Raw genomic sequence first — 113,090 nt, 5'->3', positions numbered from 1 at the left:
CGCTCGGGAGAATTGATCGGCATCGTCGACACCAATAACGTGGTGATCCTCTCCACCCGCCCCGACTGGCGCTATCGCCCCATCCAGACCATTCCGGCAGGACGCGCCGCCACCATCGCCGCCCAGCAGAGCTATGGCGAAAACGGCATTGCCAATAGCGGCATCGTCGCCGATCGCTGGCAGTCGCGCGGCACCGAGTTCGCCTATATTGCCGGCGGCGACCCGGAGGCGTCCGGCTATTTCGTGCTCGAGGAATTTCGCCTGCCCAAGCTGGGCTGGCGCCTCTTGTCCTTCATTCCGCTGGCGCCGCTCCAGACCGGGGCGCTTGCCTTGTCCAGCGCGGCGGCGCTGGGTTGCGCCGCGCTCCTTCTGATCGGGGTATTGTTCGAGCAAAGACGGCGTCTGGTGGCGCAGCGGCTGGGCGATCACCTGCGGCTCGAACAGCGCGTCGCCGAGCGCACCGAAGACCTTCACGCCATGAACGCCCAATTGCGGGCCGAGATCGCCGAACGGGTGCGGGCCGAGAAGGCCGAGCGGGACGCCCAGGCGGGCCTCGTGCAAGCGGCCAAGCTGGCCTCGCTCGGCCAGGCTCTGGCCGGGGTGGCGCACGAGGTCAGCCAGCCGGTCGCCGCGCTCACCACCCATCTCGCCAGTGCGCGCCTGCTCGAAACACGGCGCGGTTCGGGCGAAATGGCCCCGGTGATCGCGGCCATGGACAGTGTCGTCAATCGCCTTGCCACGCTTACCGGCCATCTCAAGACCTTTGCCCGCAAGGAAGTGAACGCGGTCAGCCAGGCCGAAATCGGCGCCGTCATCGCCCAGGCGCTCGAGCTGGTCGATCATCGCCTGCGCGAGGTCGGCGTCGATATCGAATATCGCCGGCCCAATCCGCCGATCCAGGCCAGCGCCAATCCGGTTCACCTCGAACAGGTGCTGATCAATCTCATCGCCAACGCGGCCGATGCCATGGAAGAGCGCCCCGTGCGCGTCCTCTCCATCGGTGTCAGGGCCGATGACGGCACCGTCGCCATCGCCATTGCCGATACCGGCAGCGGCATTGCTCCACACGACATGGCCAATCTCTTCGACCCCTTCTTCACCACCAAGCCGGCCGGCAAGGGCCTTGGCCTGGGCCTTGCCATTTCCTCGGGCCTCATCCGTGATGCGGGAGGGCATCTCGGCGTCGAGACGGTACCCGGGCAGGGCAGCACCTTCACCATCACCCTGCCCCTGGTGCAGACCCTGGCCAAAGGCATGGATCGCGCGGCCTCGCCGACCCTGCAGCCTCGACCCGCAAGCGCGAGCCAAAGTCCAGAACCGAAAAGACGTCCCGCATGACGACCCCCAAAATCCTCATTGTCGACGACGACGACATGATGCGCACAGCGCTCGAGCAATGGCTGCGCCTGTCGGGCTTCGACACCACCATGGCCGGAACGGCGCAGGCAGCCCTTTCCCTGGTCGACGACACCCATCCCCATGTCATCCTGACCGATGTGCGCATGCCGGGCCTGTCGGGGCTCGACCTGTTGCACGCGATCCAGGATCGTGGCCTGCCGGTCGAGGTCATTCTCATCACCGGCCATGGCGACGTGCCCATGGCCGTGGAAGCCATGCGCGCCGGAGCCTTCGACTTCCTGCAGAAGCCCTATGTGCCCGAGCAATTGGTCAATTCGCTGACCCGCGCGGTGGAGCGGGCTCGGCTCAGGCGCGAGATCTCAGACCTGCGGCGGCGGCTCGACGGCGGCGACAGCGAACTGGCGACCCGGCTCGTGGGCAATTCGCCCGGCATGGAGGCCCTGCGCCGCGCCGTCCTCGAACTGGCGCCGATCCCGGCCGACATCATCCTTCTGGGGGAGACCGGCACCGGCAAGGAAGTCGTCGCCCGGTGCCTGCACGATTTCTCGCCCCGCGCCGACAAGCCCTTCGTCGCCGTCAATTGCGCCGCCATTCCCGCCGAGCTGATCGAGAGCGAATTGTTCGGCCATGAAGCCGGATCGTTTACCGGGGCGGCCGGGCAGCGGATCGGCAAGTTCGAATTCGCCAATGGCGGCACGCTGCTGCTCGACGAGATCGAATCCATGCCGGCCCTGGCCCAGGCCAAGGTCCTGCGGGTCATCCAGGAGCGTGTCGTCGAGCGGCTGGGCTCCAACAAGCAGATCGCGCTCGATCTGCGTATCGTTGCAGCCTCCAAGGTCGATCTCGAGGCCGAAAGCGCCGCAGGCCGTTTCCGTGCCGACCTTTTCTACCGCCTCAACATGGCGACCCTGCACCTGCCCCCCCTGCGCGAGCGCGGCGATGACAGCGTGCTGCTGTTCCACCATTTTCTGGCCCTGGCCGCGCGCCGCTTCGGCCGCGAGCCGCCGGACCTGCATCCGGCCGATATCAGCGCCATCCTCACCCATGCCTGGCCGGGCAATGTGCGCGAATTGCGCGCCGCCGCCGATCGCTTTGCTCTGGGCCTCAGCGGCAATGGTCGCGCGCTCGGCCAATTGCTGGGCAATCGGGGCCCCGAGCCGGCCGGGGGAAGCCTCGCCGATCGCATGGCATCCTATGAACGCCACATCATCGAAACCGAATTGCGCCGTCATGGAGAATCGGTCTCGGCTGCCGCCGAAGCGCTCCAGCTGCCCCGCCGCACCCTCAGCGAGAAGATGAGCCGGCTGGGCGTTAGCCGTTAGTGACGTCCAGGTGCCGTCAGCGGCGTTCGCCGAAGCTCAACGTTCACAGTCTGCTCACCAATTCCGCCCTGATGTCACAAAAAACCCCGCCCTTGCGGACGGGGTTTTGTGCCTTGCGAGAGCGCCGGAACGCTAGCGGATGGCATTGCCCTCGGCGTCGAAGACATGGGCCTTGGATGGATCGAGATAGGCCGGAACCGTCGATCCCAGTTCGACGCTGCGCTGGCCCTCGAGCACGATGGTCAGCGCCTCGCCATCGGCTGTCGTGGCGTAAACCACTGTCTGGCCACCGAGATTTTCGACGAGGTCGACCCGAACATCGGCGAACTTGATCCCCGAGCCCTCGACGATCGTGATGTGTTCGGGCCGGATGCCGAGCGTCTTGGCCCCGCCCACATCCCGTGCCAGCGCCAGGCTCGACCCCGCCGCCCTCAGAACCCCGCCTTCCGCACCGGCGGAAAGGAAATTCATCTTGGGCGAACCGATGAACCCGGCGACAAAAAGATTGCGCGGATTGTTATAAAGCTCGAGCGGCGCCCCCGCCTGCTCAATGATGCCGGAGCGAAGCACCACGATCTTGTCGGCCATGGTCATGGCCTCGACCTGATCATGGGTCACGTAGATCATCGTGTTGCCCAAGTCATTGTGCAACTTGGCGATTTCGACGCGCATGGCGACGCGCAATTCGGCGTCGAGGTTCGACAGGGGCTCGTCGAACAGGAAGATCTTCGGCTCGCGGACGATGGCCCGGCCAATGGCGACGCGCTGGCGCTGGCCGCCGGAAAGCTGCTTGGGCTTGCGCTTGAGCAAGGGCTCGATCTTGAGGATTTCCGCCGCCCGCTGCACCCGGCTCTCGATTTCGTGCTTGGGCATTTTCGCCGTTTCGAGACCAAAGGCGAGGTTCTGGTACACGTTCATATGCGGATAGAGCGCATAGGACTGGAACACCATGGCGATGCCGCGCCGCGCCGCCGGCACCTCGTTCATGCGCTGCCCATCGATCAGAAGATCGCCGCCGGTAATGGGCTCAAGCCCGGCGATCATGCGCAGCAGCGTGGACTTGCCGCAACCGGACGGGCCCACGAAGACGGTGAATTCGCCAGGGTCGATGGTGAGATCGACACCATGGATCACCGCCACTTCGCCATAGGCCTTCTTGATCTGCTTGAGTTCGATACGGGTTGCCATATGCCTCTCCTCCCGCCCGTGCCTACCGGTACGCCGCCGGTACCCAGCTCTCATAGAGCGGGTGATCGGGGCCCAGTGGCAGAACGACTTCCTGATGGGTGGACGATGAGTGATAGAAAGCGGTCACCAATTCGAGCGCTCGACGGGAATCCGCACTGGTCACAGGCAGTTTCCCCTTGCCCTCGATGGCATCGTGGAAGCGGGCCATTTGCGTCTGAAAGCGGGACGGCACATGTTGCCAATCGGCCAGCAGCGCCTCGATCCTGTCCTTGACCTCGTCATTGCGCGGCAGGATCTTCCAGGGTGCATTGCCCGGATTATAAGGGGCGTGGTCGCTTTCGATCGTCACGTTCTCGAACTGCAGCCGGATACGGGTGATCTCGTCCACAGAGCCCAAGGTTGCAGTAAAGCTGGCCAGCGCTCCGCTCTTCATTTCGAGCGAGGCTGAAATCACGTCCTCGACCTCGATCGGGTTCACCCGGGTGGCGACGCGACCGAACATGCGGGCAATGTCGCCCATCAGATAGGTGAAAATATCATGCGGATGGATGGCGTGGCCCATGAGCACGCCGCCCAGTTCGGTCTTCCACTTGCCGCGCCAGGGAACGGCGTAATAGGGCGCTTCGCGCCGCCACATGGTTTCAACGGTGCCGCAATAGGCCTTGCCGGCAACGCCGGCATCGATCACGGCCTTGGCCTGTTCGATGCCATCGCCGAAGCGATATTGAAACACCGGCATCAGAAGACCGGAAGTGCTCTTTTCCAGCGCCATAATGGCGTCGACTTCCTTGAGCGAGCCGACAAGCGGCTTCTCGCAGACGACGTGCTTGCCTGCCTCGAGCGCTGCGGTGACCATGGAAAGATGGGCGCCCGGGGGTGTGCAGACATCGATGATGTCGATGTCGTCCATGCCCAGCAGGTCATCGAAATTGACGACGCGCCGTTCGATGCCGAACTCATCGGCGACCTGCCCCAGCCGCTCGGGATTGAGGTCACAGAGGGCCACGACCTTGAACTTGTCGGAATTGGGCAGGTAGCCCTCGACAATATGGGAGCGGCCGATGCCGCAACCGACGACAGCGACGTTCAATACGCGGCTCATTGTGCCCACTCCGTGCCTTGTTCAGCCATGGCCTGGGCGGTCAGGGCCATCTTCATGGCGTTGTAGCAGCGCTGCTGCGGCATGGCCGTTTCCGTGCGGTTGCGCACGTCGTCGAGGAACTGGCGGCCAAAGGGCATGTCGACGCCAGAGCAGTCGATATGCTGGGTGCCCTTTTTGTCGACGAGGAAAAGATGGTTCTCGCCGGTTCGGCCGGCGATATCGACATATTTCCTGAGCTCGATAAAGCCCTCGGTGCCCAGGATTGTGAGGCGCCCGTCGCCCCAGGTCGGCAGACCCTCGGGCGTGAACCAGTCGACACGGATATAGCCGGTCGTCCTGTCGGTGCGGATATGGGCGTCGCCGACGTCCTGCAGTCCGGGCCGGTTGGGATGATTGCGGTTATGGACATTTGCCGAGACCACTTCGCCGTCCATGGCACCCGAGAAGAACAGGAATTGCTCGAACTGGTGGCTGGCGATGTCACAGAGAATGCCGCCATAGCGATTGCGCGTGAAGAACCAGTCGGGGCGGTTGTTGAGCCGCAGCGAATGCGGCCCGAGGCCGACGGTATTGACCACCTCCCCGATGGCGCCCTGGGCGATGAGATTTCCGGCCTCGACGGCGGCAGGCACTTCGAAATGCTCCGAATAGAGCACCGAAAAAATGCGGCCGGTTTCCTTTTGCACGCGCATGACCTCGTCGAGTTGCGCGAACGTGGTCATGCCCGGCTTGTCCGTCAGCACGTCCTTGCCGTGCTTCATGGCGGCAATACAGATATCGGCGCGGTCGCCGGGAATGGCGGCAGTGGTCACGACCTGGATGGTAATGTCTTCGAGGATTTCCCGCGGATCGGTCACGCGCCTGGCCTCGGGATACTTTTCGCCGAAGGTCTTGGCCAGATCATCCTCGATGGCGTGGAACGCCACGAATTGGGCGCCAGCACGCTTGAGGCAGTCGACCTGGCCATAGATATGGGCGTGATTGATGCCGATGGCGGCAAACTTGATGGTCATTTCAGCAGTTTATCCTGGTCGTCGCTGATGACGGAGCGTGGCGCACCACGCTCCGAAAGCTGGGTTAGCGCTTCATGCCCGTGGTCGCGATGCCTTCAATGAGAAGACGCTGGAACAGGAGGAAGAAGACAAAGATCGGGACAAGACTGAGCACGCTCATGGCGAACATGCCGCCATAATCGGACATGCCGGTATTGTCGGTGAAGGTGCGCAGGCCCAGCATGACCGTGTATTGGCGCAGATCGCTGAGATAGATCAGCGGGCCAAAGAAGTCGTCCCAGGTCCAGATGAAGGTGAAGATGGCCGCCGTCGCCAGAACCGGAGTGGAAAGCGGCAGGATGATCTTCCAGTAGATGCGCCATGGCCCGGCCCCGTCCATACGTGCGGCTTCATCAAGCTCCTTGGGCAGGCCGCGGAAGAACTGCACCATGAGGAAGATGAAGAAGGCGTCGGCGGCAAGAAATTTCGGCACGACCAGCGGCAGGATGGTGTTTACCCAGCCCAGGTTGAGGAAGAACACATATTGGGGGATCAGCGTCACCTGATAGGGCAGCATCAGGGTCATCAGCATCATGGCGAACCAGAAGCGGCGGCCGGCAAATTCGAGCCTGGCAAAGGCGTAGGCCGCCAGCGAACAGGCGATGACATTGCCGATCACCGAAAGGATCGAGATGACGAAGGAGTTAATGAACAACTGCCCGAAGCCGACGCGCAGGCCGTTCCAGCCGCGGATATAGGAATCGATGCTCCAGTTCGGCGAAGGCAGGACCGAGACGCCGGAGGTGAAGATCTCGTTTTCCGGCCGGAAAGACGAGGCCATCAGCCAGAGCAGGGGGTAGAGCATGACGATGGACGCACCGATCAGCAGCACATGCGCGATGATCGACATGATTTTCTTGCGGGTCGGCGACGACCCGGTGACTACGGTCATGCGCGCTGCATCAGTCGTCATAATGCACCCAGTATTTCGAGCTGAGGAACGAGAAGGCCGTGAAGAGGGCGACGATGGCCAGGAGCACCCAGGCCAGGGCCGAGGCGTAACCCATGCGGAAGAAGCCGAAGGCCTCGTTGTAGAGATAGAGCGTGTAGAAAAGGGTCGAATTGATCGGCCCGCCCGTGCCGCCCGAAATGATGAAGGAGGGCGTGAAGCTCTTGAACGCCTCGATGGTCTGGATGATGGCGTTGAAGAAGACCACAGGCGTCAGCATGGGCAGCGTGATCTTCCAGAATTGGCGCCATTTACTAGCGCCATCCAGGCTTGCAGCTTCATACATGTCCTGCGGGATCTGCCTCAGCCCGGCAAGAAAGATGATCATGGGCGAACCGAACTGCCAGACCGCGAGGATGATCAGCGTCCACAAGGACGTATTGGGATTGGAAATCCAGCTCGGGCCCTGGATGCCGAAATTGGCGAGAACCTGATTGACGAGGCCATTGCCTGCGAACATCTGCCGCCAGAGAATGGCGATAGCCACAGAGGCGCCAAGCAGGCTCGGCAAATAGAACAGGGCGCGATAGAGCGGCAGGCCCTTCATGCCGCGATTGAGCAGCAGAGCCACGCCGAGCGCGAAGGCCAGCTTGAGCGGCACCGAGAAGATGACGAACACAAAGGTGACCCGCATTGAGGCGGCAAATTTCGGGTCATTGGTAAACATGCGCATGTAATTGTCGAGCCCGGCCCAGCGCGGTGCTGTCAGCAGGTCGAAATGCGTAAAGCTCAGGTAGAACGATGTCAGGATCGGCCCGATGGTCAGGCCGAGAAAGCCGATGAGCCAGGGCAGAAGAAAGAGATAGCCGGGGGCGTGGTTTTGCCACACCCCAGACCAGAAGGATGGAGGGGCCACGCGGCCGGCTCCGCTCGAAGCAGTGTTGTCGACCTGCGTGGCCATAGTCTGGTCCTGGATCAGCTTGCGCGCTGCAGAATGGCCGCAGCTTCGGAAACGAAGTACTGGCCGGCGTCTTCGGGCGAACGGGCACCGAAGGCTACTTCCTGGCTCAGGACTCGCAGCAGCGACGCGTCGATTTCACCGGCAGCAGCCGGGGGCGGCGGCGGCAGTGGCCCGAGCAGGTCACCGAGATTGGCGACGAATTCGAGCGCGATCTGGTCGGCAGCATTGAGGTCGGGAGCAACCGCCTCGCGCGTTGCCTCGATGCAGGGAATGCCACGCTCGACGCCGAGCACCTTGGCCGCTTCGAGGTCATTGACGAAGAAGCTGAGATATTCGGCAGCCAGTTCCTTGTTGGCGGACGAGCCGCCGACAGAGAAGAACATGGACGGCTTGCGGTAATGGCCGCCACCGACACCCTCGGCAATACGGGGATAATTGGTGATGGTCAGCGCATCGGTCATCAGCGTCTGGAAGGCCACGAGCTGGTTGGAGTTCGACGGCATCATCGCCGACTTGCCCATCACCACCATCGTGGTTTCCAACGGACCATTGGTGTCGAGCGCCTGATCCTCGGCGGTCACGCAGATACCGTCATTGCGGAAGCCCTGCCAGAGCGTGAACCATTCGATCGCCGCATCGGCATCGAAACCGAGCTGGCCATCGGCTGTATAGAGGGCGAGGCCCTTCTGGCGCAGCCAGTTGTCGAGCATCGGCTCGGAGCCGGAACCATCGGCGATGACGCGGATGCCGCCGCGCACATTGGCGGACTGGAACGCCTCGCCCATGGCGCGGATGTCGTCATAGGTGGTGTCGCGGTTGGGCGGCTCGATGCCGGCTTCCTCAAAGGCTGCGAGGTTGACCAGCTGCGCCACCGAATTGGCGCCCAGGCTGATGCCGTAGAGCTGGCCGTCAACCTTACCGCCTTCGAGCTGATCTTCGTCGAAACCATCAAGCTTGAGCGCGCTGCCGACATATTCGTCGAGCGGCGCGATGGCGTTGCGCTTAGCGTATTCGACGATGTAGCGGTAGTCCATCTGAACGATATCGGGCGCGTTGCCGCCAGCCGTTTCGGTGGCAAGCTTGGGCCAGTAATCGCCCCAGCCGAGGAAGCTGCTGTCCACGCCGGCGCCATTGGCTGCGGTAAACAGGTCATTGACCGCATAGGTGCGATCGGCGCGGGCCTGACCGCCCCAGAAGAACTGGCGCAGAGTGGCACCCTGTGCCCAGGCCGGTCCGGAACCGAAAGCTGCCGCGGCAGCCAGTGCCGACGATCCCATCAGGAACTGGCGGCGTCCAAGTCGAATGCTCATGTGTTTTCCTCCCATGAAACGGACTGCTTCGATCGCGAAGCAATACCCTGTCTCAGCGGCCTCCCCGCCGCTAAATCACTAATCGGTTACTAAGCGAATGCCTTGCAGACATCCGCTAGATGGTCTTCACAGACGCTAACCTGCGGCACGCCCAAGGCAGAACCCACTTAAATAACCAGACAGTTACAGCTTAGCACGGCGGCGAGGCTATCGGCAACCTTCTTGTATGGAAGCCGGTCAGAGCCAGAATATCCTCGAGGGTGCTGAACCTTTTCTCTCATCCTCCGAACCGTGCAGATGCAAAGGTCGCCTGCGCAATTCGCCTCGACCGAGACAAGGAGTGTGTCGCAAAAAAAGGGGATGGAAAACTACGAAATCACGCGTCTAATATAGATTTTATCTATGGAGGCGTAGTTGGACAAACTTCTCAACCAGTTTCTGGCGGTGGCCGATGCGGGCACATTGAGCGGCGCTGCGACATCGCTGTTCATCACGCAGCCAACTCTCACCTTCAATATGCGCAAGCTGGAAGAAACCATTGGCGTGCCGCTGTTCGAACGGTCTTCGCGCGGCGTGCGGCTCACCCGCTATGGCGAAACGCTCTATGAGAACGCCCAGTTGATGCGCCGGCTCTATGACAACACGATGAACGCCATTGCCGACCAGCAATGCGGCACAGAGCGCGGCCTTTCGGTCGGCTCGGGCTATTCGTGGTGGAGCATGTTCCTCAAGGACATGATCATTGCCTATCAAAAGGAATTTCCCAAAGCTCCGGTGCAAGTGAGCCTGGGCAACCAATTGCGCCTCATGGACCAGATGCTCTCGGGCGACATCTCGATGTTCCTCGCCCATGAAATTGATGGATTGAGCTCAGCCATCGGCACCGAATTCATTCCGTTGACGCGGGTCTATAACGCTTTCTTCGTGCGTGCAGGCCATCCGCTCCTGGGAGAAAAGCGCAGCCAGGCCGAGGTGGATGCATACCCCATCGTCATCTCCTCGCTGGCGGAAAGTCGGCATGAAAGATTTTTCGATCCCTCGCGACGGCGTGCCCGGGTGGAAACAGTTTTTGATCGGGCGACCTATGCTTTCCGGTCCAATTCGCTCGCAGCCTGCATCGACTATACGCTGGCAACCGACGCGGTGCTGCTGCATACCCACGTCCTGCGCGACGACTTCAGCAGTCGTGGCCTGATGGAAGTAGACCAGCGCGGCGAGCCCAAGCGCGCGGTCACCGGCATCTATGTGCTCAAGGAACGTCGCGGCGACGAACGGGTGGAAGACCTGATCCTCCGCATCCAGGCAGCCGCCCACGCCGTTCTGCCCGCATTCGCCTAATTCCGCTTCGCAGCGCATTACTAACATGTTAGTACCAACAGCATGCAGACCACCGCCATTGCCTCGATACAGCCCAAGGCTCCCCACCCCGACAAGCTCGCCGCAGGCGAGCGCATCGCGACCCGTCTAAGGCCAGTGATAAAGGGCAGTATCCATACTGACCCGCTTATGACCTATGCCTGGAGCGGGGACGCCAGTTCCTATCGCCTCATCCCGGCAGTGGTGGTGTTCATCAATAGCGAGGACGAGGTGCGTGCGGTGTTCAGAGCTGCCCGCGCCGAAGGCCTGCCGGTGACGTTTCGCGCTGCGGGGACGTCGCTTTCGGGGCAGGCTGTTACCGATGGGGTCCTGGCCGTCCTCGGCGACGGTTGGCGGCAGTTGCACATTCTCGATGGCGCTGAGCGCATCACGCTGGGGCCGGCCATCATCGTGGCCGAGGCCAATAAGGCGCTCAAGCCTTTCGACCGCAAGATCGGCCCGGACCCCGCGAGCCAGGCCACCTGCAAGATTGGTGGCGTGGTCAACAACAATTCATCCGGCATGTGCTGCGGGGTTGCGCAGAATACCTATCACACCATGGCCCGCCTCAGGATCGTGCTGGCTGACGGGACCATGCTCGATTCGGGTGATGCCGAGAGCTGCGCGGCCTTTCGCGCCAGCCATGCCAGCATGCTCGAGGCGATCAGTGCGCTGCACCGTGACGTCATGGCTGATGCCGATCTGGTCGCACTGATCCGGAAAAAGTACCGGATCAAAAACACGGTCGGCTATTCCCTCAATGCGCTGGTCGATTATCATGACCCGCTTGATATTCTCATTCACCTGATGGTGGGCTCTGAGGGAACACTCGGCTTTGTCTCCGAGGTCACCTACAACACGGTTCCCGAACATCCCTACAAGGCCACCGGCCTCATTCCCTTCCCCGACCCGCAATCGGCGGGTCGCGCCATTATCGAAATGGCCAATGGCGGCGTGCAGGCGACGACGGGGATCACCGCTGCCGAATATATCGAGCGCCGGGCGCTGGCGACGGTGGAGCACCTGGCGCCCATGGCCCCGCTCCTGCCCTGGCTTACCGAGAATTCGCCGGCCGTACTGATCGATGTCACGGCGCCAGATGCGGCCACGTTGGCCGTGGAAGTGGCGAAGGCGGAAGAGCTTCTGGGGCGCCACGGCGCCACGCATGTCGAGTTCTCGACCGACGAAAAACGCAGCCATGCCCTTTGGGATATCCGCAAGGGCTTTTTCACTTCGGGCGGCGCGGCGCGGCCCAAGGGCACCTCGATGCTCACCGAAGACGTGGCGGCGCCCATCGAGCGGCTTGCCGAATTCGTGGTGGACATGCGCGACCTGCTCGACCGGCACGGCTATCACGATGCCATCATTTTCGGGCATGCCCTGGCCGGCAATTTGCATTTCCAGATGAGCGACAATTTCGCCGAGGCCGGCGCGGCAGAACGGTTCGATGCGCTCAACCAGGAATTGTCCGAACTTGTCTCGATCCGCTATGGCGGCTCGCTCAAGGCCGAACATGGCACCGGCCGGGCAATCGCTCCATTCGTGGAAGCCGAGTGGGGCAGCAAGGCCTATGCGATCATGCACGCGATCAAGACGATCTTCGACCCCGAGGGGCTGCTCAATCCTGGCGTGCTGCTCAATGCCGACAAGAAGGTGCACATCAAGAACCTCAAGATCATGCCGCTGGCCGACGAACTGGTCGATCTGTGCATCGAGTGCGGCTTCTGCGAACCCGCCTGCCCCAGCCATCACATGACCCTGACCCCGCGACAGCGCATTGCGGTAACGCGTGAGCGCGCACGCCTGCGCGCCAGCGGGGAGGACCCGGCGCGGCTGGCCCGGTTCGAGGCCGATTTCCAATATGCCGGGCTCGATACCTGCGCGGCCTGCAATCTCTGCGCCCTGCGCTGCCCGGTTGGCATCGAAACGGGCACCATGATCATCGGCGAACGCGCGAAGCGGCGTGGCGGAACGGCCCATATGGTGGCTCGGCTGGCTGCCGACCATCGCGGCAGTGTCGAAACGCTGATGCGCGGCGGTCTTGCCGTGGCCGATGCAGCCCGCGCTGTCATCCCCGCCCCCGCCGTCGAGGCCCTGACCGAAACGGGACGTCGCCTCACCGGCAAAAGACTGCCGCGGGTCTCCCGCGCCTTGCATCGCGGACCGGGGGCACCCAGAGCCCGCGATACACGACAAGATCCGCGACGGAGCGGCGTGCCAGTGCCGATCGCGCAGACTGGCCGCCCGAGCATCGTCTATTTTCCTGCCTGCCCCAGCCGGATGTTCGGCGCACCCAGCACCGAGCATGATCTGCTCTCGACGCCGGAGGCGATGGTCGTCCTGCTCGAACGTGCGGGCTATGACGTCATCCGGCCCGAGCAGACCAATGGCCAATGTTGCGGCCAGCCTTTCCAATCAAAGGGCTTTCCGGAAGACGCTGCAAGGGTGGGCGGTGCGCTGAGGTCAGAGCTTTCAACCCTTAGCGACGGCGGCCGGCTGCCGGTCGTGACCGATGCATCCACCTGCGCCAAGCATCTCAAGGACTTCCCCGGCGACGCGAGCGTTGCAGATTCCGCGCAATTCCTCATGAGCCATGTGCTGGGCAAGGTCACGATCACGCAGAAACTGCCCTCGCTCGCCGTACATCACAATTGTTCGGCGCAAAGGCTGGCTGAACAACCGATGACCGAAGCGATTGCGGCTGCCTGTGCCGACGAGGTGACGGTCTTGTCCTCGATCACCTGCTGCGGCTATGCCGGAGACAAGGGGCTGTTCGTGCCCGAGCTCAATGCGCATGCGACGCGGCGCGTTCGTCCGCAAATTCCGGATGGCTGCACGCTGGGTGTCTCCACCGTCTCGACCTGCGCCTCAGGCCTCAGCGAACACGCCGGCATTGCCTTTGTCAGCCTCGCCAGCCTGCTCGAATGGGCGACGCGGTAGGCCGAAGGGTCAGTCGAAGTCCTCATCGGGGTAGACACCCCAGAGTTCGGCCTGGCGCACCCAACCGTTATAGCTGGCGCGTTCATGCGGCTGGCCGGCCGAAACCTGACACCACTCACCGTTGCAGGCGCTGATCGTCACCTTCACACCGGATGCCAGGCGAGCGCGCAGGGGCGCTCCCTCGGACGGATTGGCCCGCATTTCGACTTCGCCATTGGCCAGGAGGGGGGTGGCATAGCCGATGCGCGTGCCCACGAGCAGGCTCTGGTGGACCCAGCCCTCGTCCCCCTCGCTGTCACGGATTTTGCGCCAGGTGTCGAATTCCTGGATGATTTCCACCGGCACGCCTGGCACGAGGAAGTTCCAGGCGATCTCATAGCGCGTCCCCGGCCCGACACGGACGTTGATGGGACTGGAGCGCGTGCTGACAAAGCGCGGCAAGGGCAAGCCACTGGGATTATCCTGTGCCAGAGGTGCCGAAGGCGCCACCGGAACGAGAAGCGCCAGAGCCAGAAACGTCAGCAGAAAAGGGCGCACAAGGCCCGAAATAGCGGGCAAACCGAACATCACTTTGCAGATGGGATGGATTTGTCCTATCACTAGACCATGATCCTTAATGGTCGCTAAAGGGCCTGCGAAAGCCGGCCTGGCCGATCCTATCCGGTACGCATGACATCCAGCAAAGCCAAGATTCTTGTCACGAGGCGCCTGCCCGCGAGCATCGAAGCCCGCATGGCGACCTTGTTCGAGACTGACGTCAATGAGGCCGACACCGCGCTGACGCCGGACGATATCCTGTTCGGGCTCGAGGGCAAGGATGTCCTGGTCTCAACCATCACCGACCGCATCGATGCCGGGCTGATCGCCCGCCTGCCGCAAAGCGTGCGGCTGATTGCCCAGTTCGGCAATGGCGTCGACAACATCGACCTCGATGCAGCCTGGTCGGCCGGGCTGACCGTCACCAATACGCCCTCGGTCCTGACCGAGGACACCGCCGACATGGCCACGGCACTGATGCTGGCCCTGCCGCGGCGCCTGCTCGAAGGCACGCAGATGCTGCTGCAGGACCGCGCCTGGGCCGGCTGGTCGCCGACTTCAATGCTGGGACACCGCCTGCGTGGCAAGGCCCTGGGTATCGTCGGAATGGGGCGCATCGGCACGGCTGTTGCCAGCCGGGCGCGTGCCTTCGGCCTTTCCATTCATTATTATTCCCGCAAGCGTCGGCCACCGGGCATAGAAACGCCGCTTGAAGCGACTTACTGGGACGATCTCGACGCCATGCTGGCCGCCGTGGACATCGTGACCCTTCACACGCCGCTGACGCGTGACACGCACCACATTCTTTCGGCCCGGCGCTTAGCCAGCATGAAGCCGGGTTCTCACCTGGTCAATGTCAGCCGGCCGGAACTGCTCGACGAGGCCGCCCTCATCGAGCAGCTGGAAGCCGGCCACCTTGCCGGGGCCGCGCTGGACGTGTTCGAGAACCATGACGGGATCAATCCGCGCCTGCTCGACCTGGCCCAGCAGGGACGGGTAGCCCTGACCGCGCATATGGCATCGGCCACGCTCGAAGCCCGCATCGAGATGGGCGAAACCGTCATCGTCAATATCCGCACCTTCATGGACGGGCATCAGCCGCCCCATCGCCTGCTGCCCGAGACCCCGGTGCCGCGCGGCCCGCAGGCGTGAGTGTTGCAGCATGTCCGCAGGCCCGGACTCATCGGATCGATGCCGATGGGGGGCACTTGCTTCTGCCTAAGTTCATCCCTAATCGTCCGATTGAGCGACCCATGCAGGGGGCGCTGATGGCTGGTCGGCATGGAGGCCACGCGCCTCATTTTCGGGTTTAGGAGAGCTTCGTGCTGCTCAAAAGACTTGTCAGCGTCATCTGGATGACCGGCCTTCTGATCTTGCCGGCCTTTGCGCAAACGCCACGCCCGACACCCCTTTCTGTCGAGAACGGCAATCTGGTGCTGCTGGCCCTCGACCAGCAGCTTGCACTGCCGCTGCCGGACTGGCTGGAACTGGACGGCGCCGGACCGGACGCGATCCTCGACCGGATGTCCGTGCAGTTCAGCGAAGACGCCTCCGAAGCCCGGCTCGAACTCTATCCGCGTGGAGAAGGAGAAGCGCTCTGGACCCGGCTCTACGGCGCCCGCCTGTTTCGCCAGCCCAATCTCTCCCTCACCGATCTGCGCTCGGTGATCATCAATGTCTATGCGCGTGCCTGCCGCCCCGATGCGGTTGCCCTGTTCCAGCTCGAGCCGGACAATGGCGAGGATATCCCTCCGCTCGGGTTTGTCTGTGGGGCCTATCTCGACCTGCCCGGATATGCAGGACAGGGAGAGGTCATGCTGGCGCGCTTCGTCAGGTCCGAGACTGGCGCAGCCATGGTCTACCAGGAGTGGCGGGGAGCAGCCTTTGATACCGCCGATCCGGCCAGCTGGCCCATCTCCGCGGCGCAGATCGAGCAGCGCGTTGAGGAGTTCAAGTCGGCGGCAGGAATAATCGCTGCGGATTGACGGCGGTCGCGGGAAAGCCTAAGCCGCTTGCCCATGAAAAAAGACCATAAGCCTACAGGCCCCAGCCAGCGCATGCTGCGTGTCGGTGAACTGGTCCGCCACGCCCTGGCGGCCATGTTTGCGCGCGGAGAAATCGAGGACGAAGCCTTGCGTGTCGCGGTGGTGACCGTGCCGGAAGTGCGCATGACGCCCGACCTCAAGATCGCCAATGCCTATGTCATGCCGCTGGGCGGCGCCCATGCCGACGAGATCGTGGCGGCGCTGAACCGCCATCGCAAGTTCGTACGCGGCCGGATCGCGCCGCAGATCGACCTCAAATATGCCCCTGAAATCCGCTTCTTCGTCGATGACACATTCGAGGAAGCCGGGCGGATCGACGCCCTGTTGCGTTCGGATCGCGTCAAGCGCGATCTCGATGACGAACCTGACGACAGCGAAGGCTGAACCTTGACCCAAGTCCGTTCCAAGAAGCGCGCCATCTCCGGATGGATCGTGCTCGACAAGCCTTATGACATGACCTCTACCCAGGCCGTGGGCAAGGTGCGCTGGCTTTTGTCCGCCGCCAAGGCCGGTCATGCCGGAACGCTTGACCCCCTGGCGACAGGTATCCTGCCGATCGCCCTGGGCGAAGCGACCAAGGCCGTGCCGCAGATTCAGGACGGCACCAAGGTCTATCGGTTCACAATAGGGTGGGGTCGCGCGACGACCACGGACGATGCCGAGGGGGAGGTCATAGCCACCTCGGACAAACGAGCTGACCAAGGGGCTCTCGAGGCCGTGCTGCCGCGCTTTATCGGAACGATCCTGCAGCGGCCGCCCGCATTTTCGGCCATCAAGGTCGATGGCGAACGCGCCTATGATCTGGCGCGCGCCGGCGAGACCGTCGAACTGGCGGCACGCCCCGTGGATATCGATACCATAAGCATTGTCGAACACGGCGGCGAGGCCAGTACGTTGGAAGTGACCTGCGGCAAGGGCACCTATGTCCGCTCGCTGGCACGTGACATCGCCGAGGCTCTGGGCACAGTCGGCCATGTGACAAAGCTGCACCGGGCCGCCGTGGGTCCGTTTACAGATGCCGATGCAGTCACGATCGACATGCTGGAAGCGGCCGAAGCCGGCCCGGCACGCGACGCCCTGATGGCTCCGGTGGCCCGCGGTCTGGCCGATCTTAAGGAAATCCGCCTCGATGCCGGGCAGGCAGGCGCTGTGTCGCACGGCAATTCCGTCCTCCTGACCGGTGCTGCCGCGCCAGCCCAGCTTGACGAGTGCTGGGTCAGCTTCAAGGGACAGGTATTGGCCACCGGATCGGTCGAATATGGCCAGTTCAAGCCGCGGCGGGTTTTCAACCTTTAGGCCTGAGCTGGCCTGCCATGACAAAGGTGAGCACAAGCAGCGGGATGAGGACGGCAAAGGCCATCCGCACGCCAAGCCCCTGAGCCACGGCGCCGATCAACACCGGAGCGCCGAGATTGACCAGCTGAAAGACCAGTGTCACCGAGGCGACGTTCTGCGAAGCCGGGCGGTCGCCCAGGCGCGCAGCGGCCGACAACATCAGCGGGTAGAGCACGCAGATGCCGATACCGACCAGTACAAACGCGAAGAGCCCCAGCCATGCATTGGGCGCCAGCACGACCATGGCCAGCCCCGATATTGCGACCAGTGCCAGCGCCCGGGCCACAAGGACGGGCTCGAAACGGTCAAGCACCCGGTCGGCGCCCAGCCGGCAGATGGCCATGGCGGCGACCAGCGCCGGCAGTGCGAGCGACTGCACCCAGGGTGCGACGTCGAAACTGTCGCGCAGATAGATGATGGCCCAGGCCCGGGACGCTCCCTCGGTAAGGCCCGCGCCCAGCCCGAAGGCCACAAGGCCCAGGGTGGCCAGGGTCGGCAGCGCCAGACGACGCCGTGTCTCCCCGGCATGCGGGCGCGGCACCGATATTGGCATGGGTCGGATGATTATCAGCAGCAGAATGACCAGGATTGGCGCCATGAAGCTTAAGTGCAGGGCTGGCGAAATAGAGAGGCCGCGCATCGTGGCTCCGATCAGGGCCGTGGCCAGAAAGCCAACGCTCCAGATGCCGTGGCAGGTGTTCATGATGCGCGCCCCGGACGTGGCCTCCACCCGGTCAGCCTCGACATTGATGGCAATGTTGGTGAGGGAAAATCCCACCCCGTTGAGGGCCAGCATCACAAAAAGGGCGATCGGATGCAGCAAAATGCCTGCCAGGGCGGAAGTGACGATCACTACGGGAAGAAACCAGAGAATGACCCTACGGGGGCCAAAGCGCTCGATGATGGCGCTGGAGACGAGGAACATAGGCAGCCCGCCCAGCGGCTGACCCATGAGCACAAGGCCCAGTTGCGCTTCCGAGAGGCCATTGAGCACCTGCAGGTCCGGAATGCGGGTCTGCACGGCACCAATGGCCAGGGCGTGGATGAAGAAGAGCGCGGCGATGCGCCAATGGGCCAAAATCATGAAGCGTCCAGAGTGGCGAGGCGCGAGCGCCCTGGTTCAGATGCGGGGGCCGGGATCCATCAGGATATGGATACGGTCGGCGCCCATGCGGGCAAGCTTGAGCATCAGCGCCTTGCGCCGCGCCGGGGCAAGCGGAGTGTCGGGGCTGTCGCGCAGAATGGCACCGTCATGGCCGTCGGCAACGATCAGTCCTTCGCTTTCAGGAAAGATTTCGGCGTCGAGCTCCGGCGGCTTGGCGAAAAAGAAGCGGTCGGAGAACTCGCGATATTCCGGCCATTTTCGGTCGACCTGGAAGTCGATCAGGCTCGACTTGATCTCGATGATCCAGATTTCGCCCTTGGGGCCGACCGCCAGCACATCTGCACGCCGCCCATTGGCGAGCGGCACCTCGGCAAAGCACGCCATGTCATGCCGTTCGCGCAGCATGCGCATGACGCCACGCTGCACCCGCAGCGCCGTCGCCGACTGGCGCAGATCGACAATGGGCGGCAGACCCTCAGCCATTGGGCCCGATCGGCTCGGGCGGCATATGCAAGGGCGTTTCGACCTTGTGCGTACCCAGGGCAAAGCTGGACGCCCAGAGCCCCGCCAGAAGCAGGGGCAGGCAGACGAGATAGGACGCCCGGATGTCGATGAATTCGGCCACGAAGCCCAGGAGCGGCGGGGCCAGGAAGAACACGACGAAGCTCACCTGTCCGAGCGCTGCCACGTTGACCGCGGCAGGGCGGTCGGTGCGCTGCGCAGCAGCCGACACGGCCAGGGGATAGACTGCCGAGCAGCCCGCGCCCATCAGGGCAAAACCGAGAAGCGCCAGCTCCGGCGAGGGCGCGATGCCAACGAGAAGTGCGCCGAGGCTGGCAAAGGCCAACATGACCATGGCCACGTTACGCGGGCCATAGCGGGTGACGATGGGATCGGCCGTCAGGCGCATCAGCGCCATGAAGAAGGCAAACAGCGTGAGGCCCATGCCCCCCACGAAGGGCTCCACCGCGAAGACCTCACCCATATAGATAGCGGACCAGTCGATGCCCGCGCCTTCGACGAGAAAGGCGGCAAAGCCGATGAGACAAAGCGGCAGCAGCGCCAAGGTGGGGAAGGCGAAACGATGGTGATCGGCATCGCCATCGCCGCGGACCGGTTTGGGCGCATTGGTGGCGCCGTAGATGAGGTAACCACCGACAAGCACAACGATCAGCGCGACAAGACCCATATGCAGGGCTGCCGAAAGACCTGACTGGCGGATTACGGCGCCGAACAGGGCCGTGATGAAAAATCCGACGCTCCAGAAGCCATGCGCCCGGTTCATGAACCGCCGGCCCGTCTGCGCTTCGAGACGGTCGATCTCGACATTGAGATTGATCTCCAGCGCGCCCGAAAGCAGACCGACGACGAACAGCACGGCGAACATGGCGGGGGCCGAGGGCAGCCAGGGGATAGTTGCAAAGAGGATCGCAGGCGTGAGCGTGGTAAAAAACGCCGTGGTTCGGAAACCGAGCCGCTCGATCACCGGCGCGCCCAGAGTGAGCGAGATCAGCGAGCCGATGGCCATGCCGATCATGGTCAGTCCCAGCTCTGCCTTGGTGACATCGAGATGCGCCTGGATATCAGGCAGGCGCGCCATGAGGGCGCCTGTGGTGACGGCGAAGAAGAAGAAGCAGGCATAGATGCGATGCTGAGGGGCGATCATGGCGTGACAAGCCTTGAAACCGGACGAGGGCGCAGGGCATGCGCGGTTGTCAGGCCCAGCAGCACCAGCGGCAGGCCGACACCAAAGGTCCACTGAATGCCGTAATGCTCAGCCACAAAGCCCAGGAGCGGCGGGCCGAGGAGGAATGCGGTGAAGGAAAACTGGGCGAGCGCCGCGACGTTGATGGCGGCGGGTCGGTCGGTCTGCTGCGCCGCCGCCGACATGGCCAGCGGAAACAGTGCGCTCGAGCCGATACCGATCATGGCAAAGCCCAGATAGGCCGCCCAGGCGGATGGCGCGAGGAAGACGATGATGACCCCTATGCCCAGGATGCACAGCAGGACCCGGGCCACGTTGACCGGACTATAGCGCTCGACAAAGCCATCGGCGAAGAACCTGGCAAAGGCCTGCGAGCCGGCGACGACGGCAACGGCGAAGCCGGCCCAGAACGGCTCGGCACCGAACATGTCGCGCATGTAGATGGCCGACCAGTCGATCCCGGCACCTTCCATGAGCATGGCCGACAGACAGACGCCGACCAGCATCATGATGGTGAAAGTGGGCTTGGCCAAGCGTGGCGTTTCATCGGTGCTGGAGCCGGAGCGATGGGGGGCGGGCTGAAATTTCCCGAGCAAAATCAACGTCACTATAAGGATGACCGGGATCATGCCGGCCAGGTGCCATTGCGGGGAAATGCCCATTTGCGCAATGAAGGCGCCGACCATGCCGGCGGAGAAAAAGCCGAGGCTCCAGAAGGCGTGGGCACGGCTCATGATGCGCTTGCCGACGGCGTGCTCGACGCGGTCTGCCTCGATATTGATGATCACCTCGATGGCCCCGATGGTGAGGCCCACCGGCACCAGCAGCAGGAAGAACATGAGCGGGCCGTCTGCCCACATGGACAGAGCGTAGAATACCGAGAGCAATGGAATGGCGACCAGCAGCACCCGGCGATAGCCCACGGCCTCGAGCAGGCGGCCGGCAAATGTCAATGAAATCAACGTTCCGAAGGCCGAACCGATCAGCGCCAGGCCCAATTGTCCCTCGCCCACGCCCATGGCCCGCTGGATGTCGGGCAGCCGTGGAAACATGGATCCCATGCAAAATGAATAAACGAAAAACGCCCCGAAGACCGTGATCTGGGGCGGCAGGGAGAGGCCGAATCGCATGTCAGGAAACGCTCAAAAGATCAGTCGCGGGCAAGGCTATGGCATTTTGAGCGCGCTGAGAATGGGCTTTTGTAACGTTGCCATCTCGTTGACATCGAGGGGCAATGGGTTAGCAGACTGTTGACGTTGAGCCTCGCATCGGGCCGCAATTGAAAAGGGCCGCTCTTCTGAGCGGCCCTTTTCAACGTCCTTATCAAAGACGTTGTCTATTCCTGAGCGATGCACACCGTGGTGACGCCGCGATTGCGGAAGCCGAGTGCGGTGGCAGCAGCCTTGGACAGATCGATGATGCGCTTGCCGTGGAAAGGGCCGCGATCATTGATCGTGACCTCGATCGAATTGCCGGTGCGCTGGTCGACCACTTCGACCTTGGTGCCGAATGGCAGGGAACGATGCGCCGCCGTCATGGCGTTCTCGTTGAAGGTTTCACCCGATGCGGCCTTCTTCCCGTGGAAGCCGGGGCCGTACCAGGAAGCGCCGCCACATTGGGCATAGGCTGCACTGGAAAAACTCAAGACACTTGCAGCACAGATGGCGGCGATAACGGCTTTCTTAGTCAATGATCCTGGCTCACTGAAATTGATGATGCCGGGATGTCTAAGAGGGGCGGACGGCCACAATGTGAGCAAATCCGGCCATCTCCGCCTCATTGGCCTGCCTGTTGCCCGATTGCCGCAGGGTTGGAGACGAAATCTGTTAACTGAACGCGTTAGACTCTTGGAAAGTGTAGAAATCGAATCCGGTGGATGGACGAATCATTGTCATACGCTCGTCCGATTCAGCGCGTTGGGAGAACCAGTTTGCGGGCTGTGGCCGATGGGCAACGGTTGCTTCAAAGTTCGCCCAGAGGCTTATTTTCTTGGGTTCCCTGGGGAAAAAGGCCGGAAATCTGGCCGGGACGGAGCGGTTTGCGGCTCGAATGTGGCGGGAAATCCTGTCTGGCGCGGCCGCCGGGACAAAAAAAGGGCGGTAGCCATGCCACCGCCCAGTCCGTCAGGGAAGAAAATTGGAGCCGTGATCAGCCGCGCGGCTGGGGCACGATGCGCAGGTAGGGCTTCAGCTCCTTCCAGCCTTCAGGATATTTGGTCTTGGCCTGTTCGTTGGAGACGGCGGGAACGATGATGACGTCTTCGCCGCTCTTCCAGTTGACCGGCGTCGCGACCTGGTGCTTGGCGGTGAGCTGCAGGCTGTCGATGACGCGCAGAACCTCATCGAAATTGCGGCCGGTGGAGGCCGGGTATTCGATCTTGAGCTTGACCTTCTTGTCGGGGCCGACGACGAAGACCGAGCGGACGGTCAGCGTATTGTCGGCATTGGGGTGGATCATGTCGTAAAGACGGGCCACCTTGCCCTCGGTATCGGCCAGGAGCGGAAAGTTGAGGGCGGCGCCCTGGGTTTCCTCGATATCCTTGGCCCAGCCGCCGTGATCCTCGAGCTTGTCTACCGAAAGCCCCAGCACCTTGACGCCGCGCTTTTCGAATTCCGGCTTGAGCTTGGCGGTATAGCCCAATTCTGTGGTGCAGACCGGGGTGAAGTTCTTGGGATGGCTGAACAGGACAGCCCAGGAGCCTTCGATATAGTCGTGAAAATGGATGGTGCCCTCGGTGGATTCGAGGGTGAAATCTGGGGCGGTATCGCCAATCAGGATCGCCATGTCGTTTTCCTCTTTGCCCGCTCCGAGCGGGTCATTCGTTGTGATTGAGAATATCGTGCCCGAGGCCGTCAGTTGAAGCGGGCAGGGGCGAAACGCTTTTGCCTTGTTGAGGGAGAGCCGGGCATCGTTTTGCCCAGCCACCCGCCAGACCGCAACGGCGCTATTCGCCGGTGACCATGATTGAACCCTGCATGGGCTGGGAGGCCGGGGCACCATTGGTCCAGGTAACGTCGAGCCCATTGAGCGGCACGACCGACAGGCTCATCTTGCCCGAGCCCTGCTGGATTTCGCGCGCATGGCCGAGATAGATCAGAGCATTGTTTGCCGCATCATAGATGCGGGTGACCCGAAGCGACTTCCAGATGAGCGAGCGACCTTGCTGGAAGATTTCCTGACCGCCGGCGCTGGTGCGGACATTGCCGATGGTGATCGGGCCGATGGCCGAGCAATCGAGCGCGGAATAGGACGGGTCCTCGAACCAATTGCCTTGGCTCACCCGGTCGATGAAGGAGCGGTTGAAGAAAGCCAGGTGGCAGACGACGCCCTGCACATCGGGGTCGGCCACCGCCTCGATGGAAATATCGTTGCCGGTCCAGTCGACGCCGACATTGCCCACCTCCCCGCCGCGGCCACAGGCCGCCAGGGCCAGAGCGGTAAAACCGAGAATGGCGACGCGCGCGACATGGTGCATGAAAGGCCTCCGGAATGATGGGGCAAAGATGGGGTGCGCGCGGGGGATAAGCAAGGTGGTGGTTGGCGAAGACGGCCCGCGTGTCGTGGCGATTGCAGCCCTCCCAGCCAGCCCTCGCTTCCGGGGCGGGCAGGAGCTGTGCGCTCCGGGGTGACGCAGGGTCCTTGGCGCGCTCCTGCGCTAGCGGCTGGCTTTGCGGTCCATGAACCGCTCCAGCCAGCGGACGAGGAGGGAGAGCGAAATGGTCATGGTGAGATAGAGGAAGGCCACGACATTGTAGGTTTCGAAGAACAGGAAGCTCGAGGAGGCCGAAAGCTTGCCGAGCTGGGTGATGTCCTGCACGCCCAGCGCCGAGACCAGGGCGCTGTCCTTGACCATGGAGACGAAGTCATTGCCCAGCGGCGGCAGGATGGTGCGCAGGGCCTGGGGAAAGATGATCAGCCGGAAGCAATGCCAGCGCGACAGGCCGAGCGAGCGCGCCGCCTCGATCTGGCCGCGCCCAACCGCTTCGATGCCGGCGCGGAACACTTCGGCAATGAAGGCGGAATAGCAGACGGTGAGCGCGAATATGGCGCGCCAGACGAAATCGAAGCCACGCACGGTGGCCGGGGCGATCCAGCCCCAGTCAATAAAGGGCGCCAATACCCAGTTGAACGCGCCCACCATGGCCGGAGCGGCCACGAAGGCGATGTAGAACAGAAAGACCAGGATAGGGATGCCGCGGATGATCTCGACATAAAAGGTGGCGAGCTCGCGCAGGGGGCGGATGGATGACGTGCGGGCCAGCGCCACCAGCAGGCCCAGCACGGTCGCTGCGACAAAGGCGATGCAGGTGACCCAGAGCGTGGTGAAGACGCCGCCCACCAGCGACTGGAAAATGCCCGAATAGGTCTGGTCGCTGGTGATGGCCCAGAGTCCGAGCACGAGGAGCAGCAGAATGGCGAGGAGCCAATAGGGCAGGCGCGCAAACAGCGACGGACGGCGATGGGGGCGAGCGGTCATGGACAAGAAATCCGCCGACGGCGTCCGCCGACCTGTGGTTCAGACGTCACCACCGGGCGTGCCCCGGTGGTCCATGGCTTGCTTAAGCATTGCTGGATTGCCGGGACAAGCCCGGCAATGACGACGGCTTGGGGCAGATCGCTGATTTCTATTCCGCCGCGTAGTCGAAGAACCAGTAATTGATGCGCTCATCGAGCCAGCCTTCGGCTTCGAGCTGAGCCAGCGCGGCGTTGAAGGGGTCAACGAGGTCTGAACCGGGGGTGAGGATGAAGCCGAAGGGATCAGACTTGATGGCATCGCCAGCCTGCTTGAAGGCCCCGGGATCGGCGCCGATATAGCCGGCGGATGCGGCCTGGTCGGCGATGACGGCATCGACGTCGCCGGCCTTGAGCGCCTGCACGGCCGCCCCGAAGCTGTCGAAGGTCTTCACCCGCGGATTGGCTTCGTCGCCGTCGAGCACGTCATAGATGGCGGTATAGAACGAGGACGTACCGGCCTGGGCGCCGAACAGCAGGTCTGTGTCCTCGGTGAAGCTCTCGGGGCTGGTGATGCGCTCCTCATCGGCGCGGACGAGGAAATATTGCTCGACCGTGATGAAGGGCTGGGTGAAATCAACCTGCTGGGCACGTTCCTCGGTGATGGTGATGCCATCGGCACCGACATCGAACTGACCGGACCGCACGCTTTCAATCATCACGTCCCAGGCCGTGAGGTCCCATTCGACACTGGCATTGAGGCGGCTGGCGATCTCGTTGATGACGTCATATTCCAGCCCGATGCCCTGCCCGTCGGGGCCGGCGAAATTGAGCGGGTAATAAGCGTTCTCGGTGACCGCATGAATGACGCGCCCGTCGAGATCGGGCAGGTCCTGCGCCAAGGCAGGAGCGGCGAGAAGCAAAAGGGCTGCGCCCGAAAGAAGCGTGGACTTGAGCATATGGATGACATCTCCCGAAATTTCTCGGCGAGACTAGACCAGACCACTCGAGTTTGTGAATGCCTTATGATGGCGGCGCGACGCGATCGAGATGGCCGAGATCGCGCTCGGGATCGATGTGATCGCGCACCAATTGCTTGAGCACGCGGCTGTCGGGAAAGCCATTGTCGCGCTTGCGCTCCCAGACCAGGTGGCCATCGATGCGGATTTCGAAAATGCCGCCGGTGCCCGGAACGAGGGTGACCCCACCCAGATCGAGCGCAAAGGTGGAAAGCAGTTCCTGCGCCATCCAGGCGGCGCGGAGCATCCAATTGCACTGGGTGCAATAGGCGATCTCGACGCGCGGCGCGGCGGGACTTGTCATCGGCGTGCCCCTTCCGGAGCGGTCGGGGGGCGAAGTGCGGCCCTATCATGCTGGTGTCTGCTCATGGCGTGCAAACTAGGACAGGACATCGGACAAAGCAAAGCCACCCGGTGGAAACCGGGCGGCCTTGCAGCAAGACTTCAGGCTTACTGGAACCAGACCACGGCGCGGGTCGAAGTATCGACCACGGCCGGGCGGCCATTGATATAGACATAGCCATAATAGGGGTCTTCGGGGACCGGCGTGATTTGGGCGTCCTCTGGGACCACATAGCCGACGACGACGTCGCCCTGGGCATTGATCTCGCCGATGGGGTTGGCCGTGGCATAATCAACGGCACTCTGGTTCACCACATAGCCGGGCGAGTAGACCAGGGTCGAGGCAGCCATGTCCACGATCCAGACGCGGCCATTGGCATAGATGTAGCCATAGGCCGGGTTATCGGACGGATAGACCGTGACGCCGGACGGCACGGCGTAGCCGACTTCGAGCGCACCATCGATATAGATGGGTTCGACGGGATTGGCCGAGACATAATCGATGGTGGAGGTCTCGATGCCGGCCTCGGCGCCGATTACTGCGCCGGCAAAGCCGCCGATCACCGCGCCGATGGGGCCGCCGACCAGGCCGCCGACCACGGCGCCCGTGGTGCCGCCACCAGCAGCGCCGATGGTGGCGCCAGCCTGGGCGTCCTGGGCAATTGCGGGGGCCATGAGGCCGAGCGAAAGCGTTGCCACGGAGGCCAGAAGCAGTTTCTGCATTGTTATTGTCCTTTACATTGCGGGGGCCGCGTAAACGGCCATTGTCCGCCCCTCGGGCAAACGAACGAGCAAGCGCAGGAAATGTTCCGGAGCCGAAGCAATGTGATGGACGCCGTTGCCCGAACGCTATAGCAGCGCCGCGATCTCGGGTGCGAGGGCCGCAGGCTCGGTGGTGGGAGCATGGCGCGACACGACCTGGCCGCGACGATCGAGCAGGAACTTGGTGAAGTTCCATTTGATGGCCTCGCCCAAGGTGCCGGGCGCGGCATGCTTGAGCCACTTGTAGAGCGGATGGGCCCAGCGGCCATTGACATTGATGCGCTCAAAGACCGGGAAACTGACGCCATAGGTCAGGGCGCAGAACTGGGCGATCTCGGCGGACGTGCCCGGCTCCTGGCCGGCGAACTGGTTGCAGGGAAAGCCGAGGATGACGAGGCCCTGGTCCCGATATTGCCGATAAAGCGCCTCGAGGCCCTCATATTGGGGGGTGAGGCCGCAACGGGAGGCAACATTGACCACCAGCACAACCTTGCCGTCATAGGCCGAAAGGTCCTGCGGCGTGCCATCGAGAAGGGGCAGGCTGAAATCGGACAGAGCGGTCATGCGGCATCCTTTCCGGGGACTTTCCGTCCCAGGCCTAGGCGCATGCAGGGACAGCGTCAAGCCGGGGGATGCCGCAGCGCCACAGGCAGCCGCTAGACCGAGAACAGGGTCTGGAAGCCGCCGAAGATCATGCGCCGGCCATCGAAGGGCATGTCGGGGACATTCATCATGGCGGGGTCGTTCATCATCTTGTGGGAGACGATGTCGCGCGTCGCCTTATCGGGATATTCGATCCAGGAAAAGATGATGACCTCATCCTCGCGGGCCTGGACGGCGCCGTAGAAATCATTCGTCTCGCCGTGCGGCACGTCATCGCCCCAGTTCTCGACGACGCGCGTGGCGCCCCAGGACCTGATGAGGTCGGCGGCGGCGCGGGCATGGGCGATATAGAGCGCCTTGTTGGCCTTGGGAACGGCGGCGAGGAAGCCTTCGATATAGGTCATGACGGGTCTCCGTTTGCTGGTTGTGGGCGGGGCGGATGCCGCCCCCCTCCCCTTTTGACGAACGGGCGGCGCCGGTTTCGACAGAGCGGAAATGTCAGGCCGCCTCAACCGCCGCGATCCGGGCGGAAAGCTCCTGCACGGCCCTGATCAGCGGCGCGATGAACTGGTCGTAGCGCAGGGCATGCCGGTCGTCCTCGACAACATGGCCGCCAAAGGATCTGCCAGCGAGGCAGGCGGCGACCTCCTGGGCGATGAGGCCGTAATGGGTTTGGTCGTCGCCCCCGATCCAGGCAAAGCGCACCGGGCGCAGCGCCAGGATGAAATCGAGCCCCAGATCGGTGGGCGCGACCGCGGTCTTGAGGCGGGCATCGGAGGTCTGGATGGTGCCGGTGGCGGACCAGATGGCCGACCAGCGGGCACCACTGGCGCCCAGGGTCATGGCATTGTCGAGCGCCGGGCGCGGGGCGGCGGCGAAACTGGCCGCGCCGGTCGTGGCATTGACGGCGATGGCATCGACCCAGCTCGTGCCATTGGGGCTGACCTTGAGGCGCCAGAGATCGTCGCCCATCAGCCCCATTTCGGCGCGGCCGGTCCAGTTGGACTGGAAGAGCAGGCTCGCCGTGTGGCCGGAAGCGGCCTTGTTGAGCTTGAGCTGGTGACCGGCCCCGTCATGGGTAAAAAGCGTTGCGGCGGCGGAGACGGCTAGCCGATTGGTAGCATCGGCGCTGGTATTGACGCCGAAAAGCGGCAGGCCTGCGCCCAGGGCCGCCAGCGGCAGCCAGGCACTGCCAGAATAGACCAGCAGCGTATCGCTGGCGCGGTCGAAGACCTGCCAGCCTTCGGCCGGATCGTAAAAGCGCCAGGCGCCCGACTGAAAGGCCGCGATCTGGTCGGCATGGCCGGACCAGGCCCCGGTGGCGCCGGCAGGCACGATCCAGGCCTCGCCGGGCAGCGGCGATGCGGGCGGACTGGCAAGACCGCGCGTCTCGACGATGGGCTGGACGAGCGCATCGAGCGTTTCGAGCGCCTCGTTGTGGGTGATGTGCTTGAGGGCCTGTCCGGCCATGATGAAGGGCAGGTCGAGGCGGGCTGTGTGATCCATGAAAGGGCTCCATCTGGTGCTGGCGCCAATTCTGGGCACGGGATGGGGCGGCGGGGATAAGTGGGCCCGCCCCCCAGGCTAGACCGTGGCGACGGTCTTGCGCTGGGTGGCGAGGAGGACCACGACAAAGCAGAGGCTCATCAGCAAGACGATGGTGGGCGCGGGGGCGCTGTCGATGAAGAAGCTGAGATAGACGCCGAGCAGGCTTGCGGACAGGGATATGGCCGTGGCGATCAGGAGCATGACGCCGAAGCGGCGGGTGAGCAGAAAGGCGATGGCGCCGGGCGCGATCAGCAGGGCAATGACCAGCACGATGCCGACGGCCTGCAGCGCACCCACGATGGTCAGCGAAATCAGCGCCAGCAGGCCGTAATGGAGCAGGCGCACCGGCAGGCCGATGGCGCCGGCCTGCTGGGGATCGAAAATGAAGAGCATAAGGTCGCGCCATTTGGCGGCGATGACCAGAACCACGACGATGGCGATGATGCCGGAGGTGACAAGATCAGCCTGGCCCACGCCCAGCATGTTGCCGAACAGGACATGGTCGAGGTGCACGTCGGTGCGGATGGCGGTGTAGAGCACGATGCCCAGCCCGAAGAGGCCAGCAAAGACCACGCCCATGACGGTGTCTTCCTTGATGCGGCTGTTTTCCTTGAGAAAACCGACGGAAAGCGCGCAGACCATGCCGGCGGCAAAAGCGCCGACGCCGAGGGGAATGCCGGCGATGTAGGCCAAGACGATGCCGGGCAGCACGGCATGTGAGATGGCGTCTCCCATCAGCGACCAGCCCTTGAGCACGAGAAAACAGGAGAGCAGCGCGGTGGGGATCGCCACGAGCGCGGCGATGAGCATGGCCTGAACCATGAAGGGCAATTGGAAGGGCCAGAGCGCCATTTCGTACCAGGCCATTACTGCACCTCGCGGGCGATGCGCCGGCGGGCCGCGAGCAGGCCATGCTTGGGCGCGAGGAGGAAGGCAAGGAGAAAGACCAGGGTCTGCAGCACGACAATGACCGCGCCGGTGGCGCCATCGAGAAAATAGGAGAGATAGGCGCCGATGGCCGAGCAGGAGACACCCAGGGCGATGGCGATGAGCACGAGCCGGGGAAAGCGATCGGCCAGGAGATAGGCGGTGGCGCCGGGCGTGACGACCATGGCGATGACGAGGAAGGCGCCGACGGTCTGCATGGCCGCCACGGTGGCCGCCGAGAGCAGGGTGAAGAACACTACCTTGAGCCAGGTGGTCCGCAGCCCGATCGAGCGGGCATGGCTTTCATCGAAAAAGGTGACCATGAGGTCTTTCCAGATGATTGCCATGACGGCCAGGGTCACCACCGAGATGGCGACCAATTGCACGATGTCCTCGGGGGTGATGGCCAGGATATTGCCCAAAACGATGGACTGCACATCCACCGGCGTGGGCGAAATCGACACCATGAAGAGCCCGAGGCCGAAAAAGGTGGTGAAGATCAGCCCGATGACCGCATCCTCGCGCAGCCGCGTGCGCTGGGAGAGAAAGAGCATGGCGCCCGCCGCAAGGCCGCCAGAGAGGAAGGCGCCGAGCGAAAAGGGCAGGCCCAGCATATAGGCGCCGGCGACGCCCGGAACGATGGAATGAGACAGGGCGTCGCCGATCAGCGACCAGCCCTTGAGCATGAGATAGGCCGACAGGAAGGCACAGATGCCGCCCACCAGCGCCGAGACCCAGATGGCGTTGACCATGTAATTATAGGCAAAGGGCTCGAGCAGGGTCTCGATCATGGCAGATCACTACCCCGGTTCTGGTGGGCTTCCCTGCCCTTTTCGCCATAGAACACCAATGGACGTTCGTCGTCGGTGAGAACGGAAAGATGGCGTGGATCGTCGTCGTCGTGCAGGCCGGCGCCGGAGAGAACGAAATGGCGCAGCACGCCGCCAAAGGCCTCTTCGAGCCGCTCGCGGGTAAAGATCTCGGCGGTGGGGCCATGGGCGAGGACGGTGTTCCGGACGAGGACCGTGCGATCGCAGAATTCGGGGACCGAGCCCAGATTGTGCGTGGAGACGAGGATGACCTTGCCCTCGTCGCGCAGGGCGCGCAGCAGGGCGATGATGGCGTCCTCCGTCTTGACGTCGACACCTGTAAAGGGCTCGTCGAGCAGGATCACTTCGCCTTCCTGTGCCAGGGCCCGGGCGAGAAAGACGCGCTTTTTCTGGCCGCCGGACAATTCGCCGATCTGACGGCGGGCGAAATCGGTCATATCGACCCGTGCCAGGGCCGCGGCAACCTTATCGCGGTCGATCCGGCGCGGCATCCGGAACAAGTTCATGTGCCCGAACCGGCCCATCATCACCACGTCCTCGACAAGGACCGGAAAATTCCAGTCCACTTCCTCGGACTGGGGCACATAGGCGACGAGATTTTGCCGCTGTGCCCGATGGCCCTGCCGGCCCAGAATGGAGATTTCGCCGCCCGCCAGCGGCACGAAACCCATGATTGCCTTAAAGATCGTGGACTTGCCGGCCCCATTGATGCCGACAAGGGCGGTGATGGAGCCGCGCGGTGCAGTGAAACTGGCATGGCGCAAGGCGGTGGTGCCATTGCGATAGGCGACGGTCACGTCGCTGACGAGCAGGCCCCTGTCTTCACTCATCGATCAGGCCCGCAGCAATGGTGCTGGCCGTGACGCGCAGCAGATCGAGATAGGTCGGCACCGGGCCATCGGGCTCGGAAAGCGAATCCACGTAAAGCACCCCGCCATAATGGATGCCGGTTTCGCGCGCGACCTGCTCGGCCGGGCGGGAAGAAATGGTGGATTCGGAGAAAATGACCGGAATATCGTTTTCGCGCACGGCGTCGATGACCTCGCGCACCTGGCGCGGGGTGCCCTGCTGATCGGCATTGATCGGCCAGAGATAAAGCTCCCGCAGCCCGAAATCGCGGGCGAGATAAGAAAAGGCGCCTTCGGAGGTGACCAGCCAGCGCCGCTCTTCGGGGACTTCGGCCAGAGCGGCACGGATCGGCTCGACAGTGGCGGTAATCGCCTGGGCATAGGCCTCTGCATTGGCTGCGTAGATCTCGGCATTGGCCGGATCGACGGCGGCGAAAGCGGCGCGGATATTGTCGACATAGATCAGGGCATCGGACGGCGACATCCAGGCATGGGGATTGGGACGACCCGCATAGGGACCATCGCCGATGCCGATCGGCTCGATGCCCTCGCTGAGGACGGCATTGGGCACATCGGGAAGATTATCGAGGAACTGGGCGAACCATTGTTCGAGATTGAGTCCGTTCCACAGCACGAGATCGGCATCCTGGGCGGCGAGAAGATCGCCCGGGGTGGGCTGGTAATTGTGGATCTCGGCGCCGGGCTTGGTGATGGAGACCACCTCGGCTGCATCGCCAGCCACGTTCTGCGCCATGTCGGCCAGGATGGTGAATGAGGTAACGGCCTTGATGCGCTCCTGCGCAGCGGCGGGCAGGATCAGCGCAACGGAAACCAGCAAGGCAGGCAAAAGGGCACGCGGCATCGAGAACTCCAATTCCATGCGCCTGATATAATGCAATTGCAAATCATTCGCAAGTTAGGAGAATGCGTCGGCGCCCTCGCGGTTCCCGACAGGGTGTGAGGCTCCGAGAGAGCAGGATCAGCGGAGAGACAATCCGGCTCCGAGCGGGACAGCCGGATCGATCCCTTCGCGTCGGCAGAGTTCGGCCAGGGCGCTGCCGGGCGCCGGAAGGGGCATGTCGGCCCGGCCCCGGTCGGTGAGCTGACTGCGCCAGAGGTGGATGGCAAGCGTTTCCGGCTTGATGGCGGTGTCGAGGCTCGACCCCGGCTGCATGAGCGCCGGGATGCCTTCATAGGGTACGGGATAGAAGGTGGCGCTGGGGCGCACCTTGTGCACGAGGCCGTGCTTTTTGACATAATGGGTCAGCGCCATCGGGCCGGTGGCGCCATATTGCATGTGCTCGGGCGTGACCCGATCGCCGAACAGGCGACGCAGCGCCACCTCGATGCGCCGCACGGGGGGCAGGTGCGGCTCGAGCAATGGCCGGGGGCCGGGCTCGAAAATGGCTTCGAGATCGTCGAGCAGCGGCGCATCGGCCGGCATGGAGAGCACCGCGCCATTGACCGATCCGGGCCGCTCCCAGGCCATGAGATAATCGAAGGGGCCGGAAAGAGGGCGCAGGCAATAGATGTCGAGATCGGCATAGATGCCCAGGCCTGCGCGCAGGGCTGCGTAGCGAAAATGATCGGAAAAGACGCCAGGCGTGCCACGTCCCTTGTAGAAGACCAGCTTGTCGCGCGGCAGCAGGTTCTGCGCGTCGCACCATTGTGCCCCCTGGGGCAGATCGGCAGGCCGATCATAGGAATGGACCAGCACCTCGTGACCCCGATTGAGGAAAGAGGTGATGCTGAGCACTTCCAGCCAGCTCAGCGGGCCATGCCAGAAGCTGACGATCTTGGGGAGGGTCATAAGGCTTATCTCCGGAACCGGGCGGCTCTAGCACGATTGGCAGACCAGAAAAACGCCGCACTCCGGACCGGAGCGCGGCGCAGGACGCGGGGCATGGGTCCCGCGTGTCAGTTGGCGGCGGCGCGACGGCGATATTGGGCGGCCAGCCAGATCATCACCAGGGCGAAGACAGCGCCGATGCCCACCTGCGTCCAATCGAATTTCTGCAGGAAATCGGTGGCGAAGAGTGTTGCATTGAACGGCTCCTGGCCTTCGAAGACCCGGTCGAGATGATCGAGCGAGACCGGCATCTGGCTGCGATATTCGAGGAAGGAAGAGGTTCGGGTGGCAAAGGGATGGGCGCCGCCCAGGGTCACCCATTCGAGCGCCGAAACCAGGGTGGGCAGAAGCAGGGTCAGCGGAATGGCCCAGCGCCCCACCACACTGCCCATGGCGCCGACCAGGGCGATATAGGGCAGATACCAGAGCAGCGCGCAGACCAGCACGACCAGATAGACCAGCGCCATCTGCCCGAAGATCAGCGCGATATTGCCCAAAAGCGCACCAGTGCCCAGGCCGGCGATCATGATGGTGACATAGGCGACACCGAACATGAGCAGGATGGAGATCAGGGCCACGCCGAACACCGAACCCGGAAGCACGGTGAGAGCCGCGGCGAGCTTGCTCATGAGCACCTTGAAATCGGAAACCGGCATGGATTTCCAGAACAGCATGGCATTGTCGCGCTTGTCGGCGGCAAAGCCATCGGCGCAGTAGAAGAACATGACGAAGCCCAGATAGGCGAGCCAGGCGACTGCGAGGCCGGCAAAGCCGGCTTCGAACACCCAATTGGGCACGACGGTGAGCATCTGGCCGGAAAAGCGCGTGTCGAGGCGATTGACGCTGAAGGCGAGGATGGTCAGCGCGAAGACCAGGGCGACCAGCACCAGCGGCGCAATGAGGAAAGCGCCGCGATGTTCGATATATTCGCGGTGCACGAGGGCGAAGAAGGCCTTCATCGGGCGGTCTCCGGATTGGCGGTGGGCCGCTGCATGAGCGCAACGAAAAGGTCCGAAATGGTCGGGGTGGAGACGCGGCCGAGCGGCTCGAGCCTTGTGGCGTCGACGCCATCGAAGATCATCACCGTCTGGCCGAAGCGGGTTTCCTCATAGACGGGACCAAGCGCGCGCGCCTGGGCCTGCTGGTCGGGTTCGTTGGCGACGAGCTGGCAATAGGTCTGGCCGACCGCTTCCATGGGCATGTGCAGGATCAGCGCGCCATCGCGGATGAACATGACGTCGGAGAGCATGAATTCGATCTCGTCCACCTGATGGGTGGTGATGATCAGCGTGCGTTGCTCGGTCATGTAATCCTCGAGCAGGCGGCGGTAGAAGCGCTTGCGATAGGTGATGTCGAGGCCCAGGGTCGGCTCGTCGAGCACGAGCAGCCGGGCGTCGATGGCCATGACCACCGCGAGGTGCAATTGCGCCAGCATGCCCTTGGACAGGGTCTTGATCTTCATGTCGGGCCGAAGATCGGTGCCTTCGAGGAAGGACTGGGCCTTGGCCGGACTGAAGCGGGGATGAATATCGGTGAGCAGCGCGAAGAGCTCGCGCACCTTGAGGAAGCGCGGCAGGCTGGCCACGTCGGAAATGAACGCGACGTGTTCCATCAGCCGGGGGCGGTGGGCAAAGGGGTCCTCGCCCAGGACGCGGATGGTCCCTTCATAGGAGGTGAGACCGAGCATGGCGTTGAGCGTGGTGGTCTTGCCTGCCCCGTTATGGCCGATCAGGCCGTAGATGCGGCCGGGGGGAATGTCGAAATCGAGGCCATGCAGGATCGGCTTGCGGCCGAAGGACTTGCGCAGGCCTCGCGCGGTGACGATCGGTTCGATCATGGGATTGTCAGTCATTTCTGCGCCTCATCAGGCTGGGACGGTGTCGAGAGCAGGCTGGGCAGGTCCAGCTCCAGCGCCCTTATCTGGGCGGCGATGCGGGGCCAGTCCTCGTGCAGGAACTTTGCGCGTTCGTGCACGAGCAGGTTTTCGCGGGCGCCATCGGCGACGAACATGCCCAGTCCGCGCCGCTTCTCGACCACGCCGATATCGACCAGGGCTTCGAACGCCTTGGTGACGGTGAGTGGATTGACCGAGAGATCGGCGGCGATCTGACGAACCGATGGCAAGGCCTGGCCCGGCTCGACCTGCCGACGCAGGATCATCTCGATCAGCCTTTGCCGGATCTGGACAAAGATCGGCTGGCTCGCGTGGAAGTCATCCATGTGTCTCGCTCTAATAGTGTGCTATATATCTATCACACTAAAGCGGGACGTCAATGGGGATCAGCCGACAAGAACGGGATTGTCGCAGCGCACGGCATGGACACGGATATCGGCTTCGCCAAGACCGAGGCCAAGCGTGGCGAGGACGCCATTGACCGTCAGGTCGAGGACCGGGGCCAGGGGCATCAACAGCGCCCGGAGCGCCTCGACGATCGCTCCTTCCGAGCCGAGGCCGAGGCGAATGCCCAGAATTGTGGGCTCGATCTTGAGAGAAGAAAACAACGAGCCGAAGAGCGAGGCGGCGAGCGTGGTGGTGCGCGCCGTCTTCACCGCATTGGCGGCAATGTCGGCGGAGGTGAAGGTCAGGGCAATCGGCTGGCTCTGGGCCATGTCGATCCGGCCCGAGGCGTTGACGCGCAACAGCAGCAGCACGTCGATGAGCCGGGCGGACGACGAAGACGGAACCGTGCCGAAGGTGGACAGGGCCGCATCGCTCATCTCGCCCAGGCCCAGCCGCACGAGGCCGGGCCGCACGGCGAGCGTGGCACTGCCCCGGGGCGCAGTGGGACCGGGACAGGTGGCCGAAACGAGCATGGCTTCGGAATGGGCGAGATCGAGCCAGAGCGGCACGGAGACGGCGGCGCCACCGAGAACCGGCCCGCCCAGGAGTTCGGCGCGAAAGCGCAGCCGCGTCTGGGCGGTGCGCAGCACCTTGCCTTGGGCGCCCACGGCAAACCAGCTGCCGCCCTGCGGCGGCTCGCCGATGCGCAGGGCGAGATCGAGCCGGGCAAGCCCCGGGACGCCGGCGCCCAGGAACAGGGACACCTGGTTGGCGCCATTGGCGAGAGCTGCTGCGCCGGAGAGGACATCGAGGGCGGAAAAGCCGATGCCCAGCCCATTCGAGCCGGTGGCCCCGATTTCGCGCCGGGCCAGCGGGCCGAGCGCAACCAGTTTGCCCAGTGAGAGCCTGCGGCCCGGGCCATGCGTGGCGAGGGCCGTCAGGGCGGTGCGCGCCGCGCCGTTGCTGAGGGTGGCCAAGGCACGAGCCACGGCGCCGGTATTGGCCTCCATGGCAAGGAGATCGGCATAGGAGCCGGCGGTGACGCCCATGTCGAGCGCCAACGCGTCAAGAAAGGAAAAGGCATCGATGCGGGCTGCCGCCAGCGCCTGATAATCCATGGCGGACAGCGACACGGAGGTGCCCAGAAGCGCGCTCAGGACGGCGTTGCCGAGGCCGCCATTGAGGCTGACGAGCCGCGAGCCGATGGAAAAGGACACCTGTGGGGTCACCGTCGCCAGGCCAGTGGCGGACATGAGCGGGGGCGCTGAAAAGCCGGCGGCGAAATGCAGATTTCCGGTGCGTTCGAGCGTCACCTCGACGGCATTGAGCGGCAGCGCATCGGCGCGAAAGCGTTGCCCGAGCGGCAGCGCCGGATCGTAGCGTCCCACCCGCACGATCAGTCCATCCGTGCTGGCCGGGGCAAGGAGCCTGGCCTCGACCAGCACGGATCGGGCGATCTCGGCGGCGCGCGGGGGGTGGGCCGCCGCCGAGATCGCTGCCAGGTCGACGCCGGCCTGGATCTGGCGGCGCTCCTGGTAGAGGGAGGCAGCGTCCACCGCGAGAGCGGAGACGAATGCCGAAAGCATGAAGGCAAAGGCGAAGAGGATGGCCATGTTGCCGCGCTCGTCGCGTAGGAAACGCTGCCAGATCATATGCCGCCTCGCCTGATGGTGGCGCCGTGCACGATCTGAGGGCTGGGCAGCGGCAGGGGCGGGTAGAGATTCCAGATCGGAAGGTCGCTGGCGTCGTAAAGCAGGCGCACCCGATATTGGTCCGCATTGCCGGCGGGAACGTCGAACTCGTAGCTCAGCCGCTCGGGATCAATGAGCATGTAGGCGCCGGCATTGCGGCGCAGATACGCTTCGACCAGCGCCCGCCCTTCGCCCTCATCGACGCCGGCAAGAGCGGTGCGCACGGTATCGGCCGCCAATTGCTGCAGCGCATGGGCCGCCCCGAAATAGATGCCATAGGCCAGCATGCCCATCAGCATGAGTAGAAAGACCGGTGTGAGCAGGGCAAATTCTATGACCGCCGTGGCGCGGCGGTCGGCCCGAAAATCCTTCAAACGCGAAAGCATGCCGGTCCCCCCGAACTGGTCCGGGAATGATGGCCCCTGCCCCCAGCCATTGGGGTAAAGCGTCATGGATGTAGGAAACCGGTCCTCCAACGGGGAAGATACGGAGGCTTTTCCTTCCCACAGGCACGCGCTAGGGAAGGCGAGACGAGGTTTGCCCGTGCGCGAGAGACACTTTCTATTTGCCCAGGATGGCGGGGATGCCGCCCTCACCCGACTGATCGCCACTGCCCATGCGGCGACCGGCTTCATGAAGGGCGCCCCAGGCGCGGCGCCGCGGGGCTGGCATCAGCTGGGGCGCGACAACGGCGCTTTTCTAAGGACGTTGCAACAGAAGCTGATGGCCAGCTATCCGGCGGCCGGCATGCCTTTTTACGCCGTGCGGCTCTGGACCAATCTGATCTGGCAGCCCGCCTATCTATCCGTGATCGCTACCCATCTGCAGGGCGCCCTGCCCGATCTTTCCGGCATCGCCCAGGCGCAGCGCGGCATCTATGTGGATGATTACCGGTTGCAGCCGGGGCCGCAGCACCGGGACCATACCGAAGCGCTGATCGGCAGGGCGGGACCGGCGCTGCGCCTCTATGCCGACAGGGTGCTGGAAGAAATCCAGACGATCATGCCGCTCAAGGAGCGGTTCGCGCACTATCTCCTGGCTGAGCGCATGCTGAGCCTGATGGTACGGCTACGCCATTTCCGGCCCATGCTGGGGGTCACAGAGCAATTGGCGTTCTGCACGCTCTGGCTGGATGCGATGGGGCTGGATCGTCATGGGCAGCTCGACGTGGTGACGCTGCCGCAAGGAGGCGAAGCCGTGATCGTCGCGCGCAAAGGGTGCTGCCTCGACTACCGCGCCATGCCGGGGACACTCTGCGCTTCCTGCCCCAAGCAGGACAAAACGGTGCGGACGGCCCGGCAGCGGGACAATGCCAGCGCTGAATTGTCCATGCAGTCCGACCCTGTCGGGACGGCGTGAAGCGGCCTATTCGGCCGCCTCTTTCTGTTCGGGGGTGCGCTGGTCGGTGATGGCCAGAGGCTCTTCGTCGCCAACATCCTTCTTGCGTCGGATGCGCAGCCGCTTGATGCGACGGCTATCGGCCGCCAGCACCTCGAACTCGAACCCTTCGAGCCCGTTAACGCGCTCGCCGCGCTTGGGCACGTGGCCGGCCAGATCAAAGACCAGACCGCCAATGGTATCGACATCCTCGCCGTGTTCGCCCGGATCGAAATCGGGGCCGACCATGGCGCGCACGTCGTCCAGTTCGGCACGGGCATTGGCGATGTAGACATCGTCGCCAACCTTGCGGATCAGGGCGGCTTCGGTGACGTCGTGCTCGTCCTCGATCTCCCCGACCACTGCCTCGAGCAGGTCCTCGATGGTGACGAGACCGTCGGTGCCGCCATATTCGTCGACCACGATGGCCATGTGCGTGCGGCTGGCGCGCATCTGCTGGAGCAGGTCGGCAGCCGGCATGAAGGTGGGGACGAACATGGCCGGACGGGTAATGCCCAATTTGGCGAGCTTCTGGCGCAAGACGGTGGAGATGAGCTTGACGGGCACCTCCTTTTCCGGATCGGTCACCGGCTCGGTGATCTTGGCCAAGGCATCCTTGATGTGGATGAAGCCCTTGATGTCGTCGAGGCCATCGTCATAGACGGGCAGGCGCGAATGGCCCACCTGCCGGAACTTGGCCAGCAGCGTGCCGAGATTGATGTCCGAGGCCACGGCGTGGATGTCGGACCGCTCGACCATGACGTCGTCGACCGACACCTTGGAAAGCTTGAGCACATTCTGCAGGATGACGCGCTCGCTCTCGGAGAAATCTCCGGGCTCGGTGCTGCCGGTTTCATCCAAAGCCTCCTGCAGGTCCTCGCGCAGGGAAACGCTGCGCAGGGTCATCAGACCCCTGATCCGCTCCAGGAGGCTCGGCCCCCGCGTGGCAGCGGAGGCGGGACTAGAAGGAGGTTCCGGGTTTTCGGCCACCCGAGGGGCCATGTTACTGTCGCTGTCGGTCATCATCTCGTGCCGCAAGAAAGCGGCTCTAATTGTCCTGTCGACGAAAATGCCCCGGAGCGTCCGAGGTTGCCTGGCATCAAGTCATTCGGCGTAGGGATCGTCTATCCCCAGCCCTGCCAATATCTGGGTTTCCAGGCCTTCCATTTGAAGGGCCTCGTCTTCCTCGATGTGATCATAGCCCAGAATGTGGAGAAATCCATGCACCATTAAGTGGGTGAAATGGTCATCGAGGCTCTTGCCGAGATCGGCCGCCTCGCGCTCGAGGGTTTCCCGCGCAAGGGAGATATCGCCCAAAAGCCCGAAAACCGGGTCGAACGGCTTGATCTGGGGGAAGCTCAGAACATTGGTCGCGCTGTCCTTGCCACGCCATTGGGCATTGAGTTCACGCTGCTCGGCATCGTCGGTGAGCAGCACGGAAATCTCGGCGGCGCCGCGAACCCTGGCCCCGGCGCCCGCCAGAGCCGCCAGGATGGCTTTTTCGGCCAGCGCGTCGAAATGGTCGGGCCAGCCCTCAGCATTGCGGATGACGGCGATCTCGAGAGGTGGCGATGACGGCATGGGCAGGCGGCTCAGCTCCGGGGCAAGGTGCCCAATGTGCGCGCCAGACCGTCCCGGTCACCCTCTTTCTCGGCGAGGCGCCGCGCGAAGTCCTGCTCATAGGCCCGAACGATGCGCCCGACAAGCGCGTGGCGCACCACATCCTTGTCGTTGAAGCGGGAGATATGCACGCCTTCGACGCCGTCGAGCAGATTGACCGCCTCGACCAGACCCGATTTTTCGCCGCGCGGCAGATCGACCTGGGTGGGGTCGCCGGTGACGATCATCTTGGAGTTCTCGCCCAGGCGCGTGAGGAACATCTTCATCTGCATGGACGTGGTGTTCTGCGCCTCGTCGAGGATGACGACGGCATTGGCCAGCGTCCGCCCGCGCATGAAGGCGAGCGGGGCGACCTCGATAATGCCAGAGGTGATGCAGCGCTCGACATTTTCGGGCTTCATCATGTCGTAGAGCGCGTCATAGAGCGGGCGCAGGTAGGGATCGACCTTTTCCTTCATGTCGCCGGGCAGAAAGCCCAGGCGCTCGCCGGCTTCGACGGCCGGGCGGGAGAGGATGATGCGATTGATGTCGCCGCGTTCCAGCAGCGAGGCGGCATGCGCCACGGCCAGGTAGGTCTTGCCGGTGCCGGCGGGACCCACGCCGAAGACCAGCTCGCTGCGCTCCATGGCGCGCATATAGGCGTCCTGAGCGGGCGTGCGCGCGACGATGGTGGATTTGCGCGTGGCGATCTGGGCCATGCGGACCTTGCCCTTGCGTTCGAGCGTGGGCAGCGTCAGCTGGCTGTCCTCGGTCTCGATCATGCGGATGACGGCGTCGACATCGGCAATGTCGATGGCGCGGCCCTCCTCGAGATTGGCATAGAGCGACTCCAGGACGCGACGCGCCTGATCGACCCTGGATGCCGCGCCCTTCAAAAGCACATGATTGCCGCGCGGCGTGGCCGTGACGGCAAGGCGCTGTTCGATCAGGGCAAGGTTCTGGTCGAAATCGCCATAAAGCTGAGAGGCAAGGCGATTGTCTTCAAAAGCAAGTTCGAGTTGCGATGCGAGGGCGTTATCGGCGGTCGGTGGCAAGTGCCTGCTCAAACTGGTGTGGCTCCCGAAGGGGACGGCGCGGACTGCGCTGTCCATGCAGAAACGAGGCTAGGATGATTTGGGTCCCGTGTCTGTAGATATTTTGTGACAGCGCGAGGCGATTGCAAGGGTTGTCCCGCTCCCCGGAATGGCACTTGCGGCCGGCATCAGACGATCTATACTGAACTTTATGGTTCAGTATTTACCAAGCTTCGATGCTTCCTTTTCCGCACTGGCCGACGTCACGCGGCGGGGCGTGCTCGAACGGCTGGCGCGTGCGGATGCCTCGGTGTCCGACCTGGCGGAAAGCTTCGACATGACCCTGACCGGCATGAAAAAGCATGTCGACATTCTGGTGCGCGCCGGTCTCGTCACCACCGAAAAGAAGGGACGCGTGCGCACCTGCCGGCTGGGGCGAAGCCGGCTTGAAGCAGAGCTGGAGTGGATCGAGACCTATCGCAGGCTGTGGTCGGCCCGCTTCGACGCGCTCGATCTGGTTGTTGAAGATCTCAAACGGCAGGAGAAGGACGATGGACGAGACCAGACCTGACAGGGAGCCGGCCGGGACCCCAACCGAAGTGACACGCGTCTCGGACCGCGAGCTGAGGATCACGCGGACCTTTGATGCGCCGGCGCACCTGGTGTTCGCCGCCTGGACCACGCCGGAATTGCTGATGCGCTGGTGGGCACCGGCCTCGTTCGGGATTCAGTTCGTGTCCTGCGAGGCCGATGTGCGTACCGGTGGCCGATATCGCTTCGTCTTCAGCCATCCGGACATGGAAGGGTCCATGGCTTTTGTCGGCCGCTATCTCGAGGTCGTGCCGCCGCATAAGCTGGTCTGGACGAACGAGGAAAGCGAAGACGGTTCGGTCACCAGTGTGACGTTGACCGAGAAAAACGGCAGCACGCTGCTGGTGCTATCGGACCTTTATCCATCCAAGGAGGCGCTCGACGCGGCCATCGCCTCGGGTAGCCAGGGCGCCTATCCCGAACAGTTCGAAGCCCTCGACATCCTGCTGGCAGCCGAAAAATCAGCTTAGACGGTCTCCGCCAGCGGGGTCGCCATCAGGCGGCCACGGCTTGCCTCAGCCGACCGACCAGCGAATTGGTGCTGGTGCCGATGATCTCGACTTGGTGAATGGCGCCGATGAGCTCGGTCGAGCCTTCGAGGTGCACTGCCTGGAGATAGGGCGAGCGGCCGCCGACCTGGCCGGGCATGCGCCCGACGCGCTCGATGAGGACCGGCAGGGTCTTGCCGACACAGGAGGCGTGAAAATCGGTGGTCTGCCGGTTGACCAGGTCCTGGAGGCGATAGAGCCGTTCGGTCTTGACCTCTTCGGGCACCTGATCGCCCAGGCTAGCGCCCGGCGTGCCGGGGCGGGTGGAATATTTGAAGGAATAGGCCGAGGCATAGCCGGTTTCCCGGATGATGGTCAGCGTGTCCTCGAAATCCTGGTCGGTTTCGCCTGGGAAGCCGACGATGAAATCACCCGAGAGCGCCATGTCGGGACGGGCGGCCTTGATCTTCTCGATCAGCGCCAGATATTCGGCTGCCGTGTGCTTGCGGTTCATGGCCTTCAGAATCCGGTCCGAGCCGGACTGCACCGGCAGGTGCAGATAGGGCATGAGCAGCGGCAGGTCGCGATGCGCGGCGATCAGGGCATCGTCCATGTCGCGGGGATGGCTGGTCGTATAGCGCAGGCGCTCGAGGCCGGAGATCTCGGCCAGAAGATAGGCGAGCTGGCCCAGGCCCACATCGCGGCCTTGGGCATCGAGCCCGTGATAGGCGTTGACGTTCTGGCCCAGCAGGGTGATTTCCCTGACCCCAGCATCGACCAGACGCCGGGCTTCGTCCAGCACCTGATGGACCGGACGGGAAACCTCGGCGCCGCGCGTATAGGGAACCACGCAGAACGAACAGAACTTGTCGCAGCCTTCCTGCACGGTGAGGAAGGCGGTGAGCCCGCGTTTGACCGTCACTTCCTTTTTCGCCGCCGGCAGGTGCGCGAACTTGTCTTCCTCGGGGAAATCGGTGTCGATCACCGCTTTCTTGAGGCTGGGATGCATGTGGCGCTGGCCTTGGGCACGCGCCAGCATGTCGGGCAGGCGGTGATAGGCCTGCGGCCCGAAGACCAGATCGACGACCGGAGCGCGGCGGGCAATTTCCTCGCCCTCGGCCTGGGCGACGCAGCCGGCGACGCCGATCATCATGTCGGCACCGACAGCCCGCCGTTCGCCCTGGAGCTCCTTGAGGCGCCCGAGTTCGGAAAAGACCTTTTCGGAAGCTTTCTCGCGGATGTGGCAGGTATTGAGCAGCACGAGGTCGGCCTCGGCAGCGTCCTGGGTCGGCACATAGCCGTGCGGCGCGAGGGCATCCGCCATCCGGTCGCTGTCATAGACATTCATCTGACAGCCATAGGTCTTGATGAACACCCGCTTGGGGGCGGTCTGGGAAAGTGTGTCGTGCTCGGTCATGGCGCGGTGTTTACCAGACGCGACGTCGTGATGCCATGGGCTGCAACCAGCACGGTGCTTATGTGTTGTAGGCGGACTGGAAGGATGTGACCATGACTGAAAAGCCAGCGAAAAAGCCCGATGCCGCCGCCGCAATGCGCGACGGAAAAAAGCCCGGCCCCGACGATGCGCCGGTGCAGGTGCGGCCTGCCGGTGCCGAGTCAATGGCCGATACCCCAAATAAATGGGATGACATTGACGAGGCGGTGGACGAAAGTTTCCCCGCAAGCGACGCCAGCGCCAAATACTGATTGGCCGTTTCGGCCAGACTAAGAAGGGATTGGGGCATGGCGGACAAGGTTGTCCGGGATAAGCACGCGGGGAGCAGCAAGGCTCGTTCCCGCCCGGTGGTCTATTACCTGGCCGCCCTCGTCCTGGCGATCCTGATTCCGGCTTTTGCGGTCGCGCTGGTGCTGCTGAACCGGACCAATGATGCCCAGCAGGACGTCCTGCAGGCGCTGACGAATGCCACCGTGCAAGCCATGGGGCATTCGGTTGACCGCGAAATTGCCGGCATGTCCACTACATTGCGCATCCTGTCCACCTCCGGGTTCCTGCGCGGCGGTAATCTGCAGGAATTCAGCGAACGATCTCTGCAGGCGCTGGCGGGCACCGGCACTTATCTCGTTGCCGTCGACGACCAGTACCGGCAATTGCTCAACACTCGGACCCCCTTCGGCGACGCCTTGGGGGCAAGCTCGGATCCGGAAACGGCGGAGCGTGCGATCCAGCGCAATCTCATAACCATTTCCGGGCTGTTCTACGGACAGACCGCGCAGAACTATGTCTTCAATGTGTGGCTGCCCGTAGAAGATGCCGGTGCAGTCCGCCTGCTGGCCCTGACGCAGAATGCGGGCAATCTGGTGCCGGCGCTGCAGTCGCGGCAATTGCCGCAAGGCTGGCATGCGGCGCTGGTCGACAGCGACAATCTGGTCATTGCGGCCACGGCCGATGCAGCGCTCGATATCGGGGAAACGCTGCCCATCCGGCAACTTGCCCCCCAGGCCGATGGGGAATGGGTCGAAGAAAATTTTGACGGCCGCGAGGTTGTGACTGCCGAGTGGCGATCGGGCCTGACGGGATGGCGCATCGTGGCCTGGGCCTCGGCCGAGCAGGTCCAGAAGCCCTTGCAGGATTCGCTGCTGCAATTGGCGGCCTGGGGCCTGGTGATTGCGCTGGCCGCGACGGCCGTGGCCTTCTTCATTGCCCAAAGGATCGGCCAGTCGGTCAAGGGCCTCAGCCTCGACGCCGCCCGAATGGGACGCGGCGAGGCGGTCTATCCGCGGTCCTACCCCGTTGCCGAAATTGCCGAAGTGTCCAAAGCACTGGCCGATGCTTCCGAGCGCCGGCAGATGGCCGAGCGCGACAACCGCTTCCTGATGCGCGAGCTGGCGCATCGCTCGAAGAACCAGATGGCGGTGATCGCCGCCATGGCCAAGCAGACGGCGCGCGGCTCGACCGACCTGCCCGGCTATGTGAAGGCGCTCGAGCGGCGCATCATGGGCCTGGCCCGCTCCACGGATCTGTTGCTGGCCCATGGCCGCGCAGGCGTGATGCTGGCCGAACTGGTGGACGAACAGCTGGCCCCGTTCCGGCCCGACGATCCGCGCGACACGATCGGCGGCCCGGAATTGCGCATCAACCCGCAAGGCGCGCAGATCCTGGGCATGGCGCTGCACGAGCTGGCCACCAATGCTACGCGCTACGGTGCGTTCGTGGACCCCGAAGGTCGGCTGGAGCTGACCTGGACGGTGAGCACGGACAGCCTCAAAATGCGCTGGCGTGAAACCCTGAGCGGGAAACTGCTCGACAGCGAGCGCTCCGGGTTCGGCACGATCGTGCTGCGCACGATGGTCGGCGGCGCGCTCGGCGCGCAGGTCAACCGCATTGCCCATGAAAACGGCGTCGAATGGGTGTTCGACATTCCCCTCAGTGCGCTCGACCCGGCCTTTGCGGCCGTGCGCCCCGACGAAGACGCGCCAAGCCAATAAATTCTGGCTTTGGCGGCCCATTTGCCCTATAGCAGCGCCAGCCGGTTGCGGACCCAATGGTCCGGGCCTGCCTCGTTACGGCCCCACCTGGACGACATCCCGGCTGGGGCGGCCACCATCCTCTTTTTTGAAAGGATATGCCGATGTCGATTACTGCAGAGCGCAAGAGCGAACTGATCAAGGAATATGCGACCAAGGCCAATGATACCGGCTCGCCGGAAGTCCAGGTCGCCATCCTCTCCGAGCGCATCGCGAACCTGACCGAGCACTTCAAGGGCCACAACAAGGATAACCATTCCCGCCGTGGCCTGCTGAAGCTGGTTTCGACCCGTCGCAGCCTGCTCGACTACCTCAAGAAGGTGGACGAGAACCGCTACAAGACGCTGATCGAAAAGCTCGGCCTGCGCCGCTAAGCGCACGATGTTTCCGGCGCGGGAGTTCACTTCCGCGCCGGTTGCCCTTCCAAAGGGCAGATACGGAGCGCCAGACGCTTCGTCTTAGGCCGGCACTGCCGGAGCATGGCAGGATTATCGGGTTCTTCCGCTGCTGGAGAATCTCATTGTCTTGTCCATGTTCTGTCCGTGCCAGACAGCAACACGTGCCTGATTTTGAGCTGGTGCGCACATAGGGTGCGCCGACCGGTGCGGGCACACCGGATGCGTTCGTGGGGTTCATTGCCTAGGCCTCGCGTTCCCGCGCATCCGGCAGAATGGAAAGACGATAGTCATGTCGATCAAGTTTGATCACCACAAGGTCGAGATCAATTGGGGCGGCCAGCCCCTGACGCTCGAAACCGGCAAGATGGCCCGCCAGGCCGATGGCGCCGTGCTCGCCACCCTGGGCGAAACCGTCCTGCTCGCCACCGTCGTTTCGGCGAAGTCGGCAAAGCCGGGCCAGGATTTCTTCCCCCTGACCGTCAATTATCAGGAAAAGTACTTCGCCGCTGGCAAGATCCCGGGCGGGTACTTTAAGCGCGAAGGCCGCCCGACCGAGAACGAAACGCTGGTTTCGCGCCTCATCGACCGTCCGATCCGCCCGCTTTTCCCCGATGGCTACAAGAACGAGACCCAGGTGGTCATCACCGTTCTCCAGCATGACATGGAAAACAATCCCGACGTTCTGGCCATGGTCGCCGCTTCGGCTGCGCTGACCATTTCCGGCGTGCCCTTCATGGGCCCGATCGGCGCCGCCCGCGTCGGTTACGTCGATGGCGAATACGTGCTCAACCTGCCGGTCGACCGCCGCTCCGACAGCAAGCTCGACCTGGTCATGGCCGGCACGGCCGACGCCGTGCTGATGGTGGAATCGGAAGCCCAGGAGCTGTCCGAAGAGGTGATGCTGGGCGCCGTGATGTTCGGCCACAAGGCCTCCGCCCAGGCCATCGAAGCCATCATCCAGCTGGCCGAAATGGCCGCCAAGGAACCGCGCGAGTTCACCGCACCGGACTTCTCGGCGCTCGAAGCCGAAGTGCTGGCCATTGCCGAAGCCGATCTGCGCGCCGCCTACCAGAACACCGAAAAGGCCGCCCGCTACGCTGCGGTCGACGCTGCCAATGCCAAGGTCAAGGACGCCTTCGCTGCCAAGATCGAAGCCGGCGAGGTGTCCAAGGAAGCGCTGGGCGAAGTCGTCCACAACCTTCAGGCCAAGATTGTCCGCTGGAACATTCTCGATACCGGCAGCCGCATCGACGGCCGTGATCTCAAGACCGTTCGTCCGATCAGCTCGGAAGTGGGCGTGCTGCCGCGCACCCACGGTTCGGCCGTGTTCACCCGCGGCGAAACCCAGGCGCTGGTCGTTGCGACGCTCGGCACCGGCGAAGACGAGCAGTACATCGACTCGCTCGAAGGCACCCGCAAGGAAAACTTCCTGCTGCACTACAACTTCCCGCCCTACTCGGTCGGTGAAGCCGGTCGCATGGGGTCCCCGGGCCGCCGCGAAATCGGCCATGGCAAGCTCGCATGGCGCGCCATCAACCCGATCCGCCCCTCGGTCGAGGAATTCCCCTACACGATCCGCGTGGTCTCCGAGATTACCGAATCCAACGGTTCGTCCTCGATGGCAACCGTCTGCGGCACCAGCCTGGCGCTGATGGATGCAGGCGTGCCGATGAAGCGCCCGGTGGCCGGTATCGCCATGGGCCTGATCCTGGAAGGCGAGAAGTTCGCCGTGCTCAGCGACATCCTGGGTGACGAAGATCACCTGGGCGACATGGACTTCAAGGTGGCCGGCACCGAAGAAGGCGTCACCAGCCTTCAGATGGACATCAAGATCGCCGGCATCACCGAAGAGATCATGAAGATCGCCCTGGCCCAGGCCAAGGACGGCCGCATCCACATCCTGGGCGAAATGGCCAAGGCGCTGTCGGCCTCGCGCGGCGAAGTGGGCGAATTCGCACCCCGCATCGAAACGCTCAAGATCCCGACCGACAAGATCCGCGAAGTGATCGGCACCGGCGGCAAGGTCATCCGCGAGATCGTCGAAAAGACCGGCGCCAAGATCAATATCGAAGACGACGGCACCGTGAAGGTCTCGTCCTCGGACGGCAGCCAGATCGATGCGGCCATCAAGTGGATCCGCTCGATCACCGACGAGCCGGAAGTGGGCGCCATCTATCAGGGCACCGTGGTCAAGACCGCCGATTTCGGCGCGTTCGTGAACTTCTTCGGCGCCAAGGATGGCCTGGTGCACATTTCCCAGCTGGCCGACCAGCGCGTTGCCAAGACCACCGACGTGGTCAAGGAAGGCGACAAGGTCTGGGTCAAGCTGCTGGGCTTTGACGAGCGCGGCAAGGTGCGCCTGTCGATGAAGATCATCGACCAGGCCACCGGCAAGGAAATCGTCAAAGAAGACGCTGCCGAGTAATCGGCAGGACGATATGAACACGAAAGGCCCGGAGCGATCCGGGCCTTTTTTATTCCAGCAGCATGGACAGGACTGTCAGGGCGGCGAAAGTGACCGCGACGCCCACCTGCACCTTTTTATGCGGCACGATGGCTGCAAGCAGCAGCAGGGCGAAAAGGACGGCGTTGAAGATCAGGAGGTCGGCTGTGATGGGAAAGTCGTCGAGACCGAACTTGATAATCGTATTGCCCAGATCGAGCAGGTGACTGACGATCAGCGCGCCGAAAAACCAGCGTCGCCGCGAAATGAAATAGTCGTAATGGGTTTCGACGCCGTCATGGGCGGAGACCTCGTCGGGCAGAATCACTGCCGTCATGAACAGGTAGCTCGAGCAATAGGCAATCTGGAACAGGTAGAGCGGATACGTCCATTGCACCGATCCGAAGGTCTGCGCCTCCCCCCACCAGAAAACCGAGACGGCGACGAAGATGAAGAAAATCCAGAGCGCGTGGAGGATGTTCATCCGGTACTGGGCCGGATGCTGCACGAATTTGGCAAGGCCGCTCAGCAGCTTGCCGATGGTGAGGCCCAGGATTGTGCCGGAGATCAGGCGCACATAAAGTGAAAAATCCGCCGCAGCGTCCATCGTTCAAAGCCCCCAAAATCCCTGATCACGACTTTGCGTAGCCGATTGTGTGGGAGTTTTGCAACACTGGCGAATGAGATCAAATTGTGGCGAGGAACTGCCGCATTCGTGCCACGTTAAGAATGGCAAGCGTATGCCCGAAGCAAGCGCGCACCTCTTGCGTTCGAGTTTTCCTTCCCGCCTGCCCCCGAGGTTTTGTGTTGATTTCCCGCCGCCTGTTCCTGCTTGGCATTTCCGCCACCGCTCTTTCGGCCTGTTCCACCACGCGGCAACCCGTCGTGCAGGAACCGGTCATCGATCCCTACTACCAGCGCATGTACGGCACGATGCCGAACGAGCCCTATATGGTCGCCGCCATGGACCTGCGCCGCGTCGACCCCAAGTGGTGGCGCCAGGAAGTGGAATATTACACCACTGAGCGTCCCGGCACGCTCGTGGTCGATACGCCCGCGCACTATCTCTATCTCGTGCTCGAGAACAACCGCGCGCTGCGCTACGGCATCGGCGTGGGCAAGGACGAGGCGCTGGTGTTCCGCGGCGACGCCACGATCGGTCGCAAGGCCGAATGGCCGCGCTGGACGCCGACCCAGTCGATGATCCGCCGCGAACCCGAGCGCTACGGTCCCTATGCCGGCGGCATGGGCCCCGGCCCGGAAAACCCGCTCGGTCCACGCGCGCTCTACCTCTACAAGAATGGTCGCGACACGCTGTTCCGCATCCACGGCACGACCGAGCCCTATACGATCGGCACCAATGTGTCCTCGGGCTGTATCCGCTTGATGAACCAGGACATCATCGATCTCTATGCCCGCGTGCCCGTCGGCGCGCGCGTGACGGTGATCAACGCGTAAAGAATTCAAACTGTGACTTGCACAGGCGGCGCGAGCCGCCTAAGTGGGGAGCACAGGTTTCGAAATTGCCGGAAGCGGACCAAACCGTAGTCACCCGCTTTCGGCATCCAAGGCCCGCTTCGCAAGAGGCGGGTCTTTCTGTTTACGGGCGGGGTTGGCTATGGGCGCCAGCGGGCGTTCCTCTGCCTGTCGTGACACCGAGCCGATGCGGCTGAGTTACGACAGCGTGGCGCCTGCGTCCCGAGGAACGCTGCCGGCAATTTGCGCGCCTATGCCGTCTCGCTTGGTCGAGGCAGGTGCCGACCGCGACATTGACCGATGCGATGCGCGCCGAAGAGGCTCTAATGATCCGCCAGGCAGACCTTGCTGGGGCGCGACTGCGCAGGAAAAAGGGCGCGGTCGATGCCGCGCCCTTTTTCAATCCTTGATGCATGCGTCGCCTTAGAGCGTGCGCTTGACGGTCTCGACGCGGAAGCATTCGATGACGTCGCCGGCGCGGATGTCTTCGTAATTCTCGAAGGCCATGCCGCATTCCTGGCCCATGGCCACTTCCTTGACTTCGTCCTTGAAGCGCTTGAGCGTCTTGAGCTTGCCTTCGTGGATGACGACGTTGTCGCGCAAGAGGCGCACGCCGGCCCCGCGCTCCACGATGCCTTCGGTGACCCGACAGCCAGCGACCTTGCCGACCTTGGTGATCTGGAAGACTTCGAGGATTTCCGCATAGCCGATGAAGGTCTCGCGGCGCTCGGGCGCCAGCAGGCCGCTCATGGCGTTCTTCACGTCATCCACGAGATCGTAGATGATGTTGTAGTAGCGGATCTCGATGCCGTCGCGCGTGGCCAGATCATTGGCCTGCTTGTTGGCACGGACGTTGAAGCCGATGACGATGGCGTTGGACGCCGCCGCCAGGGTGACATCGGATTCGGTGATGCCGCCCACGCCCGAGAACAGGATCTGGGCCGAGACTTCATCGGTCGAGAGCTTGTTGAGGGAAGCCACGATCGCTTCCACCGAACCCTGCACGTCGCCCTTGATGATCAGCGGGAACTTGGAGATGCCGGCGATCTTGAGCTGATTCATCATCTGCTCGAGGCTCGTCGCACCGCCGCCGGCCGTCTTTTCACGGATGGCGCGCTGACGATATTCGGTCACTTCGCGGGCACGGGCATCGCTTTCGACGACCGAGAAGCGGTCGCCCGCGCTCGGCACGCCGTTGAAGCCCAGAACCTCGACGGGCACGGACGGGCCGGCTTCCTTGACCTGCTCGCCCTTGTCGTTGATGAGGGCGCGCACACGGGCAAACTCGGTACCGGCCACGAGGATGTCGCCGATCTTGAGCGTACCGCGCTGGACCAGAACGGTGGCTACCGCACCCCGACCGCGATCGAGCTTGGCTTCGATGACCAGACCCTCGGCACGGCCATCGCGGGCCACCTTGAGTTCGAGCACTTCGGCCTGCAACAGGATGGTTTCGAGCAGCTTGTCGAGACCGGCCTGGGTCTTGGCGGAGACTTCCACGTCCAGCACGTCGCCGCCCATGGATTCCACGAAGACCTCGTGCTGGAGCAGTTCGGTGCGCACGCGGGTCGGATTGGCTTCCGGCTTGTCCATCTTGTTGATGGCCACGATGATCGGAACGCCTGCCGCCTTGGCGTGCTTGATGGATTCGATGGTCTGCGGCATGACGCCGTCATCGGCTGCCACAACGAGCACCGCGATATCGGTCGCCTGGGCGCCACGGGCACGCATGGCGGTGAACGCCTCGTGGCCCGGGGTGTCGAGGAAGGTGATCTTGGCACCGTTCTTTTCGACCTGGTAAGCACCGATATGCTGGGTGATGCCGCCGGCTTCGCCGGAAACCACATTGGCCTCGCGGATGGCGTCGAGCAGGCTGGTCTTGCCGTGGTCGACGTGACCCATGATGGTCACGACCGGCGCACGATCGGTCAGATCCTCGGCCTTGTCGTCCGAAGCGAGATCGAACAGGCCCTCTTCCACGTCGGCTTCCGACACGCGCTTGACCGTGTGGCCCAGTTCGCTGGCGATCAGCTCGGCGGTATCGGCGTCGAGAACGTCGTTGATCGTGGCCATCTGGCCCTGCTGCATGAGCAGCTTGATCACTGTGACCGAACGCTCGGCCATGCGATTGGCCAGCTCGGCGACGGTAATCGCCTCGGGAATGATGACTTCGCGGCTGAGCTTGGGCGCATCCTGCTGGTTGCGGCCCATCTTCTTGTCGCGGCGGCGGCGCATGGCGGCCAGCGAGGGACCGCGATCGCGATCGTTCTCGGTGGTGGCGCTGGCGACGGTCAGGCGGCCACGGGCGGCACCGTCATCGCTGCGGCGCGTCGGACGCTCGGGCTGGGCGCGGCTGGCGCGACGGGCATTTTCCAGTTCCGCCTCGGTGGTCGGACGATGCTGGGGGGCGCCGGTACGCGTGCGACGGCCATCGGCTTCGCTGGGCGGAGCCGGCGGCACATTGCCGATCGGAGCCATGCCGCCGGGGCCGGGGCGACGGTCGGCGGGACGGCCAGCCGTACCGGCAGGACGGGCACCGGCCGTTCCGGTCGGGCGGGTATTGGCAGGGCGCTGACCGGGACGTTCGCCTTCACCGGGACGACCGGCGGGACGTTCGTCGCGACGCTGCGGGCGGGCCGACTGGCCCGGCCGGCCGGCAACGGTACGCACGCTGCTGGGGCCGGGATTGCGCTGGCTGGCGGGCACGAATTCTTCGCGCGGCGGCTCTGGCTCGGCCTGGGGAGCGGACGATTGCGCCGCTTCTTCGGCACGACGGGCCTCGTCGGCCTGGCGACGCTCTTCCTCCTGGCGTGCCGCTTCCTCGCGAACCTGGCGGCGGCGATTGTCTTCCTCGATGCGGCGGGCTTCCTCGGCGGCAAAGCGCTGGCTGTCCTCGGCCTGGCGGGCACCGGCAAGCGCCAGTGCCTGACGCCGTGCCTCGGCTTCAGCTGCGGAAAGGCCCAGCGGCGCGCGGTTCTGCTGTTGCATGGGGCGGCCCTGGGGACGCCCGCCCTGCTGTGGACGGCCACCACCACCCGATGCAGGACCGGCATTGGGCTTGGGCACAATGCGCGTCCGCTTTTCCACGACCACGGTCGAGCGCGACGGTCCGCGCGACATCCCGCCGGGGCGGTTGCCCAGGCCAGCGCCGCCCTTGAGGGTCAGCGTCTTCTTGGCGCCGGTATCGTCGGTGCGCTTGTCGTCGTTATCAGCCATACTTCCTATCGTCTTTCGTCCTGATCCGCGGACAAAAGCACACCGGACGCCGCATTGCGGTCGGTGTACTCTTCCATCGGTTGGGCAATGTATCGGGCCAGTCTATTGGCCTTTTCCACCGCCGATTGGGCTGCCGCCCCGGTCATCAGGGCAGCATGTATCACATTTTCCAGCCCAAGTGCCAAATCCATTTCAGCACTTTGAAGCAATTCGAAATGCGGCACGTCCGGACCGGTCAGTCCGGCGTCTCGCCGCGCATGGTTCAGGGCCCGCAAAGTGCCCCGCATCTTGTTGCGCCCATCCTCGGCCGCGTCTCTGGCCGTGAGCAGGGCGATGACCCCGCCACCTTCAAGCGCAGTCTTGACCTTCATGGCCCCGGTGACGAACTGGCCGGCCTTGCGCGCCATGCCTAAGGCGGACAGGAGGCGCTGCCGGAGCCGCAATTCGGTCAGTTCGGCCAGATCGTCGGCGACCTGGACCGGCCCCTTGAGCGAGCGCGCGAATGCCTTCTTGCGCACCGCTTCGGCCACAGCCTCGCGGCTGAGCGTGATCCAGACGCCCCGACCTTCGGCCCGCGCCTCGACATCGGGGACGAGAACATCGTCCGGCCCGACCGCAAAGCGCACCAGCGCCTCGACCGGCTTTTCCTGCCGGGTCAAGGCGCAAGTCCTCGTCATGTCCGCGCGCCGAGCCAAGGCCGGTACCCCGCAGGAAGGCGGTCCTTAGACCGCCTCCTCCTCGGCATAGCCTTCTTCGCCTTCATCGGCCGCAGGCAGGTCATCCTGGCTGATCCAGCCGGCCTTGATGCGGGCCTGCATGATCATGTCCTCGGCTTCCTCGCGCGACACGGGGAAATCCTTGAAGGTGCCGTCAAAGCGCTTGGTCTCGCCATCCTTGCGTTCGGTCCAGCCGACCAGATCGTCGGCGGCGCAGCCGGCAAAATCCTCGACGGACTTGATATCTTCCTTGCCCAGGGCCACCAGCATGGCGGCATTGAGGCCTTCGATCTCATAGAGGTCGTCCGAAACGCCGAGCGCGGTGCGCTCCTCGTCGAACTTGCGGTCGATCTCGGCGAGATATTCAGCCGCGCGGGCCTGGATTTCGCCTGCGGTTTCCTCGTCGAAGCCTTCGATGGAGGCGATTTCGCCCGGTTCGATATAGGCCAGTTCCTCGACCGAGGAGAAGCCTTCCGAAGCCAATAGCTGGGCAACCATCTCGTCAACGTCAAGGGCCTGCATGAACAGGGTCGAGCGTTCGGTGAATTCCTTCTGGCGACGCTCGCTCTCTTCCTGCTCGGTCAGGATGTCGATGTCCCAGCCGATGAGCTGGCTGGCGAGGCGCACGTTCTGGCCGCGACGGCCAATGGCGAGGCTCAGCTGCTCGTCGGGCACCACGACCTCGATGCGCTCGGCCTGCTCGTCGAGCACGACCTTGGCGACATCGGCGGGCTGAAGGGCCGAAACGACGAGGTCGGCAATGCCGTCGGTCCAGGGGATGATGTCGATCTTTTCGCCCTGCAATTCGGCGACGACCGCCTGAACGCGGGAGCCGCGCATACCCACGCAAGCGCCGACCGGATCGATCGAAGAATCATTGGAGGTGACGGCGATCTTGGCGCGCGAACCCGGATCGCGGGCGATCGAGCGGATGGTGATGACGCCATCGTAGATTTCCGGCACTTCCTGCATGAACAGCTTGGCCATGAATTGCGGATGGGTGCGCGACAGGAAGATCTGCGGACCGCGCTGTTCGCGGCGCACGTCGTAGATATAGGCGCGCACGCGGTCGCCGTAGCGGAACATTTCGCGCGGGATCAGCTCGTCGCGGCGGATAATGGCTTCGCCGCGACCCAGGTCGACGATCACGTTGCCATATTCGACGCGTTTGACCGAGCCGTTGACGATCTCGCCGACGCGGCCGGTATATTCCTCGAACATCTTGTCGCGCTCGGCATCGCGCACCTTCTGCACGATGACCTGCTTGGCCGACTGGGCGGCGATGCGACCGAATTCCATGGGCGGCAGCGGCTCGGTGAGGAAGTCGCCGACCTTGGCGGTGGGGTTCTTGACCTGGGCGAGCTTGAGATTGACCTGGCGCGAGGGCTCCTCGACATCCTCGACGATCTCGAGCAGGCGCCACATGCGGGTTTCGCCCGAGCGCGGATTGATCTCGACCTTGATTTCGGTCTCGGCGCCATAGCGGCCCTTGGCGGCCTTTTCCATGGCGTCCTGCATCGCCTCGATCACGACCATGCGGTCGATGTTCTTTTCGCGGGCGACAGCATCGGCGATCTGCAACAGCTCAAGGCGGTTCGCACTAACGGCCATTTAGTTCTTCTCCTCAGAGACATCGTTGTCGGCGTCGGCATATTCGACCGTTTCGGTCTCGTCGTCGTCGATCGGGTGCAGCTCCTGGTCGGCGCGAGCCATGTCCATGAGCTTGTCGGTCATAACCAGCTTGGCCTCGGCGATATCGGCAAAGGCCAGCTTGTGTTCGGGGTCGGTGCCGCCAGGGGCATCGGGCAGGATGATGATGACGCCGGTGTCATCGACGGGGCCGATCTCGCCCCGGAACCGCTTGCGGCCATTGATCATGTCGGACAATTCGACCTTGGCCTCGTGGCCGACGAAACGCTCGAAGTCGCGCTTGCGCACCAGCGGACGATCAATGCCCGGGGAGGAAACCTCGAGGTGATATTCGCGGTCGATCGGATCTTCGACGTCGAGGACCGGCGAGAGATCCTTGGACAGGGTCTCGCAATCAGTGATGGTGAAGCGGCCATTCTGGTCTTCTGCCATGATCTGCAGGGTGCAGCCATTTTCCGGCGTGATCTTGATGCGCACCAGCGAAAACCCAAGATCGATGGCGACCGGCTCGACAATGCGGGCGATCCGGGCTTCGAGGCCGGTTTCCTTGATGTAGCGCGGTTCAGCGAGATCGAAAGCCATGTCTGTCATTCGGATCAGAAGCGGCAGCCGCCGCTCGGGTGGAAAACAAAAAGAGCGGGGGCCGGTCAGGGCACCCACTCTCGTATGAGAGCAATGATGTTGCCCCCTTATAGCGGCCCATCCGGCCCATGGCAAGACGAACGCGGCGTTAACCATGCGGTCACCGGATCGGGCAGGAAAGCCGGATTGCTCCGATTGTGACAAAATCAGGTTCTAGGAGCTGTCAGATCACGAAATTTTGGAGGTTCCATGTCCAGCGCCACTCGGATCGATCGCCAGAATGCGGATGCCGAGAGCCAGCGCCTCGCCGCCCTGGCGCGCTACGACATTCTCGATACGCCGCCCGAGCCTGCCTTCGAGCGCATCGCCCGTCTGGTGGAGCTCGTCTTCGGGGTGCAGAGTTCGGCCGTGTCGCTGATCGATGCGCATCGGCAATGGATCAAGGCCAGCCGGGGCGTTCCGGTGCGGGAAGCGGCACTTGACGACACATTCTGCCGCATAACCCTGCGCCGCAACGAGGCGCTTGTCGTGCCTGACCTCAGCCTCGACCAGCGCTTCAGGGACAATCCTTTCGTCACCGGCGAGACGGCGATACGCTTTTATGCCGGGGTACCGATCCGGACCGCAGACGGACACACGATCGGCACGGTCTGCGCGATGGACCAGCGCCCGCGCCCCTTTTCCGAGCGGGACGTGATGATCCTGACCGAACTGGCCGAGATCGTGATGAACGAAATCGAGCTGCGCCAGCTGGCAACGACGGACGGGCTGACGGGGTTGAGCACGCGCCGCGCCTTCAAGGAAGAGGCGGAGCGCTTCCTGGCTCTGGCCCGGCGCCACCGCACAGCGCTGAGCGTTGTGTGCTTCGACATCGATCACTTCAAGACGGTCAACGACACCCATGGCCACGCCGCCGGCGACGCCGTGCTCAAGGCGGTGGCGGAAACGGCGGCACGCACCCCGCGCGAAAGCGATCTGCTCGGCCGGCTGGGTGGAGAGGAATTTGCGCTTCTGGTGCCAGGCGCCGATGCCGGCTCGAGCATCGCCATAGCCGAAAAGCTGCGCCAGCGGATCGCGGCCCTGTCCTTTGCCCATATCGCGCCCGGCCTGCGCGTGACCGCCAGTTTCGGGGTGGCGGGCCTTGATCCGGACCGGGACGACCTCGAGGCGCTTTTGGCCAAGGCCGACGTGGCGCTCTACGAGGCCAAGCGATCCGGCCGGGATCGCGTTACGACCTTCAAGAGCGAAGCAGCCCCGAGCCTGCCCGTGACAGACCGCCAGCGCCAGCTGTCGCCCGGAAAGCTGGTCCTATCGGGCAGTGATGCAGATGCCGGCGAAGCGGTGGACTGCACGATCCGTGCCGTCTGGGACGAGGGCGCTGAGGTTCAGGTCAGTGCACCCGACCGATTGCCCGAGCGCCTGACGCTCGTGCTGCCGGGTCTCGACACATCCTGGCCTGCACGCATCCTTTCGCGCCGCGGCGGCCGGATCGAGCTGGGCTTCTGCTGACGGCGCCGTCCGGCCCGTTCCCCCCCGCCATTGCCGTGACTGTCCCGCGATCCGAAAGGGAAGCGCCCATTGTTACGCCCAGGTCACCAGGTTTCGCCAGGGAAACCAAAGCACGCGCAAAACCCTTGATTTCCCTGGCAAAACCGTCGGTTCGCAGGGTCGCATTTCAAGGCCTAAAAACATGTTTTGAGCTGGTTGTACGAGGCGGGAAGGAGGGTCATCTCCCAATCGTTCAACACAGAAAGGATCTCATCATGATCAAGAACAGCGTCGTCGCCCTCGTCACCGCAGCTGCCCTTGCCGGCGTCGCCATGCCGGCCATGGCCGCATCCGACCCGATCACCGCCGAATCCAGCTCGGACTCGTTCAACCGCGATTACGTGCAGTACCAGCTGCAGTCCAAGGGCGTGAATGCCACCTCGGTGGAGCAGTGGGGCAATTACGTGCGTGCCTTCGTGGTGGGCGATGACGGCCGCGTCACGATGCAATATTTCGACGAGGACACCCTGGCCCCGATCGCCATGTGATCCGATGACCTCGGCGCCGTCACATCCTGACGGCGCCCGAAGGTCGCAGGTTTATTCGAGGCCCTCGCCGACTGCATCGAAGCGTCGGCGGGCCGTCTCGACCGCTTCGCGGTTGCGCAGGGCGAAATCGTGGAACCGGTCGGCCAGTTCGAGCAATTGCTGGCCCATCTCGGTCAGATCGTATTCGACGCGCGGGGGAATGGTGGCATAGGCCCGTCGGGTCACGAAGCCGTCCCGCTCCAGTTCCCGCAGCGTCTGGCTCAGCGATTTCTGCGGCACCCCACCCATATTGCGGCGCAATTCGTTGAACCGCATGGTGCCGGAGCGCAATTGCACGATGACCACCAAGGTCCATTTGCTCGGCCGCACCACGAGAAGATCGTGTGGACTGGCCGCATCAGGGCTGCTCATGGTGGTTCTCCGGGTGACGCCTGGCTCCGATATGGGTCGGACTTGGCGCAGGTCCAGAGACAATGCAAATTAAAGACTGTTCAGGTTGTCGCAGCCGATGCGGTCAGCGGCGGGCAAAAGCGAAGTAAAAGCTGACCATGCGACCCTCGCGGCGCGCCTTCTGTTCGTAGCGGGTCGGCTGCCAGCCCGGATAGGGCTCGTGCCAGCTGCCAGGCGCGACCGGCTCGAAGGCAAATTCGGGCGTGCGCACGATATGGGCCAGCGTCCAATCCGCGTAATCCTCGATATCGCTGGCAAAATAGAAGGTGCCACCGGGCCGGATGACGCGCGCCAGCTCCCTGAGCGTCACCGGCGACACGAAGCGGCGTTTGTGGTGGCGCGTCTTGGGCCAGGGATCGGGATAGAGCAGATAGACCGCGTCGATCGCCGCATCGGGCAAGGCCATCAGCAGCTTGAGCGCGTCGTCGGTGAAGAGACGGACATTGTCGAGCCCGCGTTCATCGATGGCCTGCACCATCTTGCCGATGCCGCCGGTAAAGACTTCGCAGCCGATGAAACCGGTTTCAGGCTCTTCCGCCGCCTTGCGCGCCAGATGCTCGCCGCCGCCATAACCGATCTCGATGACAAGCCTTTTGGCGTCCGGAAACAGAGTGCCGGGATCGAGCGGGCCGTTCAGCTGCACCTCGAAGCGCGGCAGGATTTCGGCGACCTGCGCCTTTTGCCCGTCATGCAGCTTCTTGCCGGACCGCCGCCCAAAAAAGGCGCGCGGCTCACCCGATAGGGTTTTGGGAAGTTCGTGGTCCGACATCGTCACCTACTCAAACAAAGAGGCCTCTTCTCCGCTTTTGCGGAAAAGAGGCCCCCGGTCAATCTCTCTGTAGATCAGGCGACCGCAGCCTTCAGCGCCTTGACCAGGTCGGTTTTTTCCCAGGAGAAGGAGCCGTCGCGACCGGCCTTGCGCCCGAAATGACCATAGGCGGAGGTCTTGGCATAGATGGGCTTGTTGAGGTCGAGATGGGTGCGGATGCCGCGCGGGGTCAGGTCCATTACCGCGGCCAAAGCCGTTTCGAGCCGGGCTTCATCCACCTTGCCGGTGCCGTGCAGATCGACATAGATCGAGAGCGGCTTGGCCACGCCGATGGCGTAGGAGAGCTGGATGGTGGCGCGTTCGGCGAGCCCGGCAGCGACAACGTTCTTGGCCAGATAACGGGCAGCATAGGCCGCTGAGCGATCCACCTTGGTCGGGTCCTTGCCCGAGAAGGCACCACCGCCATGGGGCGCTGCGCCGCCATAGGTGTCGACAATGATCTTGCGCCCGGTCAGGCCCGCATCGCCATCAGGACCGCCGACGACGAACTTGCCCGTCGGATTGACGTGCCAGACCGTTTCGTCGCTGATCCAGCCATCCGGAAGCGCCTGGCGGATATAGGGCTCGACGATCTTGCGGACATCGGCGGACGTCAGCTTTTCGTCCAGATGCTGGGTGGACAGCACGATCTGGGTGACACCGACCGGCTTGCCGTTTTCATAGCGCACCGTCACCTGGCTCTTGGCGTCGGGACCCAGAACGGCCGCCGGGCCTTCGCCCGATTTGCGGGCCGCGGTCAGGGTCTCGAGAATCTTGTGGGCATAGTAGATCGGCGCGGGCAGCAATTCGGGCGTTTCACGGCTGGCATAGCCAAACATGATGCCCTGGTCGCCGGCGCCCACATCCTTGTTGCCGGCTTCGTCGACGCCCTGGGCAATGTCGGCGGACTGGCCATGCAGCAGCACGTCGATGCGCACATTCTTCCAGTGAAAGCCGGGCTGTTCATAGCCAATGGCGCGGATGGCCTTGCGCGCGGCGGACTTGAACCGGGACGGATTGACCATGGGAGCGCCCGAGGCATCGGCGATGACCTTGCCGTCGCGGTCCTTCTTCAGGAGCGTTTCGGGCACGCGCACTTCACCGGCAATGACGACGCGATTGGTGGTGGCCAGCGTCTCACAGGCGATGCGGACCTGGGCGGGATCCATACCGGCCTTCTTGGCTTCCTTGAACACCAGATCGACGATTTCGTCGGAGATGCGATCGCAAACCTTGTCGGGATGGCCCTCGGAAACGGATTCCGAGGTGAACAGATAGGACGAACGGGCCACGTTAAACCTCATTGCAAGTGGCGAGGGCGCACGCGGAAGTGCGCGTGCGGGGACACTTCCCCCGCACTTTCAAGGACGCTTCTCGCAGGTTCACTGGGCCTTGGCAATAGCGATATAAAGAAAGCTTTATATTGATCGGGCGCGGTCATTGCCTTTTCTTGGCCATCGCTCTGTGTCAAGGAAGACCGGAACCAAAACCGGGACTTACCTCATGGCCATCAGAGTGCATCGCGGCGACCTGCCCAATCTTTCCAATTACGGCCGCGCCGTGGCCATCGACACCGAAACCATGGGCCTGCATCCCCACCGCGACCGGCTCTGCGTGGTGCAGCTGTCTCCCGGCGATGGCAGCGCCGACGTGGTGCAGATCCCCCAGGATGCCACCGAGGCGCCCAACCTGGTCAAGCTGTTGTCCGATCCCGACGTGACCAAGATCTTCCATTATGCGCGCTTTGACGTCGCGGTCCTGCAGAAGCGGTTCGGCGTGGTCACCGGCCCGGTCTATTGCACCAAGATCGCCAGCAAGCTGGTGCGCACCTATACCGATCGCCATGGGCTCAAGGAGCTGGTGCGCGAACTTCTCAATGTCGATCTGTCCAAGCAGCAGCAGAGCTCGGACTGGGGCGGGGAAAAGCTCAGCGACGCCCAGCTCGAATATGCTGCCTCGGACGTGCTCTATCTGCACGACCTCAAGCGTCACCTCGACCGCATGCTGGCGCGCGAAGGCAGGACCGAGCTGGCCCAGTCCTGCTTCGACTTTCTCAAGACGCGCTGCGCGCTCGACCTTCTGGGCTGGGACGAAACCGACATCTTCGCGCATAGCTGAGACACGTCCCGTCCATGGCCGACGCTGCGGTAAAACTGGGCCGGCATCACCGGCTGATCCGGCGCAACCGGATGGTCGCCATCCTGCGGCTGGGCATTCCGGCCATGGGCGCCATCGTGCTTGCCGGATTGCTGGTGCAGATTTATCTGGCCAGCTTTACCGGCCGGTTCGGGGTGGGGCGGATCGAGGTGACGCCGGAGGCGGTGGTGGTCGATGCGCCCGAATATGCGGGCATTCTTGCGGATGGCTCGGTCTATCGGGTCTGGGCCGAGCGCGCCCGGGCCCGGACCGAACGCACCGATCTCATCGATCTCGTCGGGGCCCAGCTGGTCGTCGACCGTACCGACGGGGTGCAGATGCAGGTGGATGCGCGCGCCGCACAGCTCGATACGATGGGCCAGCTGACCATCGTGCCGGAGCAGGCCGAAATTGCCGATACGACCGGAACCGTCGGCACGCTCACCGATTCCACCTTTGACTGGGATGCGCAGACGCTGACCACCAACGGCCCCGTGGCCATCGACTATGCCGATGGCTCCACGGTGCGGGCGGAAGGCCTTGTCTACGATGCCGCGGGCAAGGTCTGGACTTTCTCGCGTGCCGTGGTCACCCTGCCCTCGACGCCGGGCGAAGATCGCCGCGCCGGTTCTGGAGACGAATGACATGCGCCTGACCCGGACCATTCTTGCCTTCGCCCTGCTGGCGGCCGTGGCCCCGATCGCCCTAGCCCAGAGCCAGGTCGAGATCACGTCCGACGTCTTCGTGATGAACGAAGCGGCCCGCCAGGCCGAATTCGAGGGCAATGTGATGGTGGTCCATCCCAATGTCACCGTCTGGGCGCCCAAGGTGGTGGCGACCTATGGCGAGGGTGGCACGACCGATATCCGCACCTTCGAGGCCAGCGGCGGCAATGTGCGGCTCAAGACCGCCGATCAGGACGCTACGGGCGAGCGCGCTGTCTTCACGCCCGGCGATCAATTGCTGCGCCTCACCGGCAATGTGAAGGTCACCAATGCCAGCGGTACGGTGGATGCCAGCGAATTGGTGGTCAATCTCGAAACCAATGTCTCGACCTTCACCAGCACCGGTGGTGGTCGCGTCACCGGGATCTTCACCTCGCAATGAGCATGGACACTGCCCGCTCCCGCATCGACCAGAAGGGCTGGCTGGTGGCCCATGGCCTCGCCAAGAGCTTCGGCAAGCGCGCCGTGGTGCGCGATGTGTCGCTGGCCGTGCGGCGCGGCGAGGCCGTGGGCCTGCTCGGCCCCAATGGCGCGGGCAAGACCACGGTCTTCACCATGATCATGGGCCTCGTAAAACCCGATGCGGGCAAGATCCTGCTCGACGGGCAGGCGATCACCCGGTTGCCGCTGTTCCAGCGCGGGCAATTGGGCATCGGCTATTTGCCGCAGGAACCCTCGATCTTTCGCGGCCTGACGGTGACCGGCAATATCATGGCCGTGCTGGAAAACACGGTAAGCGGCAAGGCCGCCCGCAAGGCCCGGCTGCAATCGCTGCTCGAGGAATTTTCGATCCAGCACCTGGCCAAATCCAATGCGCTGGCGCTGTCGGGGGGTGAGCGGCGCCGGGTGGAAATCGCGCGGGCGCTGGCCGCCGACCCCGCCTTCATGCTGCTCGACGAACCCTTTGCCGGCGTCGATCCGATCGCGGTGGCCGAGGTCAAGGGTCTCGTGCGGCAATTGACCCAGCGCGGCATCGGGGTGCTGATCACCGACCACGCCGTGCGCGAGACGCTGGGCCTGGTCGATCGCGCCTATCTCATTCACGGCGGCACCGTGATGATCCAGGGCAAGCCCGAAACCATCTCGGCCGATCCCGAGGCCCGACGTGTCTATCTGGGCGAGAGCTTTTCGATCTAGGCCGAACGGTCGCGACTGGCACGAAACTTGCCGCGCCTTTCAAACTGAGTCATGGTGCGCGCGGGAAGCAGCCGGAAACGGCTGGAAATTTGCAGCAAGAGACGTGAATTTATGGCGCTGTCGCCAAGGCTGGAATTTCGCCAGTCGCAAAGCCTGACACTGACACCGCAACTGATGCAGTCCATCCGGCTGTTGCAGCTCAGCCATCTCGAACTCAACGATTTCGTCGACGCCGAACTGCTGCGCAATCCCATTCTCGAGCGCGAGGAGGGGGGTGGCGACGACGTCGAGCCGGCGGAGGTGTCCGAACGGCAGACCGAAATGAGCGCTTACGAGGACACCTATGCCTCGGGCGAGCGCGTCAAGGATGCCGGCGAAATCGCCGAGGGCTATGACACAGCGGTCGAGAACGTCTTTCCCGATGCCGTGCCACAGGATATCGGGGAAACGCGCGGACCGGACCGCAATGGTTCCTTCGAAGGCGGCGAGGCGCCCGATCTCGATCAATATGTGGCCGCCCGCCCCAAGCTTTCCGACCATCTCGAAGCCCAGGCGCAGATGCTCTTGCGGACCGCGGCGGACCGGCTGATCGCGCGGCACCTGATCGACGGGTTGAACGAGGCGGGCTATCTGACGGTCGAACTGGCATCGGTGGCCGAACTGCTCGGTGCCGAAATCGAGGATGTCGAGGCGGTGCTGATGGCGCTGCAGACCTGCGACCCGGCCGGCATCTTCGCACGGGACGTGGCCGAGTGCCTCTCCATACAGCTGCGCGAACGCGACCGGCTCGACCCGATCATGGAGCGGCTGATCGCGCATCTGCCGCTTCTGGCCGAGCACAATCTGCCGGCGCTGCTCAAGGCTGTGGGATGCGACCGCGAGGACCTCACCGACATGCTGGCCGAATTGCGGCTGCTCGATCCCAAGCCGGGCCTGGCCTTCGACAGCGCCCCGGTCGAGGCGGTAGTGCCCGATGTATTCGTGCGCGCCGGCCCCGATGGCGGCTGGCAGATCGAGCTCAATTCGGAAACCCTGCCCAAGGTGCTGGTCAATCGCGTCTATTACGCCACGGTGACCAAGAAGACGCGGGACGCGGGCGAGAAGGCGTTTTTGTCCGATTGCCTGGCCAATGCCAATTGGCTGACCAAGAGCCTCGATCAGCGGGCCCAGACCATCACCAAAGTGGCCGCAGAGATCGTGCGCCAGCAGGACGGCTTCCTCACCCATGGCGTGGCCCATCTCAAGCCGATGACGCTGCGCAACGTGGCCAAGGCGATCGACATGCATGAATCGACCGTTTCCCGCGTCACGGCCAACAAATACATGGCCACGCCGCGCGGCCTGTTCGAGATGAAATACTTCTTCACCACCGCCATCGCCTCGGCCGATGGCGGTGGCGATCATTCCGCAGAGGCGGTGCGCCACCGGATCCGCCAATTGATCGATGCCGAAGCGGCCAGCGACATTCTGTCGGACGATACAATCGCCGAAATGCTGCGCAAGGAACAGGGGATCGACGTGGCCCGCCGCACGGTCGCCAAGTATCGCGAGGGCATGAACATTCCCTCCTCGGTGATCCGGCGCAGACAGAAAAAGGAACTGGCGCGCACCGCCTGATCCGTCGTGCCGCCGGGCACGCATGCAAAAAGAGACGATCACAAGCCTTGCATAAGCGCCGCAAAAGGCTATTTTAGAAGCGTTCTAATCGTAAACGCGCAGGCATTGCATGTTCATCCAGACCGAAGCCACGCCCAACCCGGCGACGCTGAAATTCCTGCCCGGCCGTGACGTGCTCACCGGCGAGCCGCGCGATTTCCGTTCTCCCGAAGCTGCCGCGGCCTCGCCGCTGGCGACGGGGCTCTTTGCCATTTCTGGGGTGACCGGCGTCTTCCTGGGGTCCGATTTCATTTCGGTCACCAAGGACGACACCAATTGGGCCCATATCAAGCCGGCCATTCTTGGCGTGATCATGGACCATTTCCTCTCCGGCAAGCCGGTGATCGCCGAAACCGGCGCCGCCCAGGTCGATTTCGACGAGATCGAGGAATTCTACGAAGACGACGACAAGGAGATGGTGGAAGTCATCAAGGAGCTTCTGGCCACACGCGTGCGTCCGGCCGTTGCGATGGATGGCGGCGACATCATCTTCAAGGGCTTCAAGGAAGGCACCGTGTTCCTCCATATGCAGGGCGCCTGTTCGGGCTGCCCCTCTTCTACCGCTACCCTCAAGAGCGGCATCGAGAACCTGCTCCGCCATTTCGTGCCGGGCGTTGAATCGGTGCAGCAGGTCTGAGCCGAGCCAGTTTTGCAGCAAGCCAGGGGCCCGATGAGCGATCATCGGGCCTTTGTCTTTGAGGGATTGGTTTTGCCGGTCAAACCCGCTAGGCCAAAAAACAGCAAGCCCCAAACCGAAGCGCCCATGACCATCACAACCACAATCGACAGCCTCGGCCACAGGGGCGAGGGCATCGCCCATATCGACGGCAGCCGGGTCTTCGTGCCCTTCACCCTGCCGGGCGAAGAGGTGACGATCACCCGCGATGGCGAGCGCGGCCAGCTCCTCGACGTGCTGTCGCCGGCGGCAGACCGCGCCGAACCCTTCTGCCCCTATTTCGGACGCTGCGGGGGCTGCCAGCTGCAGCACCTCGATGCCGAGCGCTACCAGGCCTTCAAGACCGGCCTCGTGGAAACGCCGCTGCGCCAGACGGGGCTCGAGGCACAGGTTTCCCGGTTCGTCCTGGCCCATGGTGCAGGGCGGCGCCGCGCCACACTGCATGCCCGCAGGGATGCGGCCGGTTACATGCGGATCAGAAGCCACGAGCTGCTCGACATCGAAGCCTGCCCCATCCTGGTGCCGGCTTTGACGCGGGCGCCGCAGATCGCCCGGGCGCTGGGCGCGGCGATCGGGGAATGCGACCTGGCTTTTACCGCCACCAATACAGGGATCGACGTGGGCATCCGCAAGGCAGCCAAACAGACGCGCGCGGAAAAACTGGTGCCGCTGGCCAATCAGCTGGGCCTGGCGCGGCTGGCGCTCGAGGGGGAGATGGTTTCCCTGCGCCAGCAGCCGAGCATCGGCATGGGACGTGCCACAGTCGAACTGCCGATCGGCTCCTTCCTTCAGGCAACGGCCGAGGCCGAGCAGGTGCTGGCCGATTATGTGCTGGGCGCCGTCGGCAAGGCCAAGACCATTGCGGACCTCTTCTGCGGCATCGGACCCTTTGCGCTGCGGCTGGCGGAGAAAGCCTCCGTCTATGCGGCCGACAGCGACAAGCCGGCCGTGCTGGCGCTCGACAAGGCGGCGCGCCACACCAAAGGGCTCAAGGGGATCACGATCAAGGCGCGCGACCTGTTCCGCGACCCCCTCACCCGGTTCGAACTCAATTTCGACTGCGTGGTGCTCGATCCGCCGCGCGCCGGAGCGCAGGCGCAGGTCAAGGAAATCGCGCTCTCCAAGGTCAAGCGGGTGGTGATGGTGGCCTGTGACCCCAAGACCTTCGCCCGCGATGCTGAACAGCTCGTTCAAGCAGGGTTCATGTTGCGTGACCTAATAGCGGTAGACCAGTTCGCTTGGTCTACGCACATTGAAGTGGCTGCGACCTTCGAGCGGTAACATTTGGCAACCCAATGCGAGCCGATGCGTTTGCTACGCCAGGGCTTGTATTTCAATTACATCCGCGCCCGAAACAGATCGGGCGCGACGACGCATGGAGTAAACCACGAATGTTTGCAAAATCTCTTGTTGCTGCCGCCGCAATTGCCTTGTCCCTGGCGGTCCCCACCATGGCTCAGGACGCTGCCAGCCCGGATGGCACCTGGGTCGACCGTTGGGGCACCAGCTTCACCTTTTCGCTCTGCGGCGACGGCACTCAGCTTTGCGGCGTGCTGAATGACATTCAGGGCGACAGCCGCACTGAAGAGAACCTGCAGTTCGTGAACCAGGAAGTGGTGCGCGGCACCCAGACCGGTCCGAACAAGTGGGAAGGCGATATCGCGCTGAACGGCGGCAATGCCAAGGCCACTGTGGAGCTGACCGGCGCGGATACGCTCAAGATCACCGGCTGTCGCGCCGCGATCTTGTGCTCGAGCATCGATTACCAGCGTCAGTAATCGCGGCTCACACCCGAAAACGCCCCGGACCACGGTCCGGGGCTTTTTGTTTCAGCACTTTGTGGCTACGCGATCCTTGATAATTGCCAGGACCTCGTCGCCCGGCCGCTTCCACCAATTGTCCTGGCTGAAGATTTCGACCTCCTGAGGCCCAAAAAAACCCGCGTCCTCGATCATCTTGCGAATGCCGGGCAGGTCGATGACGCCATCGCCCATCATGCCCCGATCAAGCAGCATATCCTTGGTCGGCACCAGCCAGTCACAGATGTGATGCGCAAAAATCCGCTTCATTCTTCCGGCCCGGGCGATGGCATTGGCGAGATTGGGGTCCCACCAGACATGGTAGACGTCGATGGCGACCCCTACGGTCTCGCCCAGGTCCTCGCAGATATCGAGCGCCTGATCGATGGTGTTTACGCAGGCGCGGTCGGCGGCATACATGGGATGCAAGGGCTCGATTGCGATCTTGACCCCCGATGCCTTGGCATGAGGCAGCATGGCGGCGATGCCATCGGCAACCATCCGGCGGGCGCCCCCAATGTCGCGGCTGCCCTCGGGCAGGCCGCCCACAACCAGGACCAGACAATCGGCATTGAGCGCTGCGGCTTCGTCGATGGCGCGGAGGTTGTCGTCGATATTGGCCTGTCGCCCCTCCGCGCTCGCAGCCGGGAACATGCCGCCGCGGCAGACGCCGGTGACCTGAAGCTTGTTTTCGCGCACGATGCGCGCTGCCTCATCAAGACCGATGGCCGCGATCTGGTCACGCCAAGGGGAGATGGCGGTGATGCCGGCGCGCAGGCACCCGTCCACCGCTTCGGCAAAGCCCCAGACCTGGCGGGTGGTGGCGAGATTGAGCGAAATACCCCGATCGGTCATGCCGGGACTCCATTCACCGCCAGCACCGCCTGCATCCGTGCCGTTGCCAGTTCCGGATCGGCAAGGACGCGCGCCTTGTCGGCAAGGCGGAACAATTCGGCCAGGTGCTGGACCGAACGCGTCGATTGCTGGCCGCCGATCATCTGGAAATGATCCTGGAGGCCGTTAAGATAGGCGAGAAAGACAACGCCGGTCTTGTAGAAGCGGGTCGGTGCCGCAAAGATATGGCGGCTGAGCGGCACGGTGGGCTCGAGAATATCGAAGAATTCCTGGCTATTGCCCTTACCCAAGGCGGCAAGACCCGCCGAGGCGGCTGGCGCGATGGCGTCGAAAATGCCGAGCAGGGCGTGGGAATAGCCCTGATCGTCGCCAGCGATGAGTTCGGCATAGTTAAAATCGTCGCCGGTATACATCTTCACGCTTGCCGGCAGGCGCCGGCGCATGGCGATTTCCTTTTCCGCCGAGAGCAGGGAAATCTTGATGCCGTCGACCTTGTCGGCATGGGCAGCGATGACGTCGAGGCAGGTGTCCATCGCGGCGTCGTGGTCGATAGTGCCCCAATAGCCCTGAAGGGCTGGATCGAACATCTCGCCCAGCCAATGCATGATCACCGGCTGTTTGACTTGGCTCAGCACATGGCCATAAACGCGGGCATAGTCATCGGGGGATTTGGCCGCCGCCGCCAGCGCCCGGCTGGCCATGAGGATGACCCGGCCGCCCTCGCCTTCGACAAAGCCGACCTGCTCGTCATAGGCCTTGATGATGTCGTCGATTGTGACATCGGGGCCCGGCATGAGGTGATCGGTGCCGGCACCATAGGCAATGAGGCTATCATCGCGCGTCCGCGCTTCGGCCTGCGAGCGGCGGATCAGCTCCTGCGCTTCGGCCCAGGTCAGGCCCATGCCGCGCTGCGCGGTGTCCATGGCCTCGGCCACGCCCAGGCCCAGATCCCACATGCGATGACGGAACTTGAGCGTCGTGTCCCAATCGATGGCCGGGGTCAGCCAGGGATCATTGCTGGCCAGCGGATCGGCGACGACATGGGCCGCCGAATAGGCAATGCGCGGAAAGTCCGTCGCCTTGAACTTGACGAAGGGAATGGGATCGCCTGTCAGCGTATAGGGGCTGATGGAGCGGTCGGGATTGGGCAGGTTGAGTGTGGGCATTCTGGCCTCCGGAAGGCCCCCTCACCCGGCCTTCGGCCGACCTCTCCCCGAGGGAGAGGTGAAGAGGGCACAATGAATGGTCTTGCGTCACCTCTCCCTTGGGGGAGAGGAGGGCCCCAAAAAGGGCCGGATGAGGGACCTTTCGTCCGCTTAGAATTCCAGCTTCGGCACATCCAGCCAGCGGCGTTCTTCCCAGCTCTTGAGACCAAGCTCGGCCAGCTGTACGCCTTTGGCGCCGGCTTCGAGGCCATATTCCCAAGGGGCATCTTCGGCGACGTGGCGGAGGAACATTTCCCACTGCGCCTTGAAGCCGTTATCGGCGGGCCAATTGTCCGGCACTTCTTCCCAGTCATTGAAGAAATTCATGGTCTGCGGCTGGTCGGGATTCCAGACCGGCTTGGGGGTATTGACGCGGTGCTGGGTCCAGCATTTGTGCAGGCCCGCCACGGCCGAGCCATGGGTGCCATCGACATGGAAGGTCACGAGATCGTCGCGCCGGACACGGGTGGTCCAGCTCGAATTGATCTGGGCGATCACCCCGCCTTCGAGCTGGAAGGTGGCATAGGCTGCATCATCGGTGTCGCAATCGAACGTATTGCCCTTCTCGTCCACACGCTGGGGAATGTGGGTGGCGCCCAGGCACGAAACGGCCTGCACTTCGCCGAAGAGATTGTCCATGACGTAGCGCCAGTGGCAGAGCATATCGAGGATGATGCCGCCGCCGTCATTCTTGCGATAGTTCCAGCTCGGGCGCTGCGCCTTCTGCCAATCGCCTTCGAAGACCCAATAGCCGAATTCGCCGCGCACCGAGAGGATCTTGCCGAAAAAGCCGCTATCGCGGAGCATCTTGAGCTTCATCAGGCCCGGCAGGAACAGCTTGTCCTGCACGACGCCATGTTTCAGCCCCGAGGCACGGGCGGTCCTGGCCAGGTTCACGGCCACTTCGAGATCGTCCGATGTCGGCTTTTCGCAATAGACGTTCTTGCCGGCGGCCAGAGCCCGCTCGAGCAGGCCCGCGCGCATCAGGGTCGTGCCGGCATCGAAGAAGATGGTGTCATCGGGATTGGCAAGCGCTGCATCGAGATCGGTGCCCCAGCGGGCAATGTTGTGCTTTTTGGCCAGCGCTTCGATCTTATCCTTGTCGCGGCCCACAATGATCGGGTCGACAACGAGCCGGTCGCCATTCCTGAGCGTTATGCCGCCCTGGTCGCGGATCGCCAGGATCGAGCGCACCAGATGCTGATTGTAGCCCATGCGTCCGGTGACGCCATGCATGATGATGCCGATGCGCTGTTCAGCCATTCTATCCTCCCCAGGACGATCGTCCGTGTAACTGATTGGTTACTTCCGTATAACAGCGATGGGGTCGGCGTCAAGCGGATGGCCGTTCGACCTTGGTCGCGGTCAAAGGCCGAGCACCATCTTGAGGCCCATGAGGCCGAGGAAGATCAGGATCATGAGATCGAAGGCGCGACGGCTGAGCCGGCCGGCCAGGGCCTGGCCAATTGGCATGAAGACCAGGATCGGTATCATGGCGAGCAGCGCCTCGACGATCCAGGCGGGCTGCATGATGCCGCTGACCACCAAGGCGGGAAACTGCACCAGTCCCAGCACGAGGAACATGGCCGAGACGGCGTAGAGGTGGGCGCCGCGCTCGAGACCCATGGCGTGGATGAACGTGACCCCGACTGGGGCGGAAATGCCGGTGGCGCCCTGCAGCACGCCACTGCCGAAGCCAGCGAAGGGCCCGCCGCGCCGCGCCAGGCCGGCATCGACTGAAAGATGCGGGCGGCTGATCTTAAGCAGAAAATAGCCCAAAAGCAGCACGCCGAGGGAAAAGACGAGGGTGCGCTCGGGCAGGCTGTGCAGGGCCAGCGTGCCCAAGATGACGCCCAATCCGCCTGCGAACAGAAAGAGTGGCAGGAAACGCATGCGTTCGGATTGCCCGGCGGTTCGGAACTGCCAGAGCTGGAGCGCATTGGTCAGCACCTGCGTGACGGCCATGATGCCCACGGCATGTTGCAGGCCGAAGGCCGTCGTCAGCACCGGCAGGGCAATGAGCGGCAGGCCCATCCCGGTTGCGCCCTTGACGATGGCGCCCGCAGCCAATGCCAAGCCCAAAACCGCCAGCCGTTCCAGTTCGAAGTCCACCTTGCCCCCCGCAGCATAACGATGGGGTGCAGATCGCGCCCGCTGAAGACGACTTAGTCTCAAAATTCGTCCCGTGGCAAATATTTGCGCGCGACGTCAGCCGATCACTTTACTCACCGCGTGGTTACTTCTGGCTTGACAGGGCTGGCCCAGGCTCGCAAGTTCCGAAGCGAGAGCCAAAAAAACCGGCCTCGCCACAAGGGAGGATTTTGAGGATGACGCAATCATTGCGGCTCATCCTGGCGTCGGGCACTGCCCTGTTGACGCTGGGAACAGCCATGTCTTTCGCCCAGGAATGGACGCCCGACCGGCCGATCAACCTGATCGTGCCATGGGGTGCAGGCGGCTCGACCGACCAGGTCACCCGCGTCACCGCACCGATCCTGGCCGAAGCGCTCGGGGTCGAGGTCGTGGTGGTCAACCAGCCAGGCGCATCGGGGGCCATCGGCACCCAGGAAGTGCTCAACGCGGCCAAGGATGGCTATACTTGGACGGCCAATGCCATTGCCAACAATGCCACCTATTCGATCACCGGGCTGCTGCCCGATACCAATATCGACGACTGGCATATCTATCTCTCCGTGGCCAATGTGCCGGTGGTCTCGGTGCCGGCAGACAGCGAGTTCACCGATTTCGGGCAATTGCTTGAAGTTTTCCAGACGCGCGGCAATTCGGTGACCGTGGCCACGGCGGGCATAACGTCTTCCGGTGGCGGCGCCATCGCAGCCCTTTCGGGAGCGGCGGGCGGTTTCGACTACAATATGATCACCTATGACGGCGGCGGCCCTGCAGCCATTGCCACGGCCTCGGGCGAGGCCATGGTGACCACCCAGTTGGCGGTGGAACAGACGGAACTGATCCGCGGCGGCCGTCTGAGGGCGCTGGCGGTTCTGTCCGACCAGCCACTGGTGCTCGATGGTGTCGACCCCATCCCGCCGATCACGAACTGGATGCCCGAGATGGAACTGGCCCCCGACTATTTCGGCATTTTCGTGCCGGTCGGCGTGCCAGACGAAGTGGTGGCGACGCTTGACAGGGTCTGGTCCGAGCAGGTGGCCAATTCGGAAGCCATCAGAACCTATGCCGAGACGTTTGGCGCGGTCTTTGCTCCGTCCTACGGCGCCGAAGCCCGGGCTCTTGCCATGCCGGTTGTGATCCTTGAAGCCTGTGACGCGGCCGAGCGCGGCGAAGCAGTGGTGGATCCTTCAACGATCGGCATCGATTGCGAAACGCGCACGGAAGTGGGCGGCAACTAAGACGTGGCGGGAGGCCGTCTGCCCACGCAGCCGGCCTCCCGCCACCCATTCTCATCGCCCGTATGCTGCCGGCACAAGGATTGTCCGGACGCAACGGGTGATGGCGATCATCATGGCAGCGCGCGCGCGCCGACAGGCCCGGACATTATGACCACCGAACCCGCCCCCCTTCCATCCGACGATGACATCAATCCCGCCATGATCCGTGCGGATCTGCTGGCAGGGCTGGTCTTCATTGTGCTGGGCGTTGCCATTTTCTATGGCGCCTGGACCATGGACCGGCTCGAGGTGCGCCGCATCCATCCCTTGACGGTACCGGGCCTGGTGCCCGGCATACTCAGCGCCGCGCTGACCCTGTGCGGGGCCATTCTGTCCCTGCGCTCCCTGCGCGCACCGGCCGAACAGGGCTGGCAGACCCTGGGGCAGGCGCTGTTTTCAGGCGCGGCGGGCCGCGCCATGGCGGTGATGGCGCTCGCCCTCATCTATACGCTGGGCCTGGTTGGCACCTTGCCCTTCTGGGCCGCCACGGCGATTTTCGTCTTCTGCTTCATCATGGTGTTCGAATGCTGGCTGGCCACGCCACGCCGGCCGCTCATGCCCTCGCTGTTCTGGGCGCTCGGCCTGTCGATCACCGTTTCCGCCATTGTCACGCTGGTCTTCCAGCGGGCTTTTCTCGTGCGACTGCCTTAGGAGGGCGCCATGCTCGACGGCCTCTCGATGCTGGGCAATGGCCTGGTCCATTTCCTTACCCCGCTCTCGCTGTTCAATATCGCCTGGGCGACGCTTCTGGGCATCATCATCGGTGCATTGCCGGGGCTTACCGCCACCATGGGCGTCGCCCTTCTGGTGACGCTCACCTACAAGATGGCGCCGGATCAGGCGATCCTGTGCCTGATGTGTCTTTATTCCGGCGCCATTTATGGCGGCAGCCGCACGGCCATCCTGCTCTCCATTCCGGGCACCCCGGCCAGCGCGGCGACCACGCTCGACGGTCATCCACTGGCTTTACAGGGCAAGGCCGGCATGGCCATGGGCCTGGCCACGACCTCATCGACGCTGGGCACGCTGGTGGGCATCGTCGCCCTGGCCCTGATCGCGCCGCTCCTGGCGGAAGCGGCCTTGCGTTTCGGCACCTATGAGTTTTTCTGGCTGGCGCTGTTCGGCGTCATCATTTCGGGCCAGCTGACCGCTATCGACGATCCGCTCAAGGGTTATATTGCCGGCATTCTCGGCCTGCTCGTGGCCATGGTCGGCATGGAAACCCTGCATGCCCATCAACGATTCACCTTCGGCATTCCTGCGCTGGGCGGCGGCATCGACCTCATCCCCGCCATGGTCGGCGCCTTCGGCTTCGCCGAAATTCTGGGTGTGATGAAACGCTCCGCGCAGGCGCGGATCGTCTCAGCCGGCGACCGTGTCGTGCCACCGCTTTCCGAAGTCTTCCGCTACAAGTGGACCACTTTGCGCTCGGGGATTATCGGCACCTTCGTGGGCATCGTGCCCGGCGTGGGCGAGGATGTGGGGGCCTGGGCCTCCTATGCCGCCGCCAAGCGGACCAGCAAGGAAAAGCATCTGTTCGGCAAGGGCAGCCAGGAAGGGCTGATTGCCGCCGAAACCGGCAATTCAGCGGTCGTGCCGGGGGCCATGATCCCGACCCTGACGCTGGCGCTGCCCGGTTCGGCCTCCGCTGCCGTCCTGATCGCGGCCATGTTCATCCACGGCATCCGCCCCGGCCCGCTGCTGATGACGGAAAATCCGGAATTCCTCTACCAGATCGTGGCAATTCTGTTCTTCTCAACCATCGCCATCCTCGTCTTCGGACTGACCCTCACCAAGCCCTTGCTGACCGTGCTGTCGGTACCGCGCGAGCGGTTGATGGCCGTGGTCTATGTGCTGTGCGTCGTGGGCTCGTTTGCCATCACCCAGCGCATGTTCGATGTCTATGTCATGCTGGGTTTCGGCATTGTCGGCTTCATCCTGCGGGAGATGAAATATCCCATGGCGCCGCTCGTGCTGGGGATCATTCTGGGGGATTTGCTCGACCTCAATCTGAGGCGCGGGCTGATGCTGACCAATGGCGATCCCAGCCCGTTCTTTACCCGCCCGATCTCTGCTGTTATCTGCCTGATCATTGTCGTCACCATCCTCATGTCCATTCCGGCGGTAAACCGACGTGTCCGAGCCCTCTTCACCCGCAAGCGCGGTGGCGTCGAAGCCCAAGGCTGAGACGGTCAAGCGGCCGCGCAATTCGGCCAAGACCAAGGCCTCCATCCTGGCTGCGGCCCGGGTGGAGTTTGCCGATCGGGGGTTTGAAGGGGCACGAGTGGATGCCATTGCCGAGCGGGCAGGCGCCAACAAGCGCCTGCTCTACCATTATTTCGGCAACAAGGAAGAGCTCTACCGGGCAGTGCTGCTGGATGCCTACCAGGAAATCCGGCGCGGCGAACGGGCGCTCTCGCTCGATCAATATGACCCGGTGCAGGCGATGGACCGGCTGGTGCGCTTCACCTTCCGGCATTTTCTCGCCAATCCCTGGTTTCCGCGCCTCTTGGGCACAGAAAACATCGAGAATGCGCGCTTCCTCAAGACGCTGCCCGACATCAAGGCGCTGCATTCCCCGCTCGTGGGACAGATCGCGGCGATCATCGAACGCGGCGCTGCTTCGGGCATTTTCCGCCGCGATGTCGATCCGGTGCAGCTTTATATTTCGGTCGCCGCACTCGGCTTTTTCTACGTGTCCAACACGGCCACGCTTTCGGTGATCTTCGAGCGTGATCTCTCGAGCGTGGGCATGGTGCAGGAACGCGAGGCCCATGCAGTGCAGATGGTCCTCGATTTTCTCAGGACCAAGCCGGGGGCGTAAGACGTGCGCAGGCCGCCGCCGCGGCGTCATTGCCCACTCGTCCGGCCCCTCCCTATCCAGGCGAAAAGTGGACCACCCGGACATGCCGGGTGGTAACACAGAATATGGCGTCTGCCTTCCGCGACCCTAGAGATCGACCTCGTCGTCAGCCAAGCCATCGACTTCGGCGGCAGCCCGCCGGAGGATGTCAGCGGCACGGCGCTGCTGCTCGTCGCTGCCCTTGCGGGCTTTCTTGAGGGCCTGCTTGAGCGCCTTGCGGGCCGCTTCGAGTTCGGGCACGGCATCGTGCATCGGCTGGTCCGGCGCAGAGCGTTCCGAACGCCCGCCCCAATTGGGGGGCACGTTGCCATCCTCGGGACGGGATTGGTCGCCGAAGGGAAAGTCTGCCCGCACGAATTCGCGGAAGCGGTTCATCTGTTCGCCGGTCCGGGCCAGGAAATCCAGCGTCGAGGCCACCGATTCGCGATTTTCCGCCAGATGCGTCCGGCCTTCATCGGTGATGGTGTAGAGCTTCTTGTTGCCATCGGCCGAGGAGGTCACGTAACCGGCTTCCTCGAGAAATGTCAGCGCCGGGTAAACTATGCCGGGACTGGGTGAATAGACCCCATTCGAGCGCTCTTCCACCGCCTTGATCAGGTCATAGCCATGGCGGGGCTGCTGCTCGATGAAGTAGAGCGCCACAAGGCGCAGGTCGCCCGAGGCCAGCATGCGCCCGACGCGCACATTGCCCCCCCAGTTACCGAATTCGTCGTCAGCCATCCGCTGCATCCGGCCCCAGCCACGCCGCGCCATCTGCTCGATCTTGCGCCAGTTCGGCTCGCCATTGTTCCAGTAGCTCATGACCTATCTCCAGATATATCTTGAAAGCCCGTGACCCAGAAGATCGGCGTCGGACAGCGCGGTTTCAAGATATATCTTGGACTATTTGTTCGGCTCTTCTAAGACATAAAAGAAGCCCCCGACCACAAGGTCGGAGGCTTGAACATGGCAAGAAAATCAAGCGTCAGGCGGCGACGCTGCCGCCCGATTGCGACTTGTCATCGCGATCGAATTCGCCGTGTCGACGGAAACGCCACATATAGGTGGGCAGGATCGCATCCATGCTGGTGGGCACGATGCCGAAGGCGGCCAGGGTGCGCTTGTCGCGAATGGCCTCTTCGGAAACGACATTGTCGACGCCCAGCAATTCGACCTGGTCGCCTGTGACCAGCGGCTTGGTCGGCAGGATGCCCAGGATCGAGGCGCCGAGCTTGGCAAGGCCCGATGGGAACGGCACGAGCGGGCGCTTGCGGCCGGCCTCGCGCAGGATGCGTTCCATCAACGCCTTGTGGCTCTCCACATCCGGGCCCCCCAGTTCATAGACGCGGCCGGTCTTGACTTTGCCCTCTGCCGCCTGGGCGAAGGCTTCGGCCACGTCCCCGACGAAAACTGGCTGGAACAGGGTCTTGCCTGAAATCAGCGGCATGACCGGGAACATGCGCGCCAGGGTGCCCATCAGATTGAAGAAGCCATCGCCCTGCCCGAAAATCAGCCCCGGCCGCATGACGACGGCCTCGGGGAAGGCGGCGAGCACGGCCTGTTCGCCGCGGAACTTGCTAGCGGCATAAAGGCTGACATCGGCCGCCTTGTCGACGCCAAGGGCGGACATGTGCACGAAGGCGGAAACGCCGGCCTGCTTGGCCAGTTGCGCGACGAGCGCGGCGCCCTGCACATGCACGGCCTCGAAGCTCTGCGGGCCCTTTTCATGGCCGACGCCAACCAGGTTGATGACGATATCCGCGCCCTCGACGGCACGACGCACGGAATCGGCATTGCGCAGATTGGCCTGGATCGGCATGACCTGTCCGACATTGCCGAAAATGCGGGTCTTGCCGGCGAGGTCCGGCCGGCGGACGGCTACGCGGATGCGATAGCCCTGGCGCGCCAGGATCTGGACCAGATGGGTGCCGACGAATCCCGACCCACCAAAAATGGTGACGAGCTTGGGAAGGGTGCGATCCATCTGGAAACTCCGGCAGGCAGGATTGTGTCAGCCGCTTCTACCGCAAGCGGCTCGCTTCTGTCGAGCCTTTGCCCGGGGCGAGAACGGCGTGGGCAAAAGCCCTTTCGTGATCCGTCGGCCCAGTCTCGAGGGCGCGGCAGGGGCCGATCTCGCCGTTATAAAACATTGGGATGGGGCAAAGTTCTGAAACCTGCACAAAGCGCATTGACAATGTCGGGGCAGCAACCTAGTTACTCGCCCGTCGCCCAGATGGCGGAATTGGTAGACGCGCACGGTTCAGGTCCGTGTGCCGCAAGGCGTGAAGGTTCGAGTCCTTTTCTGGGCACCAATTTCAAAACCCCGTAGCCGCAAGGCTGCGGGGTTTTCTATTTCTGGAGCCGGCGCCGGCCGCGACGGGAGGCCACAAACCCGACCAGCATGCCGGCGAGAACGGCGATCAGAAACGGCCAGTGGCGCACCTGGGCGAAGACGGTGCCGCTGAGCTTTTGATGGGGCCGCACATCGAGAGCCGCCATCTCGCCGGGTGCCAGCCGCGCAGTGACCCGCCCCAACGGGTCGGTGGCGAAGGTAAGGCCGGTATTGGCCACGCGCACCAGGCTCATGCCTTCCTCGACGGCCCTGATGCGGGCGTGATGGGCATGCTGGGCCGGGCCGACGGAACCGTCAAACCAGGCGTCGTTGGTGAGGTTGAGGAGGAACTGGGCGCCCGAGACCTCTCCCAGATCGCCCGAGAAGATGATTTCGTAACAGACCAGGATCAGCGCGGCGGGCGTATTGGGCAGAGCCATCAGCCGTCGCCGCGCATCGCCCGCAGACCAGCCCTCGGCGCCGGGCACGAACTGGGTGATGCCCAGCCGCGAGAACAGCTCCGCAAACGGCAAATATTCGCCGAAAGGCACGAGGTGGGCCTTGTCGTATGAGGCGATGATTTCCCCGTCGCTATTGATGGCAACGACCGAATTATGGGGCGGCTGGCCGGGCTGGGCGCCATCGAGCGCCAGGGGACGCCGCGGCACCCCGGCGATCAGGGTCGCCTGATCGGGCAGCATGCGGGCAATACGGGCCAGCGCATCGGGATAGGATTCGAGGAAGAAGGGCAGGCTCGATTCGGGCCAGACCAGGTGGGTAATGTCCGCCAGGCCCTGATCGGAGGGGTCCATGCGCATGTCGGAGAGCATGACCAGCCGGTCCACCAGTGCCACCGGGTCGACATTGCCGAAATCGGCATGCTCATAAACGAGCGGCTGGACAAGCCGCAGCGCCATGTCCTGCCGCTCAGTCGAGACATTGCCCGCCAGACGGTTCCAGCCATAGCCGAGCTGCAGCGACACGACGAGCAGCGCAAGGAAGAACGGCGCCAGCCTGCGCGACCAGGAGCGGTCGTCGGCAGGCCAGATCAGGGCCGGCGTCATGGCCAGAAGCGGCGCGAGAAAAGTCAGCCCATAAACCCCGATCACCGAAGCAAGCTGCATCATTTCGTCTGTGCCGGTGAGGCTATAGCCCAGGAGATCGAACGGAAAACCGGTAAAGACATGCCCACGCAGGAATTCGGCTGCGGCCAGCCAGGCCGCCAGGGTCAGAATGCGTGTCCAGCCGTGGCTCCAGAACAGATGCGCCAGCGCACTGGCAAAGCCCCAGAACAGGGCGATCAGCGCTGCCAGCGCCGCCACGGCAAATGGCATGGCGCCCAGCACCCAGCCGCCATCGACAAAAAAGGCGGCACCCAGCCAATGGAAGCCGACGAGAAAATAGCCCCAGCCAAAGGCGAAGCCGATGGTGAAGGCCGGACCGAAGAGACGCCGCCAGCCCCGGCGGTGCTCGGCGCCATCGAGCGCCCAGACCCAGACGGGCATGGCCAGGAACAACACGGGCAAAAGGAAAAACGGCGGCACCGACAGCCCCGCAAGCGCACCGGCAGCCAAAAGCAGCAGGAAGCGGCGCCATCCCTGGCTCAACATGGCGGTTTCGGCCAGCCAGGTCATGGCTGGAGGGGGAACGAATCACGGCGCATGCGGGCAAGGTGGTCGCAGCCGGGATGGGCGTCAAGGCAGTGGACTCGGGCCGCGGCGAAAGGGTAGGAGTGCAAAGGCCAGGCACGGGACTGTGCATCTGTCACCCTGCCCTGAAATTGACGCGACGGACGCTGCGCGTTCCGGGCTCAGGATAGGTCATGACGCAGAAGATCACCCTCGCCATCGATACGGCCGCCCCGCGCCTGCAACTGGCCCTGACCCTGCCCGATGGCGGCATCGATGTGCTGGTCGAGGATATCGCCAAGGGCCATGCGGAGATCCTTTTCGACCGCATCGGGCAGCTTCTGGGCCGCAATGGCACCGATTATGCCGATCTCGATCGCATCGCCGTCACCACGGGTCCGGGATCGTTTACCGGATTGCGCATCGGGCTCTCGGCCGCACGCGGACTGGGGCTGGCGCGAAACCTGCCGGTCCTCGGCATTCCCAGCCTGTTCGCTCTATCGCTTTCAGGGTCGGGGGGACCGGTCGCGGTGCTGATCGATGCCCGCCGGGGCGAAGCCTATTTCGAGAGCTTTGCAGCCCCTGGCGAGGGCGGCGATGGTCCGCGTCTGCTGCCGATGGCGATGGCGCAGGCCGCCATACCCGAGGCGGCGCAGCTGATCGACACGCCCTTCGTCGATATCGGCGCCATGGCACAATTTGCCGCGAAAGCCGACGCCCTCGCCTATCCGCCGCACGCCTCCTATATCCGGGATGCCGATGCCAAGCCGCAGGATGCGGCACGCATTCCCCGGCGACTGGCGGATGAGCGGACATGATGAAGTTGTGGATGGCCCCAGGGGGGCTGCATGTAGAGCCTGCCGAGAGCGGCGACGCCAAGGATCTGGCGCGGATCCATGCGCAGAGCTTCTACCGGGGCTGGCCCAGCGAGGACTTTGCCAGCTTCCTCGGGGACCGGACCAGCCCGGCCTATATCGCCTGCGACAGCCGGCGGCGCATTGCCGGTTTTGCGCTCATTCGCCTCGCCGCCGACGAATCCGAGCTTCTGACCATTGCCGTCGATCCCCGCTGGCGGGGCAAGGGGCTGGGAAAGGCGCTGATGGATGCAGTCTTTGCCGATCTCATGCTGTCGCCGGCACGGCGCATGTTTCTCGAGGTGGACGAGCAGAACGAAGCCGCTATCCGGCTCTATGCGCGGCTGGGCTTTGCCAGGATTTCCGCTCGCAAGGGCTATTATGCCCGGCCCGACGGGTCCGCCGCCACCGCGCTTGTCATGGCGCGCGATCTTGGTTAACCCGGTCCTGACGATGACCGGCCAGGGAGCAATGGCGTGAGCAAAAATCCAGCCGAGCCGACGCTCGAGGAAGCCTGCGTGGCTCGCGGCATGCGCATGACCGACCAGCGCCGGGTGATTGCCCGGGTGATCGAGGGCGCGTCCGACCATCCGGACGTGGAAGAGCTCTACCGGCGTGCATCTTCGGTCGATCCGCGCATTTCGCTTTCCACCGTCTATCGCACCGTCAACCTCTTCGAGGAAGCCGGGCTCGTCACCAAGCACGATTTCAAGGATGGCCGCGCGCGGTTCGAGCTCATTCCGGACGAGCACCACGATCACCTCATCGATATTCGAAGCGGCACCGTGATCGAGTTCCGCAACGAGGAAATCGAGGCGATCCAGGAAGTGATCGCCAAGCGGCTTGGCTACAAGCTGGTGGACCACCGGCTCGAACTCTATGCCGTGCCCATCTCTGACAAAAAGGCCTGAGGCGCCTCGGAAATGATCCTACGGACGTTGTTCTTCTTATTCGTCTTCGTGCCCTTTCTGATCGTGGTCATCCCCCTGCAGGCGGTGATCATCGCCCTCAAGCTTCCGATATGGACGGTGCTGCCGCGCCTGTTCCACCGCCTGGGATGCCTGTTCCTGGGCCTGCGGGTCACCGTTATCGGCACGCCCTCGACCGGGCGCCCCACGCTCATGGTGTCCAACCATATCTCGTGGACCGACATCGTGGCCCTGGGCTCGGTGGCGAACGTCACCTTCGTGGCCAAGCGTGAAGTGGGCAAATGGCCGTTCGTGGGGATGATGGCGGACCTGCAGCGCACCATTTATGCCGACCGCACGCGCCGCTCGGAAACCGGGCGCACGGCCCGCGCCATGGGAGAGCACATGGCCGGTGGCAACGCGGTGCTGCTGTTTGCCGAGGGGCAGTCCGATATCGGCACCCATGTGCTCCCCTTCCGCTCGGCGCTGATCGGCGCAGCGCAGCACGCCATGATCGAGGCCGGGGCCAGGGACGTGGTGATCCAGCCCGTCACCATCGCCTATACGCGCCTGCAGGGCCTGCCCGTCAGCCGCAACGAGCGTTCGCTGATCGCCTGGATCAAGTCCAAGTCCGTCCGCCAGAATGTCCGCGAGATTCTGTCCGGCCCGGTCAAGGACCTCACCATTGCCTTCTCGACCCCCATGCCGCTGAGCCAGAGCGACGACCGCAAGGCCGTGAGCAAGGTTGCGGAGGCGCAGGTGCGCGCCATGCTGGTGGCGCTCAATCGTGGCCTGCCGCTGCCGCAAACCTTTCAGAACACACAAGTTTAGCCATTAGGCTTAACTGCCGAAGGCGCTTTGGGCCGGCAGCGGCATTGGCTATTGAGGCATCGTACCGATCCTCGGGGGACAGGGACGATGAGCTGGGAAATCGTAGCAATCTGGATTCTCGTGACGACGACAGTCGTCTGGTTCGTGCGCGACGAGCGCCTGCGCCGACGGATGCTGGCCGAGGCCGCCGTCATGCAAGCGCCGGTGCCGACCGCGACCCGGGCCCATGCCGGCATCGACAGGGACGACGCCCGCGCCAGAGCCGCCCGCCGGCGCTTTGTGGCCGCGCTCTGCCGCGCCGAAGACTGAGAGGATCAGGCGGATCGCGGCAGCAGATGCTGCTTGAGGCGCCCCACGATATCGGCCGCCTTGACCATGAGGGCCAGTTCCACATCATCGGAACTCATGCCGTCATGCACGTCGATCCAGACCGGCACGAGCAAGTCGTGACGCACCTGCTTGCCACCCAGGGTTTCGCTCAGCACGGCTCTAACCTTGCCCGTCACCCGGTTGGGAATGCGGGGATGAGGCTGGTGCTCGGACAGCGCGATATCGATCAGGTCAAGGCTCATTCCGGCTCCAGTGGAGCCCCCATCGACCAGATTGGCCGTGGATGGTTCACGCAGCCTTAACGTCATGGCCGCAGCGGAGGTTCTCCACTTCAGCTGGGTCGACGCAACGGGTGCGGAAGCGCATCATATCCGCGCCGGCTCAGGGCGCTGGGGACTAATGCTGACATGTCAGCACGCCATGAGATAGTGCGATTCTCGGCCCCTCGAAAGGCCTGCTAGACGCGCACGGCGTGTTCCACCCGCCCTGTGTCGCCAAAGACACGCAGGTAGCGCGCGATCTCCCCCGGCTCGCCCGTGGCCTTGGCCGGATTGTCCGACAGCTTGACCGCAGGACGCCCATTGGCCTCGGACACCTTGGCGACAATCGAGATCGGCTTGAGCATGGGATTACGGTCCGGCGCACAATCCTCGAAGTCATTGGTGAGATTGGTGCCCCAGCCGAACGCCATGCGCACCTTCCCGTCGAAATGGAGATAGGCATCCTCGATCATCTCGACATCGAGCCCGTCCGAAAAGATCAGGAGCTTTTCCCTCGGATCGCGGCCACGCTGCTTCCAGAAGGCGATGATCTTCTCGCCGCCCTCTATTGCCGGGGCGCTGTCGGGACGAAAACCGGTCCAGTCCGCCACCCAGTCGGGTGCATCGCGCAAAAAGGCATCGGTGCCGAAGGCATCGGGCAATACGATCAGCAGATTGCCGCCATAATAGCTTTTCCAGTCCTGCAGGACCCGATAGGGCGCTTCGCGCAATTCCTCGTCGGACCGCGCCAGGGCGGCCAGCACCATGGGCAGTTCGTGGGCATTGGTGCCCAGGGCTTCGAGATCGCTGTCCATCGCCAGCTTGACGTTGGAGGTGCCGGTGAAATTGTCGCCGATCCCTTCCTTGAGGGCCTCGACGCACCAGCGCTGCCAGAGAAAGGAATGGCGGCGGCGGGTGCCGAAATCGGAAATCCGCAGATCGGGCAGCTTTTGCAGCCGCTCGACCTTTTCCCACATCCGGGCCTTGGCGCGCGCATAGAGGACGTCGAGCGTGAAAGGGCCGTAATCCTTCATGGCAGCGCGGGAGCGCAATTCGTTGATGATCGCCAGCGCCGGAATTTCCCACATCGTGGTCTCGACCCAAAGGCCGGGAAATTCCAGCACGAACTGGCCGTCGCGTTGTTCGAGGCGATATTCGGGGAGCTGGAAATTCTCCAGCCAGCGCAGGAAGCCGGGCTGGAAGATCTGGCGCGAGCCGTAAAAGCTGTTGCCGGCCAGCCAGATCATTTCCTTCTTGGAAAAGCGCAGCGTGCGGCAATGGTCGAGCTGGGCGCGCAATTCGTCGATATCGATCTCGTCGGCCAGACGGACCGAACGGGTGCGGTTGATCAGGCTGAACGTGGCCTCGACCTTGGGATAAAGGCCCCAGACCATCTGCAGCATCAAAAGCTTGTAGAAATCGGTATCGAGCAGGCTCCTGACGATCGGGTCCAGCTTCCAGGTATGGTTGTGCACCCGGCGCGCAATATCGGTGAAGGTGGCCATGTTCGCTCCAGTTCGCCCATGTCTAGCGTGCTGGCCCGGCTGATGGGAAGGACGGAACCGGCGCAAACCGTTCCATCCCCCGTCGGCTCAGTAGCGCGCCTGCTCGCTGCCGCAAAAAGCATCGACCGGGCTTTTGCCCTCGAAGGCGCTGCGCCCCATGAGCGCATCGACCACGGCCGCCTGCATGGCTTCGTTGGAGCCATAGGCGTTGACATAGGTGGGCACGCGCGGTGCGTCGTGAAGATAATAGGGGTAGCCCAGCGAGACCATGAGTACCGGCAGGTCGTGCCAATAGCGCTTCATGGCGCCGAACACGGTCCCCGTCAGTTCTTTCCAGTTGAGGAAGATACGCTGGCGGGTGAGCAGGGTTTCCTCGGCGAGCAGATAGAGCGCCAGATCGAAATCCTTGGGATCGAAGGCCATGCCGGGCGCATATTCGGTGATCTCGAAGCCCTCGCGCCAGAGCATGTTGGGCAAGCTCAGTGGCAGGGGATGGGGCGCGAAGGGCTGGACGGCGCCAGTCGAGAAGACGATCACCCGCCGATGCCGCTCGGGCGAGAGCGGCAACAGACCCGGCACGTCCTTGACCAGCGTGGGCACGCGGGCTGTCACGGACTTGGCCAGCTGCCGGCTTTGCGGACGCTCGAGCACCGCACGGGCCGCGTCGAGCCCGACAGGCGGACGATCCGGCTTGTGAAGGCCCAGCGCAGCCTTGAGCGCCAGGACGCGCGTCACGGCCTCGTCGACCCGTTCCTGGCTCAGCCGGCCATCGGCGACGGCCTTGACCAGGTACATGAGGTCGGTCGTGGGATCGTCGGAGAACAGGATGACATCGCAACCGGCGACAACGCATTGGGGAATGGTCTGTTCTCGTGGTCCCCAATCGCCGAACCCGGCCATGGGCGTGGCGTCGGACACGATGAGGCCGTTAAATCCCAGCTTTTCGCGCAGCAGCGTCTGGTTGAGCACGCGGCTCAGCGTGGCGGGACGAAAGGCCTCCCCCTCGGCTTCCGGCTCGAGTTCGCGCACGAAGGCGGGAAAGGCGATATGGGCGCTCATCACGCTCATCACGCCCGCATCGATGGCCGCGCGATAAAGCCGTCCGAAACTGGCTTCCCAGTCGTCGAGGCTCAGCGGATTGACGGTAGTGACCAGATGCTGGTCGCGATCGTCATAGCCTTCGCCCGGCCAGTGCTTGACGGTGGCGGCGACGCCCTTGGCCTGGAACGCGCCGATCTGGGCCAGGGAATGCCGCTCGATCCGCTCGACATCCGAGCCATAGGAACGGGTGCCGACAATCGCGCTCTGCCAGGCCTTGTTGATGTCGATGACCGGCGTGAAGCTCCAGTTGAGCCCTGCAGCGCGGGCTTCTTCAGCCATGAGAGTGGAAATGGCCGTCGTCGCCTCGACATCGTCCACGGCCGCCAGACCCAGGGGATTGGGCACTTCGGTGCCGAAGGGCAGGCTCATGCGGCTGCCCTCGAGATCGGCGCTGACTAGCATGGGCACGGGGCCCGCCGTATCGACGTGCTGCATCAACCCGATTTCGGCAGCCAGGTCGGCGGAGTAGATGCGGGTGATGCCGCCCGGCTTGAAGCTGCGCATCGCATTGAGCGCCTCGTCCGGGGCTTCGCGCGACAAGAGCACGAAGAGCTGGGCCAGCTTGTCCCGCGCCGACAGGGAATCGCGGGTTTGATGCACCCAGGCCATGCCAGCTTCATCGAGATGAAAAGGGGCGGCAGAAAGATCGATATTGGCCAAGGCGGCTCCCCCGTCACGGTAGCGTTATCGTTATCGTCGCCATGCTTAACAGGAGGGATGCGACCGGAACAAGCCGGGTCGGTGCCGGCCTATCCGCGCCGTCCGGGTCGGACGGCGGCCATGTCTTTGACAGGCGAATGAAAAAGGCCGCCGAATGGCTCCGGCGGCCCATGGGTAATCTCTGGTGTCCAGATCAGGCGGCGTGGCCCTCGAGCCACTTGGTCAGGCCCGCCTTGGGGGTGCCGGCGCCAATTTTCATGTCGGCAGCCTCGCCACCCTTGAACAGGATCATGGTGGGGATCGAGCGCACGCCATACTGGGCAGCGATCCCGGGGTTTTCGTCGACGTTGAGCTTGACGATCTTCACCTTGCCTTCGAGCTCGGTGGACAATTCGTCCAGGACCGGAGCGATGGCCCGGCAGGGACCGCACCATTCTGCCCAGAAATCGACGAGGACAGGCTCGTTGGAATTAAGGACTTCCTGGCCGAAATTGGCTTCGGAAACAGCTTTGGTCATGGTCTTGCCTTCCTAAGGGGCGCTTCGCGATCCCCGCCGGGGAGCGAAACTCAGAATTTTCAGTGTCGGACCGTCCGGGTCCGACAGGCGGCGGTGTGTTTGCTCCCAAAGCTGGTGAGAGTCCAGCCCTGGTTCAAGATGCTCACCGCAGGGTGAATTCCGCCCGCGCCGCCTCCAGCAATGGCTCGGGCAAATTCATCAACGATTTCAACTCGGTCCACAGGATCGCCGCAGAGACGGAACGACCCGGGAAAAGCTGGCCTGCAACCAGTGCATAAAGCGCCAATTGCGTTCGGTAGTTCCAGGGCACGTCCTCGGGCCGCGCAGGCACCTGTGCGTCCGACTTGTAATCGACCACCAGCACGCTTGAGTCGTCAACCACCAGGCGGTCGATGCGGCCCGTGAGGCGGACCGGTGCGCCCCTTTGCAGCGCGGGCACGAGGAAGGGGACTTCCGCCCGGCTCGTCGGGCCGAACAGCGGCGACAGATCGGGCCGCGAGAGGATGGAGATGGCCCGCGCCGCCAGTCCATCATGACGATCGGGCCGATCGGGCAGCAGGGTTTCCAGCGCCCGGGGCGCCACGCGGTCCCAATCGCGCGGGGCGACCTTACCCAGATGCTGGAGCAGGGCGTGGAGCGCCAGGCCATCCTTGCGCGCGCCCTCGGCGTCGCGCGTCTCCTCGACGAGGCTTTGCAGGATCGGCTGTGGTCCCCTGTCGGTTCTGGCCCGCGATGGCGAAACGAGGCTAACGACCGCAGGCTCGGGCACCGCCCGGGGGACGAATGGCGCAGGAGCGGGCGGCGCGCCCGCCGCGCTCCCGGAAAGGGCAGGTTCGGCAAGTCCTGGATAGACCAAAGCCGCGATGGCGCCAGCGGCGTCGTGCAATGGAACAAGATCGGGTTGCAGGGCCTGCTCGATCGCCTCGTACCAGCTCCCGGCCAGGAGGGCCTCCGGGCTCGAACCGGCCCCGAGCGTGCCGGTGACGTAGAGTTCGTCCTCTGCCCGGGTCATGGCCACATAGAGCCGGCGCCAATATTCTTCGGCCAGGGCGCTGTCGATACTCTCCTTGACCGGCAGGGTGGCAGCGTCGTGCTGGCCCTTGGCCGAGGCATGGACGAGAAGCGGGCCGGGATGGCGATCGAGCACATAGACCGGCTTGCCGGTCATGGTGGCCGACGGCTTACTGGCGGCATCGGCCAGGATGACGATGGGGGCCTCGAGCCCCTTGGCACCATGCACGGTCATTACGCGGACCCCGCCCCCGCTTTCGGCCAGTTCGCGCTTGATGGTCACCGAGCGGCGACGCATGTCGACGGCAAAACCCTGCAGCGAGGGCTGCCCGCCCTGCTCGTGGGCAAGGGCCAGCTCGAGCAGCTCGGAAAGCACTTCGTCGACTTCCATGCCCAGCCGGGCGTGGAAGCGGCGCAAACCGCCTTCCGCATAGAGAATGGCAGAAAGGAATTCGAACGGCCGGTCGGTCTCGAGCGTATCGCGCCAGCGCGCCAACTGGGCAGCTGCGGCGCGGGCTTCAGGTCGCGGCGAGGCGAAAAGTGCGGCATGAAGGCTCTGGCCCGCCCTGCCATGGGCGAGGGCAAAAAGGTCGTCTTCGGACACCTCGAAGAGCGGCGAGCGCAACAGGGCGGCCAATTGCAGGTCATCGGCGGGGTTGAGCAGCACATCAATCAGCGCAAGAAGGTCGAGCACGGCGATATGGCCAGTCACGGCGAGCCGGTCGGCGCCGGGGGTCGGCAGGTTTTCGGCCCGAAGGGCCCGGATGATCTCCTGGAAAAAGGCCCCGCGTTTCTGCACGAGGATCAAAACGTCATCGGCGCTGATCGGGCGCTGGCGCTGGCCGAGCACGCGGCCCTCATCGATCCACGCCCGGACCTGGCGGGCAATACGCAAGGCCACCTGTCGCGCTGCACTCTGCTCGGCCTCGACGGCCTCGCGGGGCCACTGGCTGGTATCGCGCTCGGTTCTGACATCCTGGATCGGAGGCCAGAGGGTGACGCTGCCGCCCTGCTGGATGCGCGCAGCCTCATGAGCCACCTTTTCGGCCGCCAGCAGCGCCGCGCGAATATCGGGCCTGTCGGTCACCCGGTCCACGGCTTCGAGAATGACGCCCAGCGTGCGAAAGCTCGTATGCAGCGGTACGCGCTGGAACGGCTTGTCCGCGGCCCGGGCGCGGCGGGCCATGTCGAGGCCGGTTTCGCCGAACAGCACGGGCTGGGCGCCCTGGAAGGAATAGATCGACTGCTTCTGGTCTCCCACCGCGAAGATGGAGCGCGGCCGCTCCACCGCGCCGGCACCGGAAAAGAACTCCTCGGCCAGCGCCTTGACCACGCGCCATTGCCGCTCATTGGTGTCCTGGCTCTCATCGACCAGGATATGGTCGATGCCGGCATCGAGCTTGTACTGCACCCAGGGGGCGATGGCGCGATCATCGAAGAGATCGCCGAGCTTTTCGATCAAGTCGTCGAAATCGAGCAGGGCATGGCGGCTCTTGTCGGCGTCGTAGCGCGCGCGGATGGCCGCGACCACATCGAGAATGGCCTCGGACCGCGCCACCAGCAGCGCGGCATTGCGTTCGCTCTCGAGCGCCACCAGCCGCTCCTGCTCGGCCAGCAGCAGGTCGTGGAGATGGGGATGCGCCTCGATCTGCTTTTTCACCATCAACCGGGCGCGCGGGGTGCCGGTGCCGGTAAAGAAGGCGTTGCGCAGGCCGGACAGGTCTGGATTTTCCGGGTCCAGGCGGGCGAGGAGATCGACACAGGCCTTGCCCTGCGGATCGCCGCCCAGGCTTTTGACGATGTCGCGCAGGGCCGGCGGGGTCAGAAGGGTTTCCGACACCAGCCGCGCCTCGATCTCGGCCGGTTTTGCGCCGCCATAGGCCAAGAGATGGCGCAGCCGCGCCTTGGCTGACGGCAGATCGGCGAGAACCGGCTTGAGCCGGGCGCCCTCGGACAGCGCCGACTGGATGGCCTTGGTAATGGCGTCGTCGCTCAAAAGCCCGAAAAGCGTCTCGACCGCTTCGGCATGGGTGCCACCGCGCAGGCCTTCGGCGAGCACGCTCTCCCGCGCCGAGAGCACCATCTGCACCTGCTGCTCGTCCTCTATGACGGCAAAGTCGAAGGGCACGCCGGCCTCGATGGGAAAACGGTGCAATACCGCTTCGCAAAAGGCATGGATGGTGAGGATGCGGAGGCCGCCCGGCGTCTCGAGGGCACGGGCAAAAAGGGTCCGGGCATCGCGCAGCATGGCCGGGCTCGGCGGACTGCCCACCAGCTCGGCGAGGTCCTTGTGGAGTTCGGCCGGTTGCGCCAGTGCCCATTGCGCCAGCCTTGCACCGACGCGCTTGCGCATCTCTGCGGCCGCAGCCTTGGTGTAGGTCAGGCAGAGGATCGATTCAGGCCGCGTGCCTGCGAGCAGCAGGCGCAGCACCCTATGGGTCAGCACATAGGTCTTGCCCGACCCGGCATTGGCTTCCACCCAGATCGAATAATCCGGATCGCTGGCCCGGGCCTGGCTGTCGCGGGTATTGGAGGGAATGAGGAGGTCGCCGCGATCGCTCATGCCTCGTCCTCCCCGTCGACGGCCAGCCATTCGGCCATGCGCGCCAGATGATCGTATGGGCCGGCGAAACGCTGCGTCTTGAGCGGCAGCAGCCGCGCCGGAAGCGGGGTTTCGCGCAGGAGGAAGAACTCGATATGTCCCTGCATGCGGCGCCAGATTTCGTCGGCGGCGGCCATCACATCCATGCCTTCAGCCAGGGCAAAGGCGCTGGGGGTGAACGCTTCGGGCCCAAGGCCGATCTTGATATAGGTGAGCGCCGAGGAGGCAGCGGCCGGGACCGGCATGGCGCCGGCCTTTGCCATCAGCGCCTCGAGCGGCAATTGCGGGGCCTCGAACGCTTTCATGCTGGCGCCCGACGGCGGTGAACCGGTCTTGAAATCGAGAATTTCGAGCGTGCCGTCATTCAGTTCGTCGACCCGGTCGGCTTCCCCGGTAATGAGGAAACCGGGGCCCAGCGGCACCTGCCATTCGCCCCGGATTTCGGCATGGCGCTTGCGTACCCTCTCGGCGCGATCGCGCTCGAAAGCCAGAAATTGCGTGGCGGCGGTGGAAAAGCGGCGCAGCCAGATGTCGCGCCGCTCGCCGATGGCGTCGAGGCCGGCAAATTCGGCATTGGCGATGGACATCAGCACGTCCGGCGCCTCGGGCGCGAGCACGTCATGGCCCTCGTTGACGAAGCGGGCAAAGATGGCGTGGACGATGGTGCCCCTTTCGCGCGCGTCCGGGTCCTCCCCGAGGGCATCGAGCGGGCGCAGGCCCAGCACATGCTTGGCATAAAGATCGTAGGGCGAGCGCATCAGCGTCTCGACCTCGGTGACGGAAAGCCGGGTGAGACGCGGCGTAAAGGGTGGATTGGGCGCCGGACGGATGGCCGGCCGGCTGGCGGTGACGGCATCGAGCCGACGCGCATCGACCCTTGCGACCTCGCCGCGGCGGCGCAGCGCCCGGGCATGGTCGGAGCCGATAAACGCGTCGAGCCGCTGCACGAGGCGGGAGGGCAGAGCCGGGCTCGCCCCGATGCGATCGGCATAGGCGAGGATCACCTCGCCATTGCCCATGGCCTGGGCGAAATCGTGGGCTGCAAGGCCCTGCATGCGCTCTGGCGGTTCAAGGCCCGCGGCGAGGCGCATGCCGCGGCTGAGCCAGGGGCCCGGATCGGCCGGAGCCGGCCATTTGTCTTCATTGAGCGCGGCCAGGATCAGCAGGTCCGGGCTCATCAGCCGCGCCTCGAGCTGACCCCAGATGGCGATATCGGCACGCCGGGTCTGGTGATTGCGTACCTCGAAGCCGCTCATCAGCGCGAACAGTACGGCGTCGAGCCCGAACGGGCCGAAATGGTGGCCGTAGCCTGCAAGACCTGCCATTTCCCTTGCCCAGTCCATGACGATATCGCGCCCGTCGAGCGATGCGCCGTCGCTGATGGCAGAAAGGCTCTGCGACAGCGCCGAGGCAAGGCTTGCTGCATCCATCCGCTCGCGACCCAGCAGCGCGATCATCGGAGCAAGCGCGGCTTCAAGGCGGTCGAAAAGATCGCCCATCGCGCTGGCATCTTCCGGGCGGATAGGCTTGCGGCGGATGCGGGCCGTTTGGTCGCTACGCAATGCAAGGAGGGCGCGCAGGCCGGAAAAGCCTGCGGCCGGGCGCTGCCCGCGCAGGAGCAGCAGATCGAGGCGATCGACCAGGGGCGCCAGGGCCGATGGGTCCAGCCCCAACCTGGTCGCCCGATTGCGCAGCAGAGCCATGAGATCGACCGGCGCGATGCCATTGGCCACAAGGCTCAGGATCTGCCGCGCCAGGCGTCCTGCCGGGGAATGAAAGAGCGGCGCGCCGGCGGCGTCGTCGACGTGAATGGCAAACCGTTTCAGTTCGGCAGCAATGCGGCGGGCCAGGTTCCGATCAGGCGTGATAATGCCCACGGTGCGGCCGGCCTCGAGCGCTGCCCGTCCCGCCAGGGCAATGGCACGCGCCTCCTCGTCCTCGTTGCGCGCCTGGATGATAGCGACGCCGTCCAGGGCTGCCTCAAGGTTTTCCGGCGCGGGGCGATGCGCGGCCCAGTGGGCGGTATCGGCGGTGAGCGCCAGGGCGTGATTGACAAGGGCGGTGCGGGGATGCGGCGCCGGACAGAGTTCGCGTATATCGGCAACGGTGTGGAGCCCCAATTGGCCCAGCAGATGGGACAGGCCATATTGGGGATGGCCATGGGGATTGGTGTCGCTGCGCCGCAAATCGGCGAGCGTGTCGGCGCTCAGGGCCATGTCGAGCCCGGGCAGCACGAGGGCACCGCGCGGCAGGCCCGTCACCGCCTTGAGCAGCCGCGCCGTTGCCGGGATCGAGCCGGTGGAGCCAGCAGCAATGACGGGCCGCTCGCCATAAAGATAGGGTGCCGCAGCGGCCTGCCGGTCGAGCCGGGTCCGGCGCAGGGCAGAAGGATCAGCCAGGCCCTCACTTTGGAGCATGGCGGGCCAGGCGGTGAGCGCGATATCGAGGAAGGTCAGGGTCTGCTGCCAATATTCGCCCAGTTCCTGGGCCATATCGGTGCCGATGGCGCGCAGATCGGCAGGGCTGCGCTCCTCGATCAGGAGGTCGTCGATCACCCGGCCGAGCGATTCGGCCATGGAAAAGATCTCGGCTGCCCCGGGAGGACTGGAAAAGGCCTGGCGCCCGCGGTCGCTATAGGCCCATTGCGCGACCAATTGAGACAAAGTCAGCCGCCGCCGCAATCCGCTCGCCTTTTTGGGAAGCGCTGGCGCATCGAAGGGCGGCAGGAAGGGCTCCTCGTCGGCTTCCTCGCCTCCGAAGGTGCGGATATCGGGGAGCAGGCCGGTAAAGCCGGGATGAGCGGCAAAGGCTTCGGCCAGCGCCTGGCGGGCGCGCTGGGTCGGCACGATGATGGTGACGTCGCTGAGCCAGAACGGCGCACTGCGATCCCAGTCGCCCAGAAGCCGACCATCCATCACCGCTTGTGCCAGGCAGGGCAGGAACGGCGTCGAGGGGGCGATGGAATAGACGTTCATGGCGCCAGGGCCTTTTCGGCCGCGTCCAGCCCGGCCGGATCGCCGACATGATACCAGGGTGCATCGAGCACGACGCCGTAGAGCCGTTCGTCCTCGAGTGCCGCGTCGATCAGCAGGTTGAGCGCAAAGGGCCCGTCCGGACATTCGGCGAAAAGGCTTTTGCCGATGAGCATGACGCCGCCATAGATGACCGGTGCGCCCCAGTCGCGTGTCACCCGCCCCATGGGGTCGAGACAGAAATCGTGGCTGCGCGCAAAGCCATGGGCCCGATGCGGCTGGATACACAGCAAAACAATGTCCGGAGGCTCCTGGTAACGAGCCCGCATCCGTCCGAGCGGGGCATCGGCTCCCTCGGGCCAGAAGGCATCAGTGTTCATGACGAAAAAGGGGTCGGAATGCAGCATGGGCAGCGCCGCCCTGACGCCCCCGCCCGTGCCCAGCAGCGTCTCCTCGCGATTGACCTTGAGCAGCCCTCCGAAATGGGCCAGCACCTGGTCGGCGCGATAATGGGCATTGGCCACGAAGCGCTTGGCGCCCTCGGCGCGGGCATTGGCCATCACCCGCTCGATCAGCGGCCGGCCGGCCACCGGCACCAGCGGCTTGGGCAGGGTATCGGTCAAGGGCCGCAGGCGCGTGCCGAGCCCGGCCGCCAGCAGCATCACGTCAGGGAATCGGCTTGTCGTATCCATGCGCGGGATATGAAAGGCAGGCGCCGTGCTTGTCCAGCACAAGCAGACCTGCCGCGTGATCGCGGCAAGGTCGGACGGTCGGGCTACTCGGCGTGAGCAGCCGCCGCTGGCGGATCGATATCGTCGTCGCCCTCGGCGGCGACAGCGGCGTCGCGCATGCTGGCCTGGGCGGTGATCGCCCTGGTGGCCGAGGCGGTGATGGCCTCGTTGGGGGGCGCCTTGGTCAGGATCGCCGCCAGCGAGCCAATGGTGGAGCGCAGGTTGTGGCGGTGCACCACCATATCGACCATGCCGTGGCTGTAGAGATATTCCGAGCGCTGGAAGCCCTTGGGCAGCTTTTCGCGGATGGTCTGCTCGATGACGCGCTGGCCGGCAAAGCCGATCAGGGCGCCCGGCTCGGCCAGGTGAACGTCGCCGATCATGGCATAGGAGGCGGTGACGCCGCCGGTGGTGGGATTGGTCAGCACCACGAAGAAGGGCAGGCCCGCTTCGCGCAGGCGCAGCACAGCCACGGTCGTGCGCGGCATCTGCATCAGGCTGAGCACGCCTTCCTGCATGCGCGCGCCGCCTGAAGCGACGAAGAGCACGAAGGGGGTCTTGAGGCGCAGGGCCGTTTCGAGCCCGGTGATGATCCCCTGCCCGGCGGCCATGCCCAGCGAGCCACCCATGAAATCGAAATCCTGGATGCCCACGGTCACGGCGCGCTCGTAGAGCTTGCCGGTGGCCACGATGACGCTGTCGTCATAGCCGGTCTTGGCGCGGCTTTCGCGCAGGCGGTCGGTATAGCGCTTCTGGTCGCGGAACTTCAGCGGATCGACCGGCACGGAAGGAACCGGCACGAGGTCATATTTGCCGTCATCGAGGAAGGTCGCCAGCCGGTCGGCCGGCTTGATCTTCATGTGATAGCCCGAATTGGGCACGACCCACTGATTGGCCTCGAGATCGCGATAGAACACCATCTCGCCCGATTCCGGGTCCTTGACCCAGAGATTTTCCGGGGTATCCCGCTTGGGATTGAGGATCGAGCGGATCTTGGGGCGGACGAAATTGTCGATCCAGTTCATGGCGCGGCCTTTCGCGGGTGATCGTTGCGGATCACGTAGTCGTCAATTGTGGCAATTCTTATCAGGGCCGCCGCGACAGATCAAAGCCGGGCGCGCGGCGCCTGTGGACAGTGTCAGGTCCGGGCCCGTCTCACCCCGGCGGCAAGATCGGCGACGATATCGCGCACGGCTGAAACGGTCGTGTCGGTCGCCTCACCGTCGCGCAAGGATTTGGCCACCGCGTCCACCAGGACCGAGCCGACCACGATGCCGTCGGCATGCCTGCCGATATCGGCGGCATCGTCGGCGGTCTTGATGCCGAAGCCCACAGCAACCGGCAGGCTGGTATGGCTCTTGATGCGGTCCACGGCCTCGCCCACGGCGCCGCGCGACTTGATGACGGCGCCCGTCACCCCGTTCATCGAGACGTAATAGACAAAGCCCGAAGTGTTCTCGAGCACGACCGGCAGGCGCTTCTCATCGGTGGTGGGGGTCGTGAGGCGGATGAAATTGAGCCCGGCCTCGAGGGCGGGAATGCACAATTCTGAATCTTCCTCGGCCGGCAGGTCGACGACGATCAGCCCATCGACACCGGCCTGCCTGGCGGCCGCGATGAAGCGGTCGACGCCAAAGCCATAGATCGGGTTGTAATAGCCCATGAGCACGATCGGGGTTGTCTCGTCCTTGCGGCGGAATTCTTCCACCATGCCGAGCACGCCCAGGATGGTCTGCCCACCCGCCAGTGCCCGCTGGGCGCTGAGCTGGATGGCGACGCCGTCGGCCATGGGATCGGAAAAGGGCATGCCCAATTCGATAATGTCCGAGCCGGCCTGCGGCAGGGCATTGAGGATGGCCTGGCTGGTGGCGAGGTCGGGATCGCCCCCCATGACATAGGTGACGAGAGCCGGGCGGTTCTCTGCCTTGCACTGGGCGAAGCGGGCGTCGATGCGGGTGGTCATGCCTTGAGAAGTCCCAGATATTTGCCGACGCTTTCCACGTCCTTGTCACCGCGGCCCGAAAGGCAGAGGACGATGGACTGGTCCTTGCTCATGGTGGGGGCCACCTTCATCAATTGCGCCAGACCATGCGCCGTTTCCAGCGCCGGGATGATGCCTTCGAGCCTGGTCAGCAGCTGGAAGGCCTCAAGAGCCTCGTTGTCGGTGATCGGCGCATAGGTGACACGCTTGCTGTCGTGAAGGAACGAATGCTCCGGGCCGACGCCGGGATAGTCAAGGCCCGCCGAAATCGAATGGCCCTCGAGGATCTGCCCGTCATCGTCCTGCAGCAGATAGGTGCGATTGCCGTGCAGCACGCCCGGGCGCCCGCCGGTCATGGAGGCGGCATGGCCGTTCTCGACCGCAATGCCATGGCCACCGGCCTCCGCGCCGTAAAGGGCGACGTCGGGATCATCGAGGAAGGCATGGAAGGTGCCGATGGCATTGGAGCCGCCGCCGACACAGGCCACGACGGCGTCGGGCAGTTTGCCTTCGAGCGCCTGGAACTGTTCCTTGATTTCGGTGCCGATGACCGACTGGAAGTCGCGCACCATTTCCGGATAGGGGTGCGGGCCGGCGGCGGTGCCGATCAGGTAATAGGTGCTTTCGACATTGGTGACCCAGTCGCGCAGGGCCTCGTTCATCGCGTCCTTGAGGGTGCCGGCGCCGGCCGTCACGGGACGGACCTCGGCACCCAGCATCTTCATACGCAAGACATTGGGCATCTGTCGCTCGACATCGGTCGCACCCATGAAAATGGTGCAGGGCAGGTCGAACTTGGCGCAGACCGTTGCCGTCGCCACGCCGTGCTGGCCGGCGCCGGTCTCGGCGATGACCCTGGTCTTGCCCATGCGCTTGGCCAGCAGGATCTGGCCCAGGCAATTGTTGATCTTGTGGCTACCGGTATGGTTGAGCTCTTCGCGCTTGAGAAAGACGCGGGCGCCGCCCAGATGCGCGGTGAGGCGCTCGGCAAAATAGAGCGGGCTCGGCCGGCCGGTATAATGGGTGGCAAGGTCCTTGAGTTCGGCGAGATAGGCCTCGTCGACCTTGGCGGCCCGGTATTCCCGTTCGAGATCGAGGATCAGCGGCATCAGCGTCTCGGCGACAAAGCGCCCGCCGTAAATACCGAAGCGGCCATGTTCGTCCGGGCCATTGCGCAGGGAATTTATGCCGTCCATATCGTCCTCTCGGCGTCGCCGAGACGATCCCGGCACCTGCCCCTTATACGGCGGACCTGGCGTTGCGGATGAACGCTTCGATCAGCCTTTTGTCCTTGACCCCCGGCGCGGTCTCCACCCCAGAGGAGACATCCACGCCGAACGGCTTCACCGTCCGGATGGCCTGGGCCACGTTGTCCGGCGTCAAGCCACCCGAAAGCATGAAGGGCAGCGACGGGTCAAGGGCTTCGAGCAGCGACCAATCGAAGCTCTCCCCCAGCCCACCGGGGCGGTCGGCCCCCTTTGGCGGCTTGGCATCGAGCAGGATGCGGTCGGCCACTTCGGCAAAAGCGGCGACATGAGCGACATCCTCGGCCGATCCGATGGGCATGGCCTTCATGATCTCGACGCCCGCCTCGGCGCGGATCGCCTCGACGCGGTGCGGGCTTTCAGGCCCGTGCAGCTGGATCCAGTCCGGACCCAGCGCGGCCACCTCGGCCACGCAGGAATTGTCCGGATTGACCAGGACCACGCAGGACTGGACCTGTCCGCGCGCCGCCGAGATCAGCCCGGCCAGGTCCTCGATGGAGACATGGCGCGGCGAGCGCTGGAAATGCATGAAACCGACCATGTCGGCCCCGGCCGCTATGGCGACATCGAGAAGGTCGTAGGATTTGATGCCACAGATCTTGATGATCACCGGATCGGTCATCGTGGGTCAGTGCTCGGGCGATGGAGAGGATTGGGAAAGGCCATTGGTGGCATATCCTATGAGCGCATGTCGAGCAGGTCGTCCACGTCGCTCATGGGGGATGGGGTGACGTCGCCGGACTTGCGGCGCTGGATTTCGAGTTCCTGGCTGAGGTGCTGGGCCTCGCGCCGCCAGTGGCGCTCGCGGCGGCGATGATGGCCCTGCGCGAACCAGGAGGCGATGCCGCCCAGGAGCACGCCGAGCAGCAGCACGACATAGAGGACGACAAAGAGCGGAATGCCATAGCCGCCGGCACCGGCATCGGCCACGCTGGCGAAGGGATTGAGGTTCACGCTGACCAGATGGCGATTGGCCAGGGCAAAGGCGATCAAAAGTCCGCAAAAAGGGACCAATATCAGCCAGCCGACGATCCTGTTGACCATTAAGTTTCCTGACAGAGCCCTTGCCCTGCGTGCCATGTCCGGCAAGAGAGCGGGTTACGAGCGGTTGAGCCGCTCGCGGATTTCCTTGCCCGCCTTGAACTGGGGAACATATTTTTCACCGACATCGACCTGCTCGCCGGTGCGTGGATTGCGGCCGACGCGGGCCGGGCGATTCTTGACCGAGAAGGCGCCGAAACCACGCAGCTCCACGCGGTCGCCGCGCGCCATGGCGTCGCCGATCTCGTCGAGAATGGCGTTGACGATGTTCTCGATGTCGCGCTGAAACAGATGCGGGTTTTCCGCGGCGAGCTTTTCGACAAGTTCAGACTTGATCATCAAAGGCTCCGGTCCTGACCCTGCCCCCTTTTCGGAAAGGCAGCGCCAACCTGCCAAAGCCGGGGCAAAAGGTCAAGCGCCACAAGGCGTTCGCGTATTCACGTCTGTAGTCCGGGCTCTGCCGCGAGCTGCTTGACCATATACCGCGCCTCTGGCTCATAGGCGGCCAGTTTTCCGGCCAGCGCGTCGCGATGCGCCTCGACAAATCCCTGACCGGCCCAGAATGGCTGGGACTGGTTGACCGCCACAAGGCTCATGCTGGCAAAGCCCATGGCGCCGGCATGCTTGGTCAGGGCCGCCACGATGCGCCCGGCAGCGCCAACGCCCCGGGTCAGGCGCAGCAGCGCCAGGTCGTGGATGTAATAGGTATCGGGATTGGCGGGCAGCGCGCCCAGCTTCTGGTTGAGCGGGGGCAGGTCGCCCAGGCTATAGGGATGGCTCAGGACATAGCCGGCCGGGCGCTCGCCGACTTCGAGCAGGTAACAGCCATTGCGATAGAGGTCGAACTTTTCGGCCAGCACCTCTTCGGCCTCGAAGAAGCCGGGATGGACCTGGTTGGCGATGGCGAAGACGGCGCCCAGGTCGTAACCGGTCATGGCCCGCCAGGTGACATCCTTGAGCATGTTCATATCGGCATTTCCATATGAAACGACCCGCGCCTTGTGGCGCGGGTCGAAGATTTGCGAACAGCCGGAACGGCTTACTTGTCGTCGCGGCCCTTGAGGGCTGCGCCCAGGATGTCGCCGAGCGAGGCACCCGAATCGGACGAACCGAAATTGGCCACGGCTTCGCGTTCCTCGGCGATTTCCAGCGCCTTGATCGAGAGCTGGATGCGGCCGGTCTTGCGGTCGTACTGGGTGACGCGGGCATCGACCTTGTCGCCCTTGGCGAAGCGCTCGGGGCGCTGGTCGTTGCGGTCGCGGCTGAGATCGGCGCGACGGATGAAGGCCGTCACTTCGCTGTCGGCGATGCGGACTTCGATGCCGCCATCGTTGACGTCCACGACTTCGGTGGTCACCACGGCGTTCTTGCGCAGACCGCCCTGCTCGTTGCTGGCAGAGCTGTCGGCCAGGTCATCGGCAGCAAGCTGCTTGATGCCCAGGCTGATGCGTTCCTTCTCGACATCGACGTCGAGGACCTTGGCCTTGACCATGTCGCCGCGATTGTAGTCCTCGAGCGCGACTTCGCCCGACTTCTGCCAATCGAGATCGGACAGGTGCACCATGCCGTCCACATCGCCTTCGAGGCCGATGAACAGGCCGAATTCGGTCTTGTTCTTGACTTCGCCTTCGATGGTGGAGCCAACCGGGTTCTTCTCGGCAAAGGCTTCCCACGGGTTCTGCAGGGTCTGCTTGAGGCCCAGCGAGATGCGGCGCTTGTCCGGATCGACTTCGAGCACGACCACTTCGACTTCCTGGGAAGTCGAGACGATCTTGCCCGGATGGACGTTCTTCTTGGTCCAGCTCATTTCCGAAACGTGGATCAGGCCTTCGATGCCCGGCTCCAGTTCGACGAAAGCGCCGTAATCGGTGATGTTGGTCACGCGGCCGGTGAACTTGGCCTCGATCGGGTACTTGGCGCCGATGCCTTCCCACGGATCAGCCTGGAGCTGCTTCATGCCGAGGCTGATGCGGTGGCTCTCATGGTTGATGCGGACGATCTGGACCTTGATGGTCTCGCCGATCGTGAGCACTTCGGACGGGTGATTGACGCGACGCCATGCAATGTCGGTGACGTGCAGCAGGCCGTCGATGCCGCCGAGGTCGACGAACGCACCGTAATCGGTGATGTTCTTGACCACGCCGTCGACCACCTGGCCCTCTTCGAGCTGCTGGACGATTTCCGAACGCTGTTCGGCGCGCGACTCTTCGAGAATGGCGCGACGCGACACGACGATATTGCCGCGACGCTTGTCCATCTTGAGGATCTGGAAGGGCTGCGGCACGTTCATGAGCGGCGCGATGTCGCGGATCGGACGGATGTCGACCTGCGAACGCGGCAGGAAGGCCACGGCACCTTCGAGGTCGACGGTGAAACCGCCCTTGACCTGGTTGAAGATGGTGCCTTCAACGCGCTCATTGGCGTTGTACTTCTCTTCGAGCTTGACCCAGCTCTCTTCGCGGCGGGCCTTTTCGCGGCTGAGGACGGCTTCGCCCATGGCGTTCTCGACGCGGTCCACATAGACCTCGACTTCCGAACCCACGGTGATGGTGCCGTCGCGGCCGGCCTGGCCGAATTCCTTCAGCGGCACGCGGCCTTCAGTCTTGAGACCGACGTCGATGATCGCCAGGTCCTTTTCGATCGCCACGACCTTGCCCTTGACGACGGTGCCTTCGGCGGCATCGTTGTCGACAAAGCTGTCGAGCAGCATCGATTCAAAATCGTCTTTCGTCACAGTTTGCTGTGCCAAACTTTTTCTCCATTGCGCCGGTCGTTGAGGGTTGCAGATCCTGCCTCGTCACGGGTCCGCTTCGACACAAAGGCCAAAGCCGGCGCACGGAGCACCGCTCTTCGAACGACAGGATGATCTTTTGGTCCGGGCCAGCGAATGGTCCGATCGTCACGAAGCCGGGTCCCAAGGATGAAATTAGGGGATCAGCGATCCCCTGCCTTGAGCGCCATGGTCCGATCGACGATCTCGATGGCAGCGCGGAGTGCGGCTTCTATATCCAGAAGCGTGGTATCGAGCAAGTGCGCGTCGGCCGCTTTGTAGAATCCGCCATTGGGATTGAGCATGTCGCGGGCATCGCGCGCCTCGATCTGGTGATAGAGCGCGTAGCGGTCCACCACGAGGCCACGCTTTTCGAGCTGCCGCGCCCGGCGCTCCATGCGCGCCTTGCTGTCGGCCTGGATGAAGAGCTTCACATCGGCATCCGGGCAGATCTTGGTGCCGATGTCGCGGCCATCGAGAACCGCGCCGCCCGGCTGAAGCGCAAAGCTGCGCTGGAAATCGAACAGCGCCGCCCGGACCGGCCCGATCACCGCCACCTTGGACGCCAGGACGCCCGCCTCCGCAGAGGTCAGGGCGTCGCGGTCGGCGAGCTGGGCGGGGTCGAGACCCTGTGCCGCCGCGATGGCGGCGGGCTCGAAATCGGGACCGTCCTCACGGTCCGCGACCGCGAGGCCAACCGCCCGGTAAAGCAGGCCCGTATCGAGGTGCGGCAGGCGATAATGGCGGGCCAGTCCCTCGGCCAGAGTGCCCTTGCCCGAGGCTGCGGGTCCATCGACGGCAATGATCATGGCGGCTTCCCGAGTGCTGTCCCTCTTCGCTCTAAGGCGATAAAGCCAGCGGGCGCGCCGGGCAAGGGGCGCATTTTGCGTTTGACACGTGCCGGCTTTGCCCATAACCGGACTGACCGAAATGGGCGCCTGCGGCTATGGCGCGCCCGCGCACCTTCCATTCCACGAGGCATGAAATGGCCAGTTCCGAACGCGGTACCAAGCGCACCGATCCCGATACGGGCAAGAAGTTCTACGACCTCAACATGGACCCGATCGTCTCGCCCTATACGGGCAAGTCCTTCCCGCGGTCCTTCTTCGAGCAGCAGACCGGCAAGGCGAGCCCCGCCACCGCCCGCAAGATCGATGACGAGGACGAGCAGGAAGAAGAAGACGAAGTCGAGACCGCAGGTCCCGAAATCGTCAGCCTCGAGGAAGCCGACGCCGAAGAGACCGGCGACGACATTCCCGATGTCGAGGATGTCGAGGTCGAGGACGACCTGGGCGACGATGAGGAAGACGTGTTCCTCGAAGAGGACGAAGACGAGGACGATGGCCTCGGCTTTGAAGTCGGCGACGACGAAGACCGCTGATTTCGTTATGCTTTTTCCACCGGGGATGATTTATCCCCGGTGGAATAAAAAAGTGTCATTTAGGCACTTGCACCCGGGCGGATCATCCAATAGGTTCCGCCTCGCTTCGGACGGGAACCAACCCTGACGAACCCAAAACACCCGCAGGGATCGTCTTTCCGACCCTTGCTTGATGGGGCCATAGCTCAGCTGGGAGAGCGCTTGCATGGCATGCAAGAGGTCAGCGGTTCGATCCCGCTTGGCTCCACCAAATCTTCCTCGACATCGTTGCGCGTCTGGATCGTCGCTCGGCCCTCAAGCCGGCTGCTGACCCTGTTTGACACGGCGGGCTGATCTGACATCGTTGCGTCAGCTGTCAGGAATCGCCCGTGTCGAAAACGCCGCTCACCCTTACAAAGGCCCAGGCCCGCGCCCTCTGGATGCGGGCGCAAAGGCTCGACGACACCGCGCCGTTCGGCTCCGGGCCGGAGGCCGCGCACGCGGCGATAGCGCATCTGGGCTATGTGCAGATCGACACGATCAACGTGATCGAGCGGTGCCATCACCACATCCTTTATGCGCGCATCCCCGCCTATCGCCGCGACGACCTCGATCAGCTGCAGGCGCGCGACAAGTCGGTCTTTGAATACTGGACGCATGCGCTGAGCTACGTGCCCAGCGCCGACCTGCGCTATTTCGTGCCGGCCATGAAGGCCTGGCGCGCCAATCCGTCCGCCTGGTTCGGCACCGTGAGCAAGGCGGAAGTCGCCGCCATGACGCGCCGGCTTGAAGCCCAGGGCCCGCTTTCCATCCGCGACATCGACGATGACGAGCTGGTGGACAAGACCCATCCCTGGGCCAGCCGCAAGCCGTCAAAGCGGGTGCTGCAATTGATGTTCTACCAGGGCCTCGTGGCCATTGCGGCGCGCGACGGCATGCTCAAGACCTACGATCTGGCCGATCGCCATTTCGGCTGGGAGACCCGCCCGCGACCCGCCACCGCGCGGCAGATCAGTGCCTATCTGCTCGACCGGGCGCTGCGCAGCCAGGGTCTGGTGAGCCTTGATTCGATCTGCCACCTCAACGCCAAGGCCAAGCCGGGCGTGCGGGAGGTGATCGAGGCCCGCGTCCGGCGCGGGCAGCTGGTGCCGGTGCGGATTGCCGGCGAGGACAAGCTGGCCTTCTGGGGCGATCCGGAAACGCTCGCCGCGCAGCCAGAAATCGCCGATCGCGTGCATATCCTCTCGCCCTTCGATCCGCTCATCATCCTGCGCAAAAGGCTCAAGCTGCTGTTCGGATACGATCACGTCTTTGAGGCATATATCCCACAGGCCAAGAGACAATTCGGCTATTTCGCCCTGCCGGTTCTCGTCGGCGACCGGGTCGTGGCGGCCATCGATCTCAAGACCGATCGCGTTGCCAATCGCCTGCTCACCCAGCAATGGACCTGGATCGAGGATGTCGGGTCCCAGACCCGCGCGGCGATCGACGCCGCACTCGACCGCTTTTCCGCCTTTCAGCTGGGGCGCTGACACGACAATGCCCGCCTTTTGGGAGGCGGGCATTGGGCAGACGATCGCAAGCGGTTGTCAGTGCAGGGTGGCGAGCCCGATGCTCTGGTCACCCAGCCATTCGCTGACCGCATCGGCGCTGTCGGACACCATGAGCGGCGTGCCGTCGGCCGACATCACCAATTGATATTGCGTGGCCGCGTCGAACTCGGCGTCGTGGATCATGCCCGCGAGCACGAGGCCCGTGACGGGCTTCACATAGGCCACGGCGTCGCCACCCAATGCTGCGAACTGGGCGCGCGTCAGGGTCTTGAGGGGATTTGCGGCGTCGAAAGCGGCGTCGGAATTGCGTTTATCCATCATTTTGTCGGCCCTTTCCTGTTCTTTTCCTCACAATGAGCGAATATCGATTTGTCGGGCGATCTTGGCGGCCCGGGGCCGCTCGAGAGCTATAACGAGCATGCCATGCCCCAAAGTTGCATCCTTGACCTCCATGCCGTCGGCGAGGAGGAAATTGCGCTGGAACTGGCGGGCGGCGATGCCGCGATGCAGATAGTCTTTTCCGGGCTCGTCCTTCTGTTTGCCGCGCACCTGCAGCTGGTTGTCCTCCACCGTCACCTCAAGCTCGCCCCGGGCGAAACCCGCTACCGCGATGGAGATGAGAAACCGTTCGGCGCCGTCGTCGCCCAGGGTTCTCTCGATATTGTACGGAGGATAGCCATCCGCGGATCGGGCCAGCCGATCGATACGCTCCTCGAAGCTGTCGAAGCCGAGAAGAAAGGGTGCGGAAAACACCGAAATGCGCGACATCATACCGTCCTTGATCGTCAAGCAACGTTGCGTCCCCCGACCCGATAGAAGTGGCATCGGAGGCGTGAGCCAGATATGGGTCAGCAAGGCAGAAGGTTCAAGACATGGCGCAAACCGTCGCAATCATCACCCCCACCTACAAGGCTCAGGACACCCTGCCCGCCACGGTGCAGAGCGTGCTCGAGCAGACGCATGCCCAGTGGGAGCACTGGATCATTGCCGATGACGGCTTCGACTATGCCGGTTTTCTGAGCGAACGGGGCCTCGGGGATCGGCGCCAGGTCTTTCTTACCAGCGGCGGCATCGGGCGCGGCGCTTCCGTCACCCGGAACGTGGCGCTCGACCAGATCGAAGCGCCCTATGTGGCCATTCTCGATGCCGATGACCGGCTCAAGCCGCAAAAGCTCGAACAGGCGGTCACGGCCCTGGCCGAATATGGCATCGTCACCACGGCGCTCGACGTGATGACCACCGATTTCAGCCATCTCCGTTTTGTCGGCGACGGCCGCGATCGCGTGCTCACGGCCGGCGAACACAAATGGGTGAGCCTTTCGATGGATTCGATGATCCTTTGGGATCGGCGCCGGGGCGACGGGCGCTACGACCCGACCATGAGCAACATGACCGATCTCGAATTGCTGCTCCAGCTCTACCGCACCATTCCGCAAAGCTATCACCTGGGCACGCCGCTGCACGACTACATCAAGCGCGACGGCTCGATGAGCAACGGCAAGGACGTGGCGGCGGGCATGATCGCCTCCAAGCGCGAAATCCTGCGGCGGCTGGAAAGCGGCCATTACGGGCTGGGCGCGGCGGACGTCGACGGTGTCAGTGCGTTCCTGCGCATCTCGCTCGAGGCCGAGGCGGCCTATGGCGCTGCGCTCGCGGCACGCCCGGGCCTCCTGTTCGAGGATCATCTCCAGCCCATGTTGGCTGCGGCAAGAGCCTGATCAGCCCAGCAGGATATCCTGGATATCATCGTGGATGGACTTCCAGTCCTCTGCGGTGATTGGATGAAAGTCAAAGCCCCGCAGCAGCAGCGCGCCTTCGCAGGCCAGCAAGGCCAGCCTTGCCTTGCGACCGGTCAGGGTGGTCAGGTCGAGACGATCGAGAATGGTGGCATAATATTCCCGCGCGCCTTTGCGATATTCCGGTGAGCGCATGAAATTGGCGATCAGCGCGACGCTGCGTTCGGTGCTCAGCGTCTCGGCATCGCGGCTGGCCAGCACATGGGCTTTCGCCCAGTTTTCTCCGTTGTCGCCCGCCCGGGCGATAAAGTCGGCGGCAATTTTGTCCATCGAGGCGAAGACGCGATTGAACAGGGCATCGATCAGCGCGTCCTTGCTGGGAAAGGCATAGAGCACGCCCCCCTTGCTGACGCCGGCTTCGGCGGCAACAGCGTCCATCGTCAGCTGGCCCGCGCCTTCGCGCAGCACGACGCGCTCGGCGGCATCGAGCAGCGCGCTCCGGTCAATCGTCTGCCTACGGCCCATCATCACCTCTTTTCAATCCGTCTGGACGGATATATACGGCTTTCCTTCCGGTTATCGACCGGAATGCCGTTCGTGCAAAGAGGTTTCGACATGTCCGCCCCCCACAATCGCTGGCTCGTTCTGGTCGCCGTGATGCTGGCCTTCACCCCTATTGTCATCGACATGACCATCCTGCACATCGCCGTACCGTCGCTCACCATGGCGCTCAACGCCAGCGGCACCGAAATCCTCTGGATCATCGATATCTACCCGCTGATGATGGCGGGCCTGCTGGTGCCCATGGGCACCTTGGCCGACCGCATCGGCAATCGCCGCATGCTGCTCACAGGCCTTGTCATTTTCCTCGTCGCCTCGGTGATCGCGGCGTTCGCCCCCAATCCTGCGGTGCTGATCGGCGCCCGCGTCGTGCTGGCCCTGGGCGCCTCCATGGTCATTCCCAATGTCCTCGCGATCATCCGCCAGACCTTCGAGGATCCCAAGGAACGCGGCATAGCGCTCGGGTTCTGGGGCACGATCGGAGCGGCCGGATCGGCGCTGGGACCACTGGTCGGCGGCTTCCTGCTCGAGCATTTCTGGTGGGGTTCGGTGTTTCTCATCAACGTGCCGGTCATGCTGGTCGTCTGGCCGCTGGCCTTTGCGGTCCTGCCGCGCACCGCACCCAAGGGCAACGGCAATTGGAGCATCGGGCAGGCCGTGATGCTGATCGCCGGCCTCATCGCCACGGTTTATGCCGTCAAATCCGGCTTCAAGCCCGGGGCCTCGCTGACGCTCACCCTCGTCGCCCTGGCTCTCGGCCTGGGGCTCATTGGCGTGTTCGTGCGCAAGCAATTGGCATCGGCCAGCCCGATGCTCGACATGTCCCTGTTCAACCGCCCGGCCATCCGTGTCGGCGTCCTGATGGCGCTGATCGTCACCGGCGCCCTGGCGGGGGCGGAGCTCACCATCGCCCAGGAATTGCAGTTCGTCGTCGGCCGTTCCCCCCTCGAAGCGGGCCTCTTCATGATGCCGCTGGTCATCGCCTCGGCCATCGGCGGCCCGATTGCCGGCTATGCGACGGCCTTTGTCGGGCTGCGGGTCGTGGCGTCGCTCTCGCTTCTCGTGGCGTCGGGCAGCCTTGCCGGGCTTGGCCTCAGCGATTTCCACAATCCGGGCCTGGGCGTCATCGCCCTGATGGCTCTGCTCGGCCTTTCCCTCAGCATCGGGCTTACCGCATCGTCCATTGCGATCATGTCGAGCGCTCCGGTGGAAAAGGCCGGTGCTGCCGGCTCGCTCGAGGGCACGGGGTATGAGCTGGGCGCGGGGCTGGGCATCACCTTTTTCGGGGTGTTGCTGGCCGCAAGCTATAGCTCGGCTCTGCAGGTGCCTGCCGACCTGGCGGGGGCGCTGGCCGCCAGTGCTACCCATTCCATCGGCGAGACCATGCTGGCGGCGCGGGATCTCGGCGAAGCCGGAGCGCCGCTGGTCGAAGCGGCGCGCCTAGCCTTCATCCATGCCCACTCCACCGTGTTGCTGACGGCCGCGACGCTTATCGGCCTCATGGCCATCGCCGTTTTCATCGCTTTGCGGCATTATCGCGATGGCGAGGCCGTAACAGCGCATTAGCGGCATTGCGACACTTGCCTTCACCCGGCTTTCCCCCTATAGAGCCGCATCTTCCGGACCGCCCGGCCAAAAGGCATGCCGTGGCGGTTCATGAATGCGATGGGCCTCAATCCATCAAGATACTTCTACAAGGACCCGCAAAATGCCCAAGATGAAGACCAAGTCCGGTGCCAAGAAGCGCTTCAGCTTCACCGCAACCGGTAAGGTGAAGGCCGGCGTCGCCGGCAAGCGCCACCGCCTGATCAGCCACAACGCAAAGTACATCCGCACCAACCGCGGCACCAAGATCCTGTCCAAGGGCGACGAGGGTCTGGTGAAGTGGTACATGCCGTACAACCGCTAAGCTGGAAGGACACGAATAAATGGCACGCGTAAAGAGGGGCGTAACCGCCCACGCTCGTCACAAGAAGGTCTTGAAGGCCGCCGAGGGCTATTATGGCCGTCGTAAGTCCACGATCCGTATCGCCAAGCAGGCCGTCGAAAAGGCCGGCCAGTACGCGTATCGCGATCGTCGCGTCAAGAAGCGCAATTTCCGCGCCCTGTGGATCCAGCGCATCAACGCCGCGGTGCGCGATCACGGCCTGACCTATGGTCGATTTATCGACGGCCTCAGCAAGGCTGAGATTGCTGTCGACCGCAAGGTGCTGTCCGATCTCGCGATCACCCAGCCCGAAGCGTTCGCTGCCCTGGTCGGCAAGGCCAAGGCCGCTCTGGCGTACCTGGAAAGCGTGGAGACCACCACCCACGCCCGCGTCACCGCCTAAGACACCCCAGCCTGCTGAGGTCGAAATTGCGCCTTGCGCCGCCCGGGAGGGCTGGCGCGGGGCGTTTTTGTTTGCTCTAACCGCGCCAGCCTGTCCGAATTGAGAAGATGATGTCCCTAGACGCCCAAATCTCCGCCCTGCGCAGCGACCTGACTGCCGCTATCGCCGCCGCCGAAAACGAAGCTGGGCTCGATGCGGTCCGCGTCGCCGCTCTGGGCAAGAAGGGCAGTGTTTCGGCCCTGTTGGCGACCCTTGGTTCAATGCCACCCGAAGAGCGCAAGGCGGCCGGCCCTGCCATCAATGGGCTCAAGACCGAGATTGCGGGCCTGATCGAAGCGCGGGGCGCCGATCTGAAAGCGGCAGCGCTCGATGCGCGCCTCGCCGCCGAAACGCTCGACGTCACCCTGCCCTTGCGTCCCGCGCCCACGGCCCGCGGCCGCATCCATCCGATTTCCCAGACCATCGACGAAATCACCGCCATCTTCTCGGATATGGGATTTTCCATCGCCGAAGGGCCCGATATCGAGACCGATTACTACAATTTCACCGCGCTGAACTTCCCCGAAGGCCATCCGGCGCGTGAAATGCACGACACCTTCTTCATGAAGCCCGGCCCCGACGGGATAAAGAAGGTGCTGCGCACCCATACCTCGCCGGTGCAGGTGCGCGTCATGCAAAAGACCAATGAAAAGCCGGCTGCGTCCTACCTGACGCCGCCGCAGGACCCGCCGATCCGCGTGGTCATGCCGGGCCGCACCTATCGCAATGACAGCGACCAGACCCATACCCCGATGTTCCATCAGGTCGAAGGGCTGGTCATCGACAAGTCGAGCCATATCGGCCAGCTGCGCTGGGTGCTGGAGGAATTCCTCAAGGCCTTTTTCGAAGTGCCCAGCGTCACCCTGCGTTTCCGCCCGAGCTTTTTCCCGTTCACCGAGCCCTCCATGGAAGTGGACGTGCAATGCGACCGCTCCGGCGCCGAGGTGAAGATCGGCGAGGGCAATGACTGGCTGGAAATCCTGGGCTGCGGCATGGTCCACCCCAATGTCATCCGCAGTGCCGGGCTCGATCCGGACGTCTATCAGGGCTTTGCCTGGGGCATCGGTATCGACCGCATCGCCATGCTCAAATACGGCATGCCCGACCTGCGCGATTTCTTCGATGCCGACCAGCGCTGGATCGAGCATTACGGTTTCCGCCCGCTGGACCTGCCGACGCTGTTTGGCGGGCTTTCGAGCTAGGTCCCATGGTCGACGCCATAAAAAGCGACACGCCGATCCGCTTCAGCTTCGGGGACTCTCCAGAGCTGGCCGATAGCCTGCTCGCGCTGGTGCTGGCCGGCAAGAAGACGGCCACATGTGGGGCGCTGCGCGATTTTGGCGGTGATGCCGAGCCCCTGCCGCAGGTGGGACGGCGCGATATCGTGCTCAATGGGTTGGGCGAAGAGGCCTGCGTGATCGAGACGCTGTCGGTGGAGACACGCCGCTTCGACGATATCGACCCCAGCTTCACCGACCGCGAGGGTGAAGGGCCCTATGCCGCGTGGCGCGCCGGGCACGAGGCCTATTTCGCCCGCAATGGCGGCTTTTCGCCGGACATGGAGATCGTCTGCGAAACCTTTCGGCTGGTGAGCGTGCTGCCGGCGGGGCGGGAGCTCTATAACCGCGTGGCGACGCCGATCTTCATCGTCACCGACATCGAATCGGACGGGCCGACGCCCCTGCACAATTCCATGCTGAGCTTTGCCTCGGTCGCCATTGCCGGCGATGGCACGCGGCATGGGGAGTTCGAGGCCGTGCTGACCCCGCGGCCCGACCGCACCACGAACGACACCACCATGGACTGGTGGGCGACCCAGCCCGAGGCCTGGAAGGCGGCCACCGAAGGCGCTGAAGAACCCACAATCGTCATGCCACGCTTTGCCGATTGGGTGGAGAGCCTGCCCGGCCCCAAGGTCTTCGTCGCAGCCCCGATGATCTTCGACGGGCTCTGGATGGATCATTACCTCGATGAATATGCCGGCACGCGGGCCCTGTCGGGCCCCTTCAAGGGCCGGCAGATCTTCCGCGGCGGCGGCATCTGTCTCTACACCATGGCCGGAACGCTGCGCGGCGCGCCCTATCTCGACTGGGGCATGAGCAAGCTGCCGGCCGAGTTCTATGGCCACATCGCCCACACGCATAAGGCCATCGACGATGCGCGCGGCTTTGCCAATGTGCTCGTCGAACTTTTGAAACTCTCCTCTGCGCTGCCGCCGATCACCGGCAGCAAAAGCGACTTCCGCTAAGGACCGACAGACATGAAATTCACCCTCGACTGGCTCAAGGAACATCTCGACACCAATGCCACCGCCGATGAGATCAGCAAGGCGCTGACCATGGTCGGGCTCGAAGTGGAAGCCATTGAGAGCCAGGGCAAGGCGCTGCAGGCCTTTGTCGTCGCGCATGTGGTGGAGGCCAAGCCGCACCCCAATTCCGACCATCTCAATATCTGCAAGGTCGATGCCGGCACCGGCGAACTGATCGATGTCGTCTGCGGCGCGCCCAATTGCCGGACCGGGCTGAAATCGGTCTTTGCCGCGCCGGGCACCTATATTCCGGGCAAGGATTTCGAACTCAAGGGTGGCGTCGTCATTCGCGGCGCACCCTCCAACGGCATGCTCTGCTCGGCAGCCGAGCTGGAATTGTCCAACGACCATGACGGCATCATCGAGTTGCCCGAGGATGCCCCGATCGGGGCGCGATACGTCGATTATGCCGGCATTAACGGCGTGGTCTTCGATATTTCCATCACGCCCAATCGCGGCGACGCCACCGGTGTCTATGGCGTGGCGCGCGATCTCGCCGCCTTTGGTCTGGGTACCCTCAAAAAAACCGACTTCTCGCCCGTGCCCTCCAAAGGATCGAGCCCGATTGCGCCGCTGCCGCACAATTTTGCTGCCGGCGAGAACAAGGCGATCCGCAAGTTTGCCGGCCGCTACATCGCCAATGTGAAAAACGGCCCCTCCCCGGACTGGCTGCAGGCGCGCCTGCGCGCCGTGGGGCTCCGGCCGATCAATGCAATCGTCGACATCACCAATCTCGTCTCGCTCGGCTGGGGCCGGCCGCTCCATGCCTATGATGCCGACAAGGTCGAGGGCCAGATGGTGCTCCGCCCGGCTCGCGGCGAGGCCTTCGACGCGCTCGACAACAAGATCTATACGCTCGACGAGACCATGACGGTCATTGCCGACGACAAGGGCCCGCTTTGCCTCGGCGGCATCATGGGCGGCATCCGCTCGGGCGTGACCGATGAGACCACCAATGTCTTCATGGAATGCGCCTCCTGGGACCCCGATCTCATCGCCCAGTCCGGCCGCAAGACCGGTATCGTCTCCGATGCCCGCTACCGGCTCGAACGCAATGTCGATCCCGCGCTGACCGAACCGGGTCTCGAGCTGGCGACCCGGCTTGTGCTCGAGCTCTGCGGTGGCGAGCCGATGGAGCCGGCCATTTCGGGCGAGGACGTCTTTCCCAATAGCGTCGTGGACTTCCCCCTGGCCGAAGTCCGCCGGCTGACCGGCCTCGACGTCGCGCCGGCCGAGATCGAGGCTATTCTGGGCCGTCTCGGTTTTGCTCTTGCCGGCACCGGCGAGACGCGCAGCGTCACCGTGCCCAGCTGGCGCCCCGACGTGACGCAAAAAGCCGACCTCGTGGAAGAAGTGATGCGCATGGTGGGCGTCGACAATGTCCCGGTCGAGCCCCTGCCCCGCCTCAACCATGTGGCGCCGCGCATTCTCACCAGCATCCAGAACCGTCGCCGCATTGCCCGCCGGGCGCTGGCGGCGCGGGGCCTTGACGAAGTGGTCACCTGGAGCTTCATTTCCCACGACGACGCCACCCGCTTCGGCGGCGGCACCGAGGATCGCCAATTGGCCAATGCCATCGCCTCGGACATGACCGACATGCGCCCCTCGCTGCTGCCAGGCCTTCTGGCCGGAGCGCGCCGCAATGCCAATCGCGGCTTTGCCGATGTGGCGCTGTTCGAAGTCGGACAGATCTTTCTCTCCGACGCGCCCGAAGGCCAGCATACCTATGCCTCGGGCGTGCGCACCGGCACGGCCGGG

113 protein-coding genes and 2 tRNA genes (2 of these 115 only partly in view) are annotated in these 113,090 nt (G+C 63.9%); 46 read left to right on the top strand and 69 right to left on the bottom strand.

Annotation, left to right across the window (positions count from 1 at the left end; translation table 11 throughout):
* Both VE26_RS15245 and VE26_RS15240 read left to right on the top strand, forming a co-directional pair.
* A protein-coding gene (locus tag VE26_RS15245; RefSeq protein WP_052715951.1) for a sensor histidine kinase crosses the window boundary here: on the top strand, window positions 1-1,338 show its 3' portion. The gene continues 546 nt to the left of window position 1, outside the view; only the last 1,338 of its 1,884 coding nucleotides appear in the window; the start codon falls outside the window, past its left edge; the stop codon is at window positions 1,336-1,338.
* Window positions 1,335-2,681: a sigma-54-dependent transcriptional regulator gene (locus VE26_RS15240; protein ID WP_046105988.1), complete on the top strand. Its 1,347-nt coding sequence runs from the start codon at window positions 1,335-1,337 to the stop codon at window positions 2,679-2,681. The genes VE26_RS15245 and VE26_RS15240 overlap by 4 nt, the downstream gene beginning before the upstream one ends.
* Before the next feature lie 132 nt (window positions 2,682-2,813).
* Here VE26_RS15240 and VE26_RS15235 read toward each other — a convergent pair whose 3' ends face one another.
* The 6 genes from VE26_RS15235 to VE26_RS15210 form a co-directional block, all read right to left on the bottom strand.
* Window positions 2,814-3,869 carry an ABC transporter ATP-binding protein gene (locus tag VE26_RS15235; protein ID WP_046105987.1) on the bottom strand — a complete coding sequence of 352 codons (1,056 nt, stop codon included), beginning with the start codon at window positions 3,867-3,869 and terminating at the stop codon, window positions 2,814-2,816.
* 22 nt (window positions 3,870-3,891) lie between these two features.
* Window positions 3,892-4,971, bottom strand: a complete 1,080-nt coding sequence (locus tag VE26_RS15230) for a Gfo/Idh/MocA family protein (protein ID WP_046105986.1) — start codon at window positions 4,969-4,971, stop codon at window positions 3,892-3,894.
* Window positions 4,968-5,984, bottom strand: coding sequence for a Gfo/Idh/MocA family protein (locus VE26_RS15225; RefSeq protein ID WP_046105985.1), 1,017 nt, complete (start codon window positions 5,982-5,984; stop codon window positions 4,968-4,970). Before VE26_RS15225 ends, VE26_RS15230 begins: the two co-directional genes overlap by 4 nt.
* Before the next feature lie 64 nt (window positions 5,985-6,048).
* A complete protein-coding gene (locus tag VE26_RS15220) occupies window positions 6,049-6,915 on the bottom strand; it encodes a carbohydrate ABC transporter permease (RefSeq protein ID WP_046106430.1) in 867 nt (288 codons plus the stop codon).
* A 10-nt stretch (window positions 6,916-6,925) separates the two neighbouring features.
* Window positions 6,926-7,873 (bottom strand): carbohydrate ABC transporter permease, encoded by a 948-nt coding sequence (locus VE26_RS15215; RefSeq protein WP_084620570.1) that lies wholly within the window; start codon window positions 7,871-7,873, stop codon window positions 6,926-6,928.
* 14 nt (window positions 7,874-7,887) lie between these two features.
* Window positions 7,888-9,183, bottom strand: coding sequence for an ABC transporter substrate-binding protein (locus VE26_RS15210; RefSeq protein WP_046105984.1), 1,296 nt, complete (start codon window positions 9,181-9,183; stop codon window positions 7,888-7,890).
* A 414-nt stretch (window positions 9,184-9,597) separates the two neighbouring features.
* Between VE26_RS15210 and VE26_RS15205 the strand changes: the two genes are divergently transcribed.
* Window positions 9,598-10,521, top strand: a complete 924-nt coding sequence (locus tag VE26_RS15205) for a LysR family transcriptional regulator (protein ID WP_046105983.1) — start codon at window positions 9,598-9,600, stop codon at window positions 10,519-10,521.
* Window positions 10,522-10,563: 42 nt separating this feature from the next.
* Window positions 10,564-13,479 (top strand): FAD-binding and (Fe-S)-binding domain-containing protein, encoded by a 2,916-nt coding sequence (locus tag VE26_RS15200; RefSeq protein ID WP_084620568.1) that lies wholly within the window; start codon window positions 10,564-10,566, stop codon window positions 13,477-13,479.
* A gap of 9 nt (window positions 13,480-13,488) precedes the next feature.
* Here VE26_RS15200 and VE26_RS15195 read toward each other — a convergent pair whose 3' ends face one another.
* Window positions 13,489-14,079, bottom strand: coding sequence for an SH3 domain-containing protein (locus VE26_RS15195; protein WP_200897257.1), 591 nt, complete (start codon window positions 14,077-14,079; stop codon window positions 13,489-13,491).
* Between the two features lie 69 nt (window positions 14,080-14,148).
* Here VE26_RS15195 and VE26_RS15190 point away from each other — a divergent pair, with 69 nt between their 5' ends.
* The 4 genes from VE26_RS15190 (at window position 14,149) to truB (ending at window position 17,357) form a co-directional block, all read left to right on the top strand.
* On the top strand, window positions 14,149-15,168 hold the full coding sequence (locus VE26_RS15190; RefSeq protein WP_046105981.1) for a 2-hydroxyacid dehydrogenase: 1,020 nt from the start codon (window positions 14,149-14,151) through the stop codon (window positions 15,166-15,168).
* 170 nt (window positions 15,169-15,338) lie between these two features.
* Window positions 15,339-16,001: a hypothetical protein gene (locus tag VE26_RS15185; protein WP_046105980.1), complete on the top strand. Its 663-nt coding sequence runs from the start codon at window positions 15,339-15,341 to the stop codon at window positions 15,999-16,001.
* Window positions 16,002-16,034: 33 nt separating this feature from the next.
* A complete protein-coding gene (gene rbfA / locus VE26_RS15180) occupies window positions 16,035-16,445 on the top strand; it encodes a 30S ribosome-binding factor RbfA (protein WP_046105979.1) in 411 nt (136 codons plus the stop codon).
* Between the two features lie 3 nt (window positions 16,446-16,448).
* A complete protein-coding gene (truB, locus tag VE26_RS15175) occupies window positions 16,449-17,357 on the top strand; it encodes a tRNA pseudouridine(55) synthase TruB (protein WP_046105978.1) in 909 nt (302 codons plus the stop codon).
* Here the strand turns inward: truB and VE26_RS15170 are convergent.
* The 24 genes from VE26_RS15170 to VE26_RS15055 form a co-directional block, all read right to left on the bottom strand.
* Entirely contained in the window at window positions 17,347-18,480 is a 1,134-nt protein-coding gene (locus VE26_RS15170; protein ID WP_046105977.1) for an MFS transporter, read from the bottom strand. The two genes, truB and VE26_RS15170, sit on opposite strands and share 11 nt — an antisense overlap.
* Window positions 18,481-18,516: 36 nt before the next feature.
* The gene (locus VE26_RS15165; protein ID WP_046105976.1) at window positions 18,517-18,984 is read right to left on the bottom strand and encodes an MmcB family DNA repair protein; all 468 of its coding nucleotides are present in this window, start codon (window positions 18,982-18,984) and stop codon (window positions 18,517-18,519) included.
* Window positions 18,977-20,167, bottom strand: coding sequence for an MFS transporter (locus tag VE26_RS15160; RefSeq protein ID WP_046105975.1), 1,191 nt, complete (start codon window positions 20,165-20,167; stop codon window positions 18,977-18,979). The genes VE26_RS15165 and VE26_RS15160 overlap by 8 nt, the downstream gene beginning before the upstream one ends.
* The gene (locus VE26_RS15155; RefSeq protein ID WP_046105974.1) at window positions 20,164-21,336 is read right to left on the bottom strand and encodes an MFS transporter; all 1,173 of its coding nucleotides are present in this window, start codon (window positions 21,334-21,336) and stop codon (window positions 20,164-20,166) included. The genes VE26_RS15160 and VE26_RS15155 overlap by 4 nt, the downstream gene beginning before the upstream one ends.
* A 206-nt stretch (window positions 21,337-21,542) precedes the next feature.
* Window positions 21,543-21,896, bottom strand: a complete 354-nt coding sequence (locus VE26_RS15150) for a septal ring lytic transglycosylase RlpA family protein (protein WP_046105973.1) — start codon at window positions 21,894-21,896, stop codon at window positions 21,543-21,545.
* Between the two features lie 458 nt (window positions 21,897-22,354).
* Window positions 22,355-22,990, bottom strand: a complete 636-nt coding sequence (locus VE26_RS15145; protein ID WP_046106427.1) for a peroxiredoxin — start codon at window positions 22,988-22,990, stop codon at window positions 22,355-22,357.
* Window positions 22,991-23,150: 160 nt separating this feature from the next.
* On the bottom strand, window positions 23,151-23,681 hold the full coding sequence (locus VE26_RS15140; RefSeq protein WP_046105972.1) for a CreA family protein: 531 nt from the start codon (window positions 23,679-23,681) through the stop codon (window positions 23,151-23,153).
* 180 nt (window positions 23,682-23,861) lie between these two features.
* Window positions 23,862-24,683, bottom strand: a complete 822-nt coding sequence (locus VE26_RS15135) for an amino acid ABC transporter permease (protein ID WP_046105971.1) — start codon at window positions 24,681-24,683, stop codon at window positions 23,862-23,864.
* Between the two features lie 148 nt (window positions 24,684-24,831).
* Window positions 24,832-25,617, bottom strand: coding sequence for a substrate-binding periplasmic protein (locus VE26_RS15130; RefSeq protein WP_046105970.1), 786 nt, complete (start codon window positions 25,615-25,617; stop codon window positions 24,832-24,834).
* A gap of 64 nt (window positions 25,618-25,681) precedes the next feature.
* The gene (locus VE26_RS15125) at window positions 25,682-25,981 is read right to left on the bottom strand and encodes an Rdx family protein (RefSeq protein WP_046105969.1); all 300 of its coding nucleotides are present in this window, start codon (window positions 25,979-25,981) and stop codon (window positions 25,682-25,684) included.
* Between the two features lie 146 nt (window positions 25,982-26,127).
* Window positions 26,128-26,742, bottom strand: coding sequence for a DUF1236 domain-containing protein (locus VE26_RS15120; protein ID WP_052715950.1), 615 nt, complete (start codon window positions 26,740-26,742; stop codon window positions 26,128-26,130).
* A gap of 126 nt (window positions 26,743-26,868) precedes the next feature.
* Window positions 26,869-27,345, bottom strand: coding sequence for a glutathione peroxidase (locus tag VE26_RS15115; RefSeq protein WP_046105968.1), 477 nt, complete (start codon window positions 27,343-27,345; stop codon window positions 26,869-26,871).
* 92 nt (window positions 27,346-27,437) lie between these two features.
* Window positions 27,438-27,788 carry a DUF1428 domain-containing protein gene (locus VE26_RS15110; RefSeq protein WP_046105967.1) on the bottom strand — a complete coding sequence of 117 codons (351 nt, stop codon included), beginning with the start codon at window positions 27,786-27,788 and terminating at the stop codon, window positions 27,438-27,440.
* A 94-nt stretch (window positions 27,789-27,882) separates the two neighbouring features.
* On the bottom strand, window positions 27,883-28,890 hold the full coding sequence (locus tag VE26_RS15105; protein WP_052715949.1) for a DUF2793 domain-containing protein: 1,008 nt from the start codon (window positions 28,888-28,890) through the stop codon (window positions 27,883-27,885).
* Window positions 28,891-28,968: 78 nt separating this feature from the next.
* The gene (locus VE26_RS15100) at window positions 28,969-29,799 is read right to left on the bottom strand and encodes a metal ABC transporter permease (protein ID WP_046105966.1); all 831 of its coding nucleotides are present in this window, start codon (window positions 29,797-29,799) and stop codon (window positions 28,969-28,971) included.
* Window positions 29,799-30,650, bottom strand: coding sequence for a metal ABC transporter permease (locus VE26_RS15095; protein ID WP_046105965.1), 852 nt, complete (start codon window positions 30,648-30,650; stop codon window positions 29,799-29,801). Before VE26_RS15095 ends, VE26_RS15100 begins: the two co-directional genes overlap by 1 nt.
* Window positions 30,647-31,519: a manganese/iron ABC transporter ATP-binding protein gene (locus tag VE26_RS15090; protein ID WP_046105964.1), complete on the bottom strand. Its 873-nt coding sequence runs from the start codon at window positions 31,517-31,519 to the stop codon at window positions 30,647-30,649. The genes VE26_RS15095 and VE26_RS15090 overlap by 4 nt, the downstream gene beginning before the upstream one ends.
* Window positions 31,512-32,399, bottom strand: coding sequence for a metal ABC transporter substrate-binding protein (locus VE26_RS15085; RefSeq protein WP_046106424.1), 888 nt, complete (start codon window positions 32,397-32,399; stop codon window positions 31,512-31,514). The genes VE26_RS15090 and VE26_RS15085 overlap by 8 nt, the downstream gene beginning before the upstream one ends.
* Before the next feature lie 117 nt (window positions 32,400-32,516).
* Window positions 32,517-33,347, bottom strand: a complete 831-nt coding sequence (locus tag VE26_RS15080) for a hypothetical protein (RefSeq protein WP_046105963.1) — start codon at window positions 33,345-33,347, stop codon at window positions 32,517-32,519.
* 107 nt (window positions 33,348-33,454) lie between these two features.
* Entirely contained in the window at window positions 33,455-34,345 is an 891-nt protein-coding gene (locus VE26_RS15075) for a hypothetical protein (protein ID WP_046105962.1), read from the bottom strand.
* Complete coding sequence (locus tag VE26_RS15070) at window positions 34,342-35,238, bottom strand: ABC transporter ATP-binding protein (protein WP_046105961.1); 897 nt, start codon at window positions 35,236-35,238, stop codon at window positions 34,342-34,344. The genes VE26_RS15075 and VE26_RS15070 overlap by 4 nt, the downstream gene beginning before the upstream one ends.
* Window positions 35,235-35,606, bottom strand: a complete 372-nt coding sequence (locus VE26_RS15065; protein WP_046105960.1) for a GntR family transcriptional regulator — start codon at window positions 35,604-35,606, stop codon at window positions 35,235-35,237. The genes VE26_RS15070 and VE26_RS15065 overlap by 4 nt, the downstream gene beginning before the upstream one ends.
* Before the next feature lie 60 nt (window positions 35,607-35,666).
* Window positions 35,667-37,319, bottom strand: coding sequence for a pilus assembly protein TadG-related protein (locus VE26_RS15060; protein WP_046105959.1), 1,653 nt, complete (start codon window positions 37,317-37,319; stop codon window positions 35,667-35,669).
* Complete coding sequence (locus tag VE26_RS15055) at window positions 37,316-37,744, bottom strand: TadE/TadG family type IV pilus assembly protein (protein ID WP_046105958.1); 429 nt, start codon at window positions 37,742-37,744, stop codon at window positions 37,316-37,318. The genes VE26_RS15060 and VE26_RS15055 overlap by 4 nt, the downstream gene beginning before the upstream one ends.
* Before the next feature lie 157 nt (window positions 37,745-37,901).
* On the opposite strand from VE26_RS15055, the gene VE26_RS15050 reads away from it, so the two are divergent.
* The gene (locus VE26_RS15050; RefSeq protein WP_160297857.1) at window positions 37,902-38,717 is read left to right on the top strand and encodes a siderophore ferric iron reductase; all 816 of its coding nucleotides are present in this window, start codon (window positions 37,902-37,904) and stop codon (window positions 38,715-38,717) included.
* A gap of 6 nt (window positions 38,718-38,723) precedes the next feature.
* Here VE26_RS15050 and VE26_RS15045 read toward each other — a convergent pair whose 3' ends face one another.
* From VE26_RS15045 to VE26_RS15035, 3 genes are all read right to left on the bottom strand, one after another.
* Window positions 38,724-39,641: a hemolysin family protein gene (locus VE26_RS15045; RefSeq protein ID WP_046105956.1), complete on the bottom strand. Its 918-nt coding sequence runs from the start codon at window positions 39,639-39,641 to the stop codon at window positions 38,724-38,726.
* A 198-nt stretch (window positions 39,642-39,839) separates the two neighbouring features.
* Window positions 39,840-40,316: an rRNA maturation RNase YbeY gene (gene ybeY, locus VE26_RS15040; RefSeq protein WP_046105955.1), complete on the bottom strand. Its 477-nt coding sequence runs from the start codon at window positions 40,314-40,316 to the stop codon at window positions 39,840-39,842.
* A gap of 11 nt (window positions 40,317-40,327) precedes the next feature.
* Window positions 40,328-41,446: a PhoH family protein gene (locus VE26_RS15035; RefSeq protein WP_084620562.1), complete on the bottom strand. Its 1,119-nt coding sequence runs from the start codon at window positions 41,444-41,446 to the stop codon at window positions 40,328-40,330.
* Window positions 41,447-41,579: 133 nt separating this feature from the next.
* Between VE26_RS15035 and VE26_RS15030 the strand changes: the two genes are divergently transcribed.
* Complete coding sequence (locus VE26_RS15030; protein ID WP_046105954.1) at window positions 41,580-41,939, top strand: ArsR/SmtB family transcription factor; 360 nt, start codon at window positions 41,580-41,582, stop codon at window positions 41,937-41,939.
* Entirely contained in the window at window positions 41,920-42,429 is a 510-nt protein-coding gene (locus VE26_RS15025) for an SRPBCC family protein (RefSeq protein WP_046105953.1), read from the top strand. The genes VE26_RS15030 and VE26_RS15025 overlap by 20 nt, the downstream gene beginning before the upstream one ends.
* A 25-nt stretch (window positions 42,430-42,454) precedes the next feature.
* On the opposite strand, the gene miaB is transcribed toward VE26_RS15025, so the two are convergent.
* The gene (gene miaB, locus VE26_RS15020; protein ID WP_046105952.1) at window positions 42,455-43,864 is read right to left on the bottom strand and encodes a tRNA (N6-isopentenyl adenosine(37)-C2)-methylthiotransferase MiaB; all 1,410 of its coding nucleotides are present in this window, start codon (window positions 43,862-43,864) and stop codon (window positions 42,455-42,457) included.
* Window positions 43,865-43,956: 92 nt separating this feature from the next.
* Between miaB and VE26_RS15015 the strand changes: the two genes are divergently transcribed.
* From VE26_RS15015 to pnp, 4 genes are all read left to right on the top strand, one after another.
* Window positions 43,957-44,154 (top strand): hypothetical protein, encoded by a 198-nt coding sequence (locus VE26_RS15015; protein ID WP_046105951.1) that lies wholly within the window; start codon window positions 43,957-43,959, stop codon window positions 44,152-44,154.
* 36 nt (window positions 44,155-44,190) lie between these two features.
* A complete protein-coding gene (locus tag VE26_RS15010; protein WP_046105950.1) occupies window positions 44,191-45,894 on the top strand; it encodes a sensor histidine kinase in 1,704 nt (567 codons plus the stop codon).
* 143 nt (window positions 45,895-46,037) lie between these two features.
* Window positions 46,038-46,307: a 30S ribosomal protein S15 gene (rpsO, locus tag VE26_RS15005; RefSeq protein ID WP_046106422.1), complete on the top strand. Its 270-nt coding sequence runs from the start codon at window positions 46,038-46,040 to the stop codon at window positions 46,305-46,307.
* Window positions 46,308-46,620: 313 nt separating this feature from the next.
* Window positions 46,621-48,756, top strand: a complete 2,136-nt coding sequence (gene pnp / locus VE26_RS15000; protein WP_046105949.1) for a polyribonucleotide nucleotidyltransferase — start codon at window positions 46,621-46,623, stop codon at window positions 48,754-48,756.
* A gap of 49 nt (window positions 48,757-48,805) precedes the next feature.
* Here the strand turns inward: pnp and VE26_RS14995 are convergent, their stop codons facing one another.
* On the bottom strand, window positions 48,806-49,381 hold the full coding sequence (locus tag VE26_RS14995; protein ID WP_046105948.1) for a hypothetical protein: 576 nt from the start codon (window positions 49,379-49,381) through the stop codon (window positions 48,806-48,808).
* A gap of 197 nt (window positions 49,382-49,578) precedes the next feature.
* Here VE26_RS14995 and VE26_RS14990 point away from each other — a divergent pair, with 197 nt between their 5' ends.
* Entirely contained in the window at window positions 49,579-50,232 is a 654-nt protein-coding gene (locus VE26_RS14990) for a L,D-transpeptidase (protein ID WP_046105947.1), read from the top strand.
* A gap of 441 nt (window positions 50,233-50,673) precedes the next feature.
* Here VE26_RS14990 and infB read toward each other — a convergent pair whose 3' ends face one another.
* From infB to rimP, 4 genes are read right to left on the bottom strand one after another with little or no spacing between them, the layout of a single operon-like run.
* Window positions 50,674-53,466, bottom strand: a complete 2,793-nt coding sequence (gene infB, locus VE26_RS14985; RefSeq protein ID WP_084620560.1) for a translation initiation factor IF-2 — start codon at window positions 53,464-53,466, stop codon at window positions 50,674-50,676.
* A 5-nt stretch (window positions 53,467-53,471) separates the two neighbouring features.
* The gene (locus tag VE26_RS14980) at window positions 53,472-54,143 is read right to left on the bottom strand and encodes an RNA-binding protein (RefSeq protein ID WP_084620558.1); all 672 of its coding nucleotides are present in this window, start codon (window positions 54,141-54,143) and stop codon (window positions 53,472-53,474) included.
* A gap of 45 nt (window positions 54,144-54,188) precedes the next feature.
* On the bottom strand, window positions 54,189-55,793 hold the full coding sequence (gene nusA, locus VE26_RS14975; protein ID WP_046105946.1) for a transcription termination factor NusA: 1,605 nt from the start codon (window positions 55,791-55,793) through the stop codon (window positions 54,189-54,191).
* Window positions 55,794-56,414, bottom strand: coding sequence for a ribosome maturation factor RimP (gene rimP, locus VE26_RS14970; RefSeq protein WP_244465711.1), 621 nt, complete (start codon window positions 56,412-56,414; stop codon window positions 55,794-55,796). It lies immediately after the preceding gene.
* Window positions 56,415-56,663: 249 nt separating this feature from the next.
* Here rimP and VE26_RS14965 point away from each other — a divergent pair, with 249 nt between their 5' ends.
* Window positions 56,664-57,923: a sensor domain-containing diguanylate cyclase gene (locus tag VE26_RS14965; RefSeq protein WP_046105944.1), complete on the top strand. Its 1,260-nt coding sequence runs from the start codon at window positions 56,664-56,666 to the stop codon at window positions 57,921-57,923.
* 254 nt (window positions 57,924-58,177) lie between these two features.
* Window positions 58,178-58,450: a hypothetical protein gene (locus VE26_RS14960; protein WP_046105943.1), complete on the top strand. Its 273-nt coding sequence runs from the start codon at window positions 58,178-58,180 to the stop codon at window positions 58,448-58,450.
* A gap of 51 nt (window positions 58,451-58,501) precedes the next feature.
* On the opposite strand, the gene VE26_RS14955 is transcribed toward VE26_RS14960, so the two are convergent.
* From VE26_RS14955 to metK, 3 genes are all read right to left on the bottom strand, one after another.
* Complete coding sequence (locus tag VE26_RS14955; RefSeq protein ID WP_046105942.1) at window positions 58,502-58,861, bottom strand: winged helix-turn-helix transcriptional regulator; 360 nt, start codon at window positions 58,859-58,861, stop codon at window positions 58,502-58,504.
* Window positions 58,862-58,964: 103 nt separating this feature from the next.
* A complete protein-coding gene (gene trmB / locus VE26_RS14950; protein WP_046105941.1) occupies window positions 58,965-59,669 on the bottom strand; it encodes a tRNA (guanosine(46)-N7)-methyltransferase TrmB in 705 nt (234 codons plus the stop codon).
* 74 nt (window positions 59,670-59,743) lie between these two features.
* Window positions 59,744-61,012 carry a methionine adenosyltransferase gene (gene metK / locus VE26_RS14945; protein ID WP_210165404.1) on the bottom strand — a complete coding sequence of 423 codons (1,269 nt, stop codon included), beginning with the start codon at window positions 61,010-61,012 and terminating at the stop codon, window positions 59,744-59,746.
* Window positions 61,013-61,211: 199 nt separating this feature from the next.
* Here metK and VE26_RS14940 point away from each other — a divergent pair, with 199 nt between their 5' ends.
* The 8 genes from VE26_RS14940 (at window position 61,212) to VE26_RS14905 (ending at window position 67,816) form a co-directional block, all read left to right on the top strand.
* The gene (locus VE26_RS14940) at window positions 61,212-61,826 is read left to right on the top strand and encodes a ribonuclease D (protein WP_046106418.1); all 615 of its coding nucleotides are present in this window, start codon (window positions 61,212-61,214) and stop codon (window positions 61,824-61,826) included.
* A gap of 14 nt (window positions 61,827-61,840) precedes the next feature.
* Entirely contained in the window at window positions 61,841-62,488 is a 648-nt protein-coding gene (locus VE26_RS18125; protein WP_046105940.1) for a hypothetical protein, read from the top strand.
* A gap of 1 nt (window position 62,489) precedes the next feature.
* Window positions 62,490-62,951, top strand: a complete 462-nt coding sequence (locus VE26_RS14930) for an LptA/OstA family protein (protein WP_046105939.1) — start codon at window positions 62,490-62,492, stop codon at window positions 62,949-62,951.
* Entirely contained in the window at window positions 62,948-63,706 is a 759-nt protein-coding gene (lptB, locus tag VE26_RS14925; protein ID WP_200897255.1) for an LPS export ABC transporter ATP-binding protein, read from the top strand. The genes VE26_RS14930 and lptB overlap by 4 nt, the downstream gene beginning before the upstream one ends.
* Before the next feature lie 111 nt (window positions 63,707-63,817).
* Complete coding sequence (rpoN, locus tag VE26_RS14920; RefSeq protein WP_046105937.1) at window positions 63,818-65,323, top strand: RNA polymerase factor sigma-54; 1,506 nt, start codon at window positions 63,818-63,820, stop codon at window positions 65,321-65,323.
* A gap of 109 nt (window positions 65,324-65,432) precedes the next feature.
* Window positions 65,433-65,999 (top strand): NifU family protein, encoded by a 567-nt coding sequence (locus tag VE26_RS14915; RefSeq protein ID WP_046105936.1) that lies wholly within the window; start codon window positions 65,433-65,435, stop codon window positions 65,997-65,999.
* Between the two features lie 126 nt (window positions 66,000-66,125).
* Window positions 66,126-67,319 (top strand): class I SAM-dependent RNA methyltransferase, encoded by a 1,194-nt coding sequence (locus VE26_RS14910; protein ID WP_046106417.1) that lies wholly within the window; start codon window positions 66,126-66,128, stop codon window positions 67,317-67,319.
* Window positions 67,320-67,429: 110 nt separating this feature from the next.
* On the top strand, window positions 67,430-67,816 hold the full coding sequence (locus VE26_RS14905) for a DUF2147 domain-containing protein (RefSeq protein WP_046105935.1): 387 nt from the start codon (window positions 67,430-67,432) through the stop codon (window positions 67,814-67,816).
* Between the two features lie 51 nt (window positions 67,817-67,867).
* Here VE26_RS14905 and VE26_RS14900 read toward each other — a convergent pair whose 3' ends face one another.
* The 4 genes from VE26_RS14900 to VE26_RS14885 all read right to left on the bottom strand — a co-directional run bounded on the left by VE26_RS14900 (window position 67,868) and on the right by VE26_RS14885 (window position 72,009).
* On the bottom strand, window positions 67,868-68,692 hold the full coding sequence (locus tag VE26_RS14900) for a sugar phosphate isomerase/epimerase family protein (protein WP_046105934.1): 825 nt from the start codon (window positions 68,690-68,692) through the stop codon (window positions 67,868-67,870).
* Window positions 68,689-69,858, bottom strand: a complete 1,170-nt coding sequence (locus VE26_RS14895) for a dihydrodipicolinate synthase family protein (protein WP_046105933.1) — start codon at window positions 69,856-69,858, stop codon at window positions 68,689-68,691. Before VE26_RS14895 ends, VE26_RS14900 begins: the two co-directional genes overlap by 4 nt.
* 150 nt (window positions 69,859-70,008) lie before the next feature.
* Window positions 70,009-71,160, bottom strand: a complete 1,152-nt coding sequence (locus tag VE26_RS14890; protein ID WP_046105932.1) for a Gfo/Idh/MocA family protein — start codon at window positions 71,158-71,160, stop codon at window positions 70,009-70,011.
* Between the two features lie 102 nt (window positions 71,161-71,262).
* A complete protein-coding gene (locus VE26_RS14885; protein WP_052715947.1) occupies window positions 71,263-72,009 on the bottom strand; it encodes a sulfite exporter TauE/SafE family protein in 747 nt (248 codons plus the stop codon).
* Between the two features lie 215 nt (window positions 72,010-72,224).
* Between VE26_RS14885 and VE26_RS14880 the strand changes: the two genes are divergently transcribed.
* The 4 genes from VE26_RS14880 to VE26_RS14865 all read left to right on the top strand — a co-directional run bounded on the left by VE26_RS14880 (window position 72,225) and on the right by VE26_RS14865 (window position 76,128).
* Complete coding sequence (locus tag VE26_RS14880) at window positions 72,225-73,265, top strand: Bug family tripartite tricarboxylate transporter substrate binding protein (protein WP_052715946.1); 1,041 nt, start codon at window positions 72,225-72,227, stop codon at window positions 73,263-73,265.
* 147 nt (window positions 73,266-73,412) lie between these two features.
* Window positions 73,413-73,955, top strand: coding sequence for a tripartite tricarboxylate transporter TctB family protein (locus VE26_RS14875; protein WP_052715945.1), 543 nt, complete (start codon window positions 73,413-73,415; stop codon window positions 73,953-73,955).
* 9 nt (window positions 73,956-73,964) lie between these two features.
* Window positions 73,965-75,491, top strand: a complete 1,527-nt coding sequence (locus VE26_RS14870; protein ID WP_046105931.1) for a tripartite tricarboxylate transporter permease — start codon at window positions 73,965-73,967, stop codon at window positions 75,489-75,491.
* Entirely contained in the window at window positions 75,469-76,128 is a 660-nt protein-coding gene (locus VE26_RS14865) for a TetR/AcrR family transcriptional regulator (protein WP_046105930.1), read from the top strand. Before VE26_RS14870 ends, VE26_RS14865 begins: the two co-directional genes overlap by 23 nt.
* Window positions 76,129-76,254: 126 nt before the next feature.
* Here VE26_RS14865 and VE26_RS14860 read toward each other — a convergent pair whose 3' ends face one another.
* Window positions 76,255-76,968 (bottom strand): PadR family transcriptional regulator, encoded by a 714-nt coding sequence (locus VE26_RS14860; protein ID WP_052715944.1) that lies wholly within the window; start codon window positions 76,966-76,968, stop codon window positions 76,255-76,257.
* Between the two features lie 163 nt (window positions 76,969-77,131).
* Entirely contained in the window at window positions 77,132-78,130 is a 999-nt protein-coding gene (locus tag VE26_RS14855; RefSeq protein WP_046105929.1) for a complex I NDUFA9 subunit family protein, read from the bottom strand.
* A gap of 243 nt (window positions 78,131-78,373) precedes the next feature.
* On the opposite strand from VE26_RS14855, the gene VE26_RS14850 reads away from it, so the two are divergent.
* Window positions 78,374-78,458, top strand: a tRNA-Leu gene (locus VE26_RS14850).
* 37 nt (window positions 78,459-78,495) lie between these two features.
* Here VE26_RS14850 and lnt read toward each other — a convergent pair.
* Window positions 78,496-80,112 (bottom strand): apolipoprotein N-acyltransferase, encoded by a 1,617-nt coding sequence (gene lnt / locus VE26_RS14845; protein ID WP_046105928.1) that lies wholly within the window; start codon window positions 80,110-80,112, stop codon window positions 78,496-78,498.
* Between the two features lie 188 nt (window positions 80,113-80,300).
* Between lnt and tsaB the strand changes: the two genes are divergently transcribed.
* The 5 genes from tsaB to VE26_RS14820 all read left to right on the top strand — a co-directional run bounded on the left by tsaB (window position 80,301) and on the right by VE26_RS14820 (window position 83,008).
* The gene (tsaB, locus tag VE26_RS14840; RefSeq protein ID WP_052715943.1) at window positions 80,301-80,924 is read left to right on the top strand and encodes a tRNA (adenosine(37)-N6)-threonylcarbamoyltransferase complex dimerization subunit type 1 TsaB; all 624 of its coding nucleotides are present in this window, start codon (window positions 80,301-80,303) and stop codon (window positions 80,922-80,924) included.
* Entirely contained in the window at window positions 80,921-81,400 is a 480-nt protein-coding gene (rimI, locus tag VE26_RS14835) for a ribosomal protein S18-alanine N-acetyltransferase (protein WP_046105927.1), read from the top strand. Before tsaB ends, rimI begins: the two co-directional genes overlap by 4 nt.
* Window positions 81,401-81,490: 90 nt before the next feature.
* The gene (locus VE26_RS14830; RefSeq protein WP_046106411.1) at window positions 81,491-81,871 is read left to right on the top strand and encodes a Fur family transcriptional regulator; all 381 of its coding nucleotides are present in this window, start codon (window positions 81,491-81,493) and stop codon (window positions 81,869-81,871) included.
* A gap of 12 nt (window positions 81,872-81,883) precedes the next feature.
* Window positions 81,884-82,699: a lysophospholipid acyltransferase family protein gene (locus VE26_RS14825; RefSeq protein WP_084620550.1), complete on the top strand. Its 816-nt coding sequence runs from the start codon at window positions 81,884-81,886 to the stop codon at window positions 82,697-82,699.
* Window positions 82,700-82,786: 87 nt separating this feature from the next.
* Entirely contained in the window at window positions 82,787-83,008 is a 222-nt protein-coding gene (locus VE26_RS14820; RefSeq protein ID WP_046105926.1) for a hypothetical protein, read from the top strand.
* 5 nt (window positions 83,009-83,013) lie between these two features.
* On the opposite strand, the gene VE26_RS14815 is transcribed toward VE26_RS14820, so the two are convergent.
* From VE26_RS14815 to VE26_RS14740, 16 genes are all read right to left on the bottom strand, one after another.
* On the bottom strand, window positions 83,014-83,271 hold the full coding sequence (locus VE26_RS14815) for a hypothetical protein (protein ID WP_046105925.1): 258 nt from the start codon (window positions 83,269-83,271) through the stop codon (window positions 83,014-83,016).
* 215 nt (window positions 83,272-83,486) lie between these two features.
* Entirely contained in the window at window positions 83,487-84,794 is a 1,308-nt protein-coding gene (pncB, locus tag VE26_RS14810; RefSeq protein WP_046105924.1) for a nicotinate phosphoribosyltransferase, read from the bottom strand.
* An 87-nt stretch (window positions 84,795-84,881) separates the two neighbouring features.
* Window positions 84,882-86,555, bottom strand: a complete 1,674-nt coding sequence (locus VE26_RS14805) for a glycoside hydrolase family 3 protein (protein WP_046105923.1) — start codon at window positions 86,553-86,555, stop codon at window positions 84,882-84,884.
* Between the two features lie 193 nt (window positions 86,556-86,748).
* The gene (gene trxA / locus VE26_RS14800) at window positions 86,749-87,072 is read right to left on the bottom strand and encodes a thioredoxin (RefSeq protein WP_046105922.1); all 324 of its coding nucleotides are present in this window, start codon (window positions 87,070-87,072) and stop codon (window positions 86,749-86,751) included.
* Window positions 87,073-87,214: 142 nt separating this feature from the next.
* On the bottom strand, window positions 87,215-90,646 hold the full coding sequence (gene addA / locus VE26_RS14795) for a double-strand break repair helicase AddA (RefSeq protein ID WP_046105921.1): 3,432 nt from the start codon (window positions 90,644-90,646) through the stop codon (window positions 87,215-87,217).
* Entirely contained in the window at window positions 90,643-93,660 is a 3,018-nt protein-coding gene (addB, locus tag VE26_RS14790) for a double-strand break repair protein AddB (protein ID WP_046105920.1), read from the bottom strand. Before addB ends, addA begins: the two co-directional genes overlap by 4 nt.
* On the bottom strand, window positions 93,657-94,349 hold the full coding sequence (locus tag VE26_RS14785; protein ID WP_046105919.1) for a nucleotidyltransferase family protein: 693 nt from the start codon (window positions 94,347-94,349) through the stop codon (window positions 93,657-93,659). The genes addB and VE26_RS14785 overlap by 4 nt, the downstream gene beginning before the upstream one ends.
* Before the next feature lie 83 nt (window positions 94,350-94,432).
* The gene (accD, locus tag VE26_RS14780; protein WP_046105918.1) at window positions 94,433-95,413 is read right to left on the bottom strand and encodes an acetyl-CoA carboxylase, carboxyltransferase subunit beta; all 981 of its coding nucleotides are present in this window, start codon (window positions 95,411-95,413) and stop codon (window positions 94,433-94,435) included.
* Window positions 95,414-95,526: 113 nt separating this feature from the next.
* On the bottom strand, window positions 95,527-96,351 hold the full coding sequence (gene trpA / locus VE26_RS14775; protein WP_046105917.1) for a tryptophan synthase subunit alpha: 825 nt from the start codon (window positions 96,349-96,351) through the stop codon (window positions 95,527-95,529).
* Window positions 96,348-97,565, bottom strand: coding sequence for a tryptophan synthase subunit beta (trpB, locus tag VE26_RS14770; RefSeq protein WP_046105916.1), 1,218 nt, complete (start codon window positions 97,563-97,565; stop codon window positions 96,348-96,350). Before trpB ends, trpA begins: the two co-directional genes overlap by 4 nt.
* Before the next feature lie 43 nt (window positions 97,566-97,608).
* Window positions 97,609-98,256 (bottom strand): phosphoribosylanthranilate isomerase, encoded by a 648-nt coding sequence (locus tag VE26_RS14765; RefSeq protein ID WP_046105915.1) that lies wholly within the window; start codon window positions 98,254-98,256, stop codon window positions 97,609-97,611.
* Window positions 98,257-98,312: 56 nt separating this feature from the next.
* Window positions 98,313-98,678, bottom strand: a complete 366-nt coding sequence (locus tag VE26_RS14760; protein ID WP_046105914.1) for a lipopolysaccharide assembly protein LapA domain-containing protein — start codon at window positions 98,676-98,678, stop codon at window positions 98,313-98,315.
* Window positions 98,679-98,732: 54 nt separating this feature from the next.
* Window positions 98,733-99,014, bottom strand: a complete 282-nt coding sequence (locus VE26_RS14755) for an integration host factor subunit beta (protein ID WP_035099264.1) — start codon at window positions 99,012-99,014, stop codon at window positions 98,733-98,735.
* 98 nt (window positions 99,015-99,112) lie between these two features.
* Complete coding sequence (locus VE26_RS14750) at window positions 99,113-99,643, bottom strand: GNAT family N-acetyltransferase (protein WP_084620542.1); 531 nt, start codon at window positions 99,641-99,643, stop codon at window positions 99,113-99,115.
* Window positions 99,644-99,714: 71 nt separating this feature from the next.
* Window positions 99,715-101,424 (bottom strand): 30S ribosomal protein S1, encoded by a 1,710-nt coding sequence (rpsA, locus tag VE26_RS14745; RefSeq protein WP_046105913.1) that lies wholly within the window; start codon window positions 101,422-101,424, stop codon window positions 99,715-99,717.
* 185 nt (window positions 101,425-101,609) lie between these two features.
* Window positions 101,610-102,254 (bottom strand): (d)CMP kinase, encoded by a 645-nt coding sequence (locus tag VE26_RS14740; RefSeq protein WP_046105912.1) that lies wholly within the window; start codon window positions 102,252-102,254, stop codon window positions 101,610-101,612.
* A 176-nt stretch (window positions 102,255-102,430) separates the two neighbouring features.
* Between VE26_RS14740 and VE26_RS14735 the strand changes: the two genes are divergently transcribed.
* The 3 genes from VE26_RS14735 (at window position 102,431) to VE26_RS14725 (ending at window position 104,337) form a co-directional block, all read left to right on the top strand.
* On the top strand, window positions 102,431-102,826 hold the full coding sequence (locus VE26_RS14735; protein WP_046106408.1) for a TIGR02300 family protein: 396 nt from the start codon (window positions 102,431-102,433) through the stop codon (window positions 102,824-102,826).
* 174 nt (window positions 102,827-103,000) lie between these two features.
* Window positions 103,001-103,076 (top strand) — tRNA-Ala (locus tag VE26_RS14730).
* Window positions 103,077-103,194: 118 nt separating this feature from the next.
* Window positions 103,195-104,337, top strand: coding sequence for a winged helix-turn-helix domain-containing protein (locus tag VE26_RS14725; RefSeq protein ID WP_200897254.1), 1,143 nt, complete (start codon window positions 103,195-103,197; stop codon window positions 104,335-104,337).
* A 57-nt stretch (window positions 104,338-104,394) separates the two neighbouring features.
* On the opposite strand, the gene VE26_RS14720 is transcribed toward VE26_RS14725, so the two are convergent.
* Window positions 104,395-104,679, bottom strand: coding sequence for a DUF1150 family protein (locus VE26_RS14720; RefSeq protein ID WP_046105911.1), 285 nt, complete (start codon window positions 104,677-104,679; stop codon window positions 104,395-104,397).
* Between the two features lie 27 nt (window positions 104,680-104,706).
* Window positions 104,707-105,126, bottom strand: a complete 420-nt coding sequence (locus tag VE26_RS14715; RefSeq protein WP_046106406.1) for an Hsp20 family protein — start codon at window positions 105,124-105,126, stop codon at window positions 104,707-104,709.
* Between the two features lie 104 nt (window positions 105,127-105,230).
* Between VE26_RS14715 and VE26_RS17245 the strand changes: the two genes are divergently transcribed.
* Entirely contained in the window at window positions 105,231-106,076 is an 846-nt protein-coding gene (locus VE26_RS17245; RefSeq protein ID WP_052715940.1) for a glycosyltransferase family 2 protein, read from the top strand.
* On the opposite strand, the gene VE26_RS14705 is transcribed toward VE26_RS17245, so the two are convergent.
* A complete protein-coding gene (locus tag VE26_RS14705; protein ID WP_046106404.1) occupies window positions 106,077-106,619 on the bottom strand; it encodes a TetR/AcrR family transcriptional regulator in 543 nt (180 codons plus the stop codon).
* A 90-nt stretch (window positions 106,620-106,709) separates the two neighbouring features.
* On the opposite strand from VE26_RS14705, the gene VE26_RS14700 reads away from it, so the two are divergent.
* The 6 genes from VE26_RS14700 to pheT form a co-directional block, all read left to right on the top strand.
* Window positions 106,710-108,221: an MFS transporter gene (locus VE26_RS14700; RefSeq protein WP_046106403.1), complete on the top strand. Its 1,512-nt coding sequence runs from the start codon at window positions 106,710-106,712 to the stop codon at window positions 108,219-108,221.
* A gap of 142 nt (window positions 108,222-108,363) precedes the next feature.
* Entirely contained in the window at window positions 108,364-108,564 is a 201-nt protein-coding gene (gene rpmI / locus VE26_RS14695; RefSeq protein WP_046105910.1) for a 50S ribosomal protein L35, read from the top strand.
* Between the two features lie 19 nt (window positions 108,565-108,583).
* On the top strand, window positions 108,584-108,985 hold the full coding sequence (gene rplT / locus VE26_RS14690; RefSeq protein WP_046105909.1) for a 50S ribosomal protein L20: 402 nt from the start codon (window positions 108,584-108,586) through the stop codon (window positions 108,983-108,985).
* Between the two features lie 110 nt (window positions 108,986-109,095).
* Window positions 109,096-110,226 (top strand): phenylalanine--tRNA ligase subunit alpha, encoded by a 1,131-nt coding sequence (pheS, locus tag VE26_RS14685; protein WP_425283874.1) that lies wholly within the window; start codon window positions 109,096-109,098, stop codon window positions 110,224-110,226.
* 5 nt (window positions 110,227-110,231) lie between these two features.
* Window positions 110,232-111,272 carry an ASCH domain-containing protein gene (locus VE26_RS18855; RefSeq protein WP_084620539.1) on the top strand — a complete coding sequence of 347 codons (1,041 nt, stop codon included), beginning with the start codon at window positions 110,232-110,234 and terminating at the stop codon, window positions 111,270-111,272.
* A 12-nt stretch (window positions 111,273-111,284) separates the two neighbouring features.
* Window positions 111,285-113,090: the 5' portion of a phenylalanine--tRNA ligase subunit beta gene (pheT, locus tag VE26_RS14670; protein WP_046105907.1), read on the top strand. The gene runs 618 nt beyond the window's last position; 1,806 of the gene's 2,424 nt are visible here — the first part of the coding sequence; its start codon is at window positions 111,285-111,287; the stop codon falls past the right edge of the window.

The sequence above is a fragment of the Devosia chinhatensis genome (assembly GCF_000969445.1).
Lineage (GTDB): Bacteria > Pseudomonadota > Alphaproteobacteria > Rhizobiales > Devosiaceae > Devosia > Devosia chinhatensis.
The sequence above is the reverse complement of the archived record's forward strand: the minus strand, read 5'-3'. Positions and strand labels throughout refer to the sequence as shown.

Coding starts and splice junctions, on each gene's coding strand:
- VE26_RS15240 (WP_046105988.1), top strand. CDS start 1,335: ATGACGACCCCCAAAATCCTCATTGTCGACGACGACGACATGATGCGC.
- VE26_RS15235 (WP_046105987.1), bottom strand. CDS start 3,869: ATGGCAACCCGTATCGAACTCAAGCAGATCAAGAAGGCCTATGGCGAA.
- VE26_RS15230 (WP_046105986.1), bottom strand. CDS start 4,971: ATGAGCCGCGTATTGAACGTCGCTGTCGTCGGTTGCGGCATCGGCCGC.
- VE26_RS15225 (WP_046105985.1), bottom strand. CDS start 5,984: ATGACCATCAAGTTTGCCGCCATCGGCATCAATCACGCCCATATCTAT.
- VE26_RS15220 (WP_046106430.1), bottom strand. CDS start 6,915: ATGACCGTAGTCACCGGGTCGTCGCCGACCCGCAAGAAAATCATGTCG.
- VE26_RS15215 (WP_084620570.1), bottom strand. CDS start 7,873: ATGGCCACGCAGGTCGACAACACTGCTTCGAGCGGAGCCGGCCGCGTG.
- VE26_RS15210 (WP_046105984.1), bottom strand. CDS start 9,183: ATGAGCATTCGACTTGGACGCCGCCAGTTCCTGATGGGATCGTCGGCA.
- VE26_RS15200 (WP_084620568.1), top strand. CDS start 10,564: ATGCAGACCACCGCCATTGCCTCGATACAGCCCAAGGCTCCCCACCCC.
- VE26_RS15190 (WP_046105981.1), top strand. CDS start 14,149: ATGACATCCAGCAAAGCCAAGATTCTTGTCACGAGGCGCCTGCCCGCG.
- rbfA (WP_046105979.1), top strand. CDS start 16,035: ATGAAAAAAGACCATAAGCCTACAGGCCCCAGCCAGCGCATGCTGCGT.
- VE26_RS15170 (WP_046105977.1), bottom strand. CDS start 18,480: ATGATTTTGGCCCATTGGCGCATCGCCGCGCTCTTCTTCATCCACGCC.
- VE26_RS15165 (WP_046105976.1), bottom strand. CDS start 18,984: ATGGCTGAGGGTCTGCCGCCCATTGTCGATCTGCGCCAGTCGGCGACG.
- VE26_RS15160 (WP_046105975.1), bottom strand. CDS start 20,167: ATGATCGCCCCTCAGCATCGCATCTATGCCTGCTTCTTCTTCTTCGCC.
- VE26_RS15155 (WP_046105974.1), bottom strand. CDS start 21,336: ATGCGATTCGGCCTCTCCCTGCCGCCCCAGATCACGGTCTTCGGGGCG.
- VE26_RS15145 (WP_046106427.1), bottom strand. CDS start 22,990: ATGGCGATCCTGATTGGCGATACCGCCCCAGATTTCACCCTCGAATCC.
- VE26_RS15140 (WP_046105972.1), bottom strand. CDS start 23,681: ATGCACCATGTCGCGCGCGTCGCCATTCTCGGTTTTACCGCTCTGGCC.
- VE26_RS15135 (WP_046105971.1), bottom strand. CDS start 24,683: ATGACCGCTCGCCCCCATCGCCGTCCGTCGCTGTTTGCGCGCCTGCCC.
- VE26_RS15130 (WP_046105970.1), bottom strand. CDS start 25,617: ATGCTCAAGTCCACGCTTCTTTCGGGCGCAGCCCTTTTGCTTCTCGCC.
- VE26_RS15125 (WP_046105969.1), bottom strand. CDS start 25,981: ATGACAAGTCCCGCCGCGCCGCGCGTCGAGATCGCCTATTGCACCCAG.
- VE26_RS15120 (WP_052715950.1), bottom strand. CDS start 26,742: ATGCAGAAACTGCTTCTGGCCTCCGTGGCAACGCTTTCGCTCGGCCTC.
- VE26_RS15115 (WP_046105968.1), bottom strand. CDS start 27,345: ATGACCGCTCTGTCCGATTTCAGCCTGCCCCTTCTCGATGGCACGCCG.
- VE26_RS15110 (WP_046105967.1), bottom strand. CDS start 27,788: ATGACCTATATCGAAGGCTTCCTCGCCGCCGTTCCCAAGGCCAACAAG.
- VE26_RS15105 (WP_052715949.1), bottom strand. CDS start 28,890: ATGGATCACACAGCCCGCCTCGACCTGCCCTTCATCATGGCCGGACAG.
- VE26_RS15100 (WP_046105966.1), bottom strand. CDS start 29,799: ATGGCCTGGTACGAAATGGCGCTCTGGCCCTTCCAATTGCCCTTCATG.
- VE26_RS15095 (WP_046105965.1), bottom strand. CDS start 30,650: ATGATCGAGACCCTGCTCGAGCCCTTTGCCTATAATTACATGGTCAAC.
- VE26_RS15090 (WP_046105964.1), bottom strand. CDS start 31,519: ATGAGTGAAGACAGGGGCCTGCTCGTCAGCGACGTGACCGTCGCCTAT.
- VE26_RS15085 (WP_046106424.1), bottom strand. CDS start 32,399: ATGCCGCGTGCCCTTTTGCCTGCCTTGCTGGTTTCCGTTGCGCTGATC.
- VE26_RS15080 (WP_046105963.1), bottom strand. CDS start 33,347: ATGACCCTCCCCAAGATCGTCAGCTTCTGGCATGGCCCGCTGAGCTGG.
- VE26_RS15075 (WP_046105962.1), bottom strand. CDS start 34,345: ATGAAGGCCTTCTTCGCCCTCGTGCACCGCGAATATATCGAACATCGC.
- VE26_RS15070 (WP_046105961.1), bottom strand. CDS start 35,238: ATGACTGACAATCCCATGATCGAACCGATCGTCACCGCGCGAGGCCTG.
- VE26_RS15065 (WP_046105960.1), bottom strand. CDS start 35,606: ATGGATGACTTCCACGCGAGCCAGCCGATCTTTGTCCAGATCCGGCAA.
- VE26_RS15060 (WP_046105959.1), bottom strand. CDS start 37,319: ATGATCTGGCAGCGTTTCCTACGCGACGAGCGCGGCAACATGGCCATC.
- VE26_RS15055 (WP_046105958.1), bottom strand. CDS start 37,744: ATGCTTTCGCGTTTGAAGGATTTTCGGGCCGACCGCCGCGCCACGGCG.
- VE26_RS15045 (WP_046105956.1), bottom strand. CDS start 39,641: ATGACCCTGCGCAGCGTTTCCCTGCGCGAGGACCTGCAGGAGGCTTTG.
- ybeY (WP_046105955.1), bottom strand. CDS start 40,316: ATGCCGTCATCGCCACCTCTCGAGATCGCCGTCATCCGCAATGCTGAG.
- VE26_RS15035 (WP_084620562.1), bottom strand. CDS start 41,446: ATGGACAGCGCAGTCCGCGCCGTCCCCTTCGGGAGCCACACCAGTTTG.
- VE26_RS15030 (WP_046105954.1), top strand. CDS start 41,580: ATGGTTCAGTATTTACCAAGCTTCGATGCTTCCTTTTCCGCACTGGCC.
- VE26_RS15025 (WP_046105953.1), top strand. CDS start 41,920: ATGGACGAGACCAGACCTGACAGGGAGCCGGCCGGGACCCCAACCGAA.
- miaB (WP_046105952.1), bottom strand. CDS start 43,864: ATGACCGAGCACGACACACTTTCCCAGACCGCCCCCAAGCGGGTGTTC.
- VE26_RS15015 (WP_046105951.1), top strand. CDS start 43,957: ATGACTGAAAAGCCAGCGAAAAAGCCCGATGCCGCCGCCGCAATGCGC.
- VE26_RS15010 (WP_046105950.1), top strand. CDS start 44,191: ATGGCGGACAAGGTTGTCCGGGATAAGCACGCGGGGAGCAGCAAGGCT.
- rpsO (WP_046106422.1), top strand. CDS start 46,038: ATGTCGATTACTGCAGAGCGCAAGAGCGAACTGATCAAGGAATATGCG.
- pnp (WP_046105949.1), top strand. CDS start 46,621: ATGTCGATCAAGTTTGATCACCACAAGGTCGAGATCAATTGGGGCGGC.
- VE26_RS14995 (WP_046105948.1), bottom strand. CDS start 49,381: ATGGACGCTGCGGCGGATTTTTCACTTTATGTGCGCCTGATCTCCGGC.
- infB (WP_084620560.1), bottom strand. CDS start 53,466: ATGGCTGATAACGACGACAAGCGCACCGACGATACCGGCGCCAAGAAG.
- VE26_RS14980 (WP_084620558.1), bottom strand. CDS start 54,143: ATGACGAGGACTTGCGCCTTGACCCGGCAGGAAAAGCCGGTCGAGGCG.
- nusA (WP_046105946.1), bottom strand. CDS start 55,793: ATGGCCGTTAGTGCGAACCGCCTTGAGCTGTTGCAGATCGCCGATGCT.
- rimP (WP_244465711.1), bottom strand. CDS start 56,414: ATGGCTTTCGATCTCGCTGAACCGCGCTACATCAAGGAAACCGGCCTC.
- VE26_RS14965 (WP_046105944.1), top strand. CDS start 56,664: ATGTCCAGCGCCACTCGGATCGATCGCCAGAATGCGGATGCCGAGAGC.
- VE26_RS14960 (WP_046105943.1), top strand. CDS start 58,178: ATGATCAAGAACAGCGTCGTCGCCCTCGTCACCGCAGCTGCCCTTGCC.
- VE26_RS14955 (WP_046105942.1), bottom strand. CDS start 58,861: ATGAGCAGCCCTGATGCGGCCAGTCCACACGATCTTCTCGTGGTGCGG.
- trmB (WP_046105941.1), bottom strand. CDS start 59,669: ATGTCGGACCACGAACTTCCCAAAACCCTATCGGGTGAGCCGCGCGCC.
- metK (WP_210165404.1), bottom strand. CDS start 61,012: ATGAGGTTTAACGTGGCCCGTTCGTCCTATCTGTTCACCTCGGAATCC.
- VE26_RS14940 (WP_046106418.1), top strand. CDS start 61,212: ATGGCCATCAGAGTGCATCGCGGCGACCTGCCCAATCTTTCCAATTAC.
- VE26_RS18125 (WP_046105940.1), top strand. CDS start 61,841: ATGGCCGACGCTGCGGTAAAACTGGGCCGGCATCACCGGCTGATCCGG.
- VE26_RS14930 (WP_046105939.1), top strand. CDS start 62,490: ATGCGCCTGACCCGGACCATTCTTGCCTTCGCCCTGCTGGCGGCCGTG.
- lptB (WP_200897255.1), top strand. CDS start 62,948: ATGAGCATGGACACTGCCCGCTCCCGCATCGACCAGAAGGGCTGGCTG.
- rpoN (WP_046105937.1), top strand. CDS start 63,818: ATGGCGCTGTCGCCAAGGCTGGAATTTCGCCAGTCGCAAAGCCTGACA.
- VE26_RS14915 (WP_046105936.1), top strand. CDS start 65,433: ATGTTCATCCAGACCGAAGCCACGCCCAACCCGGCGACGCTGAAATTC.
- VE26_RS14910 (WP_046106417.1), top strand. CDS start 66,126: ATGACCATCACAACCACAATCGACAGCCTCGGCCACAGGGGCGAGGGC.
- VE26_RS14905 (WP_046105935.1), top strand. CDS start 67,430: ATGTTTGCAAAATCTCTTGTTGCTGCCGCCGCAATTGCCTTGTCCCTG.
- VE26_RS14900 (WP_046105934.1), bottom strand. CDS start 68,692: ATGACCGATCGGGGTATTTCGCTCAATCTCGCCACCACCCGCCAGGTC.
- VE26_RS14895 (WP_046105933.1), bottom strand. CDS start 69,858: ATGCCCACACTCAACCTGCCCAATCCCGACCGCTCCATCAGCCCCTAT.
- VE26_RS14890 (WP_046105932.1), bottom strand. CDS start 71,160: ATGGCTGAACAGCGCATCGGCATCATCATGCATGGCGTCACCGGACGC.
- VE26_RS14880 (WP_052715946.1), top strand. CDS start 72,225: ATGACGCAATCATTGCGGCTCATCCTGGCGTCGGGCACTGCCCTGTTG.
- VE26_RS14875 (WP_052715945.1), top strand. CDS start 73,413: ATGACCACCGAACCCGCCCCCCTTCCATCCGACGATGACATCAATCCC.
- VE26_RS14870 (WP_046105931.1), top strand. CDS start 73,965: ATGCTCGACGGCCTCTCGATGCTGGGCAATGGCCTGGTCCATTTCCTT.
- VE26_RS14860 (WP_052715944.1), bottom strand. CDS start 76,968: ATGAGCTACTGGAACAATGGCGAGCCGAACTGGCGCAAGATCGAGCAG.
- VE26_RS14855 (WP_046105929.1), bottom strand. CDS start 78,130: ATGGATCGCACCCTTCCCAAGCTCGTCACCATTTTTGGTGGGTCGGGA.
- lnt (WP_046105928.1), bottom strand. CDS start 80,112: ATGACCTGGCTGGCCGAAACCGCCATGTTGAGCCAGGGATGGCGCCGC.
- tsaB (WP_052715943.1), top strand. CDS start 80,301: ATGACGCAGAAGATCACCCTCGCCATCGATACGGCCGCCCCGCGCCTG.
- rimI (WP_046105927.1), top strand. CDS start 80,921: ATGATGAAGTTGTGGATGGCCCCAGGGGGGCTGCATGTAGAGCCTGCC.
- VE26_RS14830 (WP_046106411.1), top strand. CDS start 81,491: ATGCGCATGACCGACCAGCGCCGGGTGATTGCCCGGGTGATCGAGGGC.
- VE26_RS14825 (WP_084620550.1), top strand. CDS start 81,884: ATGATCCTACGGACGTTGTTCTTCTTATTCGTCTTCGTGCCCTTTCTG.
- VE26_RS14820 (WP_046105926.1), top strand. CDS start 82,787: ATGAGCTGGGAAATCGTAGCAATCTGGATTCTCGTGACGACGACAGTC.
- VE26_RS14815 (WP_046105925.1), bottom strand. CDS start 83,271: ATGAGCCTTGACCTGATCGATATCGCGCTGTCCGAGCACCAGCCTCAT.
- pncB (WP_046105924.1), bottom strand. CDS start 84,794: ATGGCCACCTTCACCGATATTGCGCGCCGGGTGCACAACCATACCTGG.
- trxA (WP_046105922.1), bottom strand. CDS start 87,072: ATGACCAAAGCTGTTTCCGAAGCCAATTTCGGCCAGGAAGTCCTTAAT.
- addA (WP_046105921.1), bottom strand. CDS start 90,646: ATGAGCGATCGCGGCGACCTCCTCATTCCCTCCAATACCCGCGACAGC.
- addB (WP_046105920.1), bottom strand. CDS start 93,660: ATGAACGTCTATTCCATCGCCCCCTCGACGCCGTTCCTGCCCTGCCTG.
- VE26_RS14785 (WP_046105919.1), bottom strand. CDS start 94,349: ATGGATACGACAAGCCGATTCCCTGACGTGATGCTGCTGGCGGCCGGG.
- accD (WP_046105918.1), bottom strand. CDS start 95,413: ATGAACTGGATCGACAATTTCGTCCGCCCCAAGATCCGCTCGATCCTC.
- trpA (WP_046105917.1), bottom strand. CDS start 96,351: ATGACCACCCGCATCGACGCCCGCTTCGCCCAGTGCAAGGCAGAGAAC.
- trpB (WP_046105916.1), bottom strand. CDS start 97,565: ATGGACGGCATAAATTCCCTGCGCAATGGCCCGGACGAACATGGCCGC.
- VE26_RS14765 (WP_046105915.1), bottom strand. CDS start 98,256: ATGACCGATCCGGTGATCATCAAGATCTGTGGCATCAAATCCTACGAC.
- VE26_RS14760 (WP_046105914.1), bottom strand. CDS start 98,678: ATGGTCAACAGGATCGTCGGCTGGCTGATATTGGTCCCTTTTTGCGGA.
- VE26_RS14755 (WP_035099264.1), bottom strand. CDS start 99,014: ATGATCAAGTCTGAACTTGTCGAAAAGCTCGCCGCGGAAAACCCGCAT.
- VE26_RS14750 (WP_084620542.1), bottom strand. CDS start 99,643: ATGAACATGCTCAAGGATGTCACCTGGCGGGCCATGACCGGTTACGAC.
- VE26_RS14740 (WP_046105912.1), bottom strand. CDS start 102,254: ATGATCATTGCCGTCGATGGACCCGCAGCCTCGGGCAAGGGCACTCTG.
- VE26_RS14735 (WP_046106408.1), top strand. CDS start 102,431: ATGGCCAGTTCCGAACGCGGTACCAAGCGCACCGATCCCGATACGGGC.
- VE26_RS14720 (WP_046105911.1), bottom strand. CDS start 104,679: ATGATGGATAAACGCAATTCCGACGCCGCTTTCGACGCCGCAAATCCC.
- VE26_RS14715 (WP_046106406.1), bottom strand. CDS start 105,126: ATGTCGCGCATTTCGGTGTTTTCCGCACCCTTTCTTCTCGGCTTCGAC.
- VE26_RS17245 (WP_052715940.1), top strand. CDS start 105,231: ATGGCGCAAACCGTCGCAATCATCACCCCCACCTACAAGGCTCAGGAC.
- VE26_RS14705 (WP_046106404.1), bottom strand. CDS start 106,619: ATGGGCCGTAGGCAGACGATTGACCGGAGCGCGCTGCTCGATGCCGCC.
- VE26_RS14700 (WP_046106403.1), top strand. CDS start 106,710: ATGTCCGCCCCCCACAATCGCTGGCTCGTTCTGGTCGCCGTGATGCTG.
- rpmI (WP_046105910.1), top strand. CDS start 108,364: ATGCCCAAGATGAAGACCAAGTCCGGTGCCAAGAAGCGCTTCAGCTTC.
- rplT (WP_046105909.1), top strand. CDS start 108,584: ATGGCACGCGTAAAGAGGGGCGTAACCGCCCACGCTCGTCACAAGAAG.
- pheS (WP_425283874.1), top strand. CDS start 109,096: ATGTCCCTAGACGCCCAAATCTCCGCCCTGCGCAGCGACCTGACTGCC.
- VE26_RS18855 (WP_084620539.1), top strand. CDS start 110,232: ATGGTCGACGCCATAAAAAGCGACACGCCGATCCGCTTCAGCTTCGGG.